At 63.5% G+C, this 113,618-nt stretch carries 101 protein-coding genes, 1 tRNA gene, 1 other RNA gene, 2 pseudogenes and 4 riboswitches; of the genes and pseudogenes, 37 read left to right on the forward strand and 68 right to left on the reverse strand.

The genetic code is table 11. The features are described from left to right. Nucleotides 1–478 precede the first annotated feature (478 nt). Nucleotides 479–1,906, forward strand: coding sequence for an amino acid permease (locus CKW39_RS00005; protein ID WP_095796614.1), 1,428 nt, complete (start codon nucleotides 479–481; stop codon nucleotides 1,904–1,906). On the opposite strand, the gene CKW39_RS00010 is transcribed toward CKW39_RS00005, so the two are convergent. Beyond that, the gene (locus CKW39_RS00010) at nucleotides 1,903–2,235 is read right to left on the reverse strand and encodes a DUF202 domain-containing protein (RefSeq protein WP_095796170.1); all 333 of its coding nucleotides are present in this window, start codon (nucleotides 2,233–2,235) and stop codon (nucleotides 1,903–1,905) included. The genes CKW39_RS00005 and CKW39_RS00010 overlap by 4 nt on opposite strands. A 3-nt stretch (nucleotides 2,236–2,238) precedes the next feature. Next, on the reverse strand, nucleotides 2,239–2,631 hold the full coding sequence (locus CKW39_RS00015) for a YidH family protein (RefSeq protein WP_095796171.1): 393 nt from the start codon (nucleotides 2,629–2,631) through the stop codon (nucleotides 2,239–2,241). Between the two features lie 170 nt (nucleotides 2,632–2,801). Here CKW39_RS00015 and CKW39_RS00020 point away from each other — a divergent pair, with 170 nt between their 5' ends. Next, nucleotides 2,802–3,245, forward strand: a complete 444-nt coding sequence (locus tag CKW39_RS00020; RefSeq protein WP_095796172.1) for a DUF4190 domain-containing protein — start codon at nucleotides 2,802–2,804, stop codon at nucleotides 3,243–3,245. A gap of 60 nt (nucleotides 3,246–3,305) precedes the next feature. Here the strand turns inward: CKW39_RS00020 and CKW39_RS00025 are convergent, their stop codons facing one another. Next, nucleotides 3,306–5,294 (reverse strand): M13 family metallopeptidase, encoded by a 1,989-nt coding sequence (locus tag CKW39_RS00025; RefSeq protein ID WP_095796173.1) that lies wholly within the window; start codon nucleotides 5,292–5,294, stop codon nucleotides 3,306–3,308. Between the two features lie 75 nt (nucleotides 5,295–5,369). On the opposite strand from CKW39_RS00025, the gene CKW39_RS00030 reads away from it, so the two are divergent. Further along, entirely contained in the window at nucleotides 5,370–5,747 is a 378-nt protein-coding gene (locus CKW39_RS00030) for an MmcQ/YjbR family DNA-binding protein (protein WP_095796615.1), read from the forward strand. Between the two features lie 49 nt (nucleotides 5,748–5,796). Here the strand turns inward: CKW39_RS00030 and CKW39_RS00035 are convergent, their stop codons facing one another. The 7 genes from CKW39_RS00035 to paaA all read right to left on the reverse strand — a co-directional run bounded on the left by CKW39_RS00035 (nucleotide 5,797) and on the right by paaA (nucleotide 11,904). Beyond that, complete coding sequence (locus CKW39_RS00035) at nucleotides 5,797–6,666, reverse strand: formate/nitrite transporter family protein (protein ID WP_095796616.1); 870 nt, start codon at nucleotides 6,664–6,666, stop codon at nucleotides 5,797–5,799. Nucleotides 6,667–7,094: 428 nt separating this feature from the next. Further along, nucleotides 7,095–7,868 carry an enoyl-CoA hydratase/isomerase family protein gene (locus CKW39_RS00040; protein ID WP_095796174.1) on the reverse strand — a complete coding sequence of 258 codons (774 nt, stop codon included), beginning with the start codon at nucleotides 7,866–7,868 and terminating at the stop codon, nucleotides 7,095–7,097. A 114-nt stretch (nucleotides 7,869–7,982) separates the two neighbouring features. Continuing rightward, complete coding sequence (paaE, locus tag CKW39_RS00045) at nucleotides 7,983–9,152, reverse strand: 1,2-phenylacetyl-CoA epoxidase subunit PaaE (RefSeq protein WP_095796175.1); 1,170 nt, start codon at nucleotides 9,150–9,152, stop codon at nucleotides 7,983–7,985. Nucleotide 9,153: 1 nt separating this feature from the next. Further along, nucleotides 9,154–9,732, reverse strand: coding sequence for a 1,2-phenylacetyl-CoA epoxidase subunit PaaD (paaD, locus tag CKW39_RS00050; RefSeq protein ID WP_173674258.1), 579 nt, complete (start codon nucleotides 9,730–9,732; stop codon nucleotides 9,154–9,156). A 5-nt stretch (nucleotides 9,733–9,737) separates the two neighbouring features. Next, a complete protein-coding gene (gene paaC, locus CKW39_RS00055) occupies nucleotides 9,738–10,574 on the reverse strand; it encodes a 1,2-phenylacetyl-CoA epoxidase subunit PaaC (protein ID WP_095796176.1) in 837 nt (278 codons plus the stop codon). Beyond that, nucleotides 10,571–10,867 (reverse strand): 1,2-phenylacetyl-CoA epoxidase subunit PaaB, encoded by a 297-nt coding sequence (gene paaB, locus CKW39_RS00060; protein WP_016995969.1) that lies wholly within the window; start codon nucleotides 10,865–10,867, stop codon nucleotides 10,571–10,573. The genes paaC and paaB overlap by 4 nt, the downstream gene beginning before the upstream one ends. Before the next feature lie 2 nt (nucleotides 10,868–10,869). Next, nucleotides 10,870–11,904 (reverse strand): 1,2-phenylacetyl-CoA epoxidase subunit PaaA, encoded by a 1,035-nt coding sequence (gene paaA, locus CKW39_RS00065; RefSeq protein ID WP_095796177.1) that lies wholly within the window; start codon nucleotides 11,902–11,904, stop codon nucleotides 10,870–10,872. Between the two features lie 202 nt (nucleotides 11,905–12,106). On the opposite strand from paaA, the gene paaI reads away from it, so the two are divergent. The 3 genes from paaI to CKW39_RS00080 all read left to right on the forward strand — a co-directional run bounded on the left by paaI (nucleotide 12,107) and on the right by CKW39_RS00080 (nucleotide 14,600). Then, nucleotides 12,107–12,517 (forward strand): hydroxyphenylacetyl-CoA thioesterase PaaI, encoded by a 411-nt coding sequence (gene paaI, locus CKW39_RS00070; protein ID WP_095796178.1) that lies wholly within the window; start codon nucleotides 12,107–12,109, stop codon nucleotides 12,515–12,517. A gap of 4 nt (nucleotides 12,518–12,521) precedes the next feature. Beyond that, entirely contained in the window at nucleotides 12,522–13,859 is a 1,338-nt protein-coding gene (locus CKW39_RS00075; RefSeq protein ID WP_095796179.1) for a phenylacetate--CoA ligase family protein, read from the forward strand. A 111-nt stretch (nucleotides 13,860–13,970) separates the two neighbouring features. Next, complete coding sequence (locus CKW39_RS00080) at nucleotides 13,971–14,600, forward strand: TetR/AcrR family transcriptional regulator (protein ID WP_095796180.1); 630 nt, start codon at nucleotides 13,971–13,973, stop codon at nucleotides 14,598–14,600. 248 nt (nucleotides 14,601–14,848) lie between these two features. On the opposite strand, the gene paaZ is transcribed toward CKW39_RS00080, so the two are convergent. Continuing rightward, complete coding sequence (paaZ, locus tag CKW39_RS00085; protein WP_095796181.1) at nucleotides 14,849–16,960, reverse strand: phenylacetic acid degradation bifunctional protein PaaZ; 2,112 nt, start codon at nucleotides 16,958–16,960, stop codon at nucleotides 14,849–14,851. 167 nt (nucleotides 16,961–17,127) lie between these two features. On the opposite strand from paaZ, the gene CKW39_RS00090 reads away from it, so the two are divergent. Next, nucleotides 17,128–17,625 carry a hotdog fold thioesterase gene (locus CKW39_RS00090; RefSeq protein ID WP_095796182.1) on the forward strand — a complete coding sequence of 166 codons (498 nt, stop codon included), beginning with the start codon at nucleotides 17,128–17,130 and terminating at the stop codon, nucleotides 17,623–17,625. 494 nt (nucleotides 17,626–18,119) lie between these two features. Here the strand turns inward: CKW39_RS00090 and aceA are convergent, their stop codons facing one another. Further along, nucleotides 18,120–19,406, reverse strand: a complete 1,287-nt coding sequence (gene aceA, locus CKW39_RS00095) for an isocitrate lyase (protein ID WP_095796183.1) — start codon at nucleotides 19,404–19,406, stop codon at nucleotides 18,120–18,122. 164 nt (nucleotides 19,407–19,570) lie between these two features. Between aceA and CKW39_RS00100 the strand changes: the two genes are divergently transcribed. Together CKW39_RS00100 and rraA are read left to right on the forward strand one after the other, a co-directional pair. Next, on the forward strand, nucleotides 19,571–21,115 hold the full coding sequence (locus tag CKW39_RS00100) for an XRE family transcriptional regulator (RefSeq protein ID WP_095796184.1): 1,545 nt from the start codon (nucleotides 19,571–19,573) through the stop codon (nucleotides 21,113–21,115). Nucleotides 21,116–21,253: 138 nt separating this feature from the next. After that, nucleotides 21,254–21,721 carry a ribonuclease E activity regulator RraA gene (gene rraA / locus CKW39_RS00105; RefSeq protein WP_095796185.1) on the forward strand — a complete coding sequence of 156 codons (468 nt, stop codon included), beginning with the start codon at nucleotides 21,254–21,256 and terminating at the stop codon, nucleotides 21,719–21,721. Between the two features lie 27 nt (nucleotides 21,722–21,748). Here rraA and CKW39_RS00110 read toward each other — a convergent pair whose 3' ends face one another. From CKW39_RS00110 to CKW39_RS00150, 9 genes are all read right to left on the reverse strand, one after another. Next, a complete protein-coding gene (locus CKW39_RS00110) occupies nucleotides 21,749–23,026 on the reverse strand; it encodes a type II toxin-antitoxin system HipA family toxin (RefSeq protein ID WP_095796186.1) in 1,278 nt (425 codons plus the stop codon). Continuing rightward, on the reverse strand, nucleotides 23,023–23,553 hold the full coding sequence (locus tag CKW39_RS00115; protein WP_095796187.1) for a helix-turn-helix domain-containing protein: 531 nt from the start codon (nucleotides 23,551–23,553) through the stop codon (nucleotides 23,023–23,025). Before CKW39_RS00115 ends, CKW39_RS00110 begins: the two co-directional genes overlap by 4 nt. 223 nt (nucleotides 23,554–23,776) lie before the next feature. Continuing rightward, entirely contained in the window at nucleotides 23,777–24,562 is a 786-nt protein-coding gene (locus CKW39_RS00120; protein WP_095796188.1) for a hypothetical protein, read from the reverse strand. A 312-nt stretch (nucleotides 24,563–24,874) separates the two neighbouring features. Beyond that, nucleotides 24,875–25,741, reverse strand: a complete 867-nt coding sequence (locus tag CKW39_RS00125; protein WP_095796189.1) for a 3-hydroxyacyl-CoA dehydrogenase family protein — start codon at nucleotides 25,739–25,741, stop codon at nucleotides 24,875–24,877. Next, on the reverse strand, nucleotides 25,738–26,565 hold the full coding sequence (locus CKW39_RS00130) for an enoyl-CoA hydratase/isomerase family protein (RefSeq protein ID WP_095796190.1): 828 nt from the start codon (nucleotides 26,563–26,565) through the stop codon (nucleotides 25,738–25,740). Before CKW39_RS00130 ends, CKW39_RS00125 begins: the two co-directional genes overlap by 4 nt. 7 nt (nucleotides 26,566–26,572) lie before the next feature. Next, on the reverse strand, nucleotides 26,573–27,796 hold the full coding sequence (locus CKW39_RS00135) for a thiolase family protein (RefSeq protein ID WP_095796191.1): 1,224 nt from the start codon (nucleotides 27,794–27,796) through the stop codon (nucleotides 26,573–26,575). Nucleotides 27,797–28,028: 232 nt separating this feature from the next. Further along, nucleotides 28,029–29,459, reverse strand: coding sequence for an MFS transporter (locus CKW39_RS00140; RefSeq protein ID WP_095796192.1), 1,431 nt, complete (start codon nucleotides 29,457–29,459; stop codon nucleotides 28,029–28,031). Nucleotides 29,460–29,814: 355 nt separating this feature from the next. Further along, nucleotides 29,815–30,795: a hypothetical protein gene (locus CKW39_RS00145; protein ID WP_129700881.1), complete on the reverse strand. Its 981-nt coding sequence runs from the start codon at nucleotides 30,793–30,795 to the stop codon at nucleotides 29,815–29,817. A 366-nt stretch (nucleotides 30,796–31,161) separates the two neighbouring features. Continuing rightward, complete coding sequence (locus CKW39_RS00150) at nucleotides 31,162–32,373, reverse strand: cobalamin-independent methionine synthase II family protein (RefSeq protein WP_095796194.1); 1,212 nt, start codon at nucleotides 32,371–32,373, stop codon at nucleotides 31,162–31,164. Nucleotides 32,374–32,386: 13 nt separating this feature from the next. Beyond that, nucleotides 32,387–32,477, reverse strand: a riboswitch (SAM riboswitch). Nucleotides 32,478–32,570: 93 nt separating this feature from the next. Here CKW39_RS00150 and CKW39_RS00155 point away from each other — a divergent pair. Further along, nucleotides 32,571–33,323: a 3-hydroxybutyrate dehydrogenase gene (locus CKW39_RS00155; protein ID WP_095796195.1), complete on the forward strand. Its 753-nt coding sequence runs from the start codon at nucleotides 32,571–32,573 to the stop codon at nucleotides 33,321–33,323. On the opposite strand, the gene CKW39_RS00160 is transcribed toward CKW39_RS00155, so the two are convergent. Continuing rightward, nucleotides 33,320–33,952, reverse strand: a complete 633-nt coding sequence (locus CKW39_RS00160) for a M23 family metallopeptidase (RefSeq protein WP_254049193.1) — start codon at nucleotides 33,950–33,952, stop codon at nucleotides 33,320–33,322. The two genes, CKW39_RS00155 and CKW39_RS00160, sit on opposite strands and share 4 nt — an antisense overlap. Nucleotides 33,953–34,197: 245 nt before the next feature. After that, nucleotides 34,198–35,019 carry an IclR family transcriptional regulator gene (locus tag CKW39_RS00165; RefSeq protein WP_254049194.1) on the reverse strand — a complete coding sequence of 274 codons (822 nt, stop codon included), beginning with the start codon at nucleotides 35,017–35,019 and terminating at the stop codon, nucleotides 34,198–34,200. A gap of 164 nt (nucleotides 35,020–35,183) precedes the next feature. Here CKW39_RS00165 and CKW39_RS00170 point away from each other — a divergent pair, with 164 nt between their 5' ends. The 4 genes from CKW39_RS00170 to CKW39_RS00185 all read left to right on the forward strand — a co-directional run bounded on the left by CKW39_RS00170 (nucleotide 35,184) and on the right by CKW39_RS00185 (nucleotide 38,730). Next, on the forward strand, nucleotides 35,184–35,927 hold the full coding sequence (locus CKW39_RS00170; RefSeq protein ID WP_173674259.1) for a CoA transferase subunit A: 744 nt from the start codon (nucleotides 35,184–35,186) through the stop codon (nucleotides 35,925–35,927). Then, complete coding sequence (locus CKW39_RS00175) at nucleotides 35,924–36,601, forward strand: CoA transferase subunit B (protein WP_095796197.1); 678 nt, start codon at nucleotides 35,924–35,926, stop codon at nucleotides 36,599–36,601. The genes CKW39_RS00170 and CKW39_RS00175 overlap by 4 nt, the downstream gene beginning before the upstream one ends. Further along, entirely contained in the window at nucleotides 36,598–37,788 is a 1,191-nt protein-coding gene (locus tag CKW39_RS00180; protein WP_095796198.1) for an acetyl-CoA C-acetyltransferase, read from the forward strand. The genes CKW39_RS00175 and CKW39_RS00180 overlap by 4 nt, the downstream gene beginning before the upstream one ends. 108 nt (nucleotides 37,789–37,896) lie before the next feature. After that, nucleotides 37,897–38,730 (forward strand): CoA ester lyase, encoded by an 834-nt coding sequence (locus tag CKW39_RS00185; protein ID WP_095796199.1) that lies wholly within the window; start codon nucleotides 37,897–37,899, stop codon nucleotides 38,728–38,730. Between the two features lie 10 nt (nucleotides 38,731–38,740). Here the strand turns inward: CKW39_RS00185 and CKW39_RS00190 are convergent, their stop codons facing one another. Beyond that, a complete protein-coding gene (locus CKW39_RS00190) occupies nucleotides 38,741–39,961 on the reverse strand; it encodes an NAD(P)/FAD-dependent oxidoreductase (RefSeq protein ID WP_095796200.1) in 1,221 nt (406 codons plus the stop codon). Nucleotides 39,962–40,009: 48 nt separating this feature from the next. Next, the gene (locus CKW39_RS00195; RefSeq protein ID WP_095796201.1) at nucleotides 40,010–40,555 is read right to left on the reverse strand and encodes a MarR family winged helix-turn-helix transcriptional regulator; all 546 of its coding nucleotides are present in this window, start codon (nucleotides 40,553–40,555) and stop codon (nucleotides 40,010–40,012) included. Between the two features lie 186 nt (nucleotides 40,556–40,741). Between CKW39_RS00195 and CKW39_RS00200 the strand changes: the two genes are divergently transcribed. Both CKW39_RS00200 and CKW39_RS00205 read left to right on the forward strand, forming a co-directional pair. After that, nucleotides 40,742–41,263, forward strand: coding sequence for a DUF2243 domain-containing protein (locus tag CKW39_RS00200; protein ID WP_095796620.1), 522 nt, complete (start codon nucleotides 40,742–40,744; stop codon nucleotides 41,261–41,263). Nucleotides 41,264–41,319: 56 nt separating this feature from the next. Further along, on the forward strand, nucleotides 41,320–42,084 hold the full coding sequence (locus CKW39_RS00205) for a cytochrome c oxidase assembly protein (protein WP_254049195.1): 765 nt from the start codon (nucleotides 41,320–41,322) through the stop codon (nucleotides 42,082–42,084). A gap of 10 nt (nucleotides 42,085–42,094) precedes the next feature. On the opposite strand, the gene CKW39_RS00210 is transcribed toward CKW39_RS00205, so the two are convergent. Continuing rightward, nucleotides 42,095–42,589 (reverse strand): GNAT family N-acetyltransferase, encoded by a 495-nt coding sequence (locus CKW39_RS00210; protein ID WP_095796203.1) that lies wholly within the window; start codon nucleotides 42,587–42,589, stop codon nucleotides 42,095–42,097. A 160-nt stretch (nucleotides 42,590–42,749) separates the two neighbouring features. Here CKW39_RS00210 and CKW39_RS00215 point away from each other — a divergent pair, with 160 nt between their 5' ends. Continuing rightward, on the forward strand, nucleotides 42,750–44,144 hold the full coding sequence (locus CKW39_RS00215) for a short-chain fatty acid transporter (protein ID WP_095796204.1): 1,395 nt from the start codon (nucleotides 42,750–42,752) through the stop codon (nucleotides 44,142–44,144). On the opposite strand, the gene CKW39_RS00220 is transcribed toward CKW39_RS00215, so the two are convergent. Then, nucleotides 44,141–44,635, reverse strand: coding sequence for a GNAT family N-acetyltransferase (locus CKW39_RS00220; protein WP_095796205.1), 495 nt, complete (start codon nucleotides 44,633–44,635; stop codon nucleotides 44,141–44,143). The genes CKW39_RS00215 and CKW39_RS00220 overlap by 4 nt on opposite strands. A gap of 103 nt (nucleotides 44,636–44,738) precedes the next feature. Between CKW39_RS00220 and CKW39_RS00225 the strand changes: the two genes are divergently transcribed. Continuing rightward, nucleotides 44,739–45,848 carry an alcohol dehydrogenase catalytic domain-containing protein gene (locus CKW39_RS00225; RefSeq protein WP_095796206.1) on the forward strand — a complete coding sequence of 370 codons (1,110 nt, stop codon included), beginning with the start codon at nucleotides 44,739–44,741 and terminating at the stop codon, nucleotides 45,846–45,848. 27 nt (nucleotides 45,849–45,875) lie between these two features. On the opposite strand, the gene mmsB is transcribed toward CKW39_RS00225, so the two are convergent. Both mmsB and CKW39_RS00235 read right to left on the reverse strand, forming a co-directional pair. Further along, nucleotides 45,876–46,796 carry a 3-hydroxyisobutyrate dehydrogenase gene (gene mmsB / locus CKW39_RS00230; protein WP_095796207.1) on the reverse strand — a complete coding sequence of 307 codons (921 nt, stop codon included), beginning with the start codon at nucleotides 46,794–46,796 and terminating at the stop codon, nucleotides 45,876–45,878. Between the two features lie 34 nt (nucleotides 46,797–46,830). After that, nucleotides 46,831–48,234 carry an MFS transporter gene (locus tag CKW39_RS00235; RefSeq protein WP_095796208.1) on the reverse strand — a complete coding sequence of 468 codons (1,404 nt, stop codon included), beginning with the start codon at nucleotides 48,232–48,234 and terminating at the stop codon, nucleotides 46,831–46,833. 130 nt (nucleotides 48,235–48,364) lie between these two features. Between CKW39_RS00235 and CKW39_RS00240 the strand changes: the two genes are divergently transcribed. Next, nucleotides 48,365–49,315 carry a LysR family transcriptional regulator gene (locus CKW39_RS00240; RefSeq protein ID WP_254049196.1) on the forward strand — a complete coding sequence of 317 codons (951 nt, stop codon included), beginning with the start codon at nucleotides 48,365–48,367 and terminating at the stop codon, nucleotides 49,313–49,315. Nucleotides 49,316–49,342: 27 nt separating this feature from the next. On the opposite strand, the gene CKW39_RS00245 is transcribed toward CKW39_RS00240, so the two are convergent. Then, the gene (locus CKW39_RS00245) at nucleotides 49,343–49,864 is read right to left on the reverse strand and encodes a TetR family transcriptional regulator (RefSeq protein WP_095796210.1); all 522 of its coding nucleotides are present in this window, start codon (nucleotides 49,862–49,864) and stop codon (nucleotides 49,343–49,345) included. Nucleotides 49,865–49,957: 93 nt separating this feature from the next. Between CKW39_RS00245 and bioB the strand changes: the two genes are divergently transcribed. The 4 genes from bioB (at nucleotide 49,958) to bioD (ending at nucleotide 54,464) form a co-directional block, all read left to right on the forward strand. Further along, a complete protein-coding gene (gene bioB, locus CKW39_RS00250) occupies nucleotides 49,958–51,061 on the forward strand; it encodes a biotin synthase BioB (protein ID WP_095796211.1) in 1,104 nt (367 codons plus the stop codon). Continuing rightward, on the forward strand, nucleotides 51,054–52,502 hold the full coding sequence (locus tag CKW39_RS00255) for an aspartate aminotransferase family protein (protein ID WP_095796212.1): 1,449 nt from the start codon (nucleotides 51,054–51,056) through the stop codon (nucleotides 52,500–52,502). The genes bioB and CKW39_RS00255 overlap by 8 nt, the downstream gene beginning before the upstream one ends. A gap of 88 nt (nucleotides 52,503–52,590) precedes the next feature. After that, nucleotides 52,591–53,748, forward strand: a complete 1,158-nt coding sequence (locus CKW39_RS00260; protein WP_095796213.1) for an 8-amino-7-oxononanoate synthase — start codon at nucleotides 52,591–52,593, stop codon at nucleotides 53,746–53,748. Beyond that, a complete protein-coding gene (gene bioD / locus CKW39_RS00265; RefSeq protein ID WP_095796214.1) occupies nucleotides 53,748–54,464 on the forward strand; it encodes a dethiobiotin synthase in 717 nt (238 codons plus the stop codon). The genes CKW39_RS00260 and bioD overlap by 1 nt, the downstream gene beginning before the upstream one ends. 181 nt (nucleotides 54,465–54,645) lie before the next feature. On the opposite strand, the gene CKW39_RS00270 is transcribed toward bioD, so the two are convergent. Beyond that, a complete protein-coding gene (locus tag CKW39_RS00270) occupies nucleotides 54,646–56,172 on the reverse strand; it encodes a gluconokinase (protein ID WP_095796215.1) in 1,527 nt (508 codons plus the stop codon). A 253-nt stretch (nucleotides 56,173–56,425) separates the two neighbouring features. On the opposite strand from CKW39_RS00270, the gene ilvD reads away from it, so the two are divergent. The 4 genes and pseudogenes from ilvD to CKW39_RS00290 all read left to right on the forward strand — a co-directional run bounded on the left by ilvD (nucleotide 56,426) and on the right by CKW39_RS00290 (nucleotide 62,806). Then, a complete protein-coding gene (ilvD, locus tag CKW39_RS00275) occupies nucleotides 56,426–58,264 on the forward strand; it encodes a dihydroxy-acid dehydratase (protein ID WP_095796216.1) in 1,839 nt (612 codons plus the stop codon). 188 nt (nucleotides 58,265–58,452) lie between these two features. Next, nucleotides 58,453–60,078, forward strand: coding sequence for an amino acid permease (locus tag CKW39_RS00280; RefSeq protein ID WP_095796217.1), 1,626 nt, complete (start codon nucleotides 58,453–58,455; stop codon nucleotides 60,076–60,078). A gap of 57 nt (nucleotides 60,079–60,135) precedes the next feature. Beyond that, nucleotides 60,136–61,166 (forward strand): annotated as a pseudogene (locus CKW39_RS00285) (ornithine cyclodeaminase). A gap of 137 nt (nucleotides 61,167–61,303) precedes the next feature. Then, entirely contained in the window at nucleotides 61,304–62,806 is a 1,503-nt protein-coding gene (locus CKW39_RS00290; RefSeq protein WP_095796218.1) for a sodium:alanine symporter family protein, read from the forward strand. A 124-nt stretch (nucleotides 62,807–62,930) separates the two neighbouring features. Here the strand turns inward: CKW39_RS00290 and CKW39_RS00295 are convergent, their stop codons facing one another. Continuing rightward, nucleotides 62,931–64,226, reverse strand: coding sequence for a hypothetical protein (locus CKW39_RS00295; protein WP_216823131.1), 1,296 nt, complete (start codon nucleotides 64,224–64,226; stop codon nucleotides 62,931–62,933). Between the two features lie 144 nt (nucleotides 64,227–64,370). Here CKW39_RS00295 and CKW39_RS00300 point away from each other — a divergent pair, with 144 nt between their 5' ends. Next, the gene (locus CKW39_RS00300; RefSeq protein ID WP_095796219.1) at nucleotides 64,371–64,937 is read left to right on the forward strand and encodes a hypothetical protein; all 567 of its coding nucleotides are present in this window, start codon (nucleotides 64,371–64,373) and stop codon (nucleotides 64,935–64,937) included. 98 nt (nucleotides 64,938–65,035) lie between these two features. On the opposite strand, the gene CKW39_RS00305 is transcribed toward CKW39_RS00300, so the two are convergent. The 4 genes from CKW39_RS00305 to CKW39_RS00320 form a co-directional block, all read right to left on the reverse strand. After that, nucleotides 65,036–65,527, reverse strand: coding sequence for a CoA-binding protein (locus CKW39_RS00305; RefSeq protein ID WP_095796220.1), 492 nt, complete (start codon nucleotides 65,525–65,527; stop codon nucleotides 65,036–65,038). Further along, entirely contained in the window at nucleotides 65,524–66,918 is a 1,395-nt protein-coding gene (locus tag CKW39_RS00310; RefSeq protein ID WP_095796221.1) for an O-acetylhomoserine aminocarboxypropyltransferase/cysteine synthase family protein, read from the reverse strand. Before CKW39_RS00310 ends, CKW39_RS00305 begins: the two co-directional genes overlap by 4 nt. A 61-nt stretch (nucleotides 66,919–66,979) precedes the next feature. Continuing rightward, nucleotides 66,980–67,077, reverse strand: a riboswitch (SAM riboswitch). 112 nt (nucleotides 67,078–67,189) lie between these two features. Beyond that, on the reverse strand, nucleotides 67,190–67,885 hold the full coding sequence (locus CKW39_RS00315) for a succinate dehydrogenase/fumarate reductase iron-sulfur subunit (protein ID WP_095796222.1): 696 nt from the start codon (nucleotides 67,883–67,885) through the stop codon (nucleotides 67,190–67,192). Continuing rightward, nucleotides 67,885–68,688, reverse strand: a complete 804-nt coding sequence (locus CKW39_RS00320) for a succinate dehydrogenase cytochrome b subunit (RefSeq protein ID WP_095796223.1) — start codon at nucleotides 68,686–68,688, stop codon at nucleotides 67,885–67,887. Before CKW39_RS00320 ends, CKW39_RS00315 begins: the two co-directional genes overlap by 1 nt. A gap of 178 nt (nucleotides 68,689–68,866) precedes the next feature. Here CKW39_RS00320 and CKW39_RS00325 point away from each other — a divergent pair, with 178 nt between their 5' ends. Next, nucleotides 68,867–69,424 (forward strand): hypothetical protein, encoded by a 558-nt coding sequence (locus CKW39_RS00325; RefSeq protein WP_016996184.1) that lies wholly within the window; start codon nucleotides 68,867–68,869, stop codon nucleotides 69,422–69,424. Nucleotides 69,425–69,494: 70 nt separating this feature from the next. On the opposite strand, the gene CKW39_RS00330 is transcribed toward CKW39_RS00325, so the two are convergent. Together CKW39_RS00330 and CKW39_RS00335 are read right to left on the reverse strand one after the other, a co-directional pair. After that, a complete protein-coding gene (locus CKW39_RS00330; RefSeq protein ID WP_095796224.1) occupies nucleotides 69,495–71,633 on the reverse strand; it encodes an AMP-binding protein in 2,139 nt (712 codons plus the stop codon). Next, nucleotides 71,627–71,721, reverse strand: a riboswitch (SAM riboswitch). Its footprint overlaps the gene before it by 7 nt. 331 nt (nucleotides 71,722–72,052) lie before the next feature. Beyond that, nucleotides 72,053–72,472, reverse strand: coding sequence for a CoA-binding protein (locus tag CKW39_RS00335; RefSeq protein ID WP_095796225.1), 420 nt, complete (start codon nucleotides 72,470–72,472; stop codon nucleotides 72,053–72,055). Between the two features lie 90 nt (nucleotides 72,473–72,562). Next, a riboswitch (SAM riboswitch) is annotated at nucleotides 72,563–72,677 on the forward strand. A gap of 83 nt (nucleotides 72,678–72,760) precedes the next feature. On the opposite strand from CKW39_RS00335, the gene CKW39_RS00340 reads away from it, so the two are divergent. Beyond that, nucleotides 72,761–74,182: an LLM class flavin-dependent oxidoreductase gene (locus tag CKW39_RS00340; RefSeq protein ID WP_095796226.1), complete on the forward strand. Its 1,422-nt coding sequence runs from the start codon at nucleotides 72,761–72,763 to the stop codon at nucleotides 74,180–74,182. A gap of 72 nt (nucleotides 74,183–74,254) precedes the next feature. On the opposite strand, the gene cls is transcribed toward CKW39_RS00340, so the two are convergent. From cls to purS, 5 genes are all read right to left on the reverse strand, one after another. Then, on the reverse strand, nucleotides 74,255–75,745 hold the full coding sequence (cls, locus tag CKW39_RS00345; protein ID WP_095796227.1) for a cardiolipin synthase: 1,491 nt from the start codon (nucleotides 75,743–75,745) through the stop codon (nucleotides 74,255–74,257). Nucleotides 75,746–75,766: 21 nt separating this feature from the next. Continuing rightward, nucleotides 75,767–76,291 carry a GNAT family N-acetyltransferase gene (locus CKW39_RS00350; RefSeq protein ID WP_095796228.1) on the reverse strand — a complete coding sequence of 175 codons (525 nt, stop codon included), beginning with the start codon at nucleotides 76,289–76,291 and terminating at the stop codon, nucleotides 75,767–75,769. A gap of 17 nt (nucleotides 76,292–76,308) precedes the next feature. Beyond that, nucleotides 76,309–78,606, reverse strand: a complete 2,298-nt coding sequence (gene purL, locus CKW39_RS00355; protein ID WP_095796229.1) for a phosphoribosylformylglycinamidine synthase subunit PurL — start codon at nucleotides 78,604–78,606, stop codon at nucleotides 76,309–76,311. Between the two features lie 149 nt (nucleotides 78,607–78,755). Further along, nucleotides 78,756–79,547, reverse strand: coding sequence for a phosphoribosylformylglycinamidine synthase subunit PurQ (purQ, locus tag CKW39_RS00360; protein ID WP_095796230.1), 792 nt, complete (start codon nucleotides 79,545–79,547; stop codon nucleotides 78,756–78,758). A gap of 2 nt (nucleotides 79,548–79,549) precedes the next feature. Beyond that, nucleotides 79,550–79,807, reverse strand: coding sequence for a phosphoribosylformylglycinamidine synthase subunit PurS (gene purS / locus CKW39_RS00365; RefSeq protein ID WP_095796231.1), 258 nt, complete (start codon nucleotides 79,805–79,807; stop codon nucleotides 79,550–79,552). Nucleotides 79,808–80,038: 231 nt separating this feature from the next. On the opposite strand from purS, the gene CKW39_RS00370 reads away from it, so the two are divergent. Next, on the forward strand, nucleotides 80,039–81,859 hold the full coding sequence (locus CKW39_RS00370; RefSeq protein WP_095796232.1) for a glycoside hydrolase family 15 protein: 1,821 nt from the start codon (nucleotides 80,039–80,041) through the stop codon (nucleotides 81,857–81,859). A gap of 110 nt (nucleotides 81,860–81,969) precedes the next feature. Here the strand turns inward: CKW39_RS00370 and CKW39_RS00375 are convergent, their stop codons facing one another. From CKW39_RS00375 to ffs, 7 genes are all read right to left on the reverse strand, one after another. After that, entirely contained in the window at nucleotides 81,970–82,341 is a 372-nt protein-coding gene (locus tag CKW39_RS00375; protein ID WP_095796233.1) for a Rieske 2Fe-2S domain-containing protein, read from the reverse strand. After that, on the reverse strand, nucleotides 82,338–83,321 hold the full coding sequence (locus tag CKW39_RS00380; protein WP_254049198.1) for a 3-methyladenine DNA glycosylase: 984 nt from the start codon (nucleotides 83,319–83,321) through the stop codon (nucleotides 82,338–82,340). The genes CKW39_RS00375 and CKW39_RS00380 overlap by 4 nt, the downstream gene beginning before the upstream one ends. After that, a complete protein-coding gene (locus CKW39_RS00385; RefSeq protein WP_095796234.1) occupies nucleotides 83,314–83,793 on the reverse strand; it encodes a MarR family winged helix-turn-helix transcriptional regulator in 480 nt (159 codons plus the stop codon). Before CKW39_RS00385 ends, CKW39_RS00380 begins: the two co-directional genes overlap by 8 nt. Nucleotides 83,794–83,907: 114 nt before the next feature. Beyond that, a complete protein-coding gene (locus CKW39_RS00390) occupies nucleotides 83,908–85,194 on the reverse strand; it encodes an aspartate kinase (protein ID WP_095796235.1) in 1,287 nt (428 codons plus the stop codon). 110 nt (nucleotides 85,195–85,304) lie between these two features. After that, entirely contained in the window at nucleotides 85,305–85,910 is a 606-nt protein-coding gene (gene recR / locus CKW39_RS00395; RefSeq protein WP_095796236.1) for a recombination mediator RecR, read from the reverse strand. A 21-nt stretch (nucleotides 85,911–85,931) separates the two neighbouring features. After that, entirely contained in the window at nucleotides 85,932–89,168 is a 3,237-nt protein-coding gene (locus CKW39_RS00400; protein WP_095796237.1) for a DNA polymerase III subunit gamma and tau, read from the reverse strand. 64 nt (nucleotides 89,169–89,232) lie between these two features. Then, nucleotides 89,233–89,329: signal recognition particle sRNA small type (ffs, locus tag CKW39_RS00405), an RNA gene on the reverse strand. A 193-nt stretch (nucleotides 89,330–89,522) separates the two neighbouring features. Here ffs and CKW39_RS00410 point away from each other — a divergent pair. Next, nucleotides 89,523–89,607 (forward strand) — tRNA-Ser (locus tag CKW39_RS00410). Nucleotides 89,608–90,142: 535 nt separating this feature from the next. On the opposite strand, the gene CKW39_RS00415 is transcribed toward CKW39_RS00410, so the two are convergent. The 3 genes from CKW39_RS00415 to CKW39_RS00425 all read right to left on the reverse strand — a co-directional run bounded on the left by CKW39_RS00415 (nucleotide 90,143) and on the right by CKW39_RS00425 (nucleotide 94,074). Further along, nucleotides 90,143–90,535, reverse strand: coding sequence for a hypothetical protein (locus CKW39_RS00415; RefSeq protein WP_095796238.1), 393 nt, complete (start codon nucleotides 90,533–90,535; stop codon nucleotides 90,143–90,145). Nucleotides 90,536–90,843: 308 nt separating this feature from the next. Continuing rightward, nucleotides 90,844–92,787, reverse strand: coding sequence for an ExeM/NucH family extracellular endonuclease (locus CKW39_RS00420; protein ID WP_095796239.1), 1,944 nt, complete (start codon nucleotides 92,785–92,787; stop codon nucleotides 90,844–90,846). 27 nt (nucleotides 92,788–92,814) lie between these two features. Next, nucleotides 92,815–94,074 carry an endonuclease/exonuclease/phosphatase family protein gene (locus tag CKW39_RS00425; RefSeq protein ID WP_254049199.1) on the reverse strand — a complete coding sequence of 420 codons (1,260 nt, stop codon included), beginning with the start codon at nucleotides 94,072–94,074 and terminating at the stop codon, nucleotides 92,815–92,817. Between the two features lie 223 nt (nucleotides 94,075–94,297). On the opposite strand from CKW39_RS00425, the gene CKW39_RS00430 reads away from it, so the two are divergent. Next, nucleotides 94,298–95,632 carry a plasmid pRiA4b ORF-3 family protein gene (locus tag CKW39_RS00430; RefSeq protein WP_158222887.1) on the forward strand — a complete coding sequence of 445 codons (1,335 nt, stop codon included), beginning with the start codon at nucleotides 94,298–94,300 and terminating at the stop codon, nucleotides 95,630–95,632. A gap of 112 nt (nucleotides 95,633–95,744) precedes the next feature. Further along, nucleotides 95,745–97,414 (forward strand): annotated as a pseudogene (locus CKW39_RS00435) (FumA C-terminus/TtdB family hydratase beta subunit). Nucleotides 97,415–97,424: 10 nt separating this feature from the next. Here the strand turns inward: CKW39_RS00435 and CKW39_RS00440 are convergent. The 8 genes from CKW39_RS00440 to CKW39_RS00475 all read right to left on the reverse strand — a co-directional run bounded on the left by CKW39_RS00440 (nucleotide 97,425) and on the right by CKW39_RS00475 (nucleotide 102,297). Further along, nucleotides 97,425–97,718, reverse strand: a complete 294-nt coding sequence (locus CKW39_RS00440; RefSeq protein WP_095796241.1) for a hypothetical protein — start codon at nucleotides 97,716–97,718, stop codon at nucleotides 97,425–97,427. After that, nucleotides 97,715–98,077, reverse strand: coding sequence for a hypothetical protein (locus CKW39_RS00445; RefSeq protein ID WP_095796242.1), 363 nt, complete (start codon nucleotides 98,075–98,077; stop codon nucleotides 97,715–97,717). The genes CKW39_RS00440 and CKW39_RS00445 overlap by 4 nt, the downstream gene beginning before the upstream one ends. A 118-nt stretch (nucleotides 98,078–98,195) precedes the next feature. Then, on the reverse strand, nucleotides 98,196–98,930 hold the full coding sequence (locus CKW39_RS00450; protein WP_095796243.1) for a GAF and ANTAR domain-containing protein: 735 nt from the start codon (nucleotides 98,928–98,930) through the stop codon (nucleotides 98,196–98,198). 70 nt (nucleotides 98,931–99,000) lie between these two features. After that, nucleotides 99,001–99,351, reverse strand: a complete 351-nt coding sequence (locus CKW39_RS15565) for a hypothetical protein (RefSeq protein WP_216823132.1) — start codon at nucleotides 99,349–99,351, stop codon at nucleotides 99,001–99,003. After that, nucleotides 99,348–100,073: a GAF and ANTAR domain-containing protein gene (locus tag CKW39_RS00460; protein ID WP_095796244.1), complete on the reverse strand. Its 726-nt coding sequence runs from the start codon at nucleotides 100,071–100,073 to the stop codon at nucleotides 99,348–99,350. The genes CKW39_RS15565 and CKW39_RS00460 overlap by 4 nt, the downstream gene beginning before the upstream one ends. 149 nt (nucleotides 100,074–100,222) lie before the next feature. Then, nucleotides 100,223–100,516 (reverse strand): type II toxin-antitoxin system VapB family antitoxin, encoded by a 294-nt coding sequence (locus CKW39_RS00465; protein ID WP_016997782.1) that lies wholly within the window; start codon nucleotides 100,514–100,516, stop codon nucleotides 100,223–100,225. Between the two features lie 59 nt (nucleotides 100,517–100,575). After that, nucleotides 100,576–101,241, reverse strand: a complete 666-nt coding sequence (locus tag CKW39_RS00470; protein ID WP_095796245.1) for a TetR/AcrR family transcriptional regulator — start codon at nucleotides 101,239–101,241, stop codon at nucleotides 100,576–100,578. Nucleotides 101,242–101,469: 228 nt separating this feature from the next. Continuing rightward, a complete protein-coding gene (locus CKW39_RS00475) occupies nucleotides 101,470–102,297 on the reverse strand; it encodes a hydroxymethylpyrimidine/phosphomethylpyrimidine kinase (protein ID WP_095796246.1) in 828 nt (275 codons plus the stop codon). Nucleotides 102,298–102,427: 130 nt separating this feature from the next. Between CKW39_RS00475 and CKW39_RS00480 the strand changes: the two genes are divergently transcribed. Beyond that, nucleotides 102,428–103,174, forward strand: coding sequence for a queuosine precursor transporter (locus CKW39_RS00480; RefSeq protein ID WP_095796247.1), 747 nt, complete (start codon nucleotides 102,428–102,430; stop codon nucleotides 103,172–103,174). 59 nt (nucleotides 103,175–103,233) lie between these two features. Here CKW39_RS00480 and CKW39_RS00485 read toward each other — a convergent pair whose 3' ends face one another. The 4 genes from CKW39_RS00485 to tgt all read right to left on the reverse strand — a co-directional run bounded on the left by CKW39_RS00485 (nucleotide 103,234) and on the right by tgt (nucleotide 108,480). After that, entirely contained in the window at nucleotides 103,234–104,088 is an 855-nt protein-coding gene (locus tag CKW39_RS00485; RefSeq protein ID WP_095796248.1) for an MBL fold metallo-hydrolase, read from the reverse strand. Continuing rightward, nucleotides 104,089–105,252: a serine hydrolase gene (locus CKW39_RS00490; RefSeq protein WP_095796622.1), complete on the reverse strand. Its 1,164-nt coding sequence runs from the start codon at nucleotides 105,250–105,252 to the stop codon at nucleotides 104,089–104,091. Nucleotides 105,253–105,283: 31 nt separating this feature from the next. Next, nucleotides 105,284–107,053: a biotin carboxylase gene (locus CKW39_RS00495; RefSeq protein ID WP_254049200.1), complete on the reverse strand. Its 1,770-nt coding sequence runs from the start codon at nucleotides 107,051–107,053 to the stop codon at nucleotides 105,284–105,286. Between the two features lie 143 nt (nucleotides 107,054–107,196). Beyond that, entirely contained in the window at nucleotides 107,197–108,480 is a 1,284-nt protein-coding gene (tgt, locus tag CKW39_RS00500) for a tRNA guanosine(34) transglycosylase Tgt (RefSeq protein WP_095796624.1), read from the reverse strand. An 82-nt stretch (nucleotides 108,481–108,562) separates the two neighbouring features. Between tgt and CKW39_RS00505 the strand changes: the two genes are divergently transcribed. Beyond that, nucleotides 108,563–109,630, forward strand: a complete 1,068-nt coding sequence (locus tag CKW39_RS00505) for an FUSC family protein (protein WP_095796249.1) — start codon at nucleotides 108,563–108,565, stop codon at nucleotides 109,628–109,630. Nucleotides 109,631–109,851: 221 nt separating this feature from the next. Here CKW39_RS00505 and CKW39_RS00510 read toward each other — a convergent pair whose 3' ends face one another. From CKW39_RS00510 to idi, 3 genes are all read right to left on the reverse strand, one after another. Beyond that, nucleotides 109,852–110,394 (reverse strand): NUDIX hydrolase family protein, encoded by a 543-nt coding sequence (locus tag CKW39_RS00510; protein ID WP_016997788.1) that lies wholly within the window; start codon nucleotides 110,392–110,394, stop codon nucleotides 109,852–109,854. Between the two features lie 80 nt (nucleotides 110,395–110,474). Continuing rightward, complete coding sequence (locus tag CKW39_RS00515) at nucleotides 110,475–111,647, reverse strand: glycoside hydrolase family 76 protein (protein WP_095796250.1); 1,173 nt, start codon at nucleotides 111,645–111,647, stop codon at nucleotides 110,475–110,477. Nucleotides 111,648–111,693: 46 nt separating this feature from the next. Continuing rightward, nucleotides 111,694–112,236, reverse strand: coding sequence for an isopentenyl-diphosphate Delta-isomerase (gene idi / locus CKW39_RS00520; protein ID WP_095796251.1), 543 nt, complete (start codon nucleotides 112,234–112,236; stop codon nucleotides 111,694–111,696). A gap of 157 nt (nucleotides 112,237–112,393) precedes the next feature. Between idi and CKW39_RS00525 the strand changes: the two genes are divergently transcribed. Beyond that, the gene (locus tag CKW39_RS00525; protein ID WP_095796625.1) at nucleotides 112,394–113,275 is read left to right on the forward strand and encodes a pseudouridine synthase; all 882 of its coding nucleotides are present in this window, start codon (nucleotides 112,394–112,396) and stop codon (nucleotides 113,273–113,275) included. Nucleotides 113,276–113,618 lie beyond the last annotated feature (343 nt).

Below are 113,618 nucleotides of genomic sequence, written 5' to 3' on the forward strand. Positions count from 1 at the left end.
CCGCCGCCGCTGCAACGTCATCTTCGCGATGCTCCGCGACGGCACGTACTACCAGTCACCCACACCAGTCCCGACCCCCGAGCCACCCACTCTCGCGGCTTGACTCGAAACATAGGGACACCCCCCCCCCCAACTTCAAATCCACGTGAGTGAACGTCAGCGTACGCTCCTACGGGCGGGCCTCGGAATACCGAGACACGATCCGTTATCCCCCAAAATAGGGACCTACCGGTCTGGTGAGGCACGATGCCGGGCCGGAAAGCGGCAGAAATTCCCTGCTGGAGGGGAGGGTCCCGTGTTGGCGGAGGGTGTCCGCTAGGCTCGCTCATTATCATTATCGTTCAGCTCCAGCCCCCGTGGAGCCCCCCGGAACGTGTAACGCCAATAGAGAGGCACGTCCGTGTCCAAGGAAACCGCTCCCGCTGTGAGCACTGAAGCCGAGGGTCAGGGGCTGCGCCGCAGCCTGGAAACCCGGCACATGACCATGATCGCGATGGGTGGCGCGATCGGTACGGGCCTGTTCGTGGCCTCCGGTAATTCGATCGCCACCGCTGGGCCTGGTGGCGCATTAGTCGCGTACATCGCGATCGGGCTCATGGTGTACCTGTTGATGCAGTCATTGGGTGAGATGTCTGCATGGCGGCCCACGTCCGGCTCCTTCGGTGATCACGCCGCCAACTACGTCTCGCCGTCCTTCGGGTTTGCGATTGGTTGGAATTACTGGTTCAACTGGGCTATCACCCTGGCCGCGGAACTCGTGGCCGCCGCGCTGGTGATGCGCTATTGGTTCCCGGACGTGCCGTCCTGGATTTGGTCGGCGTTGTTCCTGCTCACGGTGTTCTCCCTGAATGCGCTGTCCACGCGCGCCTATGGCGAGGGCGAGTTCTGGCTGGCTGCCATCAAGGTGGCCGCGGTGGTCGTCTTCCTGGGACTGGGCGTTCTGATGATCTCCGGAATCATGGGCGGGGAGCCGTCCGGGTTCGACAACTGGACTACGGGTGAGGCGCCGTTCGTCGGAGGACCCATCACCATTCTGGCGATCTTCATGGTCGCGGGCTTCTCCTTCCAAGGCACCGAGCTGGTCGGTGTGGCCGCCGGTGAGGCCAAGGATCCCGAACGCACGGTGCCCAAAGCCATCCGCACCGTGTTTTTCCGCATCCTGCTGTTCTACGTAGGCGCGATCACCGTGATCGGCTTCCTGCTTCCCTACACACACCCGAATCTGCTCGCCTCGGACATCGAGGACATCGCGATCTCGCCCTTCACTTTGGTGCTTGAGAATGCTGGTGTCGCCTTCGCGTCCTCGATCATGAACGCGGTGATCCTCACGGCCATCCTGTCCGCGGGCAACTCCGGCTTGTATGCCTCGACACGTATGTTGTGGTCGCTGGCCATGGACGGCAAGGCCCCCAAGTTCCTGCGCAAGCTCAACAAGCGCGGCATCCCCATGCGAGCGCTGCTGGCAACCTCCGCCTTCGGGTTGCTCGCCTTCGGTACTACCTGGTTCGGCGACGGTGCCGTGTACACCTGGTTGATCAACGCGTCCGCGCTGGCTGGCTTCATCGTGTGGGCCGGTATCGCCTGGACGCACTACAAGTTCCGTCAGGCGTTCAAGGCGCAGGGTCGTTCGGTCAAGGAGCTGCCGTTCCGCGCCAAGTTCTTCCCCGCGGGGCCGATCATCGCGCTGGCCATGTGCTTGCTGGTGATCGTGGGCCAGAGCTACGAGGCGTTCATCAACGACACCGTGACCCCTCTGTCCTTGCTTACCTCGTACATCGGGCTGCCACTGTTCCTGGCGTTCTGGTTCGGTCACAAGTTCGCCACCAAGTCCCACGCCGTGGATCCGGCTCAGGCTGACCTGTCACGGAATCCCCAGATCGTGGATCGCCGCAGCGACCTGGTCTAGAACACCACCACGGTGACCAGGCCCAGGACCCCCAGGGCCACCACGGCCGTCGAGGTCACCACCACGGCTACCGCGTCCGGCTCCACGTGCTCGTTGCTGATCCCCACGGAGCCGCGGCGGTACCGTGCCTGCTGAGTAGTGTAAATGCCGATTGCGGTACATGCTGCCAAACCGAAAAGCGCCAGCACGAACGGGCCGTGGGTGGGCAGCCACCGCAGGAATATGGCGGCAGCAGTGCACAGGGCCAGCATGGTGCGACCCCAGGACAGCACCGTGCGTTCAGGCTGCAGCCCCGGGTCTTCGTGGAAACGTTGCGCGGTGCGTGGCATGGCTCAGCGGGTCAGGACGACAACGACCAGCACGCCGGAGGCAATGGCCCCGCCCACGGCCACCAGCGGCGCAATGATCGGCAGCGGCAGAGGCGCCTTGTGGCGCATGGAGCGCTCCACGCCCAGCCAACGGAAGGTGGCGCCCGCGCTCAACAGCATGCCCAGGAGCAGCAGCACCGTGGCCAGGAATTTGCGGATGGCTAGGTCGAAGATATCGCCCGTGAACGCCTCGATGGCGATGCCACCGGCCAGGAACGCCAATGACGTACGGATCCACGCGAGGAACGTCCGTTCATTGGCCAGGGTGAACCGGGGGTCGGGCTCGCTACCGCCCTTCAGCACGCGTTCGCTGAACGAACTACGACGCCGCTCGGCCGGGTCTTCTGCGGAACTCACCTGGTCTCCTTTAGCGGGGCTTCGCTGGGATCGGTCACCGGGATACTAAGGAAGCTTCCCGGATGACACACACTGTCTCGGTGCGGTTGGTGGCACGTAATCCATGGGTGTCACTGATCTATGCGAAAGGATGGCACCAACTGCACGTTACGACCTTACGGAGGCGCATCATGAGTTCCAGTCATTCTTCGGGCAACAACCCCACGGACTATCGCAATTCCACTCAAGAATACGTGCCGAACGGCGGCGCTCAGGGGCGGAATCCCTCGGTGGCAGCTAACCAGGTCTCTCCGTACGGCCAGCCTCCCGGCCGTTGGGAGTATGTGCCGGTCAGCACTCAGGACGCGCAGCAGCAGGACCAGGCAGCCAGGAGCTCCGAGGCATCATTGGTTCTGGGAATTCTGGGAGTAGTAATACTTCCCATCCTCGCGCCGTTCGCCCTGTGGCAGGCCTATAAGTCCGAGAAGCTGGGTGGCCGAGCAACCGCCGGTAAGGTCCTCGGCTGGGTGGGTGTTGCCCTGCTGATCCTGGGCATCCTGTGGGCGATTGCGTTCTTCGCGTTCTTCGGAGTGGTGATGAGCGAGTTCGAGACAGTCACGAGCACCAACATCTGACCTGATCGCCCACAACGGGATCGCCCCTTACCCGGGCGATCCCGTCAGGACCTCAACACGTCACCAAATCGCGACGCGCTCCTGCTGTGGAAGCCACATCTGGTCCGATTCCTGTACGTCGAAGGCTTCGTAGAAGGCGTCCACGTTGCGCGGGGTCTGTGCTGCGCGGAACTCCGCAGGGGAGTGCGGGTCCGTGGCGATGCGCGTCTTGAGCGCCTCGTCGCGGGACTTCTCCTGCCACACGTAGGCCCATGACACGAACAACCGCTGCGCCGGGGTGAACCCGTCGATGGGCTCGGTGTCCGGAGCATCCTTCTTGTCCTGGGCTGCATGCCAGGCCTTGAACGCGATGGACAGCCCGCCCAAGTCGCCGATGTTTTCACCCAGGGTCAGCTCACCGTTGAGCTTGGGGGCGTTCTCGGAACCGTCGAACTGAGCCGGAGACAGCGCCGCGTACTGGTCCACGAGCCGTGCCGTGCGTGACTCGAAGGCCTCGCGATCGGCGTCGGTCCACCAGTTGCGCAGCTTGCCCTCGCCGTCGCACGTGGAGCCCTTGTCGTCGAAGCCGTGGCCGATCTCGTGACCGATCACCGCGCCGATACCCCCGTAATTGACGGCATCGTCCGCGTCCTGGCTGAAGAACGGGGGCTGCAGAATGGCGGCGGGGAACACAATTTCGTTACGCAGCGGGTGGTAGTAGGCGTTCACGGTCTGCGGCGTCATGAGCCATTCGTGCTTTTCCACGGGCTGGCCGGCCTTGCGGGCAATCTCATCCACCGCGAACTGCGAAGTGCGCACCACATTGCCCACCAAGTCTTCGCCGTCCATGTACAGCGCCGAGTAGTCCTTCCACTTCTCCGGGTAGCCGATCTTGGGCGTGAACCCGGAGAGCTTCTTGAGCGCCTCCCCGCGGGTGTCCTCGGCCATCCAGTCGAGCGTTTCAATGGAATCTCTGTATGCAGCCAGGAGATTGTCCACCAGCTCATCCATGCGGGCCTTGGCAACGGGTGGGAAGTATTCCTGCACGTACAGCTCACCCACGGCCTCCCCGAGCGCGCCGTTGACCAGAGCCACACCGCGCTTCCAGCGGTCCTTGAGCTGCGGGGTTCCGGAAAGCACCGTTCCGTAGAACGCGAAGTTCTCGTTCACGAAGGCTTCCGGCAAGTAGGACGCCCGAGCGGAGACCACGTGCCAGCGGGCCCAGGACTTCCACGCGGGAAGCAGTTCGTCCGTGATCAGCTCGTCCAGGCCGGTGAAGAAGCTGGGCTGCGCGTTGACCACGGTGGCCAACTGATCTTCGGTCAGCCCCACGCCCAACAGCACGGAGTACCAGTCCAGGCGGGACACCTGCCCCGCGAGTTCGGTGAAGGTCATGGGGTTGTACATCTTGGTCAGGTCCCGAACGGTGACCTTGTCCCAGTGGTGGAACGCGATGCGCGTCTCAAGGTCCATCACGGCCTGAGCCTGTTCAACTGCATCGTCGAAGCCAGCGAGTGAGAGCATCTTCTCCACGTGGGCCACGTACTTCTCGCGGATCTCCTGGTACTGGTCCTCGCGGTAGTACTCCTCGTCCGGCAGACCCAGTCCCGACTGACCCACGAACACCATGTTGCGCTGGGGATCACCGGGATCGGAGTCCAGATCGATGTCCAGGGCACCGCCGATGCCCCGGCGCAGGGCCGTACCGAACCAGCGTGAGAGGGATTCGGTGGAATCCACGGCCTCGACCGCGTTCAAGTCCTCGCGCAGTGGTTCCGTTCCGAGCGCCTCAATGCGCTCGGTGTCCATGAAGGAGGCGTAGAGCAAGGCGATCTTCTGCTCGGAACTCTGCCCCGCGGCGGCGTCGTCAGCGTCCGGCTTGGCCTGCCTGATGATGTTCCGCACGGCCTCCTCGGCCTGATCGCGCAGCTCGATGAACGCGCCCGTGGTGGCCTTGTCATCCGGGATGGTGGCGTTGGCCAGCCAGGTCCCGTTCACGAATCGGAACAAATCGTCCTGGGGACGCACGGAGCGGTCGAATGCTTGCAGATCAAACACGGAAGTGGTCATGCAGCCACGCTACTGAACCGCGGTGACGCGCACTACAGAGCCCTCGAGCTGTTCCCGGAGGGCAGAATGGTTGCCATGGACGGAGAACAGATCCAGGACTACGCCGCTTCGGTGGCAGCTGAGCTACCCTCGGCCGAAAAGGACTTCCCGTTCGGGGACGAGACCACCGTGTACCGGGTGGCCGGCAAGATCTTCATTCTCGTGGCATCCCCGTACGGCAGGCCACTGGTGAACCTCAAGGTGGATCCCGAACACTCCGTGGCCCTGCGCCAGACCGTGGCTGGCATCGAGCCGGGCTGGCACATGAACAAGAAGCACTGGATCTCACTGGCTGGTTCCGAACAGATCACCGAAGACCTGGTGACGGAGCTGGTGCACGAGTCCTACGAGCTGATCGTGGAGTCCTTACCCCGAAAGAATCGACCGGTGGAGTACCGCTTCCGAGCCGACTGACGCCCAATTCATGGGAATCGTCCCCAACGAATCCCGGCCGAGCTGCCAGCTACTCGTTCTGGTCGCCTTTTTCGTCTTCCACGGTGGCCTCGGAAATGCGCTCCCCGCGTCGCTCCGCCATGAGCAACTCCCACGTGCGGAGCAATCGCGGCAGCGTGATGATCACCAGACCCCCCACCATGTTCAACGGGATCACCCACGCGAACCACACGAACCAGTCGGTGTAGGAATACTCCCAGCCCGCGTGCATGGCTCCGAACATGACAATGGAATTCAAGGCCCCGTGAAGCATGCCCATGCCCACCACGAGCAAACCGCCGATGAGCGAGATGACCGCCGTCATCACATCGTTTCCCGTGCCCTGCTGCATGCGCGTCATGAGCGTGATGGTGGAACCCGCGAGCAACGCCAGGCATACGGTTTCGAACGTCAGGCCGTTTTCCACGTACCCGCTCGACACCTTGATCAGGGAATCGGTCATGTCCGGGAAGGCCGCCACGACCACCCACATGAAAGCCCAACCGCCGGCCAGGTTGGTCACCAGGGTCACGGCCCACAGTCGAACGAGCGACAGCCACGAGCCATGTCCCGCCACCACCGCATTGATGGGCAGCAGAAAGTCTTCCGTGAACAGCTCGGAATGAGCGAGTCGCAGCGCCAACAGGCCAATGCCGAACGCCATGCCCGCCAGAAGCTTGGAACCCGTGGCGTCCATGACCGCAATCATGGCCATGATGCCTAGACCCACATCGATGCCGCCGAACAGGCCCGTAATGATCAGGGCCCGCCACGTGCGATGCAGTCGGTCGGTGCCCTCCTGGACGGTGTTCTGGAACTCTTCGACCAGTTCGTCCTCGAGGGGCTGGTCGGTGCGCCCGGAGGCTCGGCGCTTGGATTCACTGCTCGAGTGATCTGACATGAGCACAGCGTAGGCGAAAGTTTCTCGCCCCGAGGCTGTGCCGTTCGAGCACGTCACAAGTCTGCTTTGCTGATGGGCAGAAATTCGTGACACCCACCCTCTGTTCGTGCGCAAAGGATTAATGCTTTTATTTCTGTTATAACACTTGAAAAAGCGTTAGAAAGGGTGCTTACTATATATATGGAACGTGGTTCTGAGCATTGCCCGTTCGGCGCTATCAGGGGGAACCAAAGCGCCGGATGGACCACGGTTCCAAGACGTCACTGCGGCGCCCGTTCATGGCCCACCACGTCGAGCTGCACCTTAGCTCGGTGCAACGGCGGTTCACCGGGACATCATCCATGAACGGAAGGGGCGGGTACCGGCGCGATCATTCGGGGAGAAATTCGCGTCAGTACCCGCCCCGTTGGCTCAGTGACGTCCCCCGGTCAGCCCTTGCCGGTGAACTCCGGCTTGCGCTTCTCCTGGAACGCCGCAAAACCTTCCGCGTAATCCTCGGTTGAGCACAGCGCCGCCTGAGCCTTGTTCTCGGCGGCCATGGAGTCCCACAGACCCACCTTGGCATCGCGTACCTGCGCCACGAGTTTCTTGGACGCCAGGTACGCTTGAGTGGCACCCTTGGCGGCCTTGGAGACGCGCTTCATCGTGAAGTCCAGCAGTTCATCGCCCGGGACGGCCCGCGAGAACAGGCCGGCGGCCACCGCCTCCGCGCCCTTCATCATCTCCGCCGTGTAAATCAGATCCAGGGTGCGATGGGCCCCGAGCCGCTCCGTGAACAGCGCGTGCCCGCCCGAATCGAGTGTGGCTCCCAGGTTGGCGAACGGCGATCCGATGGTGGCGTCCTCGGCCACGTAAACGACATCCGTGGCAATGGCCAGCCCCAGCCCAACGCCCAGGCACGCGCCGTGGACGGCCGCGAACGTGGGCGCCGGGAAATCGGCCATCTGCTGCAGTAGCGGCTGCACCTTGCCGGTCAAGTACGCGTCGGTGTCATCGGTCGCCGGATCCACCTGGGAGATATCACGGCCCGCGCAAAACGCACGGCCCTCACCGCGCAGCACCAGGGCGCGCACCCCCGCCTGCTCAGCCTCCGTATACGCCTGCGCCAGCGCGTCCAGGGCGGCTGCGTCCAACGAATTCAGCTTCTTGGGTGCGTTGAGCACCACGTGGGCAATGTTGTCCTCGATCGTCAGGTCAATCATGGGGTTCTCCTTGCGATTCGGTTCCTACGCCCGGTTTCGACCGAGGCGAGTGGGCACATACGACGACGACGCCGCGCGGGTCCCAGCGCGGCGTCGTCGGCAAAGCACGCGAACTCAAGCGTCGAAGTCGACGCTCAGTTCCTTGGAGGTGGGGCGGGTCTGGCAGGTCAGTACGTAACCGGCGTCCACCTCGTCCTTCTCGAGCGCGAAGTTCTCTTCCATCTCGAACTCGCCACCGGTGACCTTGGCGCGGCACGTGCCACACACACCGCCGGCGCACGCGAACGGAACGTCCGGGCGAACGCGCAGCGCTGCGTTGAGCACGGTCTCGTTCGCGGACATCGGCGACTCGACCTCGCCGCTGGCGCCGTCGAGATTGAAGGTGATCTTGTAGTTGTCACCCTTGGGATCGGCCTTGACCACGCGGCCCTGCTGACCCTGCGGAGCAGCAGGCTTGCCCGTGGTGAACAGCTCGAAGCGCACCTTGGACTCGTCCACGCCGCGTTCCTTCAGAGTGTCGCGGCACAACTGGACCAGCTCGAAGGGCCCGCACAGGAACCACTCGTCCGCGGAATTCACCTGGATCACGTGATCCAACAGCTCTTCCAGTTTGTCCTGGTCGATTCGGCCGGACATCAGCGGGGAAATGCGCTGCTCACGCGAGAGCACGTGGTGGATAGCCACGCGGGACGGGTACTTGTCCTTGAGGTCACCGAGCTCCTCGGCGAACATCACGTCCATCGACGAACGGTTGGCGTAGACCAGGTCCATTGATGCCGTGTCCGAGGCGCGCAGGATGGCGCGGGCGATGGACATGATGGGGGTGATACCGGAACCTGCGGCGAAGGCGACCAAATGAACGTTCTTGTTCTTGGCCACCTCCTGGCGCGCCAGTTCCTCCGGGTTGTTCATGGAGGTGATGTTCACCTTGGAGGTGAAGGCACCCTGCGGGTTCATCACGTCCAGGACATCGCCGACCTTGAGCTGCTCGTTGGCCCACGTGGAGAAAACGCCGCCCATGTCCTTCTTGATGGCCACGCGGATCTCACCCGGTTTGGGGTCCGCGCAGATCGAGTAGGAGCGGCGCACCTCGTGGCCGTTGATCTGGGCGCGCACGGCAACGTACTGGCCCGGAAGGTAGTCGTAGTCGTCCACGAGATTCTCGGGAACCGCGAACGTCACCTCCACGGAATCGGAGGTGAGCTTACGCACCTCGGACACCTCGAGGGTGTTGAACGCGCCCCGACGCTTGGCGACGGGCTTGGCCTCAATGGTTTCGCTCATGTCAGTGCACCTTGAAGTAGTCGAAGGGTTCCTTGCAGTCGTTGCAGACCCACAGGGCCTTGCACGAGGTGGACCCGAAGCGGGTCATCTCGCGGGTGTTCAACGAACTGCAGCGAGGACATTTGACGGACAGGGCCAAGCGGACCGGTCCCGAATTGTGCCCGGCGGCCGTGCGGCCGGTGGGTGGGGCAATGCCGTACTCGGTGAGCTTGGCCTGACCGGCCGGACTCATCCAGTCCGTGGTCCAGGCCGGGCGCAGTACCTGCACAACGCGCACGTTGCGGTAGCCGGCGGCCTGAACCACGGTCTCCAGATCAGCGGCCATGGTGTCCATGGCCGGGCAACCGGAGTAGGTGGGGGTGATCACCACAACGGTCTCGTCCGGGCCCGCGTACGCATCGCGCAGCACACCCAGATCCTCGAGCGTGAGCACGGGGATCTCGGGGTCGCACACGGTCGCGGCGACATCCCACAGTTTGGCGTCCTCCTCGTTGGAGGGGCGCTGGGACGGGCCCAGCGGCAACTCGCGGGGAGCGGCGTCGTGACGAAGTACGGAATCGGAAGAAACGCGAGAGGTCATCTAGATCACCACTTGGCCCCGGGATGCTTGCGCGCGAGCGACTGCATTTCGGCCAGGATGTAACCGCGGTACTCCGAGTACTCGCCGTCGCGCGGGGCATCGGACAAGCGTGCCTGCGTGACCTTGGGGACCTCGAGCTCGGCCTCGGCCAGCAGGGCCTCGATTCGCTTCATGGTGTTCTCGCGCAGCGTGGACGGGCGGACCGCAATGCCCTCGAGCTCGTCGTGCAGCGGCTCGTCAGCGAACAGCTCGTCCAGGTACGGCCACATGTAGTAGAGGCCCTCCTGGATGCGACGCTTGGACTCCTTGGTGCCCAGGCCCAGGCGCAGAATCCACTGTGCCGCGTGGTCCTGGTGGTACTCGACCTCCTTCACCGCCTTGTCCGCGATGGCGGCCAGGGTCTGGTCCTGGGAGGACTGCAGCGCCGAGTAGAGCTCGTACTGGTAGAAGGAGAACAAAAGCTGACGGGCGATGGTTTGCCCGAAGTCACCGTTCTCCTGCTCGACCAGGCGGACCGAGCGGAATTCCTCTTCGTCGCGGAAGTACGCCAGGTCGTCCTCGGATTTGCCCCACGCGGAACCCGCGTAGGTCAGCAGGAAGCGAGCGTGACCCACCATGTCCAGGGCAATGTTGCCCAGGGCAATGTCTTCCTCGAGCTCGGGAGCTCGGGAGATCCACCAGCCCAGGCGCTGAGCCAGCATCAGGGAATCGTCCCCGAGGCGCAGGGCATACTGGGCGACCGGCTCGGACGCCTTGCCACCGGAGCCCGCGATGTCCTCAGCGGTGATCGCATTTCCGGCGGACTGCTTAGTCGCGGAGTCGTGTGATGCGAAAGCGCTCACAGGTGCTTCACCCCTTCACTCTTGGTGTAGTAGGTGGCGTGGCGGTAGCTCTTGCCCTGAGCGGACTCGAAGTAGCCACCCTTGGAGTCCGGATCGGAGGAGGTAATCGCGTCAGCCGGGACGACCCACACGCTGGTGCCTTCATTGCGGCGGGTGTACAGGTCGCGTGCATTACGCACGGCCATGGTGGCGTCCGGGGCGTGCAGCGAACCCGCGTGCACGTGGGACAGGCCGCGCGAGGAGCGCACGAAGACCTCCCACAGGGGCCAGTTACCGGTGGTGTTTTCGCTCATGTTCAGGCTCCGATGAGTTCGGCGGACGCGCGGCCCGCAACAATGCTGACTTCTTCGTTGTCGTTGGCTGACTCTGCTGCCTCGGCAGCGGCCTGCATCTGACGCTTGGCGTAGGCCTCGGCTGCTTCACGGACCCAGGCGCCGTCGTCGTGGGCCTTGCGGCGGCGCTGCATGCGCTGCACGTTGCACGGACCGGAGCCCTTGATCACGGACATGAACTCATCCCAGTCCAGCTGGCCGTAGTCGTAGTGACCGCGCTCCTCGTTCCACTTCAGATCGGGATCCGGCAGGGTCAGGCCCAGGGCCTCCGCCTGCGGCACGATCATGTCCACGAAACGCTGACGCAGCTCGTCGTTGGAGAAGCGCTTGATGTTCCACTCCATGGACTGCTGGGAGTTGGGGGAGTCGGCATCCGGCGGGCCGAACATCTGCAGGGCGGGGCCGTAGGTGCGGTTCACAGCGTCCTGTGCCATCTGCTTCTGTTCCTTGGAGCCGTGGGAGAGCTCGTAGAGGATCTCCCAGCCCTGGCGCTGATGGAAGGACTCTTCCTTGCAGATGCGGACCATGGCGCGGCCGTAGGGTCCGTAGGATGCGCGGCACAGGGGAACCTGGTTGCAGATGGCGGCACCGTCGACCAGCCAGCCGATGGCTCCCATGTCAGCCCAGGTGCGTGCCGGGTAGTTGAAGATCGAGGAGTACTTGGCCTTGCCGGAGAGCAGCTGCTCGTTGAGGACCTCGCGGGGAGTGCCCAGGGTCTCGGCGGCGGAGTACAGGTACAGACCGTGACCGGCCTCGTCCTGGACCTTGGCCATCAGAATGGCCTTGCGCTTGAGGCTCGGTGCGCGGGTGATCCAGTTGGCTTCCGGCTGCATGCCGATGATTTCCGAGTGCGCGTGCTGAGAAACCTGACGGGTCAGGGTCTTACGGTAGGCCTCGGGCATCCAGTCGCGGGGCTCGATGCGGGAGTCGTCCGCAATGAGCGTGTCGAAGTGCTGCTGGTCCACGGAGTTCTCGGTGGAAGTGGTTTGTTCAGTCATGGTGTCCCTCAGTTCACGGATGAGTTGGGGCGGAGCAAGCTGCCGCGGACTCCGCTTCGATAATAACTGACCGCTCGTTCAGAATATAGCCGTAGAATGTGGTCGTCAACACAAACCTCGAAAAAATGTGATCCACTTGACAGGACATCACATTCTGCGATTCCCTACTGACCATTCGGTCATATAATGTGAGGGAGACAACATGCCGGACCATCCGATTCTCCGCGGGGACAAGACCTCGGAGTGGCTGGGGATCACCGTTCATCGGGCGGACCCGGGTCACGCCGTAATCAGCATGACCGTGCGGGAAGAGATGCTCAACGGATTCGGCATCGTCCACGGGGGCATGATCTTCAGCCTGGCTGATTCATGCTTCGCCATGGCCTGCAACGACCCCACCGGGGACGGCAGCACCATCACGGTGGCGCAGGGCGTGGACATCAACTTCATCAGTTCAGCTCGGGTCGGTCAGACACTGACCGCCGAGGGTCGTGAGATCGCCACCACCGGTCGCAGCGGACTCTACGACATGCGCGTCACCGCCGAAGACGGCTCAGTGATTGCTCAGTTCCGCGGCCGTAGCCGTACCGTGCCCAACCGTCAGAAAGCGTAAGGTCATGACCACCTGCTCCGTTCCCAATCCGTACAAGCCCACCAAGTCCGCGGATCCCTCGCAGCCGGATCCCGAAGAGACCATGACCCGGGACCAGATCGAGGCGTTGCAGACCGAGCGTCTCAACTGGACCCTGCACTACGCCTACGAGAACGTTCCGGCGTACAAGGAGCTCTTCGACGAGCACGGCGTGCACCCGGATGACTTCAAGGAACTCGAGGACTTGGCCAAGTTCCCGTACACGGACAAGGAATTCCTGCGGAAGTCCTACCCGTTCAAGTCTTTCGCCACGCCCATGTCCGAGATCCGCCGCATCCACGCGTCGTCCGGAACCACCGGTCAGCCCACCGTGGTGGCCTACACCGAGGACGACCTGGAAACCTGGGGCACCCTGGTGGCCCGCTGCTTCCGTATGTCCGGTGTGAAGCCCGGCGACAAGGTGCACAACGTGTACGGCTACGGCCTGTTCACTGGCGGCCTGGGTGCCCATTACGGTGCCGAGCGTCTTGGCTGCGCCGTGATTCCGATGTCCGGCGGCCAGACCGACAAGCAGGTGCAACTGATTCAGGACTTCCAGCCGGAAATCATCCTGTCCACGCCCACCTACCTGCTGACCATTGCCGACGGGTTCCGGAAGCACGGCATTAACCCGCGCGAGACTTCCCTCAAGCACGCAGTGCTCGGTGCTGAGCCGTGGACCGAGGAAATGCGCCACGAGATCGAGAAGACTTTCGACATCACCGCGTGCGACATCTACGGCCTGTCCGAGGTCATGGGCCCCGGCGTGGCCGGCGAGTCCGTGGAAACCAAGGACGGCTCCCACATCTGGGAGGATCACTTCCGCCCGGAGATCATCGACCCGTTCGACGATCGCGTGCTGGACACCGGCGAGCCCGGTGAGTTGATCTTCACTTCGCTGACCAAGCAGGCGCTGCCGATCATCCGGTACCGCACCCACGATCTGACGCGTTTGCTGCCGGGTTCGGTGCGCCCGGGGCACCGCCGCATGGGCCGCATCACGGGCCGTTCGGACGACATGATCATCCTGCGCGGCGTGAACCTGTTCCCGTCCCAGATCGAGGAACTCGCCCTGCAGATCCCAGAGCTCTCCCCGCACTTCACGCTGGAGATCACCCGGCCCAAGCGCATGGATCAGATGACCATCCACATCGAGCGTCGCGAAGAAGTAACTCTCGAGGAAGCTCAGGAGGCCGGCAAGAAGCTCGTCCACGAGATCAAGACCAAGATCGGTTCGTCCGCCGCGATCAACGTGGTGGAGCCCGGCTCGCTGGAGCGTTCTTCCGGCAAACTGCGCCGCATCTACGATCACCGTGACAAGTAGGCTCTGATCAGTCATGACGCCGAGCACCGGGGGTTTCCTCCGGTGCTCGTTGCGTTCGGCTCGCGGTAGCCTGTAGTGATTGCTCAGTAACAGAAAGTAGAGTCCGGTTTCATGCCAGCTCAGCCACGCTCCCTCACTCACGACGACGCCGCTTCGGCGCCTCGTCGCGGTCGTCCCGGCTACGACCGGGAGACCTTGCTGGCCGTGTGTGTGGAGGTGTTCAACCGCCACGGTTATGACGCCACGTCCATGGGGACTCTGTCTTCTCACCTGGGCATTTCCAAGTCTGCGATCTACCACCACGTGGCCTCCAAGGAAGAGATCCTGGAACAGGCGCTCAACCGCGCGCTGGATTCACTCGAGGCCGTTTTTGAGCACGTCCAGGCCACCGATTCCCGCGCCGTGAACAAGCTCGAGATGATCATTCAGGGCTCCGTGCGGGTGCTGGTGGATCAAATGCCCTACGTGACGCTGCTGCTGCGACTGCGCGGGAACTCGCCGGTCGAGCTGAAGGCGCTCGAGCGGCGTCGGCAATTGACGCGGATGGTCGAGAACCTGGTGCGCACCGCCCAGGACGAAGGCGACCTGCGCACCGACATCTCCAACAAATCCGCGCCCCGTTTGATGCTGGGCATGGTCAACTCGATCGTGGACTGGTACCAGCCCGAACGCTCCGGAACGGTGGACCAACTTTCCGACACCGCGGTGAAGATGATCTTCGCCGGCCTGCGGGCGATGTAGCGGCAGCTTTCGAGTTGCCGCCGAGATCTGAGACATCCTTAGGCCGCCGCCAAGATTCCAGACACTTTCACGCCACCCATAACGGCTCTGAATGGCTTTAGAGTGCCAGGAATCTGCCCCGGCCGTGCCGAGTGGCCTAGAGTGACTGAGTTCTGGCTCCTAGTCAGGTGGCAGGAGCTCAACGGCGGTGGTGGGGACTCGAATCGAGTCCCCACCACCGCCGTTTTCGGCTGCTTGGCCAGCCCGGGTTACTCAGTGTCCTCCGGCATCGGCCAGGTCTTCGAGACCAGGGTCAGCACGTCGTAGGTGGCGACGATCTCGTCGTTCTGGTTGGTCAGACGGGCGTCCCAGGCGACCTCGCCGTATTCATCGGTCACGCGCGGGGTGATCTTCTTGGCGGTGAGGGTCACGCGGATGGCTTCGTCGTAGGTGACCGGGGTGATGAAGCGCAGGTTCTCCAGGCCGTAGTTGGCCAGCACGGGTCCCGGGGCGGGCTCCACGAACAGGCCGGCGGCCCAGGAGACCAACAGGTAGCCGTGGGCCACGCGGCGCGGGAAGAACGGGTTGGCCATAGCGGCCTCCTCGTCCGTGTGCGCGTAAAAGGTGTCGCCGGTCTTGTCCGCGAATTCCAGGATGTCGTCGAGCTTGACGGTGCGCAGGTCGGAGACGAACTGGTCACCGATGCGCAGCGTCTCCAGCGACTTGCGGAACGGGTGCTCGCCCGTGCCGTTCTCCACGTCCTCCCGGGTCACGGTGTTGGCCGTCGCGCCCCAGTGCCACTGGCCGGTGATGCCGGTGAGCAGATCCGGGGAACCTTGGATGGCGGTGCGCTGCATGTAATGCTTCACCGCGCGGATACCACCGAGCTCTTCACCGCCGCCGGCGCGGCCGGGTCCACCATGTACCAGGTGCGGAATGGGGGAGCCGTGACCCGTGGAGGTCTTGGCGTCGTCGCGGTCCAGGAACAATACACGGCCGTGGTGGGAGCCGATACCTGCCGCGAATTCACCGGCCAGTTCTGGCGAGTGCGTGCACACCGTGGCCACCAGGGAGCCGCCGCCGAGTGCCGCGATCTCCACTGCGTCGGACACAGAACCGTCGTAGCTGATCACGGAAGTGACGGGGCCGAAGGCCTCGACCTCGTGCACGGCGGGGGTGCGAGCGTCGTCGAAGGACAGCAGGGTCACGGGGAAGAATGAGCCCTCGGAAGGAACCGAGGACAGCGCCTCCGGGCCGCCGAATTCCACGACCGCGCCGGCGTCGATCAGGGCGCGTACGGAGCGGGAAACCTCTGACTGCTGCTCATCGGAGGCGAGGGCACCCACGGTGGTTGCAGAGGACCGCGGATCGCCCACCTTCGCACGTTCGGACACGCGGGACTCGATGGCCGAGATGACCTCCGAGCGGATGTTCTGCGGGACGATCACGCGGCGCACGGCGGTGCACTTCTGACCTGCCTTGGCGGTGATCTCCAGGACCACGGACTTCACGAACGCTTCGAACTCGGGCGAATCGGAGGTGACGTCCGGGGCCATGATCGCGGCGTTGAGGGAGTCGGTCTCCGCGGTGAAGCGCACGCCCTTGTCCTGCACGTTCGTGTGCGAGCGCAGGGACTTGGCGGTCGCGGCTGAGCCGGTGAACGCCACGTGGTCGCGGGCGTCCAAGTGGTCGAGCAAGTCACGGGCCGAGCCGGAGATCAGCTGCAGCGAACCTTCAGGCAGCAGGCCGGAATCCAGCATCAGGCGCACGCACGTCTCGGTCACGTAACCGGTGGGCGTCGCGGGCTTCACGATGGACGGCACGCCGGCAATGAACGCCGGGGCGAACTTCTCGAGCATGCCCCACACCGGGAAGTTGAACGCGTTGATCTGCACGGCCACACCGGGAATGCGGGTGTAGATGTGCTCGCCCAGGAACGAGCCGTCACGCGACAGCTGCTCCACGGCGCCGTCGACGATCACGTTTGAGTTGGGCAGTTCGCGGCGACCCTTGGAGGAGAACGTAAAAACGGTGCCGATGCCGCCGTCAATGTCGATCAGGTGATCCTTGGCGGTGGAACCCGTGGCGTAGGAGATCTCGTAGAGCTCGTCCTTGTGCTCGGTCAGGTATTGCGCGAGCTGCTTGAGGATCAGCGCGCGGTCGTGAATGCGCAGTTTGCCCAGGTTCTCCTGGCCCACGGTGCGGCCGTATTCGATGGCGGCGGCGGTGTCCAGGCCGTCGGTGCTGACGCGGGCCACGAGCTCGCCGGTCGCGGCGTTGTTCACGTCCGCGACTCGCTCCGGGTTCTCCGGCTGCCACCACTGGCCGCTCACGTAGCTGGGGAGGATCTCGATGTCCTGGGTTTTGGTTTGGGTGCTCACGCGCCGGTCCCTTCTCAACACTTCAAGCCGAACAATCGGTCAGTATTTAGTCCAGGATAACCTAGGTCACAACAGCGCACCACCGTTTTTCGGGCAACGACGCCGCTCGGGTACCTCGCGCACGCAACGCACCGCGGCGGCGTCGGACGCCAAGTTAAGGAGGAACCATGCACGAGGACCCCACCCCGGCGGACATCCGCGCGGACCAGGACCGGAAGAACCGCGAGAAGCTCCCCTTCGAGGACGCGGACGGCCAACCCTACGAGCCGTGGACCATCCAGCTGGGCGAGTTGGACAACAAGATGGGCGTGGTGATCGAGGAGCAGTCCGCCGAGCGCGTGGTCGCGACCATGCCGGTGGAAGGTAACCGTCAGTCGCTGGGCCTTTTGCACGGCGGTGCATCCGTGGCCCTGGGCGAGGCGCTCGGTTCGTGGGCCGCGGTAATTCATGCCTCCACGTTCGGCAAGGTGGCCGTGGGCGTGGACATCAACGCGACCCACCACTCCTCCGCACGCTCCGGCATGATCCGCGGCGTGGCCACAGCCATTCACCTGGGCCGCTCGGCCACAACTCACGAAGTGGTCATCAGCCACATCGACACCGGCAAGCGCCTCTGCACGATTCGCATCACCAACTTCCTCAAGGACACCAAGAAGAAGTCCTGACGGATTACCCCGCGCACGGAACAGCACTGCGGCCCGCACACTCACTGACGAGTGTGCGGGCCGCAGCGCTGAGGGGCCTGGTGCGACGGACGCGAGCGAGCGGCGTCGTCGATAATTGGTCGAGAGAGCGGTTGGCCGTCGGGCAGTCCATGTGCAATCTCAGGTGAGGTAACAGCATTCGGATGGCCTTATGTGAGGACAATGCAGTTTCGGGGCCCGGAATCTGCATCTTCCTCACATCAGGCTGCACCCTGCGGTTTCCTCACATCACGCTTGCCAGAGCACCATGCGCCGACAATTTCGCGTGAGGGAACGGCAGGCGGGAAGCGCAGCTCTCTTTTGCCAACGCCCTTCGCCTGATCGAGAGTGCTCAGGCGCGAGGGGGAAGGTGGCGCGATTCGCCAGGGTGAATCCTGACATAACGGTCGCCCGGAGGATCATGCCCTCCGGGCGACACGACTACTTCTACTTGGAGGCGACTACTCGCGCATCGCTCAGAACTGCGCGGTCTCCGTGGAGCCGGCCAGAGCGGTGGTCGAGGAGTTGGGGTTCACAGCCTGGGAGACCAGATCGAAGTACCCGGTGCCCACCTCGCGCTGGTGCTTGGTGGCGGTGTAGCCGCGTTCCTCGGCGGCGAACTCGCGCTCCTGCAGCTCGACGTACGAGGTCATCTGGTTGCGGGCGTAACCGTGGGCCAGGTCGAACATCGAGTAGTTGAGGGCGTGGAAACCGGCCAGGGTGATGAACTGGAAGCGGTAGCCCATGGCGGAGAGTTCGCGCTGGAACTTGGCGATGGTCTCGTCGTCCAGGTGCTTCTTCCAGTTGAAGGACGGCGAGCAGTTGTACGCGAGCATCTGGTCCGGGAAGTCCTCGTGCACGGCGTCTGCGAACTTGCGAGCGAGCTCAAGGTCCGGGGTGCCGGTCTCCATCCAGATCAGATCCGAATAGGGAGCGTAGGCCTTGGCGCGGGCCACACAGGGCTCCAGGCCGTTGCGGACCTTGTAGAAGCCTTCGGAGGTGCGCTCGCCGGTGATGAACTCGGCGTCCTGCTCGTCCACGTCGGAAGTGATGAGGGTGGCGGCCTCGGCGTCGGTGCGGGCAATGATCAGGGTGGGAACATCCTCGATGTCCGCGGCCAGGCGGGCGGCGTTCAGGGTGCGCACGTGCTGCTGCGTGGGAACGAGTACCTTGCCGCCCAGGTGACCACACTTCTTCTCGGAGGCCAGCTGGTCCTCCCAGTGCACACCTGCGGCGCCGGCGTTGATCATGGACTTCATCAACTCAAAAGCGTTGAGCGGGCCGCCGAAACCGGCCTCCGCATCCGCGACGATCGGGGCCATCCAGTTGTCGACCGTTTTGATGCCCTCGGAGTGCTCGATCTGATCCGCGCGACGCAGTGCGTTGTTGATGCGCTGGACCACCTGCGGCACCGAGTTGGCGGGGTACAGGGACTGATCCGGGTAGGTCTGCCCGGCCTGGTTGGCGTCACCGGCGACCTGCCAACCGGAGAGGTAGATGGCCTTGAGGCCGGCCTTGACCTGCTGAACCGCCTGGTTACCGGTCAGAGCGCCCAGAGCATTGATGTAATCCTCCGTGTTGAGCAGCTGCCAGAGCTGGTCTGCACCGCGGCGTGCGAGGGTGTGCTCCTCTCGAAAGGAACCCTGCAGACGCAGGACCTCCTCGGGCGTGTAATCACGGGTGATACCGAGCCAGCGGGGATTCTCGTCCCAGTCCTGCTGAATCTCCTGGGCGCTGCGCTGATTGCTGTTCGTGGGGTTCATGACGGTCTCCTTCGTCCTTGTGATGCGACGGTTGTGCGATGAAGTTCCGCCGCTCTGTGCCTTGTGACTACTACTTTGACGGGTTTTCAGCCGGTTGCACCCAGAAAATTCTGTGAAGAAATCAAGTTCTTCACGTTTCGGCATGTTTTCCGTAAGCTCGTGCCATGGCACCTCGTTCGACGACGCCGCAGGGCCAACGCACCCGCGCGAGCGCACCTTCTGCCCCGCCCGCCGATTCGGTCTTCGACGGCGATCCCGCGGACCCTATCGCCGTGGGTCGCCGCATCCGCTACCGCCGTAAGAGGCTCCGCGTGACCCTGGGGCAGCTGGCCGATCAGGTGGGCATGGCGGCGTCGGCGTTGTCGCTGATCGAGAACGGAAAGCGCGAACCCAAACTCTCCACGCTGGCGGCCATCGCCAAGGCGCTGGACACGTCCGTCGAGCAGCTCATCGGTGCCAAGACGCAGTCCAAGCGCATGGAGCTGGAGATCGAGGTGGAGCGGGTACAGCGCGGGCCCATGTACTCGTCGCTGGGGCTGCCGTCCGTGCGTGTGGGGCCGGGGCTGAGTACCGAGGCGCTCGAGGCCATCGTCGCGCTGCAACGGCAGCTCGCCCACCGTCTGGATGAACAGGCAGCCACACCCGAGGAAGCCCGACGCGCCAACACCGACCTGCGGGCGCGCATGCAGAAACTCAACAACTACTTCGAACGCATCGAGACGATGGCCGGGGAGCTGCTGGCGGCCATCGGGCACGGCGGTGGGCCACTCTCTGAGCACCACATTTCGTCGCTGGTCTCCCACGTGGGGTTCGAGATCCACCAGGTCCCGGATCTGCCGCACTCGACTCGGTCGGTCACCGACCTGCGTAACAAGCGGTTCTACCTGCCGGCGCGCTCGAGTATCGGCTCCACCTGGTCCGTGTTGCTGCAGGCCGTGGGGCATTTGCTGCTGGACCACAAGCGTCCCGAGAACTATGGGGAGTTCCTGGAGCAGCGGGTTGAGACCAACTACTTTGCGGCCGCGCTCATGATTCCGGAGTCCTCGGCGGTGAAGTTGCTCGCCGAGTCCAAGGCCCGCCGGGAGCTGTCCGTGGACGACCTGCGCGACGCGTTCGCCGTCTCCCACGAGACCGCCGCGCACCGCATGACCAACTTGATGACCCAGCACTTCGGGATCCCCACGCACTTCGAGAAGGTCCATTCCTCCGGGATCATCCACAAGGCCTGGTCCAATGACGGCATCGCATTCCCCACCGACCACACCGGCGCGGTCGAAGGCCAGCGCGCGTGCCGCTACTTCTCTGCACGGCAGGCGTTTTCGGCGACCAACCGGTTGCTCTCGCACTTCCAGTACACGGATACCCCCGGCGGCACGTTCTGGTGTTCGGCGCGGGTGGAGCGGTCCACGGACGGCGAGTTCTCCATTGCGTTCGGGGTGCCTTACGAGCACGTCAAATGGTTCCGCAACAGGGACACCGCCGTGCGCAAGCAGTCCACCTGTCCCGACCCCGCGTGCTGCCAAGAGCCGCCCGGCGCGCTCGCGGATACGTGGGACGGGCAGTCCTGGCCCTCGGCAAGGCCCGCGACCCACATGCTTGCGGCGATGCCGGCCGGTGCCTTCCCGGGGGTGGACGAGACCGAGGTCTACCGCTTCCTGCGGCGGCACCAGCCCGCGCCCACCATTGATCCGGACGGTGACCTCACGTAGCCTCCAGAACATTCCCGCCGACGACGCCGCTCACGCGCCTCGAAGCCGGAGCTCACGTTTTCGTGACCTCGGCACCCGCGAGTAGAGAGCCGTCGGCGACCCGTGTTTCACGTAATTTCTGCCGACGAAAGGCGACCCATGAGCTTTGCGACCGCTGACCTGTACGACGAGCACGGCGAGGACCTGCAGTCCGTGACCACCCAGATGATCTCGGTGGGCGGTGTGCATCGGTTCACCGGCCCCATCCGTACCGTGCGCTGCTTCGAGTCCAACGTGGAGGTCAAGAAGCTCGTGGCCACCCCGGGCGACGGCGCAGTGCTCGTGGTCGACGGCCAAGGATCCATGAACCGCGCACTCCTGGGCGACAACGTGGCCCGCACCGCCATGGAGAACGGCTGGGCCGGTGTGATCGTCAACGCCCCCGTGCGCGACCGCGTGGAACTGGGCACGCTGCAGATCGGCGTCAAGGCGTTGGGCACCAATCCCCGCAAGTCGGAGCCCAATGACTCGGGCGAGACGGACGTGATTGTGAACTTCGGTGGGGTGACCTTCCGCCCCGGCAAGACCGTGTGGGCTGATGAGGACGGGATCCTCGTGGAGCGGTGATCTGAGACTCAGGCCTCAGTCGTGGAGCTAGCGATCGAGAAGGGTGATCGTAGTTTCACACAGTGACCTGACCGTTGGAAGTAGTCGATCAGGCAGTTGACTGCCGGTAACCGCATGACGTTCTTCGGAGATGACTTCTTCTAGAGCATCAGGAATCATCATTGCGAGCACCCGCACAGTTGCCAGGAGCCATTGCCCATCAACTTTGGCTTCTGCGGCGAATTTGGCCCAGTGTCTGTGTGCAACTCGTCCGAACCGCCGCTCACCGCCTATGGCCATGGCAGCGTTTCGTAGCCCGTCCTTTTTATCGGGGAATCCGTTTTCATTCTTGTACTCGTAAGGTAAGCCAGAGGCTACGTCGTATAGCGGGGCAAGGGCCACTACATCCGGTGCAAGAATTATCGAATAGTTCTTTGCGTGCGCATCTGGCGCACCGATTAGATAGTTCCCTATCAACCCTTCGATGAACCGCAGGACCTCGCTTTCCTCTGCACCCGCCCGGCGTAGGGTTCGGACAATTGACAGTGCGCTTGGACCCTGTTGAGCTTCGTATTTCTTGGTCGGTAGGGTCGATGTTGCCTGACAGAAGTCTTCTTGATGGATGCGAAGCACTCTGCCATCGATTGTCATCCGGTCGTAGCGTTCCACAACAATGGCATTTGTGCCGTCGAATTGCATATACCTTGAGTTGGCAACCGTGAGCCCAACTTTCGAGAGTGTTCGGAGCGAAAGATGCTCATTGAGCGCTTGGTCTCGAAAATCATGAATGCCAGGTTTAAAAATGTGAGTGGTTGGCTCCGCCCCCGTTGCTTCGAACCACCCGTCGTCCCAGCGCAAGGCAAACTTCGATTGTGCTCCTGCTAACGACCAGCGTTCTCTGTCAACAAGCCAGGACCCCTTGGGCTGAGAGATTAGTGCGCGTAGGCGCTCACCAACCTCGCGTTCTGTGCACGGAATCAAGTTACCTTTACTTTGCCGAGCTGAATCCAGTTCATCTGGGCGTGCAAACTGGATAGCACCTGCGCACTCCAATCCAATGTGTTCCAGGAGCGCGAACGGATTTCCAGAAGAGATACCGAAATTGTGGGCTAGAGCCTCCCTTACGCCTTCTCCTTCTGGCAGAAGACCCTCAATGAACGCGTCAGTCGCCCGTCTCGGGTATGGGGCCAGGCGGTACGGCAATGCCACGGAGACCTCTAAGGCGGGGTCCGAGTCTTTGAGGTATTGGAACGTTCGGTTCCCTTGCGGGCTTTGAATCAGAACACCGACTACTTCTCCATGGAGCAGCACAAGCAATTCTTTCATCCTGCATCATCCTGCTTCGGATGATCGTCAGGGAGTGTGTTGCCGGTGATCTTGGTCGCTTGGCGGATGGTTTCGAGGAGCTCGGGTGGGAGCTGGGCGGCTTGGCGCATGGTTTCGAGGAGCTCAGGCCGAACCTGGGCAGCTTGCCGCACGACGTCGAGTGTGGTGCGTGACGGCGCCGAATATTGACGCATGATGTTCAATGCTTTTCGAGCTTCAGATGTGGTTGAGTCTCTGATCTTTTGCGCAGATACGGTGCCCGGGGTGGAGGCCTTAGCTTGTGGTGATCCTGCCTCGTCTTGCTCTGGCTGCTCGATTAGCTGGATGGAGAGATCTAGGGCTCGCAAGACCGCGAGCACTTTGCTTAGCTCGGCTCCCGTCCGTGCCCCTTGTTCGAGGCCGATCAGCCACTTGCGGGAGACTCCGGCGCTTGTTGCCAGCGAGGCCTGAGTCAGTCCGGCACGGGTGCGAGCGTCGTGGATTGCTGCGCCTAGTTGGCGTCCTGTTGTGATAGCTCGGTTCCCCATGATGTGAACGTACCATCACATGATTATTTGTGTACATACCGTCACTTCTGGAGGGGTGCACGTATCGTCACATTCTGTAGTGTGAAGGTGCTGTCACATTATCCAATGTCCATGCAGTTGATTTTTGACGGCTGCTCCCCAGCCAAAATCAGGACTGCGGCCCCGCTTCGTGTGAAGTGGGGCCGCAGTCTTATTCGGGGGAGCGAGCTGCCGCTCAGCACATTTACTGTTCGGGAACCAGAGCCTGGCCGTCCCAGACGTAGTTCACGGTTTCCCCGGTCTCCCGGCCTTCGCCCTCCAGGGTCTTCTGAATCACAGTGGGTTCTCCGTCCTCACTGATTTTCAGATCAGCATTGGAGAACGGGGTCTTTACTGCACCCTCACCCGGGGGCATGGTGCCGTTGGAGTCGTAGCCCTGATCGGTGGGCGTCAACACGGTCACACCCTTGTCATAGGAGAGGTACACATTGCCGTACTTGTCCACGTTGGAGCCGTTGTTGAGCTCCCACTTCTGGCCACCCAGGGAGGGGGAAGTGCCGAAGGACACCACGGGGCTGCTGTCTTCCGATCCCACGTAACCCACGGGCTGACCGTTCTGGTACAGAGCGTATGAAGCCAGACCGGTGCTGGGCGCAGCGCCCTCGGGGCTCGTGACCTCGTGATAGGTCACGACCTCCATGGCACCGAACTTGGGGTGCTCCACGGGGATGCGTCCGGTTTCAGTGCACTGGCCAGCGCACGGATCGGCTACTGCAGGCAGCTGTTCTGCGCCGTCGGATTGCTCACCGGTTGCGGTTGAAGCCGGGTCTGCGCCGGGTGTCGCAGATTCGGTGCCCTGTGCGGGCTCCTCGGTGCCAGAACCGTGAGCGGTCTGAGCCGCGGGGCTGGTGGTTCCTTCCGCGCTGTCCGCTGCGGGGCTCGCGGTGGCCTCGGTATCGGCCTGGCCGCAGCCCACCAGCAGCGGGATGGAGAGAGCAGTTGCGGTGATGGCAGTAGCTTTCTTGTTCATGATCCTGACCTCCTTGGAGGTGGTTGCCGTTCAGGTCACAACCCACACTTCCCGGGGTGATTTGCGAATGCAATACGTCGTGACGGAATCGTGATCCGCTGCTCAGCCCCTCGGGCTGCCGTGTCGAGCGGGGGAATCCGCTTCCCCGCGCGGCTGACAGCAGCAGCTAACTATTAACCAATGCAGACGAAAAGCCCCGGTGGATAGTTCATGTATGAACTATCCACCGGGGATGGTGCGATGTGCCCGTGGGGCGGGCCGAGCGGCGTCGTCGGGCGGGAATCCAGCTATGCCGGAGAACCCGAGACGAGGCTACGAGTAGTCGTAGAAACCCTTGCCGGATTTCTTGCCCAGCTCGCCGCGCTCAACCATGTCGCGCATGAGCTGCGGCGGTGCGAAGCGGGGGCCGAGCTTGGATTCGAGGTACTCCGCGATGCCCAAGCGCACGTCCAGACCCACGATGTCCGTGAGCGCGAGTGGGCCCATGGGGTGCTTGTAGCCGAGCACCATGGCGTTGTCGATGTCCTCGGCGGAGGCCACACCCTCTTCGACCATGCGAATAGCCTCGAGGCCCAGCGCTACGCCCAGGCGGGAGGAAGCGAAACCGGGGGCGTCATTCACGGTGACCGGGGTCTTGCCGATGCCGGCGACCCACTCGAGGGTCAGCTTCTGCAGCTCATCGCTGGTCTGCTGTCCGATCACGATCTCCACGAGCTTGGAGGCCGGAACCGGGTTGAAGAAGTGCAGGCCGCAGAAGCGCTCGGGGTGCTTGAGTTCGGCGGCCAGCCCGTCCACGGACAGCGAGGACGTGTTGGTGGCCAGCCAAGCGCTCTCGGAGAGGTTCGCCTCGACCTGCTGCAGCGAGGAAACCTTGAGGTCCCAGATCTCGGGAACGGCCTCAATGACCAGCTCGCACTCGGAGAAATCGGAGTGGTTCAGGCTCACGGAGAGGTTCTCGGCCCACTTGTCCAGGTTGCCGTCGATCTTGCCGCGCTCAAGCGACTTGACAAGGTCGGATTCGATGCGCTCCTTGGCAGACGCGGCCGCCTGGGGATTCGCCTCGACCACGGTGACGTTGGAGCCGGAGATCAGGAACGCGTGCGCGATACCCGCACCCATGCGGCCACCGCCCAGCACGCCCACCTTGGCGGGAACAGTGCCCTTGGTCTCTTCGCTCATTTCTTGTTCTCCTTCTTCCGGTCCAGGAACGCCTGCATCCGGTCAAACTTGGCTTGGGATTCGAACAGGATCGCCTGCGCGAGTTCGTCCACGTGAGGGTGGGACTCGCGCGGCATGTGGAACACGCGCTTGGACACGCGCACGGCCAGCGGGTCCTGCTTGCCGATGCGGTCGGCCAGCGCGTGCGCGGCATTCACCAGTTCAGCCGGTTCGTGAATTTCGGTGATCAGGTGCGCGGCCAAGGCTTCTTCCGCGTTGAGAATCCGCCCGGCCAAAACGATCTCCTTGGCCACCGGTTCACCCGCGAGTTCCTTGATGCGCCACAGGGCACCCGCAGCGGCGATGATGCCCAGGCCGGTTTCCGGCTGGCCGATCTTCACGTACGGGGTTCCCAAGCGGAAATCCGCGGCCCACGCGAGTTCCGCACCGCCACCCAGCGCGTAGCCGTCCAGCGCAGCGATCACGGGCATGGGCAGTTTGGCGATCCGGTCGAAAATCTGCGAATTCACCCCGCGCAGCGCATCCTCACGACGCCGCTCGCGCAGCTGCGCGATATCCGCACCCGAGGCGAAAATCCCCTTGCCGTTCACTTCCGTGCCGGACAGGATCATGATCTTCGGGTTGCGTTCCAGGTAGCCGCACACGGTGTGCAGCTCGTCGACCATGGTCTGGTCGATCGCGTTGCGCACGTCCGGGCGGTCCAGGATCACGTGCAGGCGGTCCGGGGTTTCTTCCAGACGGATGGCGCTGAAGTCACCCTGCAGGATCTGCTGATTCGCTTCGGCTTGATTCTTACCGTTCGACGACGTCGCGTGCTCGCTCATGCGGGCATCACACCTTCTCCACGAGCATGGCAGCACCCTGGCCCACGCCGATACACATGGTGGCCAGACCCTTGTCCGCGTTCTCGCGTTCCATGCGGCCCAGCAGGGTGATCACGATGCGCGAGCCGGAGGAGCCCAGCGGGTGGCCCAGGGCGATGGCACCGCCGTCGCGGTTGACGATGTCCGGGTTCAAACCAAGACGGCGGATCGAGGCCAGGGACTGGCTGGCAAAGGCTTCGTTGATCTCGGCGGCCCCGAGGTCATCCACGGTCCAGCCCGCACGCTTGAGGACCTTCTCTGTGGCGGGGACCGGGCCCAGGCCCATAATCTCGGGAGCCAGCCCGGCGGAAGCACCGTCGATCACGCGGGCACGGGCCTTCAAACCGTATTTCTCGATGGCGCTCTCGGAGGCCACGATGATGGCGGAGGCGCCGTCGTTGAGGGATGAGGCGTTACCGGCCGTGACTACGGAACCGCCCTTGACTACGGGGCGCAACTTAGCCAGGACGTCCGGGGTGGAGCCGGCTCGAGGACCCTCGTCGGTGTCAACGGTGGTGACGGCACCCTTGCGGCCCTTGACCTCGACCGGCACGATTTCGTCCTTGAAGCGGCCGGCCTCAATGGCTTTGATGGCCTTTGCGTGGGACTCGGCGGCGAATTCGTCGCAGTCCTCACGGGAGATGTTGTCCACGCGGGCCACTTCCTCTGCAGTTTCCGGCATGGAGTAGGTGGCCTTGCCGTCGCGGGAGAGCGGGCCGTCCTCGAACTTCTCGTTCACGAAGCGCCAGCCGATGGAGGTGTCGAAGGCTTCGCCGGGCTTGGCGAACGCGGTCTTGGGCTTCTCGACAACCCACGGGGCACGGGACATGGACTCCACGCCACCGGCAATCACGATGTCAGCCGCGCCGGACTTGATCATTTGGGAGGCGATGGTGATCGCGGACATGCCGGACGCGCACAAACGGTTCACGGTGATGCCGGGCACGGTGTCCGGGTAGCCGGCCAACAGCCACGCCATGCGGGCCACATTGCGGTTTTCTTCACCGGCGCCGTTGGCGTTACCGAGGATGACCTCGTCAACGGCTGCGGGATCGATGCCGGCGGCTTCGACCACGGACTTGATGCAGAGGGCGGCCATGTCGTCAGGGCGAACGGAGGACAGTACCCCGCCGTACCGACCTACAGGGGTGCGGGCCCCTCCGACTAGAAAAGCTTGCGGCATCGTGGACATGCTGTCTCCTTCGCAGGGGCAATAACTGACCGATCGTTCATCTAAAGATTCCACGACTTTGTGACCTACGTCAATACACTCGGTCGGGATTGCGGGATTCGGACTTTTTCGGCTCCAATGCGTTCGGTTTCATGCTGAGGGTCGGAGCTGAATGACCTGCGAATGCGATGTGGCCGGACCCGCGAAGGATCCGGCCACATCTGTGATTCAGTTGCATGCACTGCGCGGAGCTTTACCGGCGGTGCTGCGGGGCATTGCTGTCCATGTCCTCGGGCAGTACCGGGGGAACTTCTTCGCCCGGGTGCTTGGCAATGAATTCCTCGTGCACTTCCTCGATGTGCAGGTCGCGGCCCTGGTCCGACTTGCGGACGAAGCACACGGCCGTGAAGGACACGACGGAGAGCAGAGCGATGTAGAGGCCAATGGTCCAGGACTGGCCAGTTTCGTTCAGCAGCAGTTGGGCGATCAAGGGGGCAAATGCGCCGCCAATGATGGATCCGAGTGCGTAACCGATCGAGATGCCGGAGTAGCGGACACGAGCCGGGAACATCTCCGCGTACATCGCGGACTGAGGGCCATAGGACGGGCCCAGGCCGATGGTCAGGATGAAGATCGCCGCCGCGAACAGTGGCAGCGATGCCGTATTCAGCATGAACCACATGGGGATGGCCCACAGGATGATGAACGCGTAACCCAGCTGGAACGTCAGTTTTCGTCCGATCTTGTCTGACATCCAGCCGCCGAGCATCGTGAAGATCAACCAGCCGATGCCCCCGATCAGGGATGCGACCAGGGTTTCGGATCGGGGCATACCCAGGACCGTGGCACCGTAGGACGCGAAGAACGCGATCACTAGGTAACCGGCGGCGTTGTTGGCGGCAAAGATCAGGGCGGCCAGGGTTACTTCGCGCTTGTTGGTGCGGAACAACTGGCCCAGCGGAGCTGAAGACTCCTTGGCGCGCTGCTGCATGGCAACGAACACGGGAGACTCATCCACCGCGCGGCGAATCGCGTAGCCAACACCGATCAGCACGATCGAGAACAAGAACGGAACGCGCCAGCCCCAGGACTCGAACTGCTCGGGGGTCAGCAGGGATGTCACGCCGAACATGAACAGGGTGGCCATCAGCATGCCCAAGGGCACGCCGATCTGCGGGTAAGCCCCGAACAGGCCGCGCTTGTGGTTGGGGGCGTGCTCCACAGCCATCAGGGCCGCGCCTCCCCACTCGCCACCGGCTGAGAAGCCCTGCAGGACGCGCAAGCAGAGCAGAATAATGGGCGCCGCAATACCGATCTGTTCGTAGGTGGGAAGCAGGCCGATCAAAGTGGTGGCCGCGCCCATGCCGAACAGCGTCAGCACGAGTGTGATCTTACGACCGTACTTATCGCCGATATGGCCAGCCACGATGGCGCCCAGCGGACGGAACAGGAAGCTGATGCCCAGGGAAGCCCAGGCGACGATCTGTCCCACAGCCGGATTCTCAGCGCCTGCCGGGTTGAAGTAGTGCGTGGCCAGGATGAAGGCCGCTGCCTGAGCGTAAATGAAGAAGTCGTACCACTCGATGGTTGTGCCCACCAGGGTGCCGGCGAGAACCTTGCGCTCTTCGCGGGACATGGTGTGCGCCTGCTGCTGTGCGGGCGGGGAAGCTGCGTTTGTAGCCATGGAAGCTCCAGGATCATGAGTTGCGCGGTCCGGGCCCGGCAAGATCTGTGATTACTGACCGAATGGTCGTTGGAATAGATAGTACTGATGATCGTGACTCGCGTCACTACCTCCGCGCAAAATTATCAAAGGTCTGAGGAAACACGTGTGAAGCTCTGTCTCGGGTGCCGTGCTGACCAGTCTCTTCCCCTGGGCGACGACCTTCCCTCGGGCGTCCAATGAGCCATTTCATTCGGTCTTACTGTGTGGTAGACCCGGTTACTCTGCAGTACGGTCGCATCAAATGGTTGCGCGGGGTCTGGTCCCGCGTTCCGAATTTCGCAACCAGGCTCAGCAGCGCGGATCAACCGGTCACCTAGCGCAACTGCTGATCCAACCAGCACATCCACTGGGCTCGACGGTCTGGGTGCCTGAGGTCGTCCCAGGTCAGCACTCGCACCTTCCATCCAGCATCACGAAAGCGTTCGAGCCTGTAGTTCTCGTCCCGGTAGATCTGAGTGTCGATTGCGTGGTCATTGCTGTTGTATTCGAGGGCCGTCCGCTTGGCGACCCATGCGAGGTCGGGGAATCGTTCCCGGCCATCCAGCATCACCAGTGGGTTCATGCTGGGCGGCGGGAAGCCGTTCTTGAGGACCAGCAATCGAGTCAACGTTTCGGGTGAAGACCACGTGCGTTCCACCGCGTGGCTCAGAAGTCTGGCGATTCGACAGGCGGAGCGTGAGCGTGGGGGAAGCAGGGCGAGAGTCCGCGAGATTTCTTCACGGTCGAACGGTTTCAGCCAGATCTTGTTGGTGACCTGGATCCGGTGCGCCAGCAGGTAGTCCAAACAGGCAATGATTCGCCACGCGGACAGGTAAGGGGCGGCCACGGTCAGTGCTTCGATCGGATGGGTGAGGGCGCACTCCGATGGACCCAAGTACGGGTTCAGCCCATAGGACTTGGTCATTGTGGCACCACCCAGCTCTGACGTGGGGCGGTAACGGTTCCAGGCCAGGTGGGGTGAGCCCATGGCGCTCACAAAGGCGCGTGCTCGCGGAGCGGGTTCGTGTCCGAGCGTCGGATTGATCCAGTGTTGAGTGGAGTCGACGGGCACCTTGTACAACCGCAATGCGTGGAGGCCGGTGATCGGCAAGCCGCTCATGTTCCGCCGGAAGTGTCGGTGCAGCAGCACGGAGAGCATCGCGGGTTCGTAATGCTCTGGCTTGTGGAACCAGTATCCGCGGGTCAGGCGCACCATGGCGGGGTCCGCGTTGAGCTGAGGAGCGCGCAGACCCCAGTCGACCGTCGGCAACACATCTGGCAACGGGTCGAAACTCAGTACTCGAGCGGCTTTCATGACCGCGACTGTAGGCGGTCTCGGGGTCGGTCAGTTCGAGTTATCCACAGTCACTTCTGCCGACTGTGCTAGCTCTCCGGTTGAGCCCCACCATTTCATCCTGCCTTACTGTTCGGTAGGGCGGGTTACTTTGCCGTAAGGCGGCATCAGATGGTCGGCCGCGATGGCCGGCTGAGCTGCGACGCCGGCCGGACCCGGCGGACCCGGCGGGCGGGGAGGCGGCGTGGCCCTAGGCGGCAGCGGGGGCACTAGCGGTGGGGTGGGGAGGATGAGCCAGGGTGATGGGGGCGGGAAATGAGGGGGCAGAGGCGGGTGGCGCGAGCGGCGTCGTCGTCGATTGATTGCCGACGCCGCTCGCGAACCTTGCTAGAACAAGCGCTCGGTCGCGAGGCGCGCGCCTTCGACCAGGGAGCCGAGCTTGGCCAACGCGATCGAGGGGTGGAGGCGACCGCCCAGGCCACAGTCAGTGGAGGCGATGACGTTCTCGCGACCCACCACGGACGCGTACTGCTCGATGCGGTCGGCCACGAGCTCCGGGTGCTCCACCACGTTGGTCGAGTGGGAGACGAAACCGGGGTAGACCACCTTGCCCTCGGGGAGCGTGTGGTCCTTCCAGACCTTCCACTCGTGGCCGTGGCGGGGGCTGGACGCCTCGAAGCTGTAGCCGCCCGCGTTGATGGTGAGCATGAGGTCCACCAGGTACTTGAACTCGAGGTCTGTGGTGTGCGGGCCGTGCCACGAACCCCAGCACAGGTGGAAGCGGATCTGGTCCTCGGGGAGGTCGCGCAGGGCGTAGTTGAGGGCGTCCACGCGGATCTTGGTGAAGGCCAGGTAGTCCTCCACGGTGGGCTCGGGGTTGATCTGGTCCCAGGACTCGGCGATGGAGGGGTCGTCGATCTGAACGGTCAGGCCGGCATCGATGATGGCCTTGTACTCCTCGCGCATGGCGTCCGCGCAGGCGTACACGAGCTCTTCGTCGGTCGAGTAGTACTCGTTGCGGACACGTGCGCAGGAACCCGGGGACAACGCGGCCACGAAACCCTGCTGGGCTCCGGTCTCGGCCATCGCGTCCTTGAGACGGCGGATGTCACCGGCCACGGCTTCCTGACCGGCGTAGGTCAGCGGCCCGGTGATCTTGGGCTGGGCGACCGAGGCGCGGTGCGCGAGAACTCCGGCCGTGGGGTCCTCGTAGGCGTCGCGGAAACGAGCGCGGTCGCGGCGGTCCGGGAAGCTGGTCAGAACGATGTTGCCGGGGGAGGAGCGCTTGACCTCGGCGTCCTGCCAGCGGTCCTCGTTGGTGGGGGTCAATCCGCCCAGGCGGGAGAACGAGTAGTTCCACCACGCGCCGTAATCCACGGAGGAAGACATGGTGTGGCCGTATTCGCCGTCGTTGACGATGTCCAGGCCGATCTCGCGCTGCTTGCGAACGATGTCGATCACGCCGTTGTCGAGCGCGGCATCCAACTCCTGGGCGGTGGCTTCACCCTCCTGGAAACGCTTGTTGGCCTCCAGTAGATCGGGAGTGCGGGGCAGCGATCCTACGTGGGTGGTCTGAATACGATCGGTGTTCTGAGGCATGAACTAGCAGTCCTTTCCATCGGTCCTGGCGGTAGCACCGTGGGCTGAATCCCGGGTTGCTGCGGCGTCAACGAGCCAGATCTCTCGGCCGCTCTGGATGGGTACCCATTCATCAAACATCATGGGTGGGTGGTCGGGCCAATTGTGGCGCGCGTAATGTGTGGGACGTAGATCACCCATTACCGAGGAGTTGGGGCATGTCGGACAGCACGCTCAAGGACAAGAAGGCACTGGTCACCGGCGGGGCGAGTGGCATCGGCGCGGCAGCGGTTCGGGCCCTCGCGCAACGCGGCGCCCACGCGATCGTGGCCGACATCGACCCTCAGGCCGCCGAGGCCATGGCGCAAGAAGTCGGGGGCGAGGCATGGGCCGTTGACCTCACCGACACCGCAGCGCTCGCGGACTTGAGTCTCGACGTGGATGTGCTGGTCAACAACGCCGGGATTCAAAAGGTCACGGCCGTCCAGGACTTCGATCCCGCCGACTTCCACCGGATCCTCACGCTCATGCTCGAGTCCCCGTTCCTGCTGATCCGTGCCGCCCTGCCTCACATGTACGAGCGGGAGTGGGGGCGAATCATCAACGTGTCCTCGATCCACGGTCTGCGCGCCTCGGCGTTCAAGTCCGCATATGTCGCCGCTAAGCATGGGTTGGAGGGCCTGTCCAAGACCGTAGCTCTGGAGGGCGCTCCGCACGGTGTGACCAGCAACTGCGTGAACCCCAGCTACGTGCGCACGCCCCTGGTGGACAAGCAGATCAAGGACCAAGCGGCCACCCACGGAATCCCCGAGGACGAAGTGGTCGAGAAGATCATGCTCACCGAATCAGCGATCAAGCGCTTGGTTGAGCCGGAGGAGGTTGGCGAGCTCATTGCCTTCCTGGCCGGTCCCTCCGCCGGCATGGTCACCGGCGCTGCCTACACGATGGATGGCGGCTGGACGGCGTCCTAGCCAGATGGCACCGGGCGCTCCGGGCCGTCGCCCACGATCTGACCGTTGCGGGGTAGGCCGTCCGGAAATGACAGGGGTAAGCCAACAGCCTGAGCGAAATCCAGAGAATCGACCGCCTGCACATGCACGTGCGGTTCGGTGCTGTTCCCAGAATTTCCGAATTGGGCAACTGCGGTCCCAGCCTGAATGCTCTGGCCAACTCGAACCCTGATGCTGCCTTGCCGCAGGTGGCACAGTGCTACGTACTGGCCGCTGAAGGAATCCTGCACCACCACGTAATTTCCAGCCAACGCGCCCCATCCGGCGGCGACGCGGCAGGCTTGGGTCAGCGCGTAACCAACGGAGGACAACCCGCGGAAGGCGTCGTGATCTTCGGCGTGGTCGTCCGCCAGAACCACCGTGCCGGTCACGGGTGAAATGACCGGTTGTCCGAAACCGACGAACTTCTCGGGAGCCTCCGTGCGCAACAGCGACGTGCCAGTGAACCTGGCCGAACGGTTCTGTCCATCCACCGGCACAAAATCCATCGCGAAACTGGTGCCGAACCGATCGGTTCCGTGGCTCGGCACTCGATTCGCGGGGCTGTTCTGCACCAGGCACCGCCCGTGGAACGGATAGTCGAGTTCCATGCCCTTCATTCTTGCCCGTCCGGCGACTCGTGGGAATAGGCCACGACGCCGCTCACACACCCCGGCACGCACGGCGGGTGGGCCGAGCGGCGTCGGCGAACCATTTCGTCAGGGGTTACGACAAAGTAACCGGGTCTACTGCGCAGTAAGCCCTCATCACATGGTCCGGCCCGTACGCCACGCCGACGACGCCGCCCGCACACCCTTCCAGGCCCGGCACCCTACGCCGAGGGCGGCCCGGCACCTTACGCCGAGGGCGCCCCGGTGCGCAGGGCCGTGGACAATTTGTGCGCCTGATCGAGCAGCGCCGCGCCCAGTTGGGGGCGGCGTTCGGCGCGGAATCTTGATTCGATGCCGGTCAATGACAGGGCGTACCGGGGTTGTCCGGAGGCATCGAACACCGCGGCGGCCATGCCCCATGACCCTTCGACAATGCGTCCCGGATTCAGGGACCAACCGTGGTCGCGAACGCGTGCGACGAGTTTGCGGACGTGTGCGTCGCGGTGCTGAGAGCCGAGGCGTTGCCGTTCGTCCCGGGTGTCCGCTAGGGCGGTCTCGAGCTGATCCGGCGGGAGTTGACCGAGGATCGCGATCCCCGCGGACGCCACGCCCAGCGGGAGGCGGAGCCCTTCGTAAAGCACATGGGAGCGGACCGGAAACGACCCCTCGACGCGCGCCAGGCAGATGACCTCGTTGCCGCGGCGCGCGGAGAAGAACGCGGATTCACCAGTGGCTTCCGAGAGGCGCTGCAGGCACGGGGTGGCGAGTTCCTGTGCCGGATAGCGCTGGGCCGCCACGGTGCCCAGGATGTGGAGTTCGGGTCCGAGCGCCCAGTTGCCGTTCTCGGTGCGGTCGACCAGGCCTTCATCGGCCAGCGCCGTCAGGAGCCTATGGGTGGTGGGCCTGGTCAGTCCGGTGTGGAGCGCAATTGCCGCGGTAGAGCCAGCCGTTTCACTCGCGGCAACCGCCTGCAGGATGGCCGCCACCCGGGCCACGACCTGAGTGCCCCTCTGGGTATGCGGTGAGCGGGAGTGCGACGAGGTATTGGAATCCGGTGTCGTCATCATCGTCCCCTGGCTTGGAGCTGTCGCGAAGTTGTTCACATTATGGACAGACTAGACGCTGTTTTTCAGAATATGAGGACTTGACCGGAAGAATGCGGGCGCTCATTGACCAGGATGTGGGCGCTTCCTACGCTGAGATGGAGATCACACATTACGAAAGGGTGACCGTGTCCAAACTCAGAGACAACGTTGCCGAACTCCTGGCCGACACACTGCGGGACGGCATGACCCTTGCCGTGGGTGGCTTTGGCCTGTCCGGTATCCCGCGGGACCTCATCGAAGCGGTGAGGGACAGCGGCGTGAAAGACCTGACCGTGGTGTCCAACAACATGGGCGTGGACGGCAAAGGCCTGGGACTGCTGCTCGAGAACAAGCAAGTCACCAAGGTTTTGTCTTCCTACGTGGGGGAGAACAAGGAGTTCGCCCGTCAGTACTTGGAGGGTGAGCTCGACGTCGAGTTCACACCCCAGGGAACGCTTGCCGAGCGGCTGCGGGCCGGCGGTGCGGGAATCCCCGCGTTCTACACGGCCACCGGTGTTGGCACCTTGGTTGCCGAGGGCAAGCCGACCGCGGAGTTCGACGGCCGAACCTATGTTCAGGAACGCGGGATCGTCGCTGACGTGGCTCTGGTGCACGCGTGGCAGGGAGATACGGACGGCAACCTGATCTACCGCCGCACCTCGCGGAACTTCAACCCGGTGTGCGCTGCCTCCGGCAAGGTCACCTTTGCCGAGGTCGAGAACATCGTGGAACCGGGCGAGCTGGATCCGGACCACATCGTGACGCCCGGTGTGTACGTGCAGCACGTGGTGCAGTACTCGGGTGCTCCCAAAGACATCGAGCAGCGGACCACGCGACCGAGGCCGGGCGCGGCGACGTCGTCGGCCGAATCGGAAGGAGGCGCGGCATGAGCTGGACGCGCGACGAGATGGCGGCCATTGCGGCGTCGGAACTCAACGACGGCGACTACGTGAACCTGGGTATCGGCATCCCCACGATGGTGGCCAACAACCTGCCCGAGGGCGTGAGCGTGGTGCTGCAGTCCGAGAACGGTGTGCTGGGCATGGGGCCGTTCCCGTATGAGGGCGATGAGGACCCGGACCTGATCAACGCCGGCAAGCAGACCATTACTCTGCAGGACGGTGCGGCGATCTTCGACTCGGCCACGTCCTTCGGAATGATCCGAGGCGGCCACGTGAAGATGGCGATCCTGGGTGCCATGCAGGTCTCCGAACAGGGGGATCTGGCTAATTGGATGATCCCCGGCAAGATGGTCAAGGGCATGGGTGGCGCCATGGACCTTGTGGCCGGAACCCCGCGTGTGCTGGTCTTGACGGAACACGTGGCCAAGGACGGTTCGGCCAAGATCAAGCGCGAATGCGACTTGCCGCTGACCGGCGTGGGCGTGGTGGACCGGATTGTCACGGACTTGTGCGTCTTCGACGTGGAGGATGGCGGGTTGGTGCTGCGGACCCTGGCCCCGGACGTGACCGAAGAAGAAGTGGCAGAAAAAACCGAAGCGAAGTACCGGGTTGACCTTGTGGACGTCACCCCGGATTCCGTTCCCGTACAGGAGGACAAATGACCGAGAACGCCAATGATGTTGTGATCGTCAATGGGGCGCGTACCCCGCAGGGCAAGCTGATGGGCACGCTCGCGTCCCTGAGCGCGGTGGAGCTTGGGGCGCACGCCATCAAGCACGCCGTGGAGCGCTCGGGTATTGCCCCTGACACCGTGGATTACGTGTACATGGGCAACGTGGTGCAGGCCGGAAACGGCCAGAACCCCGCAAAACAGGCCGCCGTGGAAGCGGGTCTGCCCATGACCGTGCCCGCCATGACGTTGAACAAGGTGTGCCTGTCCGGGCTGGTCGCGGTGACCGAGGCGGCCCGCATGATTCGCGCCGGCGAGGCCTCCGTGGTGGTGGCCGGCGGCATGGAATCCATGACCAGCGCGCCGCACCTGTCCCTGGGCGCTCGCAAGGGCAAGGCCTACGGCGACATGACCCTGGCCGATTCGCTGGCCAATGACGGTCTGGTCGACGCCGCTTTGGGGGTTGCGATGGGCGAGCTCACCGAGACGGGCAATTCCGAGCGCTCGATCGGCCGCGAGCAGCAGGACCAGGTCGCGGCACGTAGCCACCAGCTGGCGGGTGAGGCGCAGTCCTCGGGTGTGTTCGCGGACGAGATCGCGCCGCTGGAGATCCCGCAGCGCAAGGGCGATCCGGTCACGGTGTCCGAGGATCAGGGTGTTCGTCCCGAGTCCACGGCCGAGGGCCTCGGCAAGTTGCGCGCTGCGTTCACCAAGGACGGCACGATCACTGCCGGTAACTCGTCCCCGATTTCGGACGGCGCCGCGGCCGTTGTGCTGACGACGCGCGCCTACGCGGAGGAGCACGGTCTGTCCTGGCTGGCCGTGGTGGGCAAGCCGGGTCAGGTTGCGGGTCCGGATACGTCCCTGCACTCCCAGCCGTCGCGAGCCATTGAGCATGCGCTGGAACGCGCTGGGTGGTCCGTGGATGAGCTGGATTTCGTGGAAATCAACGAGGCATTCGCGGCAGTCTCCGTGCAGTCGGTCGATGACCTGGGGATTCCGTTGGAGAAGGCCAATATCCATGGCGGTGCCATTGCCTTGGGCCACCCGATCGGCGCGTCCGGTGCTCGTCTGGCGCTGCACGCGGCTCTCGAGCTGGCACGCCGGGGTTCCGGCAAGGCGGCCGTGTCGCTGTGTGGCGGCGGCGGTCAGGGTGAGGCGTTGCTGTTGAGCCGCTAATGCAGTGACGTTTCCGCAATCCGGATAATGGAATAGTTATTCCATTATCCGGATTTGTGCTGCATACTCAGTGGACGAGACCCACGCCACACTCAGGAGATGCGCCCGATGACTCACACCCATGCCTTCAACGGACCGGCTTGGATTGTCGTTCCCGCCGATCAGCCAGAGCAGTTCGCTGAGGCTGCACAAGCGGCGGACGTGGTGGTGTTGGACCTGCACAACGGCGTGCTGCCGCGGGACAAGGAGTTCGCGCGCCAGTGCATCCTGGAATGCCCGTTGGATCCGGCCCGCACGGTCATCCGAGTGAACCCGGTGGGGACCGATGAGCATGCTGCAGATCTGCAGGCGTTGGCTTCTACGACCTACCGGCGTGTGGCGGTTCCCAATGTTGAATCCGCCGAGCAGCTCGCGGGGCTAGTCGACTACGAGGTCGTGGCGTTGATCGAGTCTCCCCGTGGTGCCCTGGCGCTGGGCGAGATTGCCGGCGCGAGCGGCGTCGTCGGCCTCATGTGGGGATCAGAGGACCTGATCGTGAATCTGGGTGGCCTCACGAGCCGCAAGTGCAACGGCGCGCTCCGGGATATTTCCCTGCACGTGCGCTCGCAGACGGTGCTGCACGCGGCGGTGGCAGGGATTTTCGCGGTCGACGGGATCTTCCTGGACGTCGAGAACCTTGAGGGACTGCTGGGCGAGACCCTGGACGCCTCCAGCTCCGGTTTTGCCGCCAAGGGTGGGATGCACGTCTCGCAGATGGCCGTGATCAAGGAAGGGTTCCGCTCCAAGCCGGACAAGCTCGACTGGGCCCGCGGCGTGGTGGAAGTGGCCGCGGAGCAGCGGGGATCGTTCCGGCATGGGGCGCAGGTCATTGACGCGCCCGTGATCGCTCTCGCGGAGCGCATGGTGGCTCGCGCCGATGCGAGCGCATCCGTGACGCCCTAGCTTTTCGAGGCTATTTCAACGCGTGCGACAGGGGAGCGCGCTGCTCAAGTAGGTGTTGGCCCCGCTCGTAATCGTCGTCCGAGTTGTAGGTGAGCACGCCCACCAGCTCGCCGCGTTCGTCGCCGTACCAGACCACGAACCCGTCCGGCCGCTCCCGGAACTCTGCCGTGCTGAAGCCGTCTCCCCACGCGGAGTATTTGAGCGTGTGGTCACCGATGATGCTCCAAAAACCGGGGATCGAATCCCACGATTTTTGCGCGTTCTGCTCGACCGCAGCATTGTGCCCGGCGATTTCTCCCATGGCCAGCGCGTCACCCCAGTGCTCGACCATGATGGGCCGCCCCGCCACGCCATGCTGGGCCAGCGCGGAATCTCCGGCGACCCACACGGTGGCGTGCGCCTTCAGATGCTGGTCGGTCATGATCCGGCCGCCCCGGACCTCCGCAGGCGAGTTGTCCAGGAGCGTGCCGCCCGGAGTCACACCCACCGCGGCAAGGATCAGATCGGGGTTCAACGATGTCCCGTCATCGAGTTGCACGACCCGCGGGGCCGCCACGGACTTCACGCTGCGGCCGGTACGCACCTCGACACCGACGGCCTCAAGCCAGTCCTTGATTCTCGACGACGCCGCTGCGCCCAGTCGTTGCTCCTGCGGCCCGTTTTCGGGCGTCACCAGGGCGACGTTGAGGCCGCGTTGGGCCAGTGACGCGGCTGCTTCGCAGCCGATGAAACCGGAGCCGATCACCAGGGCGGTATACGCCGTTCGCGCGGAGGCCACCAGGGTCCTTGCGTCATCGAGTGATCGCAGCAAGTGGATTTCGGCACCCTCCTGCGCGGCGTGAAGCGACTTGGAGCGCGCACCCGTGGCAACAATCAACCGGTCGAATTCCACGGACCAGCTCTTAGCCGCCACGGTCTGCTTCTCTATGTCCACGGCCGAGATCGACGAGGCGAGCAGCAGCTCCACACCGTCCGGAAGGCCCTCTCCATTGACAGGGTCGCCGGTGGGTTCTTTCTCGCCGGACAGGACTTCCTTGGACAGCGGCGGGCGTTCGTAGGGTGGATCGATGTCTTCGGTGACCATGAGCACGGGACCCGGCCCGGCGGCGTCGAGGTAGCTACGTGCCGCGCTGACGCCACCCGCGCCGCTGCCGATGATCACCAGGGGATAGTGCTCCCGTGAGGGGAGGGACTGGTGACGGGGGAATGTCGAGGCATCCGAAACTGTCATGCTCCCATTTTGCTGACCGCTTGAGGGGGCTGACCAGGGGTTCGGAGGCTACTTGCGTGTTTTCGCTCCGATGGCCGTGCGGTGGTCCATGATCTTGTCGAGCAGGCTGATGAGCAATTCGCGCTCTTGTTCGGTGAGGGCCTGGCTCCAGTCGTTCTCGCGGGAGTTCTGCCGGGCGAAGACCTCTTGGATCTTGGTTTGGCCCGTGTCGGTGAGGTGCAGGATCAAGGAGCGCCCGTCCGCCTCGGATGCCTGTTTGACCAGCAGACCTTTGGATTCCAGATTGCCCGCGAGGTTCGAGACCGCAGCACGGCTCATTCCCATGAGCTCGGCCGCGCGGTGAGGGGTCAGGGGGCCCGCAACCCACAGCGCGAACAGCATGCGATAACTGGCCCACGTGCCACCGGCGGGGCGGTGAATGGAGGACTCGAAGTCGTAGATCACCGATGAGGACGCCCGGAACAGCGTGACGAACAGGCGGTTGGCCGTGACGTCGCATTCCGGGAACTCTTGCGAGATGCGTGACGCGGCGGCATTTGCGAACTGCCAGTAATCCGGGTTCACCGCGTTCGGGGCGTCGTCAGGTGTGGGCATGGTCCAAATTTAGTGTGCAGCCAAGCCGTTCGGGGAGTTTCTCTCGGGTGGGCAGGTTGTTAGACCTTTTATTACCTGGTGAGATCTCAGCGGCGCGAGGCTCATGGTGGTCACGTATTGAACCGCTTGCTCTGGGAATGAACAATGAAGGCAGGAGCCCCGTTGTCGCGTTGAGGAGTGCTGGAAATGTCCACCGTTGAACCGAACGCACGAAACGAAGCGCGAACGGGACACCGTGGCGGGGTCGAAACCAGAGACGAACGGCACCCCGGCAAGCGAACCGTGCTGTCGGGATTCCTGTTTGGTTGCGGTATTGCAGCGTCCATGATCGATCTGTTCATCTTCCACTTGGGCCTGCAATGGCACCATTTTTATGATCTGTCCACCCATGAGGTGGCGTTGCTGACGGACGGGATTTTCCACGCGTTCGGGTGGTTCATCACCGTGTGGGGCCTGTTCCTGCTGGCCGATATCCGACGCCGCGGGGGCGTGAATTGGAAGCGCTGGGCTGGGGCAGTGGCCCTGGGCATCGGGTCGTTCCAACTCCTCGACGGCGTGCTCAACCACAAGATCCTGGGCATCCATCAGATCCGGTACGGCGTTGACCTGCTGCTGTATGACACGGTGTGGATCGGATCTGCGATCGTACTCATGGTGATCGGGTGGATGGTGCTGCGCATGACCCGTTCGGCCCATGACGCTCGCTGAGGCTGCCCGTGCACGCTCATGACTCAGCCCACGCGACTGGCCTTGATGGCTGGCTCGTGTTCGAAGTATTTGTTGCGGCATTGCTGATTGCCACGGCGGTCGGGTATGCCTGGTCCCTCTGGGCCGGGCGGCACCGCAGTGCGTGGCCGGTTCATCGGACCGTGTTCTTCTACGCGGGACTGGCCTGCGTGGCCGCGAGCCTGGTGGGCCCCTTGGGCCAGGCCGCTCACGAGAGTTTCACCGCGCACATGATGGGGCACTTGTTGCTCGGGATGATCGCCCCGCTCCTACTGGTGCTTTCGGCTCCGGTGAGCGTGCTGTTGCGGGCCTTGCCCGTGGGGCGAGCGCGTGCGGTGTCTCGCATGCTCCGTTCGCCCTACGTCCGGGTGATCACGCACCCGGTCGTGGCCGCTCTCTTGAACGCGGGTGGATTGTGGGTGCTGTACACCACCCCGCTGTTTCATTGGATGCACGGTTCCGTGTGGGTGCATGCGCTGGTGCACACCCATATTTTCTTGGCGGGGTATGTGTTCACGGCGTCCATGGTGGGCGTGGACCCGGATCCGCACAGGGCGTCGTTCAAGCTTCGAGCCGGGGTGCTGATTGCGTTCATCGCTGCGCATTCGATTCTGGCCAAGTGGTTGTACGCCCACCAGCCCATGGGGGTGGAAACCGCGGATGCGCAGTTCGGTGCCCAGCTCATGTACTACGGCGGAGATGCGGTGGACGTGCTACTGATCGTTCTGCTGTTCACCGGGTGGTACCGGGCCACGAGGCCGCGGTCAGCGAGCTCGGATAGGGCGCGAGCGACGTCGTCGTAGACGGCCCCGACTAACGCACCATGCGAATGGTCTTCAAACCGTTGGATGCGCTGTCGATCCGCTCGGCGCCGTCCGCCTCAAAGCCGTTCTTCTCGTAGAATCTGCGCGCTCGGGGGTTGTCCTTGGCCATCCACAGCTGTGACGGCTGATCGTCGAGGGAGGCGTCCAAGAGTTCTTGTCCTGCGCCCGTCCCGTGGAATTCCTTGAGGACGTAGAGCATGAACAGCTGGAAGTCCCGCACGTCATCCTTTTCTTGAGGGTGGGCGGTCATCGAGAACCCGATGATGTGATCATCCGCTTCTGCCACCCACGGGAACATGTCCTGGCCGTGATTGTCCACGATGGCTTGCCAGGTGCGGCGGCGGGATTCCCAAGCGGTGTCTCCGAGGAAAGCGTCGGGTAATTGGCCCGTGTACGTCTCTTGCCAGCACCGGAGGTGCACGTCGGCCAGCGGTTCAACGTCGGTCGGTTCGGGGCGTCGCAAAGTGATCGGTGGAGCACTCATGGTTTAACGCTAAGAAACGGCCCCGGGGGCGGTTCAAGCGGCCGGTAGCGCCCGGCCCGAAATACCGTGTGATCCACGCCACTCTCGATAGCCTCAGGGGTGGTTGGTGACCCGATCCCACCGCACCAAGCCGTACCGATCTGACTGACGAGGTATCGCCATGAGCACCCCCGAGCACCATTCCGACACCCGCACCACGGCTGAGCCGCCGCTGGCCCGGCTGATGCGACCCGTGAACTCCGTGGTGGAGCGGTTCATCCCCTCCGCCTTGATCTTCGCCATCGTGCTGACCGTGGTCGTCGCCGTCATGGCTCTGATCCTCAGCGATTCCGGTCCCGTGACCGTGATCGAAGGGTGGGGAGTGGGCCTGTCCGGGCTGTTGGAGTTCATGACCCAGATGGCCTTGGTGCTGTTGCTCGGCCACGCACTCGCCAGTACACGGCCGGTGCGTGCGCTGCTCGGCAGGTTGGCTTCCGTCCCGCGTTCACCTTTGAAGGCGTACGTGTTCGTGTTTGTCGTGGCAGCTATTTCCTGTCTCATCACCTGGGGTTTCGGGTTGGTTGTTGGCGCCTTACTGGCGAGGGAGGTCGCCCACGAGTTCGGCCGCAGGAACATTCCCATCAGTTTCCCCATGCTCGTGGCCGCAGGGTTCTCCGGCATGGTGGTGTGGCACATGGGTTACTCGGGTTCCGGACCGCTGACCGCGGCCACGCCTGGGTCTTTCATCGAGAAGCAGGTGGGGTACGTGATTCCCATCAGCGAAACGACCTTCTCATGGTGGAACATGAGCGCCGCGGTGGCGACAGTGATTCTGGTGGCAGCGGCCCTGTGGCTCGTAGCTCCTCGAGTAGTGCCCGCATCTCACAGGATCACCGCGGAGGCGCTCAAGGAATCCGATCAAGAGGTGCAGCAGCCCAAGGTCGAGGCCCCGGCAGATCACTTGGACGCGTCACGACTGCCCACTCTCCTCATCGGGATCGCTCTCGTGGCCTACCTGGTGATCCATTTCGCGCATGGCGGGTCGGTCACGCTCAACATCGTGAACTGGATGTTCCTCGCATTGATTTTCTTGCTGTCCCGCAATTCGTTTGAGGTCATGGGCCTGATCAAGAATGCTGCCTCCAACGTGGGCGACATTCTGCTGCAGTTCCCGTTGTACGCCGGAATCATGGGCATCATGACCGCCACCGGTCTCATCCAGGTGCTGTCCGATTCGATCGTGGCGGTGGCCTCGCCGCAGACTTTGGGGTTGCTGGCGTTTCTGTCCGCGGGTCTGGTCAACTTCTTTGTCCCTTCCGGCGGTGGCCAGGTGGCCATCCAGGCGCCCATTCTTCTCGACGCCGCCGCGAGACTCGACGTGGACCCCTCCGTCACGATCATGGCCGTGGCATACGGCGACCAGTGGACGAACATGATCCAGCCGTTCTGGGCGCTGCCGCTGTTGGCCATCGCGGGCCTCAAGATCCGCGACATCCTGGGTTACACCACGGTGGTGCTCTTGGTGTCGGGAGTCGTTTTCGGTGCCACCATGTTGATCGTGGGGGCAGGGGTTTAGCGCACCATTCGCACGATCATGAATCCGGTGGCTTGAATGTAGACCGCTTCGGCGCCGTCTGTGGTGAAACGGTTGCGTTCGTAGAAGCGCCGTGCCCGGGGATTGTCCTTGGCGACCCAGAGGAACGCAGGATTGTCACCGATGACGGCCTCTAGGAGAGCCTGTCCGGCACCGCTGCCGTGGTGCTCGGCGAGTACATAGAGCATGCGAAGTTCCAGGGGACGAGCGGCATGTTCATCAGTCGACGGTGCGGCACCCGCGAATCCGATCAGCTGGTCCTTCGTCTCAGCGACCAGCAGTGTGCCGTCCCTCTTCGGACGTTGCAGCGTGCCTTGCCACATCTCGACCCGGGCGGCGCGAGCGGCGTCGTCGAAGGCCGAGGCCGGCATCAACTGCCCGTAGGTTTCCCGCCACGTCTCCACGTGGAGGTCCCCGAGGGCAGCGGCGTCGTCGAAAGTGGGCTCGCGCAGGGTGATAGCCGGCGGGTTCATGGCCCTATGGTATTGCCGCAGTGGGCGCGTGTGGATGTCCGAGGTTACGTTTACTGTGGTTCACATCTCACCCGCGAAGTGCAGCACTCAGCCAGGAGTCACCATGAAGATCACCGGAGCAGTCCTCGAAGAGATCGGCCTGGAGCGTCCCTACACGGAGTCGAAGCCACTGAACATCACGGAGCTGGACCTGGACGATCCCGGCCCGGACGAGGTACTGATTCGTATTCGGGCCGCAGGCCTGTGCCATTCGGATCTTTCCGTGGTCGATGGAAATCGAGTACGGCCCACGCCCATGCTGCTTGGCCATGAGGCTTCCGGGGTCGTGGAAAAAGTCGGTGAGAACGTCACAGACCTGTCCGTGGGAGAGCAGGTCACCACGGTGTTCCTGCCGCGCTGCGGTGAATGCAAGAACTGCCTCACGGACGGAAAACTGCCGTGCACCCCGGGCACCGCCGCCAACAATGACGGCGTGCTCATCGGTGATCACGTGCGGCTACATCGGGAAGGTGAGGAGGTTCGTCACCATCTGGGGGTCTCTGGGTTCGCGACGCACGCCGTGTTGAACCGGCAGTCGGTGGTTCCGATTGGCGACGACGTGCCCGCGGACGTCGCCGCCGTCCTGGGCTGCGCGGTGCTCACCGGCGGCGGCGCCGTGCTGAATGCCGGCCAACCGGCGGATGGGCACGCCGTGATGGTCGTGGGCCTGGGGGGTGTGGGGATGGCTGCGCTCATCACGGCCGTTTCCATCGACAAGGGCAAGGTCATTGGAGTGGACGCCAACCAGGAGAAGCTCGCACGCGCCCGTGAATTGGGAGCTGACGAGGTCTACACGCCCGCACAGGTGACCGAGCAGGGCATCAAGGCCCCCGTGGTGATTGAGGCGGCCGGGCATCCCAAGGCGTTCGAGACCGCAGTGGCCGCGACAGAGGTGGGCGGCACCACGGTGACTGTGGGTTTGCCGTCCCCGGATGCGCGATCCAGCATTTCGCCGCTCGTACTCACCGCTGAGGCCCGCACCATCAAGGGTTCCTACCTGGGCTCAGCCGTGCCCGCCCGGGACATCCCGATCTACGCGCAGCTGTGGCGCGAGGGGAAACTGCCGGTCGAAGAGCTGATTTCCGGGCGAATCGCACTGTCGGAGATCAACAGCTCACTCGACCTACTCGCGGACGGTCAGGCCGTCCGCCAGGTGATTATGTTCGAGGACTGAACCTGCCCCCGCCCGGGATGAGCGCTGTCAGGCCTCGTCCGGGTTCCAGCCCCGGATTTTTCCGTCCGGGGCCGCGTACTTGGCGATCAGGCTGCAGTCCAGGTTCTCGTAGCCCTCGTCCACGAGTTGCTGGAACCGCTGAGCCGCGAGCTCGGCCGCGGGGAGGTTCACCCCGGTCTGTTCACCCGCAGCCAGCGCGAGCCCCACATCCTTGGCCGCAAGTGCCGCGGAGAACGTGGCCTTGAAGTTGTTGTTCGCCGCCGAGGAGTCGACGATGTCCGGCACGGGATACCACGTCTGCAGGGCCCAGGAGTTGCCGGACGAGACCGAGGCGATGTCCCAGAACACCTGCGGGTCCAGGCTCAGCCGGTCGGCAAGGACAGCGCCTTCGCCGCAGGCCTCCAGGCTGATGAACAGCATCATGTTGTTCACGATCTTCGCGGCCTGACCGGTTCCCGCCTCGCCGGTGTGGACGATCCGCCCGGCCATGGGCTCGATGTACTGCTTGGCTTTCTCGACTGCGCCGCTCTCGCCGCCCACCATGAACGTCAAGGTCCCGGCCGCCGCACCACTAATGCCTCCGGACACCGGGGCATCGACGAATTCGAATCCCGCCTCCGCGGCGGTCTTGTGCAGGTCGACCGCGGTTTCCACGTCGATGGTCGAACTGTCGATGAGCAGGGCGTCTTGTGGCGCGAGGGCCAAGACTCCACTGTCCCCGAGGTACACGGCTCGCGAATGCTCACCCTTTGGCAGCATGGTGAAGACCACCTGCGCGCCGTCCAGGACTTCCTCGATAGAACTGCAGGTCGTCACGCCCTGGGCCTTAGCCTCGTGCATCGCTTGTTCATTGAGGTCGAAACCGCGGACGTCGTGGCCCGCCTTCACGAGGTTGGCGGACATGGGTCCGCCCATGTTTCCCAGGCCGATCCAGCTGATGGTGGTCATGGTGGTGTCCCTTTCGGCGGGCCCCCGAGGAAGATCAGGAGCTGGTGGTGTGTGTCGTGCGTTCCTGGTCCAGGCGGCGTCGGTCTTCGGCGTCGATCGACTGCAAAGAAATACCGCGGGTCTCGCGCAATGTGGCCACGGCGAACAGCGTGATGAGGCACGCGATCGAAATGTAGATGGAAATGGGCACCCAGGAGCCGAACTGGCGCAACAGGGTGGTCGCAATAATGGGAGCCAGCGAACCCGCGACGATCGAGGTGACCTGGTAGCCCAGCGAGACGCCCGAGTACCGCATGCGTGTGGGGAACATCTCGGCCATGATGGCGGGTTGTCCGGCGTACATGAAGGCGTGGATTGCCAGGCCCAGAACGATGGCGGCAAGAATGACCCAGTCGTTCTGAGTGTTGAACATGGGGAACGCGATGAACGACCACACGATGCCCATCAGCGCACCGGCTGCGTACACGGGGCGTCGGCCGATCTTGTCCGTGAACCGGCCCATCAGGGGCACCAGGATGGCGTGGATAATGTGCGCCACCAGCAGGAGCAGCAGGATGTTAGAGGTGTCCATCTTCAGCTGTGTGGACAAGTACGTGATCGAGAAGGTGACCACGATGTAGTAGAGGATGTTCTCTGCGAAGCGCAGTCCCATGGCGCCGAATACGCCGCGGGGGTAGCGGCGGAACACTTCGGCCACACCGTATGCGGCACCCTTGGCCTCGATGACCTCTTCCTGAGTCTCCTTGAAGATTGCAGCGTCCGAAACATGGGTGCGGATGTAGTAGCCGACGATCACGATGACCACGGACAGCCAGAAGCCCACGCGCCAGCCCCACGAGAGGAACTGCTCGTCGGAGAGCGTGCGGGAGAGGATCAACAGAACCACGGTTGCGAGCAGGTTGCCCAACGGGACCGCGGCCTGGGGCCAGCTCGCCCAGAAGCCGCGCTCCTTGTTGGGGGAGTGCTCGGCCACGAGCAGCACGGCGCCGCCCCACTCGCCACCCACGGCGAAACCCTGTGCGAAGCGCAGGATCACGAGCAGCGTGGGAGCCCAGTAGCCGACTTGATGGAACGTGGGCAGGCATCCCATGAGGAAGGTCGCGGCACCCACCAGAATGATGGCCACTTGGAGCAGATGCTTACGGCCGAACTTGTCACCGAAGTGCCCGAAGACGATGCCACCCAGTGGGCGTGCAATGAAACCAACCGCGTAGATGAGGAAGGCCTTGATGATGCCGTCCAAGGGATTGCCCGTGTCCACGAAGAACAACGGGCCGAACACCAAGGTGGACGCGGTTGCGAACAAGAAGAACTCGTACCACTCGACCACGGTGCCGGCCATCGAGGCGGCCACGACCTTCTTGAGTCCCGCGCGGTTCTCCGGAGTGTCATTGGGATCGAGTTCGGCTGCGGGGGTGGCCCGGTCCGCGGTGCTCATGGGGTTCTCCTTATGGATCAAAACTGTGACCGCGATCACGCCACAGTGGGTCAAACCTACTGCTAGCTCCGGACTTCCTCAATGACCAGAACCTGGCCCCCGCTGTGCAAAAATGCACATACTGCTCTCGATGAGCTTTGCAATACATTTGGGAGGGGCGCGAGTGGCGCAAGACGTCGACAACCTGTTGCTACTGCTCTCCGTGGTGCGCCACGGCTCGTACTTGGGTGCGGGTGCTGCGCTGGGGATCAGTCACACCACGGTCTCCCGGAGGATTGCGGCCCTGGAGAAATCTGCCGGAGCCCGCCTGCTCGTTCGTTCCGGGGAGGTATGGGAACCCACGGAACTGGGGCGCGAATTCGTCTCGGCCGGTGAAGACATTGAACTGGCACTCGGCTCGTTGGCGCTGGATTCGGGCGGCGTTGGCGGTTCTGTGCGGGGTGTGGTTCGCGTACTCGTGCCCGAGGGGTTCGCTGGTGTGGTCGTTGGGGCGGCCATGCGCAGATTGTCCGAAACCCACCCCGGCGTTCGCCTGGAAATGATCAATGCCGCGCGGAGGGCCAGAACCAATCTGGTGGGCATCGACTTCGAAGTGGTGGTGGGACGGCCGGAGGTCTCACGGAACGAGGCTTTCCACTTGGCTGACTACACGTTGGGAATGTACGCGTCTCGGTCCTATCTCGAGACCCATGAAGCGATCACCGAACCCGACCAGGTGCAGGACCACCCGCTCCTCTATTTCGTGGAGTCGATGCAAGACGTTCCGGAGCTGACGGATCCGGTGAGTTACTTTCCGCGTATGCGGCAATCGGTGGGGGCTACGTCCTCCATGGTCCATGTGGAGCTCACGCGCGCCGGTGCGGGGATCGGACTCCTGCCGTGCTTCATGGCCGAACGGGCCAGTGACCTGGTGCGACTGTTCCCCAGAGAACTGACTTTCCCCGTGTCCTACTGGGTAGTCTCACGCCCCGATCTGCTCCGACGGCCCGCGGTGCAAGCAGTCATGAGTGCTCTCCGGGCCGCGGTGCACGACATGAAAGATGAGCTTGCGGCTGCCCCGCCGGAGGATGAGCGGGCCTAGCGGGAGCCGGATTGGCGCGGATCACCCTCAGCTCAAAAGCAGCTCGAGACCCGCAGTGAACTCCGCTTCAGAGGATGAGGTGTCCAGCCCCATGGCCTCCCGCGTCTGCTCCGTGCTGACCGACCCCAAGGTGAAGCGAACCAGGGTGAGGGCTGTATATTTCGCTTCGCCCTGGGGTGATCCGGATTCAGTGGAGAGCGCCACCAGTTCCGGCACCGGACTCAGACTTTCCGGGTTGATCGAGTGCGCCACGCTCACGACTTCCGCGCCATCGCGCACGGCCAGGATCAGCGAACGAAACTCACGCGTCAGGTGGGCGGCGCGATCACGCGGGGGAGCGGCGTCGTCAAGTGCCTCTGTTGAGAGCGGCGCAACCATGCGCTGGGCGAGCACTCCGAGCAGCTCTTGTTTATTGGCCACGTGCCAGTAGAGGGCGCCGGGTTGGACTCCGAGGTCCTTGGCAAGGCGGCGCATCGAGAGGTCGCCCAGGCCGTAACTCTGCAGAATGCCCCACGCGGCATCCACGATCTGGTCGCGAGACAGGGCCATGGTGCTCCTCGAAATCTGGGCGGGGACGATTGGAACTTTACCCGCGGGGCACCCTCGGATTGACAAACTTGAACACTGTTCAATAATTGAACGGTGTTCAAGAACTTCAACGATCTCGCAGATCGCACGCTCAACGGTGAGCCGGTGACCCCCGAAGAGGCGCTCCAACTGCTCGAAACCAGTGATCAGGACATGCTCGACCTGGTGGCTGCCGCGGCCCGATTGCGGCGCGAGCACTTCGGGATGACCGTCAAGGTGAACTACCTGGTCAACCTCAAGTCCGGGTTGTGCGCGGAGGACTGCGGCTATTGTTCGCAGCGGTTGAATTCCGGCGCGGGCATCCTGAAGTACTCGTGGCTCACTCCCGAGCAGGCTGTGGAGCAGGCGCAGCACGGCATCAAGGGTGGCGCGAGCCGCGTGTGCCTGGTGGCGAGCGGTCGCGGACCGTCCAATCGCGAAGTCAACACCGTGACGCAAACGGTCGAGGCGCTCAAGGAACAGCACCCCGGGGTGGAGGTCTGTGCTTGCCTGGGTCTGCTCAAAGACGGCCAGGCCGAGACCCTCAGTGACGCCGGCGTGGATGCTTACAACCACAACCTCAACACCGCCGAGTCCAATTACGAGAGCATCTGCTCGACGCACACCTACCAGGACCGCGTGGACACCGTGGAGCGAGCCAAAGGCGCGGGGCTCTCGCCGTGTTCGGGGCTGATCGTGGGCATGCGTGAGACGGACGAACAGCTCGTCGAGGCGCTTTTCGCCTTGCGCGAGCTCGATTCGGATTCGGTGCCGGTCAACTTCCTGATGCCCTTCGAGGGCACTCCCTTAGCGGGTACTTGGCAGCTGAGCCCGCAAAAGTGCCTCAAGATCCTCGCCGTGGTGCGCTTCGTCTGCCCGGACAAGGAGATTCGCATGGCGGGCGGTCGCGAAATGCACTTGCGTTCGCTCCAGCCGCTGGCGTTGCACGTAGTCAACTCGCTGTTCTTGGGTGACTACCTGACGTCCGAGGGCCAGGCCGCCAAAGCGGACCTGGACATGATTGCCGACGCCGGCTTCACCGTTCTCGGGTCCGCTTCCGACGACGCTTCGAATGCCGACACCGCGGCCGTACCCGAACCCTACGAAAAGGTGGACCTGGGTTTGGAGCCGGCGCTGCGGCGTCGTGGGGCGGGCACGGCGGTGGCCCCCAATGCTTAAATCGGGCGAGCGATCCCTCGCCGACCGGGACCGGGGCTTGTTGTGGCACCCGTACGAAGCACTCGACGGCGAGCCACCGTACGCGGTCGAGGAAGCCGACGGCGTCAGCCTGAATCTGCGGTCCCCGGATGGCGAGTTGATACATGCCATTGACGGCATGTCGTCGTGGTGGTGTGCGGTGCACGGCTACCGCAATACACGGCTGGACCGTGCTGCGGTGGAGCAGATCAGCCGGTTCTCCCACGTGATGTTCGGCGGTTTAACCCACCAACCCGCAGTGGAATTGGCCGAACGACTCGTATCAGTGACACCTGACGGACTGGACCACGTGTTTTTCGCCGACTCGGGGTCGGTCAGCGTGGAGGTGGCCCTCAAACTTGCGGTCCAGTATCAAGCGGCGCGGAATCGTCCCGAGCGGCGCCGTATCCTCACGGTCCGCGGCGGCTACCACGGGGACACTACCGGCGCCATGAGCGTGTGCGATCCCGAAGGCGGCATGCACGCGCAGTTCAGCGGGCTCGTTGCGGACCAGTTGTTCGTGGCACCCCCGCCCGCAGCGCGCTTCGTTCCGGCCGGGGATCTTGCCGACGCCGCTGATCGCTTTTTCGACGCCCCCGCGCCCGACTACGCGGTGTCCGACGACGCCGCTTCCGGATGGTTCGGCAATCTGTCGGCGGGTTCGTGGTCGAGCAATACCGACGAAGTTGATCGTTGGATCTCGGAACTACAAGAAACCGCGCGGCACCACCGACACGAGCTGGCGGGCGTGATCGTCGAGCCCATCCTGCAGGGCGCGGGTGGCATGCGCACCTACGATCCTCGCTGTCTCAAGGCGCTGCGCGAGCTCGCCGATGAACTGGACCTGGTCTTCATCGCGGACGAAATCGCCACCGGTTTCGGGCGCACCGGCGCGTGGTTCGCGTGCGAGTGGGCGGGCATTGTCCCGGATGTGATGTGCGTGGGTAAGGCGCTGACCGGCGGTTACCTGACGCTGGCGGCGGTCCTCGTCTCGCGGCGGGTTGCGGTCGTCGTCACGGATTCGCCACAGCGTGCACTGATGCACGGCCCCACCTTCATGGCCAACCCGTTGGCGTGCGCGGTGGCTCATGAATCGCTGGCCATGCTTCAGGAGAGCTGGCGGCCGAGCGTGACCCGGCAGAATCTGAAATTACAAGAAATCCTGCCGACTGCCACGGAGCTGTCCACGGTGGCGGATGTCAGAGTGATCGGGGCCGTGGGGGTTATTGAATTCCACGACGCGCCGGATCGGGGCGTGCTGACTCGGACTGCCTTGGAACACGGCGTCTGGCTGCGACCCTTCGGGAATCTGCTCTATGCCATGCCGCCGTACGTCTGCACCGAGCGCGAGATCGAGCGGATCGCCCGCGCCATGGTCGCCGCGGCAGGAACTGTCGCGCAGCAGACGGTGAGCGCACGGTGATGGCCACTTGCCCGGCAGCTGAACCGGTCGCGGTGCCGCACTGCGAAGCGCCATCGCCTTTGTCCACGCGTGCGCAGGAGGCCACCTCATGATTGGGAAGACCGGACCGCTCGATTCCTGGCTGCACGACAAGGCGAGTACACGCGCGGACTTGGGGCTGCGGCGTCGTACCGTGGCGATCCGCGAGAACTCGGTCGATTTGGCGTCCAACGACTACCTGGGGCTGTCACGGGATCCGCGAGTTGTGGCTGCCGCGGCGGAAGCCCTGCACCGGTACGGCGCGGGATCGCGCGCGTCCCGACTGGTCACCGGAACATTGAGCGTTCACGCGGACCTCGAACGGGCCCTCTGCGATCTAACGGGACAGCCCGCCGCGCTTGTATTCTCCAGCGGGTATGCAGCGAACACTGGCTTGCTCACGGCCCTGGGGGAGGCGGACACCCTGATCGTTTCCGATCAGCACGTGCACGCGTCCCTGGTGGATGGGGCGCGTCTGTCTCGAGCGCCAGTGGTGATTTCCGGGCACAACAACGTTGAACACGTGGCGCAGTTGCTCAAGGAGCGCAGTCAGAAGCGCGCCATCGTGGTCGTCGAGTCCATCTACTCGATGCTCGGCGATCATGCTCCACTCAAAGAACTCGCCGCGGTATGCGAACTCCACGGGGCACTGCTCGTGGTGGATGAGGCACACGGAATCGGTGTCGCTGGGCGGGGACGCGGGCTCGCACACCAGGAAGGCCTGGCGGGCCACCCCAATGTGGTCCTGACCGTCACGCTGTCCAAGGCCTTGGGCGCACAGGGCGGAGCGGTTCTGGGGTCCGAGCTGTTGCGCGATCACCTGGTCAATGTCGCGCGTCCTTTCATTTTCGATACGGCGCTCGCCCCGGCCAGCGCGGCCGCGGCAACTGAGGCGTGCCGAATCATTGTCCGCGAACCGGATCTGGCGGAACGGCTGCACGCTAACGGCCGAGTCATCGCTGAGGTACTAGGGATCGAGCACGCCCTCGCGGCAGTTCAGTCCGTACCGATCGAATCGCCGGAGTTGGCGCTCACTACGGCCGAGACCTTGCGCGATCGAGGGATTCTGGTCGGCTGCTTCCGCCCACCGTCAGTGCCGGACGGCATCAGTCGGTTAAGGCTCACGGCCCGAGCAAACGTGGAATTACAAGCATTGACGGACGCATTGAGCGAGGTCCAAGACGTCATAACTGAGTTGGGTGCCCGACCGCTCGGGGTGGTCGCGTGATGGGTAATCCTTTGGCGCGGGCGGCGGAACTCCTGACCGGGGTTGTGGTCGTCACGGGCACCGATACGGACGTCGGCAAGACCTACGCCACCGCGGCCCTTGCCTTGGCCGGGTGCTCGGCGGGGCGGCGTCGGATTGCCGTCTATAAACCGGTCCAAACGGGCGTGCTTCCCGGTGATTCCGGCGACATCGACGACGTCGCCCGCTTACTTGCCGCTGCCGGCGTACCTAGCGATCTCCTCACCACTGCCGAAGGTCAACGACTCTCGGCGCCCATGGCCCCGCCACCGGCAGCGGCCATCGACCAGGTGCCACTGTTGAACCTCGACGATCACGCGGAACGCGTTGCCGCGCTGCTGAGCGATCACGACCTGGTGCTCGTTGAGGGCAGCGGAGGTGTGCTCGTGGAACTCGACGGTCAGGGGCGCAACATCGCGGATCTGACCGAGCGCATAAGCCGCGACGTCGATCCGTACGTGGGAGTAGTGCTCGTGGGCCGCCCCGATTTGGGCACCCTGAATCACACATTGCTCAGCCTCGAAGCTTTGTATCGCAGGGGAGTGCGCGTGCTCGGAACGGTGCTGGGTAGTTGGCCCTCGAATCCGCAGATACTGCACGAGACCAATCGCGACTACATCGTTAACATCCATGCGGAGGACGGCAGGAGCATCCCTCTCCTTGGTGCCATCCCGAAGGGCTGGGGCTCCGTGGGCTGAGTATGAGGTGAAGTAACTGCAGGTCTGAAGTGTGGTGGGAGGGAAATGCCATTTCGGAGCAGGAAATCGACACTTCCCTCACTTGAGACTTCGTCGGTGCCGTTGCCTCACCTCAGACTCGCGCAGGTTGCTGGATAGTGCAGCTGCGCGGAGCATGCTCCGCGGTTAGCGCTCCGCCGGATCAGGACCCCGCCACCAACGCGTCGTACACGCGCTCGAACCGCTCGTGGACACCGTCGTAGTACTCACGAGTCTCATATTGCGGGGAGTACGTGCCAGCGGGTTCGTGATTCGCCGGTTCCACATCCGGTGCCAGTGACTCGAGCATTAACAGCGCCGTGCCGCGGGCGGTGGAGCGCTTCATCACCTGATGGATGACAGGTTTGCCCAGGTAATCGCCAAGAATCTGCAGCCACGACGGTAGACCCTGCGTCACGCTTCCCGCGGCCACGATCTTCTCGACGTCCTTGGCAGCCTCTTCCATTTCATCGGCAACTCGTCGATACGACGCCGCGATGCCCTCCAACATGCCGCGCGCCATTCCCGTGGCATCGGTGGACGCGGAGACATCGACGAACGCGGTGCGCGCACTGCCGGCCCAACCAGTGGAACGTTCGCCGGTCAGGAAGGGCAGCACCCCCGGGGTCGAAGGGGACACTGCTTCCGCCGCAATCTCGTCCAGGTCAACGCCGTCCAGATTGAGCGTGGTCTCAAGCCAGCTGATGGCCCTACCGACATCATTGAGGGCACCACCCAACAGGCATCGAGAAGAGTCGATCCGGTAACACCACAGCCCGGGCGGAATATCGTTCGGCCGGTGATGCAGGAGCACTCGCATGGCTCCGGAAGTGGCAGCCGAGACAACCATGGTCTGCTGATTGTCGCCGCCCACGCCGACGTTGGCACACAACCCATCGGCAACAGGTGCGTACCACTGGGCGTCGGAGAGAGCCTCCCAGCGTTCGGTGCGTTCGGGGTCCACGTCCGGTAGCGGCTGATCGGGGTCGAGGATCGGGGACAACACGTCCTCGGTGATTCCCGCGGCCTTGAGCATGCACTGATCCCAGTTGCCGGAGCGCCGGTTGAGCAGCCCGGTCCACGCGGCGGTTGCGGTGCCCGCTGCCGTAGTGCCCAACAGTTTCAGCCAGACATATTCCCCGATGGACATCCATCGAGCGGCTTCCTCCATGATCTCTGGCTGCGTCTCTGCGAGCCAGCGGAACCTCGGCGCCAGATAGCTCGTGTGCAGTCGGGCGCCCACGATGTCCTGGACTTCGCGCTCGTCCAGTTCTTTCCGGAGCTGCGCGAGCTGCGGTGCGCAGCGGGAATCCGCATACGTGAAACACAGGGTAATAGCGTCCCCGTCTTCGTTCACGCCCACGAGAGATGACGCGAAAGTATCGAGGCCGACGCCGCGCACTCGCCCGGCCAGCTCGGGCCGGTCACACACGAGGTCCAGAATCTCGGTCAGCTCTTCGACCACCTGATCGGGATCGATCACCGATGTGCCGTCGGAGTTCGTGGTGAAGGAATGCGGAACCTTGTGCCGGTAGCCACGGACCGGGGTCCCGGTGGCATCGTGGAGAGAGCCGCGGCTTGCCGTGGAGCCAACGTCAAGGGCCATGACCAACGGGTCCACTGCTTTCTTGAGTTCGACAGCGAACTCCACCCCGTCATCCGGTCGCGGTGTGTCCTTGTGTTTGGCCATGATTCCTCCTGCTCCATTGCGGTGGATCGACACCTTCAGTCTATGGAGCGGGGCCGAGCGTGGGGCGGGAGCAACTCGCGTGAGGGAGGCAGGAAACGGGAGAGAGCGGCGTCGGCGTCCCAAATTTTGAGATGCATGACCGACATGTGGATAGCGTCAGGGGCCGCGCGTATCCTTGAACGAACAAATCTTTCGGGTCGCGGCAACTTCGAGCCGCGTGAGAGCCCGAACCACACCTTGGGAAGGAGTCACTGTGCCGCAGCTGCGATCAGCCACGTCAACCACCGGCCGGAACATGGCGGGAGCGCGCGCCCTGTGGCGTGCCACCGGCATGGGAAGCGAGGACTTCGGTAAGCCGATCATCGCGATCGCCAACTCCTTCACCCAGTTCGTCCCCGGACACGTGCACCTGAAGAACATGGGCGAGCTCGTGGCCTCCGCCGTACACGAGGCCGGCGGTGTGGCCAAGGAATTCAACACGATCGCCGTGGATGATGGCATCGCCATGGGCCACGACGGCATGCTCTATTCCCTGCCCTCCCGTGACATCATCGCGGACTCCGTGGAGTACATGGTCAACGCCCACTGCGCGGACGCACTGGTGTGCATCTCCAACTGCGACAAGATCACTCCGGGCATGCTCATGGCTGCCCTGCGTCTGAACATCCCCGTGGTGTTCGTCTCCGGTGGACCCATGGAATCCGGTGAAGGTGTCGAGGGCGTGGTGGAGCACCGCGTGGACCTGGTGGACGCCATGGCCCTGGCCGTGGATGAATCCATCACGGACGCTCAGTTGGCCCAGATCGAGGAGAATGCCTGCCCCACCTGTGGTTCGTGCTCCGGCATGTTCACCGCCAACTCCATGAACTGCCTGACCGAGGCGCTGGGGCTGTCCCTGCCCGGTAACGGCACCACGCTGGCGACCCACGTGAACCGTAAGCGCCTGTTCCTCGAGGCCGGCCGCCGCGTGGTCGAGTCCGCCAAGCGCTACTACGAGCAGGACGACGAGTCCGTGCTGCCCCGCAACATCGCCACCAAGGCCGCGTTCAGCAACGCCATGGCCTTGGACGTGGCCATGGGCGGTTCGACCAACACCGTGCTGCACATCCTGGCTGCGGCCCAGGAGGCCGAGGTGGACTTCAACCTCTCGGACATCGACGCACTGTCCCGCAAGGTTCCGTGTCTGGCCAAGGTGGCGCCGAACTCCACTAAATTCCACATCGAGCATGTACACCGCGCCGGTGGTATCCCCGCCATCCTGGGTGAGCTGCGCCGCGGCGGCCTGCTGGATGAGGACGTCCACACCGTGCACGCCCAGACCATGGGCGAGTGGCTGGACGAGTGGGACATTCGTTCCGGCAAGGCTTCGAATGAAGCTAAGGAGTTCTTCCTGGCCGCACCCGGCGGTGTTCGCACCACCCAGGCGTTCTCGCAGGCCAACGAGTACGAGGACCACGATCTGGACGCCGCCGAGGGTTGCATCCGCGACATCGAGAACGCGTACACGATCGAGGGTGGCCTGTGCGTGCTGTTCGGCAACATCGCTGAGGACGGCGCCGTGATCAAGACGGCCGGCATCGACCCCGAGCTGTTCCACTTCAAGGGCAATGCCTACGTGGTCGAGTCCCAGGACGAGGCCGTGCACGAGATCCTCTCCAAGAACGTCAAGGAAGGGGACATCGTGGTGATTGCCTACGAGGGCCCCAAGGGCGGACCGGGCATGCAGGAAATGCTGTACCCGACCAGCTACCTCAAGGGCTTGGGCCTGGGTAAGAAGTGCGCCCTGATCACGGACGGTCGCTTCTCCGGCGGTACCTCAGGCCTGTCGATCGGCCACATCTCCCCGGAGGCCGCAGCTGGCGGTGCCGTGGGTCTGATCGAGCACGGCGATGAGATCGAGATCGACGTGGAGAACCGCGTGCTTCGGGTCAACGTCGACGACGCCGAGCTTGCGCGCCGTCGCGAAGCCAAGGGTTCCGCACCCTGGAAGCCCACCAAACCGCGAGAGCGCAAGGTGTCAAAGGCGTTGCGGGCTTACGCCTCCATGGTGACCTCTGCCGATAAGGGCGCAGTGCGCGTTGTCGAGGACTAAATGAAAGTTATTCATTTGTAGCGAAGCCGCTAGTGAAATGAAGAAGATGACCCCGTTTATTAACGGGGTCATCTTCTTGTCATATTTGCCCTTTCGGGTGGCGCGCGTGTCACAGGTAACAACCCTGGTCCTAAGCTCAGCTCTCAGGCACGCGAAGATGTACGGGCCTCATGCGAAAGGACTTTTGGATGGCACAGCAGGGCCCACACATCGGGACGACCGAAGAGCGTCAGATCCTTAAAGAGCGGTTCAACGATGAAACCGTTGGTTTCCACAAGGGACTGGGTGCGCGACAGCTTCAGATGATCGCGATCGGTAGTGCGATCGGAACGGGTTTGTTCCTGGGTGCCGGTGGCCGGTTGGAGCAGGCGGGTCCGTCGCTGTTCATTCTGTACGCGATCTGTGGTTTTTTCGGCTACCTGATTCTTCGGTCGCTCGGTGAGCTCGTGGTGCACCGGCCGTCCTCCGGGTCCTTCGTGTCGTATTCACGCGAGTTCTACGGTGAGAAAGCGGCGTACGTCTCCGGTTGGCTCTACTGGTTGAACTGGGCCATGACCGCGGTCGCGGATGCCACGGCCATTGCCATCTACATCAAGTGGTTCGGGCAGTACAGCGAGACCGTGGCGGGTATCCCGCAGTGGATCTTGGCGCTGGTCGTAGTGGTCCTGGTGGTTGCCATGAACATGGTCTCCGTCAAGGTGTTCGGTGAACTGGAGTTCTGGTTCTCGCTTATCAAAGTCCTGGCGCTCGTGATCTTCCTGATAGTTGGAATCTTCTTCGTCATGTTCGGAACACCCACCGGTTCCGAGGTCGGTTTCTCCCTGATCCAGGACAACGGTGGCCTGTTGCCGGCCGGTATTCTTCCGGCGTTGATCGTGGTGCAGGGCGTGGTGTTCGCCTACGCCGGTATCGAGTTGGTGGGAACCACTTCCGGTGAGACCCGCAACGCGGAGAAGGTCATCCCGCGGGCGATCAACACCGTGATCTTGCGTATTGCCGTCTTCTACGTCGGTTCCGTGCTGCTGTTGTGCCTGCTCCTTCCCTACACCGCCTACAGCGCCACCGAGAGCCCGTTCGTGACATTCTTCTCGTCCATCGGCGTGGATGCGGCCGGTCCGATCATGCAGCTCGTGGTGATTACCGCGGCGCTGTCTTCGTTGAACGCGGGCCTGTATTCCACTGGACGCATCATGCACTCCATGGCGCAAGCGGGATCGGCCCCCAAGTTCGCCGGAAAACTCACCAACTCCGGTGTGCCGTTCGGCGGCATTTTGATGACGGCCGGTGTCGCTGTGCTGGGTGTGGGCCTGAACTTCGTGGTTCCCGAGCAGGCGTTCGAGATCGTGTTGAACCTGGCCGCACTGGGAACCATGGCCGGTTGGGCGGCTATCACCATGTCGCACATGAAGTACGTGTCCATGGCCAGGCAGGGGTTCTACAACAGACCCTCTTATCGCGCACCACTGGCTCCTTTCACCAACTGGTTGACCATTGCGTTCCTTGCGGGTGTGATTGTGCTCATGGCCGTGGACTACCCGGTGGGCACCTTGACCCTGGGATCCTCACTCGTGTTGATCCCCATCCTGATGATCGGTTGGTTCGTGGTGCGCGGTCGAGTCCGTGCGATCGCTGCCGAACGAGAGGGCTACACGGGGGCGTTCCCCGTTCTGGCGGAGCGTCCGGTGGTGAGCGCCTTCCGAGTCGGCCGCGAGCGGTCCACCGGATCCGGCTCCACCACTTCCACGGCTTCACTGCATCAAGTTCCCAAGCCGCACACGGACGCAGCCACCACCGACACCACCAACTCCGACTAGATCAGCACCGACAAGCACACCACTGACGGGGATCATCCCTCTAAGGAGAACGAGACCATGACACAGTTCGTCGACGTACCCAATATGGCCCGATGGATCCAGCGCGAAGGCGTCGAGGGGATCATGCGCAACATGGTCAAGTACCTGGAGAGAGAGATTTCGCCCGCTGGGAGAAGTTCGACAAGATCCCGCGCGTGGCCAGCCACACGCCGTTCGGGGTGATCGAGTTGATGCCCACCTCGGATGGCGAGGAGTATTCCTTCAAGTACGTGAACGGCCATCCGTTCAACCCCGCCCGCGGCTACCAGACCGTGACCGCCTTCGGTGTTCTGGCGGACGTGGACAACGGCTATCCCACGTTCCTGGCGGAGATGACCCTGCTGACCGCGCTGCGCACCGCGGCGACATCTGCCATGGTGGGTAAGCGTCTGGCCCGTCCGGACTCCAAGCGCATGGGCATGATCGGCTCCGGTTCTCAGGCCGAGTTCCAGGCACTGGCTTTCCGCGCCGCGATGGGCATTGAGGACCTGGATGTCTACGACGTGGACCCTGCCGCCATGGACAAGCTCAAGCGCAACCTGGAGCCGCTGGGCTTCCGAGTCACGGCCATGTCCTCTTCGGACGAGGCTGTGGCCAATGCGGACATCATCACCACGTGCACCGCGGACAAGGCGCAGAACACCGTCCTGTCCGACAAGCAGGTCAAGCCCGGCGTGCACATCAACGCCGTGGGCGGCGACTGCCCGGGCAAGACCGAGCTGGAGGCCGCGATCCTCTACCGCTCCACCGTGTTCGTGGAATTCCCCGAGCAGACCCGTATTGAGGGCGAGATCCAGCAGGTCGAGGAGGACTTCCCGGTCGTGGAGTTCTGGAAGGTCCTCACCGATCAGGCACCCGGCCGTACCTCGGAGGAAGAGATCACCATCTTCGACTCCGTGGGATTCGCCATTGCGGACTTCTCCGCACTGCGCTGCCTGCGTGATTCCACCAACGGTACGGAACTGCAGACCTACATCGACCTGGTGGCCGAGCCTGAAGATCCCAAGGACCTGTTCTCACTGGTGAACTCGCTCAAGCCCGTGGGCTGAGCCGCGCTCACACCCCGGCGGTAGTTTCCGCTACTGTGACCTAAATCAGTGCAACAGCGCACATTAGGCACCCAGTCCCGCTCGCCCGAAGGCAGCGGTGAGCGGGACTGTTCCGAGGGAGAAGTCCGGGGATATTCATGGATGCATTAACAGAACTTGTCGGAACGGTGGGCGAGTACGTCTGGTACGTCGTCTTCGCGATTCTCATTGGTGTGGGTCTCTACCTGACCGTTCGCACCGGCGTGATCCAGTTGCGCGGACTTCCCGAAATGTTCCGGGTTCTCACCGACTCGCCCGGTGACGCTGAGGACGGTAAGAAGGGCATTTCATCCTTCCGCGCGTTCACAGTTTCCGCAGCTGCCCGCGTGGGCACCGGCAACATTGCCGGTGTAGCTATCGCCATCAGCCTGGGTGGCCCGGGCGCCGTTTTCTGGATGTGGACCATCGCGGCCATTGGCGCGGCCAGTGCGTTCGTGGAATCAACCCTGGGCCAGCTCTACAAGATCAAGTCCCGGGACGGCTATGTGGGCGGCCCTGCCTACTACATGGAGCGAGGACTCAAGAAGCGTTGGATGGGTTTGATCTTCGCGGTCACCATCACCATCACTTACGGCTTCGTGTTCAACTCTGTGCAGTCCAACTCGATCGTGGACGCGGTCAGCGGCTCGTTCAACCTGGACATGGCCGACAGCCAGAACATGTGGATCCGCATTGTGATCGGCCTGGCCCTGGTGGCCATCACCGCAGCCGTCATTTTCGGCGGTATTCGCTCGATCTCCAGCGTGACTCAGATCGTGGTTCCCGTCATGGCCGTCCTGTACCTGATTCTGGGACTGCTGATTGTTGCCCTGAACATCACTGAGGTCCCCGCCATGTTCCTCATGATCGTGGAAGGTGCCTTCGGTATCCGTGAGTTCGTGACCGGCAGCCTGATCGGTGTGCTGATCCAGGGCATGAAGCGCGGCCTGTTCTCCAACGAGGCCGGTATGGGTTCCTCGCCCAACGCCGGCGCCACCGCTTCCGTGTCCCACCCGGCCAAGCAGGGTTTCGTGCAGTCCCTGGGCGTCTACTTCGACACCATGATCGTCTGCTCCGTCACCGCGTTCATCATCCTGCTCTCCAACCCGACGTTCGGCGATGAGCGCCAGGGTGCCTCGCTCACTCAGACCGCGCTGGGCGCACAGCTGGGCGACTGGGCCATTCACTTCCTGACCGTCGCGATCTTCCTCTTCGCGTGGTCGTCGGTGATCGGCAACTACTACTACGGCGAGTCCAACATTCGCTTCATGACCGGTTCTCGCGCGGTCATGACGGGTTACCGCTTCCTGGTGTTGGCGTGCGTCTTCCTGGGTGCCATTGCCGCTCTGGATCTCGTATGGTCGCTCGCGGACCTGTTCATGGCGTTCATGGCCACCATCAACCTGATCGCCCTGGTCGGGTTGGCCGGGGTCGCAGCCAAGGTCTTGCGCAATTACATGGACCAGCGCAAGGCCGGTGTGGAACCCGTCTTCCACTCCGGTGACATCCCCGGTCTGTCCGGCCTGGGCGCGTGGGACGGCACGGACTTCGTGACCACCCGCGAGCACTGGATCGTTCAGGCGGAGGAGAAGGCCGAAAAGAAAGAGGCCAAGCGCGGCTAGTCCCGTCGCGGCGTCGTCGTCATGAATCGTTCGCGACCAGGACGACGACGCCGCCCGCGCACCAGACGAAAGGCCCCTCACCACGCGTGGTGAGGGGCCTTTCGCCACGACTGATGAACCGGGGTCAGTGAGGGTCCTTCGAGTCGGAAGTCTCGCGCTTGTCTGCGCCGCGGTCCTTGCCGTTCTTCTTGCCGAGACTGCGAACGACCTCTGCGTCGATGGCGCCGGTAATGGCGTCACCGTCCGCGGTCGATTGGTTCGCGGCGTCTTGGAGGCGCTTCTCGTGGCCTTCGGGGAAGTCCTTGTCCTCAGATTCCTTCAGGGTCAGTAGCGCGCGCATGCGGTCGCGGCGGCTTTCTTCGCTCGCGATCTTCGGGCGGCTACGGAACCACCAGACCAGCATGACGAGCACCATGATCATCCCCACGTAACCAATGGCGGGGTACACGTAGGCCATGAGAGTTCCGAAGCCGATGAGGCTCACCAAGAAACCGGCCACGCAGGTTCCCAGGAACACCGGGACGTATCGCTTGCGGTGGTTGACGGTGATGCGGCGGCCCAGCGCGTAAAACATGCTGATGCAGGTGTTGTAGATCATCACGAACGTCACGATCACCATGCCCAGTGCAGCCGTGGGGTGCATGGTCTCGAAGAGCATGAGCATGGGGATGTCAGAGCCTTCCACGGACTCGTAATTGACCAGCAATGCCACGGCGTTCATGACCAGCAAGATCGTGTACACCACGCCACCCAGGACACCGCCCCAACCGGCCACGCGGGGGTTGGGGGTGTTGCCGCCGATCATCAGGCTCATGGAGACACCCAGCATCAGGGCCATACAGGTGTAGTTGATCGCGGACAGCCACCACGGAGACACGGGGGAATCGGCCTGCACGGCCAGATCACTCATGGCACCGAGGTCCACAGGCAGCTGCAGCATGGTGTAGATGAACGCCACGATCACGGCCACGAAGATCAGGGGTGTGACTGCGGAAATGATGTTGGTGACCTTGTTGACGTTGAGCAGGCCGGTGAGCATCACGATGCCCACCATGATGGCCGAACCGATCCAAGCGGGAAGGCCGAACTGCTGCTCCAAGGTGGAGCCGGCGCCGGCGAGCATCACGAATCCCATGGCGAACAAGGTCAGGGTCACGCTGATGTCCAAGAATCTGGAGACCACGGGGTGTGCCACGGAGCGGAAGACGCCGCGGTGCTCCTCTGCCAAGAAGTAACTGCCGATCTGGATGATCACAGCACCCGCGGCAACCATGAGAATGCCGGAGACCACGGCACCGGAAATACCCCACGTGCCGAATGAGATGAAGTACTGGACAACTTCTTGACCGGTGGCGAAACCCGCCCCGACTAGGAGGCCGACGAAGGCCAGAGTGACTTGTAATGTTTTTCTGGCATCCACGGAAAACAACTCCTCCAAATTAGGGGACAGATGGCGAGAAACACTGAACCTTCCCAGGATAGAGGGCTACCCGTCAGAAGCGACTTGGCGTCACGGCCCAGAGTGAGATACTCGGTGCAAAACTTTCGGCGAGGGGAGAACCACATGGTGCAGCAATGGGAAGAGGACCTCAAGGACTGGGTGGCCGGCTGGGACGCGGTGCGTGGCACCGAAGTGCCACCGCAGAATGTGGTGGCGTGGAACGGTGAAGTGCCCTCCAAGGAGGGTCTGGTGCTGGTCTGCGCGGAGGATCAGGCTGTCATGGTTCGCGGTGCCGTCAACGTCAAGGAGAAAGACGTGCTGTCCCGGGACATCCTGATGACCGGAGCGGTTCAGGAGCTGGATCGAGGCCTGAGTTTCCCGGGGGAGTCCGGCATGTTCGACGCACCCATGGGTGATGTCACACGGTTCGAGGTGGACGAGTGGGGCAAGCCGATCGCACACTCCACGCTGTCCGTGCAGGATGAGGTCGCGTACATGGGACCGCTGCTCGCGGATGCTTCGGTTGAGCGCGATCCGGCAGAGGTGCTGGACCCGTTGGTCTCGTCCATGGCCAACGAGGCCTTCCTGGCCGACGCCGAGCGCATGTACACCGTGGTCCCCGAGGACGAGGTGCCAGCTCGCGAGTCCCAGGGCTGGGAACGCGCGGCGGTGGTGCTGCGGCTGGGTTGAGCAACGCGGTCCAGAACCATCTGATCCCGCCTTACTGCCAAGTAACCATGGCTACTCTGCAGTAAAGCGGGATCAAATGGTTGGTCGCTCAAGGACCGTCAGGCAACCACCTGACGCTTGGCGGAAATCACCCCGGTGTTGAAGCCGGCCAGGTGCAGGCCGCCGTGGAAGCGGGCGTGTTCGATCTTCACGCAGCGATCCATCACGGCGTTGAGCCCGGCGTTCTCGGCGATCGCCGCGGCTTCCTCGCTCCACGAGCCCAGCTGCATCCACACGGTCTTGGCGCCGAGGTCCACGGCCTCCTGGGCCACACCGGGCAGATCGGAGTCCTTGCGGAACGCGTCCACCATGTCCGGGACCTCGGGCAGGTCCGCGAGCGAGGGGTAGACCTTCTGGCCCAGCACCTCGTCCAACACGGGGTTCACGAAGTACACGCGGTACGGGGACGAAGACAGCAGATACGTGGCCACGAAGTAGCTGGCCCGCGCGGGCTTATTGGACATGCCCACGATCGCGATCGACTCGGTGTTGCGCAGGATGTTCAGTCGCTCGGGGGCGCTGGGGCCCACCCAGGTGCGTTCGGTGCTCATGCGTGGACTCCTTCGGCAGCTTTTTCGGACGTGGGTTCGGCGGTGGCCGCTGCGGGCGTCACGGTTTCGACGACGTCGCCCTCGCGGTTGATCCCGGTCGCGGCGGTCAGTGCCTGGTCCAGGTCCCACAGGATGTCGGCGGGGTCCTCGAGACCCACGGAAATGCGGATCAGGTCTTCCTTCACGCCGCCGGATTCCAGCTGCTCGGAGGTGAGCTGCTGGTGAGTGGTGGACGCCGGGTGCAGCACCAGGGTGCGGGCGTCACCGATGTTGGCCAGGTGCGAGGCCAGCTGCAGGTTTTCGATGAACCGGCCACCCACTTCGCGTCCGCTGAGCTGATCGGTGCCGGCCACCCCGAAGGCGAACACGGAACCAATGCCCTGCGGCAGGTACTTCTTTGCGCGTTCGTGGTGCGGGTGATCCTCGAGGCCCGCGTAGTTCACGTAGCCGATGCGCGGATCGGTGGCCAGCCACTGCACGACCTCTTGCGCGTTCGCCACGTGGGCGTCCATGCGCTGGGGGAGGGTTTCCACTCCCTGCAGCAGGTTCCACGCGGCCTGCGGGGTCAGCGATGGACCGATGTCGCGCAGCTGCTCGGAACGCAGCTTGGTCAGGAAGCCGTACTCACCGAAGTTCCCCCACCACGTCACGTTGTTGTACGAGGGGACCGGCTCGGTCATTGCAGGGAACTTGCCGTTGCCCCAGTTGAAACGACCGGACTCGACCACCACACCGCCCAGGGTGTTGCCGTGGCCGCCCAGGAATTTGGTGATCGAGTGGATCACGATGTCCGCGCCGTGCTCGAACGGACGGCACAGGTACGGGGTGTTGAGTGTGGCATCCACGATCAGCGGCAGGCCTGCCTCGTGGGCGACCTCCGCCAAGCCTTCCAAATCGGCGATCTCACCGGACGGGTTGGCCACGAGCTCGGTGTAAACGGCCTTGGTGTTCTCGGTGATGGCCGCCTTGTAGTCGGCCGGATCGGTGCCGGGAACAAAGGTGGTCTCCACACCGAAGCGCCGCAGGGTCACGTCCAACTGCGTGACCGTTCCGCCGTAGAGCTGGGAGGAAGCCACCACGTGATCGCCCTGTCCGCACAGCGCGGCAAAGGTGATGAACTCGGCAGCCATACCGGAGGCCGTTGCTACCGCGCCGATACCGCCCTCGAGGGACGCAATCCGTTCCTCCAGCGCAGCCACGGTGGGGTTGCCGATGCGCGAGTAGATGTTGCCGTACTTCTGCAGCGCGAAGAGGTTAGCGGCGTCGTCGGCGTCTTTGAAGACGAACGAACTGGTCTGGTAGATCGGGACGGAACGGGCGCCGTGCTCGGCGTCCGGGGTGCCGCCTGCGTGCAGTGCACGGGTGCGGAAACCGAACTGGTGCTCGGCCATAGGGCTCCTCCTTGTCGGCCGCGTACAGCTCCCGTCCGAACACTGCCCGGGGCCGCGCAGCACTCCATCGGTCCTGGCGGTAGCACCGTGCAGTAGGCCGATCGCTGCGGGTTGCTGCGGCGTCGTCGATCCAGGTCTCTCGGCCGCTCGGGATGGTGAGTCCATTGTGTCGCGTGGGTGTCGACGTTCACAAACCGGGGCCCGCCGGTGACCACGGTGCGAGACGGCCGTCGACGCCGCCGCGCGGGACCTCCCGCGCATCCGCGGTGAATTAGGCGTACTTCCCCGGGTTCATCCGGCGGAGATTTTCTCGAGCGACTTCCGTGAGGTTCTCGAGGGGGAGGCCGGCGGGGCAGACCTCCATGCAATCGCCCAAAAGGGAGCAGGGGCCGAACTCGTGCTCGGCGGCGTCGAGCACCTTGCTCGAGCGTTCGTTCCGTTCCTCCGGAGTCTTGGCGAGCGGCGGGAGTTCCTTGAGCAGCGTGCCCACGTACAACTGGCCGGAACCGTTGGGGCAAGCCGCCACGCATGCGCCACAGCTGATGCAGCCGGCGTTGCCCAGGGCCTTGAGTGCCACCGGGAACTTGGCCTCCTTGGCCACCCGCCGCAGAGCCTTCTTGTCCACGGACAGATCTTTCTTGACCGGGAACGAGCCCGCGCGCATGGGTTCGATGAAGATCTCGTCCCCATCGCGGTAGGCCCGCAGTGACTGCGTGCATGATGCCTGGTTCTTGTCCGGGCCGTGGGGCACGCCGTCCACGGTCACGCCGCACTTGCCGCAGATGCCTTCCCGGCAGCCATCGTCAAAGCTGACGGGGTCATCGCCCTGGCGAGTGAGGGTTTCGTTGACCGCGTCGAGTAGGTCCAGAATGCTCATGTCTTCGCGAGCCTCGACCGGGCTCACGGCCACGAACGTGCCCTGATCCTCGGCGGAAGCCTGCCGCCACACGTGCACTGTCAGCAGCATCAGCGCACCACCTTGGCCTGTACGGCCACGGGGATGGTGACGTTTCCGAGAGCCACAGTGGCACCCACCAGCTTGGCCATGGCCTCGATCAATTGGGCGCGCTGTTCGGTGGTCGTGAAGCCTGCGTCCATGGCGGCCGTGCGCACGCCGTGAATCATGTGGCCCGCCAAGGCAGCCATGGATGCGGTGTAGAAGAACGCGACGCTCGGGCGGGACAGGCTTGCCACCAGATTGCCGTAGGCGTCCCCGTGGCGATGCTTCACTGACGCCGCCGGGCGCGCCCCGACCGTCAGATCCGCAACGTGGTACGCAGTGAACAGACCGAGCACCACACCCGTGGAGCGCATGGAGCGGGCGATGATCTGGGGGACCGAGCGACGCCGGCCACGAGGACGCCTGCGCTGCTTGCCCGTGAGCTGGAGCTTGAGGTCCTGAAACGTGCTCTGGACCGTGTGGCGCTCGGCGCGCATGGCCCGCAGTGTGAGTTCGGCGCCGGCCATGATGTGGCTCGTGGCGCTCGCGAGCAACCCGATACGCACCACCCACAGCACGGAATTTCGCGGCAGCACCGGAGCACCGACGGTGCGGAGGAATTCCGCATAGTCGTTGTAGTGCTTCCGGCCCAGGTACACCTGCATGTTCCCGGCCATGTGCCCCGCGGTGAACAGGCTCAAGATGGTTCCGGACGCGGCCATGGCGAGTTTGAGCTCGGCATTGGTGGCGTCCTTGAACATCACCTCCCACGCGCTGAGCTTGGGAGTGGAGTCGGCAGTGTCCGTCGAAGGCTGAGCGGCGGGATTCATCACTGGATCATCCTAAGAGTTCTGCGCGGAAGTATCAGTTCGAGTGCCCTGGGAAGTAACGAACAACTCGATCCTCATGCGCGCGGGGTGAAATTCCAACGCTCGGGGGAGTCGGTGCCTGCCTTTTCTTCGTAGCCTTAAAGATAAGGAGCAACCAGGCGATGACTAGGAGCGCTGGATGACTGACTCACGTGACGCCCCGCGGGAAAGAACTCGCAACCGAGCCCAGGACCTCGATGGCGATCAACCCATCACGACCTTCAGGGAGCGGCCTCAACCGAACTTTGCGCTGGATCCGTTCCACAGGGTGCTTCTTTTGGTCAGCATGATCTCGGCCGTGGCCCTGCCGGTGTACTTCTTCCTGCGGTATTCGGGTGCCCAGGGAGATTTCGCCCTCCATTACGACTTCACTGGTGACGTGACCCGCGAGGGGTCTTTCCAAGAGGCCGCCATTATCCTCGTGCTGCTGAGTCTGCTGACGATCGGTTGTGGAGTGCTGACGCGATACCCACGGGTCTTCAACTTCCCCGTGACCCTCACCCGGGACAACGTGCAGCGTCAGTACAAGAACGCCGTACAGATGTTGGTGTGGGTGGTTGCCGGTATGGCGGCGGTCCTGGCCATCATGGTGGGAGGCTGGCTCGGGATCCTCAGTGCGGACCTGATGTGGCTGCCGCTCGCGGCCATGGGGATCGTCCTGATCGTGTTCATCCGGCGGATGGTCAAGCTCCGCTGAAATCGTCGGGCCGGCTCAACCCAGCCGGCCCGACGACGCCGCTCAGCGCTTTTCCTTGCTCAGCCCACGTTTATTCGCGTGTCGCCAGGACTTCGGCGATCGCGTCAAGAGCTTCCTCATTCTGCAACGAGGAGCGGTCGCCCAAGGTCTGACCTTCGTAGAGCTGGGTCAAGAGGCGACGGGTGATCTTCCCCGAACGAGTCTTGGGGAGATCCGGCACGGCGATGACCTCGCGGGGTTTGGCGATCGGGCCGATCTCCTGCGCCACGTGCGCCCGGAGTTCTTCCCGAACCTCAGCCGCGGACAGCGACTGCGCGTCCGCTGTGAGCACCACGTAGGCCAGCACGGCGTGTCCGGTGACGGGATCCTTGATGGGGGTCGCGCCGGCCTCGACCACGTGAGGGTGGGTCACCAGGGCGGACTCGATCTCGATGGTCGACAACCGGTGCCCGGACACGTTGATCACATCGTCCACGCGGCCCAGGATGTACAGGTCGCCCTCGTCATCGGTGCGAGCGCCGTCTCCGGCGAGGAACCAGCCGCGCTCGCCGTAGGCCGCCCAGTACGAGGACAGGTAGCGCTGCGGGTCGCCCCAGACCGTACGGGCCATGGACGGGCCGATCTTGTCGACCACGGCGAAACCCTGCAGATTGGGGCCCACTTCCTCGCCGGAGTCGTCGAGCACGCGGACCGAGACGCCCGGGACGGCGCGCGTGGCGCAACCGGGCTTCAGGGAGGTGTGCGGAGCGGCGTCGTCGAACGTGCCGGGCGGTGCGAACTGCGGATCGTGCGGGCGCGGGGAGGCCACGCACGTGCCGGTCTCGGACTGCCACCACGTGTCTACGAACGGGACCTCGCCGCGGCCGACCTGCGCTCGCAACCAACGCCACGCCTCGGGATTGATGGATTCGCCCACCGAACCGAGCAAGCGGATGGACGAGAGGTTGTAGACCTGCGGCAAGCCCTTGGGGAAGGCGCCCATGAGTGAGCGGATCAGCGTGGGCGCGGTGTAGTAATTGGTCACGCCGTAGCGTTCGATGACCTCGAAATGACGCCCGTAATCCGGGGTGTTCGGTGTGCCCTCGTAGATCACTTCGGACACGCCGTTGGCCAACGGGCCATAGATCTCGTAGGTGTGCGCGGTGACCCACGCGAGGTCGGCGGTGCACCAGTGAACGGTCGAATCCACCTTGGCCGGGTCGTTCACAGCGGAGAGCTCGTCCGGCCGCAGCACGCCGTTGGCATCGGGCACGTCCGGGAGCAGATCGAACATCAGGGCGTGCGTATATGCGGTCTGCACCAGGTACCCGCCCATCGTGTGCACCAGGCCCTTGGGCTTACCCGTGGTGCCGGAGGTGTAGATGATGAACAGGGGCGTCTCCGCGTCGAAGGCCTCTGGCACGTGCACGTCCGATACATCCGCGGTCAGCTCGTGCCACCACACGTCGCGGCCACGCGTCCACGGCACGGTGTCCTCTTGCTTGGAACGCAGCCCGCGGGTGCCGCGCGGCAGATCCATGCGGCCAGGTCGCGAGGTGCGGCGCACCACGATCACGTGCTCGATGTTGTTCTCGCCGCTGCACGCCTGGTCCGCGTTGGTCTTCACGGGGACGACTGCGCCGCGCCGGTTCTGCCCGTCCGTGGTCACCAGGACCTTGGCACCGGTGTCTTCCACACGGAACTTGAGAGCCTCGGCGGAGAAGCCTCCGAACACGAGGGAGTGGATCGCGCCGATACGCGCGCACGCGAGCGTGATGATGACGGTTTCGGGAATCACGGGGAGGTAGATGACCACGCGGTCGCCCTTTTCCACACCGAGTTTCAGCAGGGCATTGGCAGCCTTGGACACCTCACGCTGCAGGTCCGCGTAGGTGTAGACCAGGCGATCCCCGGGTTCACCCTCGAAGTAGAGGGCCACGTGATTGCCGCGGCCGGCTTCCACGTGGCGGTCCACGCAGTTGTAGGAAACGTTGAGCTTGCCGCCCTCGAACCAGGCGATCTCCGGTACCGAGAGGATGTCGTTGCCAGCATCGTCCGTGCCGATCTTCTGCGGCTTGTCGAAGCGGTGGGTCGTGTGCCACGGCTCGGCCCAGTCCAGACGGGTCGCCTGCTTGGCCCAGAACTCCTCGCGCGCCTCATCCGAGATCAGCGCGGGATTGGGCGTGGGCGAGTAAGGGTCTGAGAAGGAAGTAATCTCGATCAACTCCATCGTCTCCTGGCATTAGCACCTTGCACCGCACGGGTACCGGTTGCTGCGACGTCAACGAGCCAGGTCTCTCGGCCGCTCCGGATGGGAACCGTTCCATTCAACGTCTCGGGAGGGGGCGGTCGCAAATTGAGTCCGCGAGCGGTGTCTGAACATTTTCGGCAGAGGTTCGCACGTCAGAGGCGGCAATGAACATTTTTGGTAGAGGACCGCACGTCAGGGGCGGCAATGAACATTCCTGGCAGAGGTTCGCACGTCAAAGGAGGCCATGAACATTTTCGGTAGGGGATCGCACTAAATACCGGGCTCCGCGCGCGAACCTCTACCCAGAATGTCGACGGCTCGTGGGGAATGCCGGCCGCGCTCTCGATTACAGGACCAGTGCGACTACGGAACCACCGCACCTACAGAACCCGCGGGCCCTACAGAACCCGCGGGGCCTCGATCAGCGGGCAGGTGTTCATGACCACTTTCACCCCGGCGGCCTTCGCCCGTTCGGCAGCGGCCTGATCGGTCACACCCAGCTGCATCCACACCGCTCCGGCACCAATGTCGATCGCCTGATCCACCACTTCACCCACGCGGCTGGAGTTCACGAAACAGTCGACCACGTCCACGTGCCCCGGGATGTCCTCGAGCGATCGATAGCCCGTCTCGCCATGTACGTCCTCGCCCGCCAGATTGACCGGGATGATCTGCTGCCCGAACTCGTCACGGATCCGGCGGGACACCGCAAACGCGGGTCGCGTGCGGTTGGTGGACAGCCCAACAATGGCCCACCGCCCCGGGGTCGCGAGTAGCTCGCGAATCTGGTCCGGATCGTTGACGTGGCGATCACTCATATGACCATCGTCTCACTGTGAATCAGCTCGGTCATTATGTTTCACGAGCCGCCGGAGGGGCCACGGAAACGGTACAGTGGGGCGCAGAACGATCATGAGTTCCGACGCACAGCCCTGGCTTGTCGGACGGCAACCCTCTCCCGTAGCGGGGTGCCCCAGGTGAGGATCGGGCCGCATGGCACACCGCATGTGGCAAGTACGGCGCCACACAAGCGCGCTGGACCCGCAGAGTAGGCCGCCGCAGGTGGTGCACGGGGCGCGGGTCGGGTTCGACCCAAAGGGGCACACATGAGCAAAAAGCGGATTTCCGTGAACGCCTTCGACATGACGTGCGTGGACCACCAGAGTTTCGGTCTGTGGCGTCATCCGCGGTCCAAGGCCACCGAGTACAACACCATCGAGTACTGGACCAACCTGGCCAAGACGCTGGAGAAGGGCAAGTTCGACGCCCTGTTCCTGGCGGACGTGGTGGGCATCTACGACATCTACAAGAACTCTGCCGCACCCTCCGTGTCGGACGGCGCTCAGGTTCCCGTGAACGATCCGTTCATGCAGATCTCCGCCATGGCCGCCGTGACCGAGCACCTGGGCTTCGGCGTGACCAGCGCGGTGACCTACGAGCAGCCCTACACCCTGGCCCGCAAGTACGCGACGCTCGATCACCTGACCAAGGGCCGCGTGGGCTTCAACGTGGTGACCTCGTACCTGCCCTCCGCCGCGGAGAACCAGGGTCTGCCGCGCCAGATCGAGCACGATACCCGCTACGAGATTGCCGAGGAATTCCTCGACGTCTGCTACAAGCTCTGGGAGGGTTCCTGGGAAGACGGCGCCGTGGTCAAGGACCGCGAGGCCGGCGTCTACGCTGACACCCAGAAGGTCCACCCGATTCAGCACTCGGGCAAGTACTTCACCGTTCCGGGTGCCGCGCTCACCGAGCCGTCCCCGCAGCGCACCCCGCTGATCTTCCAGGCCGGTGCGTCCTCGCGGGGCCAGGCGTTCGCCGGACGTCACGCGGAGGCCGTGTTCATCGGCGGCTTGCGTCCGGATCTCACCCGCTACGTCACGGACAAGATCCGCGAGCAGGCCGAGGAGCAGGGCCGCCACCGCGACGACGTCAAGATCTACGCGATGCTCTCCGTGGTCGTGGACGAGACCGAGGAGAAGGCCCAAGAGAAGTACCGGGAGTACCTCTCCTACGTGAACCTGGAGGCATCCCAGGCGATCATCGGCGGTTGGTCCGGCGTGGACCTGAGCCAGTTCGACGAGGACGAGGCCCTGAACTACATCAAGACCGACTCCATCCAGTCCTTCCTGACCCCGTTCACCCTGCAGTCCAAGGACAAGAAGTGGACCCGCGAGGAGATCGCCAAGCACTGTGCTCTGGGCGGCATGGGTGACGTGATCGTGGGATCGCCGGAATCCGTGGCCGATCAGCTCGAGACCTGGGTCGACGAGGGTGGTCTGGACGGCATCAACCTGGCCTACCACGTGAGCCCCGGGTCCTTCGAGGACTTCGTGGAGTACGTGGTTCCCGAGCTGCAGAAGCGCGGCCGCTACCGCACCGAGTACGAAGGCTCCACCCTGCGCGAGTCCCTCTACGGCGCCGGCCAGCCCCAGGTCATGGACACCCACCCGGCAGCGCAGTACCGCGGTGCGTACGCCGACAAGCCGTCCGTGGCGGACACCGCCGCTCGCGAGCTGGTGGGCTAACAGCCTCAAGAACGACGACGCCGCTGTCGCGACCTTTCGCTCGAAAAGGTCGCGGCAGCGGTGTCGTCGGTGTTAGAGCAAAGCCGACGTGAGGCGGCAGACGTTCTCGACGTACTTCTGCCGCATGGGGCGTTTGTTCCAGAGATCGAGGTCGAGCAGCGTGGAGGAGGCCTTGAACTCCTCTACCACTTCCTCCATGCGGTCGTGGAAACCCTGGTCCACGATCATCACGGACACCTCGAGGTCCAGGGCGAAGGACCGCTCGTCCATGTTGGAGGAACCGATCACGCTGATCAGGTCGTCCACGAGCACGAACTTGGCGTGCAGCACCGTGGGGGAGCTGTAGCGGTGAATCTTGACCCCGGCTTCGGCGAGTTCGGAATAGTAGGAATTCTGGGCGTTCTGTGCCAGGAAATGGTCCGAGGACTCTCCCACGAAAATCTCCACGTCCACCCCGGACTGCGCCTCGGTGGTGAGCGCGTGCAGCAGGGATTCGTCCGGTACGAAGTACGGGCTGGAGATCACCACGCGCCGGTTGGCGTTGTAAATGAGGTGGTTGAACAGGCGCAGGTTGTTCTCGGTCTCGAACCCGGGTCCCGAGGGGACCACTTGGGCATACACGGGGCCTTCGACGTCCGTGAGGACCTCGGTGGCCTCGTCCAGGAGCAGGTCGTCGGTCTCCGAATACCAGTCGGAAACGAATACCGCGTTGAGCTCGGCAACCACGGGGCCGGAGCAGCGGATCATCAGATCCTTCCACTCCAGGCCGCGGCGGACGTTCTTCTTCTTGTTGTACGAGCGATGAATGATGTTCTGCGAACCCGTGTAGGCGATCGAACCGTCCACCACCAGGATCTTGCGGTGGTTGCGCAGGTCCGGACGCTGCCACTCACCTCGCCACGGGCGGATCGGCAGCATGCGTCGCCAGGGGATGCCGGAGGCGTTGAAGCGGCGGACCAGTTCCGCGTAGCCGGGGTAGCCCAGCGAACCCACGTGATCGATCAGGATGCGCACCCTCACACCGCGTTCGTGGGCCCGAACGAGCGAATCCAGCAAGACCTGGGACACCCGATCCGTGGCCACGATGTAGAACTCGAAGTGCACATAATCCGTGGCGCGGTCCACGTCACGGGCCATCTGCGCCATGGAGTCATGGTTGTCCGTGAGGATGTCGAAGCCGTTGCCGCCCACCATGGGCAGTGCGCCCAACTGGTAGTTCAGCTTGGCGGTCGTGGTGACCCACTCGGGCAGGTGATGGAACTCCTCGCCCAGGGCGAAGTCCTCCGGGGTGTTCTCCCGAATGATGTCGTTCATCTTGGCCTGCTTCTCCATCCGCTTTCGCGGTAGACGGGAGGAACCAACGACCAGGAACAACAACAGCCCCGCGTAGGGCAGGAGGAAGATGGCCAGCAGCCACGCCAAGGCGACGGAGGGCCTGCGGTTATGCGGGATCCAGCCGAGCGCAACGATTCGGACCAGCAGGTCGATGACACCCAGGATCACCAGGATCCACTCTGGGACAGTGTCCGGGGAGAACAGTTCGTAGGGGGTCCAGGGGAACATCAGCCGGCTAACTCAGTTGCTTCAATGCGTCTCCGGGCGGACATGCACATACGTGGATTCGGAGCCGCCGCTCGGGCGCTCCTCAAAACCGTGCGTGAGGAGCAGCCGACATGCGGGCTGATTACCCCACGGCACGGAAGCGTTCACCGCGTTGACCTGGGAATTCTGGAAGGCCAGCTCGACCAAGTAGGGGAGCACCTCGCCCGCGTACCCCTGATTCTGTCGGTTCGGCACAACGGACCCTACGACCTCGAGTTCGTTGTCGATGGGCGGGCCTACGAAACCTGCCATGCCGATAATCTGACCCGATGCCGCGTCCACCATGGCAAACATCGAGTACATGGTCTCGGTGAAGAAATAGCTGCCGGCATCCAACGCGGTCTGAGCCCAGTCCTGATCCTCGGGAGTCGGAAACCCCTGGGCGAACTGTGGCAGGTCCGTTGATTCTGCGATCGACTCAAGCTCGTCCTGGGTGAACGGACGCAGCAAGAGACGTTCGGTACGAATCGATCGTTCCGGGCTGAGCTCTTCAAGAACCTCAGTCATGGTGTCTGTCCTTATGATCAACCGAAATACTTGGGCAGGGTGGCACTGTGGGCCTCTCGCAAGGCCTCCAGATCAACGGAGAACTCACCCTGGACGTCCAGGGCTCCGGACTCCGCGTCCACCACGCCGATGCGCGCGAACGGGTAGTTGCGCACGGTGCACATGTCCTTGAAGCGCACCTCTTCCGAACGCGGAACGGCCACTACGGTCCGCCCCTGGGACTCGGAGAACAGCAGCGTGAACGTGTCCACGCCGTCCCGATCGGCAACTTCCCCCAGGCCGATCCGTGCGCCCACGCCAAAGCGCAGGGCCATCTCCGACAGGGTCGCGGCCAAGCCACCCTCGGAAACATCGTGTGCTGCGTCAATCATGCCGTCCCGCGACATATTGACGAGCATGTCCCCCAGGATACGCTCCTGCTTCAGATCAACCGCGGGCGGTTGTCCGCCCAGGTGACCCCGCACGCGGGCCCACTCGGAACCGTCCAGTTCGTCAGCGGTCTCACCGAGCAGATAAATGGCCTGACCGTCCTCACGCCACCCGGACGGGGTGCGGCGAGCGACGTCGTCGAGCACGCCCAGCAAGGCGACCACCGGGGTGGGATTAATGGCGACGCCGCCGGTCTGGTTGTAGAGCGAGACGTTACCGCCCGTGACGGGCACGCCCAGTTCTTGGCAACCGTCGGACAGGCCACGCACGGCTTCGGCGAACTGCCACATGATGTCCGGGTCCTCGGGGGAGCCGAAGTTCAGGCAGTCCGAGACGGCCGCGGGGCGAGCTCCCGCGGTGGTCACGTTGCGGTAGGCCTGGGCGAGCGCGAGCTGCGCACCGGCGTACGGGTCCAGGCGGGTGTAGCGGCCGTTGCAGTCGGTGGACAGGGCCACGCCCAGGCCGGTTTCCTGATCAACGCGGATCACGCCGGCGTCATCGGGCATGGCCATGGCGGTGTTGCCCTGTACATAGCGGTCGTACTGGCTGGTGACCCAGTCCTTGGAGCACAGGTTGGGTGAGGCCATCAGTTCCAACACGGCCTGGCGCAGCTCCGCACCGGAGGGGCGGGAGGCGTCTTCGGGAGAGCCGGTGAAGTGGTTGGCCTGCAGCTGGTCCTGGGAGTCAGGGCGAGCGTAGGGACGTTCGTAGACCGGGCCGTCGTGGGCCACGGTGCGCGGATCCACATCAACGATCACTTCGCCCTGGTAGTCGATGATCAACCGGCCGGTGTCGGTGACCTCACCGATCCACGAGTACTCCACGTCCCACTTGGCCATGACCGCTTCGAAGACCTCGACCTTCTCCGGGGTCACCACGGCCATCATGCGTTCCTGCGATTCGGACATCAGGATCTCGCCCGGCGTCAGGGTGGGGTCGCGCAACAACACCTTGGTCAGGTCCACGCGCATGCCGCCGTCACCATTGGAGGCCAGCTCGGAGGTCGCGCAGGAAATACCCGCGGCACCGAGGTCCTGGATGCCCTCCACCAGGGAGCTCTTGAACAGCTCCAGGCAGCACTCGATCAGGACCTTCTCCGCGAACGGGTCCCCCACCTGCACAGCGGGGCGCTTGGAGGGCTTGGAATCGTCGAAGGACTCGGAAGCCAGCACGGAGGCGCCACCAATGCCGTCGCCGCCCGTGCGTGCACCGAACAGCACCACCTTGTTGCCTGTACCCGAGGCGTTGGCCAGGCGGATGTCCTCGTGGCGCATGACGCCCACGGCCAGGGCATTGACCAGCGGGTTGCCCTGGTAGCAGGGATCGAACTCCACCTCACCGCCGATATTGGGCAGACCCAGCGAGTTGCCGTAGCCGCCCACACCGGCCACCACGCCGTGCACCACGCGCTGGGTGTCCGGGTGGTCGATGGCGCCAAAGCGCAGCGGATCCATCACGGCCACCGGGCGGGCACCCATGGAAATGATGTCGCGGACAATGCCACCCACGCCGGTCGCTGCACCCTGGTACGGCTCCACGAAGGACGGGTGGTTGTGGGACTCGATCTTGAAGGTCACGGCCCAACCGTCACCGATGTCCGTGACGCCGGCGTTCTCGCCGATGCCCACCATGAGGTCCTTGCGCATCTCTTCCGTGACCTTGTCGCCGAACTGGCGCAGGTGCACCTTGGTGGACTTGTACGAGCAGTGCTCGGACCACATGACCGAGTACATGGCCAATTCGGCGGCGGTTGGGCGGCGGCCCAGGATCTCCTTGACCCGATCGAACTCGGATTCGGTCAACCCCAGCTCGGCCCAGGGCAGCTCGGTGTTCGGGGTGGCGGCGGCGTGCTCAACAGTGTCCAGATTGAAGTGAGTTTCGCTCATGTCGGTTACGAGAATCCCTTGCCGTGGTGGTGGGCGCGTACGGTGCGTTCCCGGCGCTCACACGAAGAATGTCTGATGAAGTTGGGGCCAGCCGGTCAGCGGGTCAGTGAACCATGAGGTCCACAGAAGGGCCGCCCGGTTGGCGGACGCTAGCGGGTCAGGCACTCCAGAGCGGACACGAAGATGTCCAGGCCGTCGGTGCCGTGGCGCATGTCCACATCACCGGAACCGGAGAAGTCCGCACCGAAGCCGGGTTCCACGGCGTGCTCCGGGTGGGGCATGAGACCCACCACGTTGCCGCGTGCGTTGGTGATTCCCGCAATGTCGTTGCGTGAGCCGTTGGGGTTGCCGCCCACGTAGCGGAAAGCAACGCGGTTCTCGGCCTCGAGCTCGTCCAGGGTGCGTTGATCGGCCACGTACTGGCCGTCCTGGTTCTTGAGCGGTACCACGATGGTCTGGCCCTGCTCGTAACGGCCGGTCCAGGCAGTATCCGCGTTCTCGATGCGCAGCGCCTGATCACGGCAGAGGAACTTCAACTGCTCGTTCTTGATCATGGAACCGGGCAGCAGGTGCGATTCGGTGAGTACCTGGAAACCGTTGCAAATGCCGAGGACGGGCAGAGCGGCGTCGGAATTGGCGGCGTCGATGATCTTGTCCATGAGCGGCGCGAAGCGCGCGATGGCGCCGGCGCGCAAGTAGTCCCCGTAGGAGAAGCCACCCGGCAGGATCACGGCGTCCACGTTCTGCAGGTCTTCGTCCGCGTACCAGAGCGGAACCGCGGTGCCGCCGGCGATCTGCACGGCGCGCATGGCGTCGCGGTCGTCCAGGGTGCCCGGGAAGGTGACCACGCCCACGCGGATGTCCTTCAACGCGGCGTTCGGCGCCGGCTGGGACAGATCCGCGATCAGGGGGGTCTGGTCGGCGGTCAGATTCTGGGCCACGATCAGTTCTCCTGGTCCAGCACCGACACGTTCACGACGTCCTCGATGACCGGGTTGGACAGCAGCTTCTCGGCGGCCTCGCGGGCATGGGCGAGTACCTCGTCCGTTGCCTCACCGTCCACGGTGAGTTCGAAGCGGCGGCCCTGGCGGACCTCGCTGAATCCGTCCAGCCCAATGCGGGGCAGTTCGTTGGCGATCGCCTTGCCCTGCGGGTCAAGGATTTCCGGCTTGGGCATAACATCAACCACGATACGGGCCATTTCAACTCCTGAGATTCGAGCTAATCCTTGCCCATCCTATCGGTCTGCAAGCTCGACCATGGCAGCGTGTGAAGTGACGGGTCCCCGGACCGGTGACTGTTGGGTGCGGGGCCGTGTGACTCCGTCTCGTTCCGGGCTGATGGAGGCGCCGAAGTGGCCCGGCGGTCGGGGCTCTCCTACGATGGTCAGCACACTGATGTATGTGATGAGCGCGATGTGAGGAGCAGTCGGATGAATGCAACGCGGTGCAACGCGGTGTCGGTTAACGAGCTGTCACCCCGGTGCAATGGGTACGTGGATCTGCGCTCCTATGCGGTGGTCGGTGATGGTCGCACGGTTGCTCTGATCTCCCATGACGGATCCGTGGACTGGTACCCGATTCCTGATTTGGATTCGGCCCCCACTTTCGCGCGATTGCTGGATGCAGAGCACGGCGGATGTATCGAACTATGTCCGGACGAACGGTTCGAGGTCGAACGTGAGTATCTCTCGGGCACCAATATTCTGCAGACCACGTACACCACTCCCTCGGGGAGGGTGCAGGTCACCGACTCGTTGAACGTTGGTTCGACCGGGCGACTGCCCTGGAACGAACTCGCGCGGGCGGTGCAAGGCCTGGAGGGAACTGTTCCCATGCGATGGCGTGTGGCCCCGGGAACCATGCTCAACACGGTCTCTCCCTGGGTTGATGTCACAGCGGGCAAGCCCGTGCTGCGCACCAATCAGGTCTCGGTGGGGGTGTGCGGTGAACACGTGGGTGAGAGCACGATCGAGGAACAGCAGATGTCGGGATCCTTCCGAACCACCCCTGGTTCGCAGCACTTGCTCGCGGTGGTGGCCACGCACGGCGAACCCCTACGGCTACCGGCTCCACGTGAGATCCGCAAGAACCTTGACATGACTCGGGACACGTGGCGGCGGTGGGGGGATCTGCTCGACTACGACGGACCCTACGGTGAGGAAGTCCAACGCAGTGCCCTGGTGCTCAAATTATTGAGCCACAGTCCTTCAGGGTCCGTGGCAGCGGCCGCGACCACATCCCTGCCCGAGAACATGGCGGGCACCAAGAATTACGACTACCGCTTTGCCTGGATTCGTGACGCCACCTATTCCTTGCAATCTTTGTTGCAGCTCGGGGAGCAGGAGGACGTGCACGCCCAAGTGTCCTGGCTGCTTCGGCTGGTACGGGCCCAGGTGCCCCACCTACACGTGCTCAACCGTCTGGACGGCGAAGTCCCCGAAGCGCGCATGGAAGAGTACGACGTTCCAGGTTGGCGCGGTATCGGCCCGGTCGTGGCGGGCAATGAAGCGGCCGACCAACTACAACTGGGTGTCTACGGGGACGTGTTCGACGTGGCGCACCGCTACGTGGCAGGCGGTAACGTGCTGGACACGGCCACTGCCCGTATGTTGGCCGATCTCGCGGACGCGATCTGCGACGTGTGGCGGCGCCCCGATTCGGGGATGTGGGAACTGCCCGAACACCGCCATTACACAAGCTCCAAAATGGGGTGCTGGCACGGGTTGGATTGTGCCGTGCGGCTGGCGGAGGACGGTCACATCTCCGGCTGTGTGGATCGCTGGCGGGCCGAACAACAGCGCATCAGGACGTGGATCGACACCAAATGTTGGAATCCGGAACGGGGAGCATACGTCTGGTACCCGGGGACCGAAGAGCTCGATGCGTCAGTACTGTTGCACGCGATGACCGGCTTCGACCGCGGCCCGAAGATGGAATCGACCATTGCCGCACTCCGGCAAGAACTTGGTCGAGGGCCGTTGATGTACCGCTACAGCGGGATGGAGGCCGAGGAAGGCGCATTTGTCGCGTGTTCGTTCTGGACTGTCGCCGCGCTGACCGCCGTCGGTCAGCGCGAGCAGGCCGTGGAACTTATGGACCGCATGGTGGAGTTGTCCAACGATCTTGGTCTGTTCACGGAGATGATCGATCCCGAAGACTATTCGTTCCTGGGCAATTTTCCGCAGGCTTTGAGTCACCTGGCGGTGCTCAACGCGGCCCTTGCACTGCGTGACCAAGATGCAGAGTCCTGACCATCTCCCCGGGCCGTAGTTCTTGGCTGAACGGCAACCCCTGGCCAGACGGCGACCCCTGGTCGAGCCGCAATTATTGGTCGGGGCGGTGACGGCAGGCGATCCTCGATTCAGCTGAAACGGGCCATGACCCAGCCGTCGGTCACGGTGACCTCGGCCCGGGCCAGGTCCTTGGCCGGATCGTCAGCAATGCACCGCCCTGAGGCCAGGCTCAGTCGAGACCCCAGAAAACGGCCGTCCGGGGCGAACAGCCAATAGTGGTTGGGGCACTCAAAGCGTGTTGCACGGCCCGAGGACTCTCGACACACGGTGGCCCGTTGGTGAGGACACGTGTTGGACAGGACATGAAGGGCACCTGCGGCGTCACGGGTCACTAGAACAGGCCCTGTGCTGCAGCGAGCTGTCACGAAATCAAAGGATTGCGGTAGCGCCGACACCTCAACAATTCGTTCCCACGGCCCGGGTGACGTCGACTCGATCACTGTGAAACTCCCGGAGCGGCCGCGGGGCAGTCAGTAGGACGGGGTGGGGACTGGCTCTCGGCGGATTGAGAGGAGCAGGTTTCCGGGAGCAGGAGTTCGGTGACTACGAGTAACCGACGGCGCAGGTTGGCGGACCGCGCGGCAAAGTCCCGCTGGCGGCGTACGTACTCCGCCTTGCCTGCGGGAGTCTCGATGCGCACAGGCTCGTAACCCCACTCGCTCAGCTCGTACGGGGATGCCTCCATGTCCGTGCGGCGCACATCCCAGGCCAGCTCGAAGCAATCGGCCAACAGATCGGAATCCACGGCGGGCAGCAACTTGTACGCCCACTTGTAGAGGTCCATGTTGGCGTGCAGGCACCCGGGCTGCTCCATGCGGCGTTGCGTTTCCCGGGTTGGCTGCAGCTCGTTGCGGTCCACGGCCTGCGGCTGGAAGAACCGGAAGGCGTCGAAATGGGAGCAGCGGATCTTGTGCGATTCCACCACGGCGTTCGTGCCTTCCGCGCCCAGCCTCAGTCCCACGTACTCGTGACGCACACCGTTCTCCTGCGCCTTGTACGCCATGGCCCACTCGTGCAGACCGAAACAGTCGAACGTGCCGGTCTTGGCCACGGTGTTGGACAGCAACTCTCGGGTGAAGCGAATGGCGGTCTCGCGCTTGGTCACAAAGCTTTCGAGATCCACGACGACGCCGCTCGCACCCTCGGGTGCGCTCGCCTCCTGAAGTTCGGCCTTCGTGGCGGGGCGGTAGAACTTCCAATCCGCTCTGTCCTGGGCATCCAACAGGATGGTTCCGACTCCGGGGTGCCACCGCGTGAATTGGGCGGGGGAGAGGGTGTAGTACGTGAACAAGAAATCTTCCACGGGGTGCGCACGCCCCTCGTGCCGCCGGTTCAGAAACGGCCTGGTGAAACCGGAAACGCGCTGTTCGTGTACTTGGGACGTCTCCAGCCATTCCTCACGGAACAGCGCTTTAAGCACGCGATGCTACTTCTGCCTGCGTGATCATGTACCGCATGGCTGTGTTGAGCTCGTGGACCTGTTCGGGCGTGATGCCCATGCGTTCCATCATGACTAGGGGTACTTCGGCAGCCTGGTCCTTGAGCGCCCGGCCTTCATCCGTGAGGGTCACGGCCAGCGCGCGCTCATTGTGGGGGTCGCGGCCGCGGCAGATCAATCCGCGAGCTTCCAATCGCTTCAGCAGCGGCGAGAGAGTGGCCGAATCCTGCATGAGTTCGGAACTCAGATCCTTCACGGTGCGGGGGCTGGAGCCCCACAAAGACAACATCACCAGGTACTGCGGATGGGTCAGTCCCAGGGGTTCGAGGATGGGACGGTAACTCTGGACCACCATTCGAGATGCTACGGACAAGGAGAAACACAACTGGTTCCCCAGGGCCATCGGATCGTGCGGAGTGTTCTCGGAAAGGTTCTCACCAGGTTGGATGTCCATGTGTGCCTCTCCAGCGTTTACTTCTCTAGTCGATAGTTTGTGCACTAAAAGTGTAGGTCACGGGCCACTTGGATGGCAGCCCGTGACCTCAGTAAGTCTGAAGGTCTGAGAATCTCAGCGACCGGTTCCCCCGTACACGGTGGCCTCGTTATCCGCGTCCAAACCGAAAGCGGTGTGGATGGCGCGCACTGCGGTGTCCAACTTGCTGACATCGGTGATCACGGAGATCCGCACCTCAGAGGTCGAAATCATGTCCACGTTGATATCCGCGTTGGCCAGGGCCTCGAAGAACTTGAACGACACTCCGGTGTTCGTTTTCATTCCCGCGCCTACCAGGGAGATCTTACCCACCTGATCGTCATAATCGAGACTCGTGTAACCGATCTTTTCCTCTGCAGCGCGCAGAAGGTTCATGGCCAGGTCACCCTGGGACTCGTCCAGGGTGAAGGACAGGTCGGTCATGGGGCGATCCCCGGTGGAGACGTTCTGCACGATCATGTCCACATTGACCTTGGAATCCGCGAGCAAGCGGAAGATACGGGACGCGATTCCAGGGCGGTCCGGGACACCCACCACGGTGATCTTGGCCTGGGTGCGGTCGTGTGCGATTCCGGAAATCAGCGGCTGTTCCAAGGGAATCTCCTTCTGCGGCGTGAAGTTTTCGTGGGGCGTGGGCATGACCCAGGTGCCTTCGTTATGGCTGAACGACGAGCGGACGTGCAAGGGCACGTTGAAGCGGCGCGCGTACTCCACGCAGCGCAGGTGCAGGATCTTGGCTCCGTTGGCGGCCAATTCCAGCATTTCCTCGGAAGACACCCGGTCGAGCTTCTGCGCCGAAGGAACGATGCGCGGATCGGCCGTGTACACGCCGTCCACGTCCGAATAGATTTCGCACACGTCCGCGTTGAGCGCGGCAGCCAGTGCGACGGCGGTGGTGTCGGAACCGCCACGACCGAGCGTGGTGATGTCTTTGGTCGAACGGTGCACGCCCTGGAAACCAGCGATGATCGCAATGTTTCCGGCGTCCAGTGCCTCGCGCACTCGGAAGGGGTTGACCTCCACGAGCTTGGCCGCACCGTGGTCACCGTCGGTGATCATGCCGGCCTGTGAGCCGGTGAAGGACTGGGCCGGTACGCCGACCTCGGAGATAGCCATGGCCAGCAGCGCCATGGAAATGCGTTCGCCTGCGGTCAGGAGCATATCCAGCTCGCGGGCCGGTGGCTTGCGAGCGACCTCGATGGCCAGATCCAGCAGGTCATCGGTGGTGTCGCCCATGGCGGAGACGACCACCACGACATCGTTGCCGGCGTTGCGGGTCTCGGCGACCCGGCGGGCAACTCGGCGGATTCCGTCGGCATCAGAAACCGAGGAACCACCGAACTTTTGGACAATGAGGCTCATACATTCCTCTCGGACTGCGCAAGAATCACGCGATCAAGTGGTTTGGCGTCCATGCTAACCGTTTGCGCAACCATGATCGTTTCGGAGTCCAATGAGGCGAAGCTGGGAAGTCAGTTCGCCTCCGCGATGACCGTGCGGCCCTCGAAGGCTCGCCCGAGAGTGACTTCGTCCGCATATTCCAGGTCGCCGCCCACTGGAAGACCCGAGGCCAAACGGGTGACCCGGATACCCAGGGTCTTGAGCATGCGGGACAAGTATGTGGCGGTGGCTTCACCTTCCAGGTTGGGGTCCGTAGCCAGCACGATCTCCTGGATTGTTTCGTCCGACAACCGCGTCATGAGTTCACGGATGCGCAACTGATCGGGGCCCACACCCTGGAGGGGTGAGATAGCCCCACCGAGCACGTGGTAGAGCCCGCGGTAACTGCGGGTGCGTTCGATGGCCATGACGTCTTTGGATTCCTCGACCACACAGATGACGGTGCGGTCGCGGCGAGCGTCACGGCAGATGGCGCATTCTTCTTGTTCGGTCACGTTGCCGCACACCTGACAAAAGGACACGGACGTTTTGACCGTGGTGATGGCATCCACGAGTTGCTGGACCTCGTCCTTGTCAGCGTCGAGCAGGTGGAATGCGATGCGCTGTGCGGATTTGGGTCCTACTCCCGGGAGCCTTCCCAGCTCATCGATGAGGTCTTGGACCGCGCCTTCGTACACAGTTCTCCTTGGGGGATTCGGTTAGTTCGCTTGATGGGGGCGCTCTTCGATGAGCAGGCCCCCCAGAATTCGTTCAATCGCCGCGCGGCCATACAACGACGAGTCCTCGATGGACTCATCATCCGCACTCGGCGAGAAGTTCTCGTCGTCGTTGGTGTCCGAGGAGTCTTCGGTCTGGGGCGCTGAGGGGCGTTGCCGTGCCGCGGCAATTTCCGCCGCGTGGCGTTCCCTGAAGCTCGGCCGTTGATTGCGAGGGCTGCTGACCTGGGCAGGTGCTTGTTCGCGAGATCCGCTCGGGCGACGATCCGAAGTCTCATAGAGGTCAGCGGGCGGCTCGTCTTCCGGAGGAGGCGGGGGTTCATTGGGCGTCCAGTACTCGTTGTTGGGCTCGGATGGGTGCTCGGGAGCCTGAGCGAACTGCCGCCCGCCGGACGCTGACGGCCGATTCTGAACCGATGCCGATGCCGATGCCGATGTCTGAGCGGACTCCTGCCCGTCGGGGTCTGAGTCGGATTCCTGGGTTGTCTGCCGAATCCCGGAACCGGATGGCGAAGCGTCGCTCGTGTTCTCGGTGTTGGGAGCACGCCCCTGTTCCTGCCCAAGGCTGTCGACCGGTTGGGATTCGGCGGCCATGTCCTCACGGGTGTCCCCGGAAGTGTCCACGGACGACGTTTCAGGATTGGTGAGGTCAGCGTTGTCAGAGCCAACATCTTCGCCCGTGCCAATGGTGAGGTCCGCAGGGGAGATGGGCGTCGGATCCGACGACTCGACTGAGGAATCTTCCACGACCGGAGCCGCGTTAGCTTCCCCCGTCTGAGCCTCATCAGCTTGATCCGAGGAGTCAGCATCTGATGTTGACTCGGCGGGCCTACCCTGCGGGATTTTCGCCACGGACCATGATGTCACGGGCTCTTCCGGAGAGGGCTCAGGTTCGGGCTGCGGGGTACTTTCACGGTCTTGCGGGGTGCGGCGGGAGGCTTGCTCTTGCTCTCCCTGATCGCGTCCCAGGTCATTGGACTGTTCGGTGGGCTGCTCCCCAGCCGTCTGCTGGGGCTCGGCCGCGGGCCGCCGGCGCTGCGCACCGAAACCTTCCTGCTCACGGAAGTATGCGGGCGGCTCGGTGGTGGACTGCTGCTCCCCAGGTTCCTGGTGGTCTTGGGGTCCCTGGTGAGTGCGGCGATCTTGACCGCCACGCCCCTGGCCGCCACCCGCCTGGTCCGGCCTTCCCTGCCCGTTGCTGGGTTGTCTGCCCCCACGGCCAGGGCCACCCGGTCCATTACCACCGGGATTCCCACCGCGCGTGGGGCCACCGGAACCGCCACCGCTTTGGCCTCCGCCGTGGGTATCGCCGGGACGCACTGCTTCGATGCGGCAGTCGATTCCGAGCACGGAGTGGATGGCCGCGCGCACGTCGTTCTCGAAGCGCGGGAAGTTCAGCAGATCGCCCTCGGCATCGAAAGCGATGCGCAGGGTCTGACCGTCGAATGTCACGGGGGTGCCACGCATCGTGACCGTCCAGGCGACGCGACGGATCTCTGCCAGCGCGGACACGATTTCCGGCCAGGATGCGCGCAGCAACTCGATTTCCCCACCCTGGTCCGCGGAGGCATGAGTCTCCGCGCTCTGAGCTGGGGCAGTGTGGCCCTGAGCTCCGCCAGTTCCGCTGGGCGCCCCCGATGGGGCGGCACCACGGCTCTGGCCGGGTTCCTCCGAATCAGGGCGTGCCGGCGTGGTGTCTCGGTGTTCCGGTCCGTGATCGACCGGACCGTTGTCGTGGGCGGCATCTGGTTCGCCTGGGCCGGTCCGGCCGTCTGCAGGAGGCGTGTCGCTACCGGTCTCACGTTCGCGCTCTGGAACCGGCTCTGCGGCTGCCGGGTGTGAAGTTCCTTCCGGTTCCTCGGTGCCGTCCTGAGGATCCGTGGGCTCTTCGACAGTCGGGGCGTTCATGCCCGCCGACGGCGGAGCTTCAGTCGGTGGGGCTGCTGGCTGGGGCGCACGCTCAGGTGCGGTTTGGTGCTGTGGCGCGGGAGCGGCGTCGTCGGTGGGGACGTGCTGATCGGTCTCAGGGGCGCCCTGGCGAATACCGGCGCCGCGAGGAATGCTCAGGCGGCGCTCGAGGCGGTCCACGCGGGCTGTGATGCCGCGCGTGGTGTGGTCCGCGGAGGGCAGGAGAATGCGCGCACACAACAACTCGAGGTGAAGCTGAGGCGAAGTAGCCCCGGTCATCTCGTTGAGCGCGGTGTTAGTGATGTCCGCGGCGCGGGAGAGCTCTGCGGCCCCGAGCTGATTGGCCTGATTGCGCAAGCGATTGATCTGATCGGTGGGCATGCCGTGCAGGATGTTGGCGGCGGAATCCGGAACCGCGTTGACCACGACCAGGTCGCGGAAGCGTTCCAGGAGGTCCTCGACAAATCGACGCGGGTCCTGGCCGGTCTGAACCACGCGATCGATTGCGCTGAACACCGTGGCGGCGTCGCCGGCGGCGAAGGCATCCACGACGTCGTCGAGGAGGGCCGCGTGCGTGTAGCCGAGCAAGGCCACCGCGAGGTCGTAGGTCATGCCACGGTCATCGGAACCGGCCATGAGCTGGTCCAACACGGACAGCGAATCGCGAACGGAACCGCCGCCGGCGCGAACCACGAGGGACAGGACACCGGGCTCCGTGGCCACATGTTCCTGCTCGCTCAGCAGCTCCAGGTACTGCATGAGCGGCTCGGGAGGAACCAGCCGGAACGGGTAGTGGTGGGTACGCGAGCGAATGGTGGTGAGCACCTTGGACGGCTCGGTGGTCGCGAAGATGAACTTCACGTGCTCCGGAGGCTCTTCCACGATTTTCAGGAGTGCATTGAATCCCTCGCGCGTGACCATGTGCGCCTCATCGATGATGAAGATCTTGTAGCGATCCCGCACCGGAGCGAAAGTGGCGCGTTCGCGCAGGTCACGGGCATGATCCACGCCGCCGTGTGAGGCCGCGTCCATCTCGATGACGTCCAACGAGCCAGCGCCGTCGCGGGAGAGATCCCGGCAAGAATCGCAGTGCCCGCACGGCGTGGCCGTGGGGCCCTCGGCACAGTTGAGGCAGCGCGCGAGAATACGGGCCGACGTGGTCTTGCCGCAACCGCGGGGACCGGAGAACAAATAGGCGTGATTGACCCTGTTCTTGCGCAGGGCAGTCATGAGGGGCTCGGTCACATGTTCCTGACCGATGACATCCTCGAAGGTCTCCGGGCGATAGCGGCGGTACAGGGCGGTAGTCACGTATGAAACCTTAGCCGCGGTCACCGACAGGCACAGCGCGACCGCACGGTTGGGGAGTTAGAGACGAAAAGACCCCTCGCGCACCCGCCAGAGCCCATTTACCCTTGCTACCTTCCGGTCCTGGGGGAGTTCAACAGGATGACGCCACACGAGGGGCTGCCCATTACTTTAGCTCAACTGATGGCAGAGTTCTAAACCGACCGGGCGTCCATATCGGATCGCATGCTGTCGGTCGACGACGACGCCGCTCGGTCCGGATTTTGCCCTAGCTTCACCCTCGATTCGCATCAGGGCTTCGAGTTCCGCTATGCTGAGTGCCGCACGTTGCCCACGCGTTGGGGAATGTGCACGCCTGGAGGATTCGCCTAGCGGCCTATGGCGCACGCCTGGAACGCGTGTTGGGTTAACGCCCTCGGGGGTTCAAATCCCCCATCCTCCGCGTTGTGAGGTAGCCCCTGGCTAGTGGAAACACCGGTCAGGGGCTACTTTCATGTTCGGGGTGCCGGATCCGCCCAGCACCACGTTGCTGACCTATGACCCACGTCCCAATCCTGGACATGTGAGGCACTGTTCTGTAGCCGACGACATTTCAGGTCGAGATGCGTATCGAAAAGGCACTCTGAAGTGCGTTCTCGCGCCACAGATGTCAGGGCCTTCTAAGACCGCGGCTTTGTGGTGGTATTCGACCCGAGTTTCGGCCGTCCAGGACTGGTGGACTGCACACTCATCGACGGTGCGACCAAGATTCCCCGCACCCCGCATGCTGATCGACGATAGAGCCAAGAATCATTCGGTTCCAGGCGTTACCGTCGATCAGGATGCACTGGCTCAGGTGTGAGGGCACTACCGTCGACCAGAATGCAGTGCCACCGCCGAGCCTCCGTGCGCCGCGAGCGGTGGCAGAGGGTCAGCCGTTCCGGCGCCTGGCAATAGTGTCTGCATAGGCGGTATCAGGTGGGGCTAGAGCCCCGGAGCTACCGCTTCTTGGGCGTGAACGACGTGGTGCACTTCCAGATCGTGTTGCCCTGCTTCGCGGATACCTCCACAACCACCTTGCGTCCGGGTGTTGCACCGGCGATGGGGTACTTGACCGACGCGGTGCCCTTGGTGGAGGCGGTCGCGTACTTGGTGTTCGTGGTGGTCTTGTACTTGGCCTTGGTGGTGACCTTGGAACGTGCCCCCACCTTGGACACGTTTACGTACGTGTTCGTGTACTGGCGGGGCTGAGTCACGGACATGGTGGCCTTGCACGGCTTGACCACCGCGGCTTCGGCAGGTGCGGTGCCGACGGCAACGGTGCCGGAAGCCAAGAACAATGCAATGAGTCCGGTCGTCACAGAACGACGGAAGGATGATGCGGCAATCATGCGCGGATCCTTTGTTACGGGCGATAACTCTCCGAACTCGGAACCAATATTCCGCGTCAGGACGGCCCAGCCAGGCCGTGAGTCCCTCGCCGATCAGGGGGATGCTCACATCATAAGGACACTCATGACCTGCCAGTAACTATTGTCACAAAATGACGCGCACGAGTTTTCCAGGCTGCCGAGGCTGCAGACGCCGCCGCGCCCAGTTCGGCGCACATCGTCACCGCACCGGGCCTCCCACGTTTAACAGCGCCGCGGCCACGCTCGAAAGGAGCGTGGCCGCGGCGTCGTCGGCGGTGCTGTGAAGGCTACTTTTTGCCCGCCCGGAAACCCGCGATGTACGGGTCGTGGTCGGAGGAAGCGATCTCGTTCGCCACGTAGTAGTCGAGCGCGGTGGTGCGGTACTGGCTGTACTGCAGCAGCGGGGACTGGCCGGAGTTGATGTTCCAGGCGTCCGCGCCGGTCATGCGCTTCTTCAAGGACGGCGAGACCAGCATGTGGTCCAGCGAACCCACCTGGCCACCGAACACGTACGTGTAGTCGTCCTCCGTGGCCTGCGCGTAGCCGGCACCGTAGAACTCCTGCATCGGGTCCTCCTGGGCGTAAGAATTGAAGTCACCCAGCACGGCCACGTCCTCGGAGCCCGCGGCCTTGCTCAGCTCGGGGATCCAATTGACGACGGCGCTCGCTTGCGCCACGCGCGCGGCGTTCCAGGCTCCCTGGCCGTCGCCCGAGGCGCGGTTGGGGCCCGTACGAGGCGCGGAACCCTTGGACTTGAAGTGGTTGACCACCACGGTGGTGGGCGCGGCGCCGTGCTTGCCGCCGCCCTTGGTCGAGGTGAAGGTGGCGGCCAGGGGAGTGCGGGCGTTTTCGAAAGCGCCCCCTGCAACGGCCTCGGAACCGAGAGCCTGGGCTCGGCCCACCTGGGTGACCTGCTTGGGCTGATAAATGATGGCGTTGGTGATGAAGTCCTGATCGGCCACGGGCTGCAGCTCGGAGTCGGGCACGGACACTAAGTCCCACTTCTTGAACCCGGCGGCCTTGTTCAGCGCGGCGACGAGGTTCTGCAGGGCCTCGTCCTTGGGCTCACTGAGTTTGACGGAATTCTCCACTTCCATGAGACCGACCACGGAGGCGTCCAACTGGTTGATCGCGGAGACCGTCTTAGCCTGCTGGCGTTGGAAATCGGCCTGGTCGAACGCGCCGCGCACATCGCAGTTCTGGGCCACGTTGTAGGTGCCGTCGGTCGAGTAGTTGCCGCCGCGGCAGCCCTTTTCCTGGCCCACGGTCGTGAAGTAGTTGAGCACGTTGAACGAGGCGATCCGCATCTGCCCGCCCACTGCCGACTTGGGATCGGCCGAGCCCGAGAAGCGTGCCGGTTCCTCACCCGGAACCACAGGGGAGGTCGGCTGGAAGCGCCACTTGTCGAAGCGGTAATCCACGATCACAGGTTCGGTGATGCGCGCGGAATCGCCCACGGCCACGGGATCCTCCCGGGTCAGGTAGGGAACCTGGCGGGGTTCCTGGGTCGGCGACGCCGCGAAGCCCCGGTTGGTCCCGTCATCCAGCGTCACCGAGATGGCACTGTTGCGCTCCGCTTGAGCCTGGGCTTCCGCGCTGCCCGGCCGTGCGACCTGGGTCGGCTGAGCGGGAAGTTCCTTGCCCGCAGCCAGTCCGAGTTCGCCGTAACGGCCCACGCCATAGGTGTCCGCGACCTGGAACTTCTCCTTGGGCTTATACAACATGGACTCGAGGTTCTCGCGGGTCGCGGCTGTGGAGGCCCAGTCGTTCGTGGCGGGCTGCACAGCGGGAAGGTCTTCGGTCACCGGGGTGACCTCGATGTTGCCGGCCAACTGGGTGAGTCCGCGATATTCGCCGGCTTCACCGGTGACCTGCACCCGATCGCCCACTGAGACCGTGGACTGCGTGCTGCCGGTGTAGACGAAAATGCCGGTGGAGGCCTTGCTCGTGTCCACCTTGCCGCCGGTACCGGGAGTCTGAATCACGAAACCGCCGAGCGTGCCCGGGTCACCCGGATACACGGCGGTGACGATTGAGGGTTCGGTGGTGACCGTCTGACCCTTGAGCGGGGTTTCGGCACCGGTGCCCTGAATCTCGGCGATGGACACGGTGTCGTTGGCGGGGATCGCGAACGCTGGCGCCGCGGCAATCCCACTGCACAGCAACATGGCTCCGGTGGAGGCGGCTGCTATCCGGATCCGCAACGAGGGCTTGGATGACTTAACGGGCATGGGTGATCTCCAGATTGTGGTGAAGGGTTATCGCTTGCCCGGAACCTTGACGTCCACCCACACCAGGCGGTGGTCGGAGGTCGGGAACGGGTAGTCGCCGGTCAGCTCGGAGCCGGGCTGGCCAGGTGCGGGCCAGAAAACTCCGGCATCCAGCAACGGCAGATTCTTGGACGGCAACGCGTAGTCCACGCGCAGATTGCCGGGAACGGGGTTGTCATTGAAATCGGCGGTGTCGCGCGCAGGATCTGACTCGTGCGCGAGGTTGGCGCCACCCTGGCGCTCGCTGGCCTCCGCTGCACCGTTCGAGGTCGGCAGCGGATCGCGGACTCGCGAGTTGTTCAGCAACTGGCCGATGGCACCCGGGAACGAATCGCCGTCGTTGGGGTCGGAGTTGTAGTCCCCCACGATCACGAAGCGCTCGCCGCGCGGCAGGCCACCGTGGTGCCCGGCGTCGTCGTAAATGTAGGAGGTGGTCTTGTTGCCCGTGACGTAGTCGGCCCAGAAGCGGATCTCGTCGTTGTTCTTGCGGCCGTTGCGGTCTTCGGGGCCGTCGAAGCTGGGTGGGGTGGGGTGTGCAGCCAGAACGTGCACGGTTTTATTGCCGACGCGCACGGGCACGTCCCAGTGGGACTTGGACGAAAGCCGCAGCTGCTCGGCCTGCTCACGCGTGTAGTAGTCGGTGGGCAGTTGGTTACTGGGCATGTCCTGCCAACGGAAATTCTGGAAGGTGCGCACCTGATCGTGGGCGATCGGATACTTGGAGTAGATCACCATGCCGTACTGGCCGGGGAACAGACCGAAGCCCCAAGCATCGTCGGGCCCGCCCGTCTGCCCGTCCTGGTTGAGATCCAGCCCGGACTGCACACCCGTATTGACCGGCGCCACGTAGTAGTAGGGGTAGTCCACCGGTACCTGACCGTTCTGCCCGACCGAAAGATAGTTGTTGCGGAACGCCTCCGCAGCCTGGCCACCGGGCACGTAGTCGAACTCGTTGACGAGCACCACGTCCGGGTTGTTGATCTGGATGACTTCCGCGATGTTCTTGGCCTGCTGATTGTCCGGCGTGGACAGGTCGCGCAGCAACTGCCCCGCCTCATTGCGGTTCAGGGACGCGTTGTACGTGGCCACGCGCAGCCCGTGCTTGTCGCCGGTCGCATTCGTGCTCTTCGACGACGACGCCGCTCGCCCACCTTCACCAGCCACGGCCGGTGCCGCGGCGCTCACGGCGAGAGCAACGGCGAGTGCACCCGCCGACGAAACGACAAGGGCGCGAGATCGAGCACGCATACGAACCTCCAGGTCAACACACAGTGACCTTGAGCATAAGCGCGATAAACGACCAGGTCGTGGCGGGGAAGTAAAAACTTGGTGGTGGCGGGCTGCTGTGTTGCGGAGTACTGGCGACGCGAGTCCCGGGGAGGGGTGAGTTCGCTGATCACCGTGAGGCTGATGTTCAGCCCATGCCTGACATGACCTGTTCACGATGACGGATGTCCGGCAGACTCGAAGCATGTCTTTCGGTCGTCGTGTCCATGCGCCCCCTGAGTTGGCGGAGCCAGCCTCGAATCCTGGGGATGTCGTGCTCAGGGTTGAACTTCTTGGAATAGAGCCAGTCATTTGGCGGCGCATCCGCGTGGGGCAGGATGCTCGATTGCCCGATCTCCACACGATCGTCAACGCCGCTATGGGGTGGCTGGATTGCCATTTGCACTCGTTCAGAGTTGAAGACAATGCGCCGTTCCTCACGAACATCGACTTGATCGAGGGTTCAGACGCGGGCATTCATGAGGGCTCCGTGCGCGTCAGCCAGGTGTTGTGCTCAGTCGGTGACGAGCTGATGTACGACTATGACTTCGGGGACGGTTGGGAACATCGAATTACTCTCGAGGAGATCCTGCCGAGCATTGAATCCACGGTGCCCCATGTGCTCGACGGGGCCCGGGCCTGCCCACCCGAGGATTGTGGAGGGATCCCCGGCTATGGCGAACTCTTGCGGGCTCGCCAGGCGACTAGCCCTGATGAGCATCAACGGATGCTGTTGGATTGGTGCCCACCGGGATGGGATCCGGAACGCTTCGACGTGGACCGGCATAACCGCGTGGTCAACGCGCTGATGAATCCGCAGCCACTGGACGATGTAAGGCCTGAGCTGATCGAGCTGATCGACTCATCTGCTACGCGGAAAGAACTACTCGTGACGTTGCAGATGACCGAATTCAGCCAACATCCGCCCACGGAACAAGAAATGGCCGACGCGGTTCGGCCGTTTCAACTGCTCCTGGACGCGGTTGATGACGGCGTCACGCTGAGTAAGGCGGGTTGGCTCCCACCCACCGTGGTCAAACGGCTGGCAACGACCCTGGGCGTGCCGTCGTGGATAGGTCAAAACAATAGAGAGCAACACACAAGACCAGTTCAGGACTACCGGCGGACCCTCACACACTTGGGGTTGCTGAAGGTCCGCAAAGGAGAGCTCAGTCGGACGCAGATCGGAATGAAGCTGTCAGGCGACCCGCGTGAACTCTTCTTTTACATCGCCATGAAGTTGCCCCTGGGCCGGGACGATTTCGACCGTCACGCTGGGTGGTTGTGCCTACTCCACCGAGCCGCTGGTATACCCGATTCGACCTACGGCGACTGGGTAGCCGACCAGCTGATGCTGCTCGGCTGGGCCCCGCCGGGTGAGTCTCCAGTCTCCGCGTTCGAGGTGTATGAGGTCACCCGGGATACAGCATGCGCGCTTGGGCGGGATGCATGGGAGCTTTCGATTGTTTCCCAGGAAGGCTCCCTGGCTCTGGCTCAAGCCGCGCTGCTCCGCCCGGATGTTCTTAGATATTCAATATAATGATGGGTCTTCTGAACTCCAACCTCTCACCACTACTCATCAAGGTGTCTATCGCAGCAAGTGATGCTCGATACCTCTAGCCGGCTATTGTTCGCTATGCCAATATATTGATATGGGTCAGCCTGAATTTCACTACGTGGACCAACTTCCCCGCCGCCCGCAGAAGCCTGAGATGCGCCTCGTTGCAAAAGATGGTGTGCGGCTCCGCGAGATGGGCGGCGAATCGTGGCTGGAGGTGGACCCGAGCGCGATCAAAGCGATGGCCTACGAGGCGTTCAGCGATGTATCCCATTTCTTGCGGACCGATCATCTGGCACAGCTGCGGCGAATCCTGGACGACCCGGAGGCCTCACCCAATGACCGCTACGTGGCCCTGGACCTGTTGAAGAACGCCAACGTGTCCTCCGGGGGTGTTCTGCCCATGTGCCAGGACACCGGCACGGCGATCGTTGCGGCCAAGCGGGGTCACCGGGTGATCACTGACGGCAAGGACGCCGAGTACCTTTCGCACGGCATCTTTGACGCTTTCCAGGAGCTCAATCTGCGGTACTCCCAGATGACGCCGGTCTCCATGTGGGACGAGGTCAATACGGGAACCAATCTGCCTGCCCAGATAGAGGTTTCGCTGGGTGAAGGAGCGCAGTACGAGTTCCTCTTCATGGCCAAGGGTGGTGGGAGTGCCAATAAGTCCTTCCTCTACCAGGAGACCAAAGCGCTCCTGGATGAGCAGCGGATGCTGGACTTCCTGCGGGGGGAAGATCGAAAGCCTGGGGACGACGGCCTGCCCGCCGTATCACTTGGCGGTTGTCATTGGTGGTACGTCCGCGGAGTTCGCGCTGAAGACCGCCAAGCTGGCCTCCGCCCACTACCTGGACACCCTGCCCGATCACGGTGAAGGCCTGGGAAACGGCTACCGCGACATGGACTTCGAGGAAAAAGTCTTCGAACTCACCACGCAGCTGGGATTGGGCGTCCAGTTCGGCGGTAAGTACTTCTGCCACGATGTGCGCGTTGTCCGGTTGCCACGCCACGGCGGTTCGCTCCCCGTGGCGCTCGCGGTGTCCTGCTCGGCGGACCGTCAGGTGCTGGGGAAGATCACCTCGGACGGAGTCTTTCTCGAACAGCTCGAGCGGGACCCCGCCCGGTTCATCCCGAGCGCGGGGCTGGAAGAACTGACCGGTCCGGAGGATGTGGTGACCATTGACCTGGACACCTCGATGGGCGAGATTCGGCAGCGACTGAGCCAGTGCGACGTCGGCGCGAGTATCCCTGAACGGGACTCTGATCGTGGCCCGCGATATCGCCCACGCGGAAATGCGCGCGAAACTAGAGCGGGGCGAAGACCTGCCCGACTACATGCTCAAACACCCCGTTTACTACGCCGGGCCGGCCAAGACTCCGGATGGCATGGCGTCCGGATCGTTCGGGCCGACCACTGGTGGCCGGATGGACGGATACGTCGAAGATTTCCAGTCGCGGGGTGGTTCATTGGTGATGCTGGCAAAAGGCAACCGGTCCGCCTCCGTGACCCAATCGTGTGAACGCCATGGTGGCTTCTATTTGGGTTCGGTGGGCGGACCGGCTGCCCGGTTGGCTCAGGACTGCATCACGTCAGTCGAGGTGCTCGACTATGAACACCTGGGAATGGAAGCAGTCTTCAAGATCACTGTGGAAGATTTCCCCGCTTTTGTCGTTGTCGATGACAAGGGCAACGACTTCTTCCAGGATGGAGGTGCGACCGTTGTCCCCCTGGGTCGCACTCGGCTGGTAGATCACCCCTGATGTTTCGGGCCTAGTCAAAGTCCGATGCGTACTTTTGGCGCTCATCGAGCTCTTCGGTCAATTCCTCGACGCGATCCAGCGTGGCAGGATCTGCGCCCTCCGGATTGGTGAGGTATTCGCGTTCGAGCTGCCGACATACCCGGCCGTGAAGGGCCATTACCGTCATCAAGTCAAGGTCTGCCAGCTCGCTGGGGAACTGATCTGCTGGAGCCAGGAAGGTGCTGGCGGGGTCGAGCCGTCGGGAGTCAGTGGGCGCACTTTGGGGAGTGCTCGAGGGGGTCGTGGGAATGATGATTTCGCTCATGATGCACCTTCCTTGTGGGGCGCTGCTACCAGGCTCGTGTAAGTGCTCGATGCGCCTATGTCGACAGTTGCGTGATGGCGGGGGAGGTGGGCGGGAACCACGAATTGAACGGGTGGCCCGTTGCCCAGGGATACCTCGTTATCGACGGCATCGCGCAGCAACTCCAATCCAGCCGCGTCAACATGGCGCGTGGGGGTTGCGTCTACGGTGACGTGAATGCCGGGCGTGAGTTTGCGAGCCCGGCGGATGAGGGGCAGAAGAGCCGACTGGCTAAACCTGGTCAGGCATCCTGCGGTGATGATCCGGATATTTTTTCCGTCCATGTCGATCTGGACGGTTACAGAAATTTTATGGTCCACTCGTGCAGCCTTCCTCCATGTTAGGGGGTGGCCGCGGCTTGACCTACAGCTAAGCCCAATGGACTACCAGTGAGTAGGGAACGTTTTCCCAGATAAGCGGTAATTTGGACGCAAAGTGTTAACGTTCAAAATGAGTGCGACCGGGCCCGCCGCCCATTTTTGCCACCAGCTCGGCGGCGAGGTCACGCAGCTTGATATTGCGGTGGTTGGAGGCCGCAGTGAGGATATCCACGGCCTCACCTTGCGAACATCGGTTCTGTCCCATGACGATCCCCACGGCAAGGTTGATCACCGTGCGTGAGTTGATGGCGGCCGTCAGGTCCTTTTCTACGTCCCGCTGACTTTCCAACCTCAAAGCGAGACGCAGTGCGCTGGAGACGGCCGCGACTTCCTGCTCGATCAGCTCCACTGCGGGGACGTCGAAGGCGCGGGGACGGGTCGCATAGACATCCAGTCCCGCGGCGGCCCCGCTTTCCAGCTCCATGGGTACCCCCAGAATCGAGTAGGTTCCCATTTCCGCCGCGGCTTTCCCATACTCCGGCCAGCGAGTATCCGATCGAGTATCGGGGACGTACACCACCTGTTTGTCCCGGGCTGCGGTCAGGCAGGGACCATCGCCGTGATGGAACTGGAGCTCATCAAGGTCTTCCAGGAGCTCGTGCGAAGAAGCCGTTGGAGTGGTGCGCTTGGGGCGCAACAGGGTCACTGAGCAATAGACCTCGTTCCGGTTATCGGAAATAGTCCGGGCCAGGTTGACCGTGAAAACGTTGAGAAATTCGGAGATGTTTTCACTGTCGAGCAGCAGTTGTTGGATCTGCTCGTGTGAAAGGTCGTCGGCCTCGCGGTCGGTCATGGACTGCTCCTTTGCAGCTGTGCCGAACTCCCCGAACGGATCGATTCGGGGCCAGAAGTTTCAGCCCAGTCTAGTCTTCCACGACCTCTTTGCCTTCAGGGTCTTCCCGTTCATCGGGAGTCGGCCCGTCAACCGGTGAGGTTCGACGGCGCAGGATATCGGCCGAGTACGGAGCCCGAGGGGGAGCCTGCTCTGCGAGGAGTTCATTAGCGGCTTGGGCGAGGAGGTCGCGTTGGAGGCGCGGCAGGACCAAGGAGTGGTGGAGGAAGGCGTCCATCTCGAACTCGCTGATGCTCCCACCAATGCTGAAGAAGTACAGCCACAAGCGACCTTGGTCTATATTGGCTGCGCGCATGGTCGCCAATAACTGTCGCGCCTGTTCGTAGCCGACAGAAGCGTCATCGGACTCATGTGATTTCACGGTGATTCGCCCTGCTTCTCCCAATCAGTCAAGATTTCGGAGGCCACGTCGATGACGCGGCGATTGCTGGTTCTCGCCCGTTCCAGCAAACGGGTGCGCGCTACATCCCGGTTCAAATGCTCCTGAGCCATGAGGACACCCGCAGCCAAGCCGATGGTGTCCCGTGTGGTCAAAGCGTCCGTCAACGCTTTACTCAGTCGCACCGGGGTGTCGATGCTCTGCGCTGTGCCCAGCAGCGTGGCAGCGGCATCGGCCAGCAATCCTAGAAGGTGCACCTCTGTCTCGCCAAAGGCATGGGGCTCTGCCGCGTAGACCTTCAAGGCACCAACATGACGTCCTCGGTAAATCATGGGGGAGCTCAGGATCGATCCGATCCCCATGGAGGACACGGCCCCGATCCAATCCGGCCAGCGGGTTTCGGTGGCGGTGTCGTCTACACGTTGGGGTTCACCGGTTGCCCATGCGCTCAAGCAGGGGCCTTGTCCCAATTCGTATTGCAGAGCGTCGATCGCCTCCACGGTGGGATCGGTGGAAGCACTGGATAGTCGCTTGCCATCTTCATCGAGGAGGGAGAAGCCGGCGCCGGTTGCGGAGGGAACGGTCTGATGAGCGGCCCAAGCGAGTTTGCTGGCCGCAGAGGTGGCGTCCTTCTCGTTCAGGATCATCCCGGACAGGTGCGCGAAGATCCTACCGAGTTCAACGGGTGTGGAATCAAATGACATGATGTGCGCCGTTCTTTGGGTGGCCGGTCAAAGTGGGATGGCATCTGCCCCAAAGTGATATGCGAGTTTCCAGCCGAAGTCAGAAAATCAACTTACGAACCACTGTACTCGGGAAGTGCGGTTTCACTCGGGAAGGTGACAGGTGATTCTTAGAGCTCGAGCACCCGCGCGTGGATGACCGAGCGATGGTGGAGCGCGGTACGGAGGGCACGGTGGACGCCGTCCTCCAGGTAAAGCGTGCCGTTCCAGGAGACGACATGCGGGAAAAGGTCACCGAAAAAAGTGGAATCGGCGTCCAGGAGTTTTGACAGATCCAGCATGGACTGTGTGGTCACCAGGTCGGCGAGTCTCACTTGCTTGGGTGGAATTTTCGACCAGTCAGAGGGTGTGACCAGGCCGTGTTCGGGGTAGGGGCGTGAATCGCCCACGGCCTTGAAGATCATTGGTTCAGCCTAATGTGTTGCGCTCCTGCGATGAGGTGTGGTTCCGATGGGGGGACTTCTTACGAAACCACGCTCAAGGCCGGTCGCGCCAAAGGCAACTGAACGGGGCGGAAGTTCTGATCGAACTGGGCGCCCAGGCCACGCTGGATGAACAGAACGGTCGCATCGGTCCGTTCCTTCTGAGCTCGCTCGCTCTCGGCGCCATGACTGCGGTCCGCTGTGGACGCGAGTGAACCGTGCACGAGCTGGGTGAGCTGGGCGGGATCGGTGCGGGGGAGGTAACCCTCGGACATGGCGCGTTCCAGGATGCCCACCAGGACCCCTTGGAGCTTGCCCACGTGCGCGCCCAGCTTGGCAAAATCCTCGGGTGCGAGCACGGTCTTCATCGCCTCGCCGGGGGGCAAGTGACGACGGCTCATGTCCTCAAGCTGTGCCCGTACGTAGATGCCCAACTGATCGATGGGATTGTCGGTCTCGGTCAGATCCCGCTCCAGATCCGCGACGAACCGTTCGGTCTCGTCCAGCGCATAGGCGACCAGCAGCTCACCCATGTCCGCGAAGTAGTTGTAGACGGCGGTGCGCCCCACGCCCGCGGTCTTTGCCACCTGGGTCATGGTCAGATCGGTGAGCCCTTGGGTGTAGAGCAGTTCTCCAAACGCGGTGAGGATCGCACGCTGGGTGCGCTCTCGCTGGGCGGCGTTACTGGAGGCTGTAATGCGGGGCATGATGACACCTTATCTGATTCTGTCAGTAAAGCGGGGAAGGTCTGACCTAGGCGGGTGACGGTCTGTCATTACATTCAACGGCACGGGGTGCCAGATGTAATCCAGGCGCAGCGATCTCACTGAGATCTTTCAGGAAACGTCCCGCTTGTGCTCCGAAATGCCGACGACGCCGCGCTCGCCGGCCCCAGCGTGGGGAACCGGTGCGCGCGGCGTCGTCGATCGTGGGAGTCAGGACTCGGCGGCGAGCCCGCCCTGCCACAGGGATTCGAACGGGAGGTGAGAATCGAGTCGGTGGCGGATGCCGGCGGAAACGAACGCCTTGGCGGTGCGAGCTGCGTCGATCTCGGACGCGCCCTTGGCCAGCTCGGCGGCAACCGCGGCGGCCAACGAGCAGCCCGCACCCGAGACCGGAACCTCGCCCACCTTGGGTTCGCTGAGCACCTCGAGTTCGGAGCCGTCGTAGAAGACGTCCACGGCGTCCGGGCCGGACAGACGCACGCCGCCCTTGGCCAGCACGGTGGCGCCGGAGGAATCGTGGATGCGTTTGGCGGCTCCCTTGAGATCCTCCACGTTGTTGATCTCGTTCATGCCGGACAGCGACAACGATTCGAAGTGGTTGGGCGTCACGAACGTGGCCAACGGCAGCACCTCGGCCTTGAGCGCCTGATCAGTGTCCAGGGCCGCGCCGGGCTCTTGACCCTTGCAGATCAGCACGGGGTCCAGCACCAAGTGACGCGGCTTGAGCTCGGTCATGGCCTTGGCCACGGTGTGGATCGTGTCCGGTGAACCGAGCATGCCGATCTTGACGGCGTCCAGGTCGTACGCGGCAGAAATGGTCTGCAGCTGATTGGCCAGGGTCTCCTGGTCAACCGGAGTCAGGCGATGGGCCCAGTCATTCTCCGGATCGAACGCCACAATGCAGGTCAGCGCCAGGGAGCCGAAAACTCCCAGCGAAGTGAAAGTCTTGATATCCGCAAGCGCGCCGGCCCCGCCGGTGACTTCGGAACCGGCAATCGTCATGGCAACGGGAGGTTGCGGGCGGGAAAGTTCAGTCATGGGGATATTGTGCTCCTGCAATCCCCGTGCTCGCGAATTCAACGCAACAGGCGTAACCATTACACTGATCCACGACGCCGGGTGGCAGACGACGTCGCACCAGTTCCCTTGATTCCGTGGAGAGTTTGTCGTGCCCAATTCCGCCACCCCGGTCACCCGTGACGTTTCCTCAACCGCGTCCGCGCCCGACGCCGCCGGCCCCGCTTTCGCGCGCCGCCCCCGTACGTACTTCGACCTGATTCTGGCCGCCTATTGCGTGATCCTTGTGCTCTCCAACATCGGAGCGACCAAGGGTGTGGAGTTCGGTCCCATCATCACCGACGGTGGGTTCTTCCTGTTCCCGTTGGCTTATGTGCTGGGCGATGTGGTGTCCGAGGTTTACGGCTTCAGGGCTGCTCGCAAGGCCATCATCACGTCCTTCGTGTTCGGTGCGTTCTCCTCCGCAGTGTTCTGGATCGTGATCATCCTGCCGCCCGCTGAGTTCTACGAGAACCAGAGCGCATTCGAAGCCGTGCTGGGCCCGGTCCCGCTCATTGTGGTCGGTTCGCTACTGGGCTACTTGGTCGGCCAGCTACTCAACGCCTACGTGATGGTCAAGGTCAAAGCCAAGACCAAGGAGAAGCACCTGTGGGCCCGCCTCATCGGCTCCACCATGGTGGGTGAGCTGGTCGACACCATCATCTTCTGCTCGATCGCGGCACCGATCATCGGCATCGATTCGTGGTCCGGGTTCCTCAACTACGTGATCGTGGGCTACGTGTACAAGTGCCTGGTCGAGGTGCTCCTCATGCCCGTCACGTACGCCGTGATCGGGTGGATCAAGCGCCGCGAGCCGAGCTACGGAACGGTTCGGAGCGACGTCGAAACCCGCGCGTAGTTCACGGGTCTCGGCCCATTGGGGTGCGGCCGCAGTGTGAGATCGGGACTGAAACTCAGTCAGTAGCCGAGGTAGGCGAGCTGCGCGGCGATGGAGTGCTCAGCCGCGCGGCGGACTCCCTCCGGTACGTCCGCGTAGACGGCGTCCGTGATGGCCTCGAGGCTCGCGCCGCTGCCCAGCTCGTTGAGCACCGAACGCACCTGATCCAGGCGTTCCAGGCGGTGTTCAGTGAGCTCCTCGCAAATCTCTTGGATATCGTGCAGCGGGCCGGCGTGGGCTGGCAGCACCATGGCACCCGAATGCCGACCCAAGACGTTGAGCGAGCGCAGGTAATCGCCGAGTGAGCCGTCCGGGTAATCAATCATGGTGGAACCGCGGCCCAGGATCGTGTCCCCGGTGATGATGGTTTCCGGTTCGTCGTGCGGAATTCTGAAGCTCACGGAGTCCGACGTATGGCCGGGGGTCGCGATGACCTGAATCCGCATTCCTGCGGCCACGATCGTGTCTCCATCGCTGAGCGGTTCGCCGTCCCGGCAGTGATCAGGTAGTGCCGCCCGAACGGGGGCGCCCGTCAGCTCGTGGAGCCGGTCGATGCCGTCCGTGTGGTCACCGTGGCGGTGTGTGATCAGAATCAGCACGACGTTACCGACATCCACGATCGCCTTGAGATGGCCGAGATCCTCCGGCCCGGGATCCACCACCACGACATCACTGCCGGGCCACGAACCACGGCCCTGCGCCGAGGGGTGACTGCCGTAATGGGCATGCTCCGGATCGGAACCCGGCGCGGACAGGATCCACGTGTTGGTTCCGTCCAACGTCATGGGCCCGGGATTGGGCGCCAGGATCACTCCCGCGCACGCGCTGACCCGGCGAAGCTCGCCGGGGTGGGCGTGTGGCTGGTCCGTGTCCATTTAGATCCGGTTCTCCTGCACGGCCGCAGCAATGGTGTCGAAGGCGGTGAGGGTGGTCAGCAGCATCCACGCGTCTTGCGGCACCGGCCAGCTCGAGAGCTTGGTGGCGACCACGCGGGCCGGGCGGTTGATATAGATCATTTGTCCGTGGATGCCCAGGGCAAGGATCACGTCCGAACCTTCGCGCGGAATCCAGAACTGGTTTCGGTACATGCCGCCGGGCATCCGGGTGTCCGTGGGGGAATCCGCGAAAACCTGCCGGGAATCAGGGCCACCCGCCATGGTGTCGTAGATCCATTCCGCGGGGGTCACCCGGGCGCCGGTCATGGACACACCGTCACCCAGGACCACGCGGCCCACTCGAGCGATATCGCGCAGGGAGGCGGAAATGCCGCCGTCGAACATGCCGGTGCCGGTGCTGTCCACACCAATGTTGGCGTCCTCTTCTGCACCGATGCGACTCCACAGCATGCGGGACATCAACTGCTGCATGCGTGCACCGCCGGCGGCCTCGCAGACCCAACCGAGCACATCGGTTTCCGCCGAGCGGTACTCGAACACGCCTCCGTGCTCGCGGACCTTCTTCAGGCCCAGCAGGAATTCGTACATGCTGCGCGGGCCGGGGTGGGTCCAGGGCTTCCACCCGATGGCTTCCTCGAGCTGGCGGACCTCTGCATCCGGGTCCGTGTACTCCTCGGAGAAGCGCACGCCCGTCCGCATGTCCAAGAGGTTCCGCACAGTGGCGCCCGCGTACCCCGAATATGCCAATTGCGGTACGTAGGCGGTCACGGGTGCGTCCAGGTGGAGGAGGCCCGAGCCCCAGAGTGATCCTGCAACGAGCGAGACCAGGGACTTACTCACGGACATCAGCAAGTGCTTGGTGCCCGGAGCCATGCCACCGGGGTAATGCTCGGCCAGGATCTTGCCGTCATGTTCGACCAACCAGCCGTCGGTGTAGGTCCAGTCCATGACTTCGCCCACGGTGAGAAATCGACCGTCAACCGTGACAAGGGGGAGGTTCTCCACGGGTGCGGGAGTACTCTCGAACGGAGCTGCCGGTGCCGCGGCGCGCGAAATGGCCGCGGTGGGCAGGATGTCCGCAATGTGCTGGAACGACCACGCGAGTTGCTCGGGGGTCTGCCAGTTGTTGAGAGTGACTCCCATACCCGGGGAGCCGCTGGTCTCGCTGAGCAACCTAGGCCTTCAAACCTGCAGATCCCTTGGCCCCTGCAGGACGAACCAGGGGAGTCACGGTGTACATGTCTCGGAAGGATTCGATCAAATGCTTGGCTCGAATGCTCAGCGCGGTGCCATTGCCGGTGTCACGCTGCAATCGCCCGATCGACACGATGATGCCCAGATCTGCGCCCTTCCAACGAAACTCGCCGGGACCGTAGATCCGCATGAAAAAGACTTCCGACGAGTTCTGAAGCTGGTGCCAGTCTAGCGCCGGGCGTCGGTAAACGAGGCCTCCGTCAGCGTCCACGAAGTACTGGCCAGTGCGGGGCGCTTTATCGATTCGGGCAACGCCCGGGGAGATCTCCTTGACCACGGCCTGGCTCCACACGTCCACGGCAGCCAGCTCGGCCCAGCGTTCATTGATCTCGTCCACGTCCAACTGCAGTTCGACATCCATGTACTGCAGGATGTGGAACAAGAACAGGGGGACGTCCGCGTATGCACCGGCGGTGACTTGAGTAATGGATGTTGCTCCGGAAATGCGCGGGTTCAGCTCACCCAGGTACACGTCCTTGGTGTCCAGGTCGATGAGCACGTCCACTTCGAAGAAGCCCTTGTAGCCCTCCTCACCCAGGCGGTCACCCAGTCTGCGGACCATGTCCGAGGCCACGGCGCGCGTCTCGTCGTCGAGTACGTCCGGGAAGGTCTCGTTGCCGCACCAGCCACCGCGGTAGGGGGTCAATTCCGGGTATCCGGTCAACTCGGTCATGAACGGGCCCACAATGGTGCCGGCGTCGGTCTGCACCGCCTCCACCGCAACAGGGAAGTTGTTGATGCGCTTCATGACCTTGACCTCTTGGCCGACGATCTCGTCCTTGTATTGATTCCAGTCCTCTTCGGACTTGATGAAGAACGTAGTCTTGCCGGAGTCGCCGTAGGCCGTCTGCACCACGAGGTCGGTGCCGAGGCCGTTCTCGGTGGTTTCTTTCTGGAGCTCGTCCCAGGAGTCCACCGTGGTGAGGATGTTCGGTACCGAGGGCACTCCCACCTCGTTGCCGAGGCGCGTGGTGATCAGCTTGGAGTCCAGTTTTTCGCGAAGCTCCGCCTTGGGCAGGATCAGGTCGTACCCGAGTTCCTCGCAGATCTCCTCGGTCTCTTCGTTGAAGAAGACCAGAGCGATCTTGGGTCGGGTCCCCCGAGGCGTGCGGGAATCGATCAGCGCGCGAACCTCGTGATGACGCAGGAGCCAGTTGTTGATGTCCTCGCCGGACTCGAACTCACGGGCGGGCTTGTTCTTAGGCGTGAAGATGCGCGGATGTGCGCCGTCCCAGCCGTCGTAGAACGAGATGTAGGACAGGTTGCGCACCCAGCGGTCCAGGCCCAGCAGGTTGAACGGGGTGGCACCCACGAAGAACACGGGGGTGTCGTTGACGCGGAAGAAGTGCCGCACCTCAGAGATATTGCGCAGTACGCGTCGCGTGGGTCCAGCCATGCTGGGCGGGACATATTTTGCATCAACACCCACGCCGTAACCGCCAGCGGTGACTTCGTTCGTTTCGTCTACGGAGGCTGGCCTGCCGGGGATCACGCCCTTGGCGGGTTGTTCACTTTCGCGGGGATCCACCAGGGACAGGCCCCCGGTGGGTGGTGCTTTGAATTCTCCGTCTACGGGTTCGCTAGCAGGAGTGCCGGCGAGTGTTTCCCCCACTCCGGAATTGGCCGCATCTTGCGCGGGTGTGGGCGTGGAATCCAAGTCCACGCCAGTTTGGTCCTCGTTCTCGGTCATGCTGACCACCCCTCCGGATCGCTGTGATTCCCGTTTATACAGGGCCGCGAATGTGGTGTACAACACAGTGCGGCGTGTCCCGGGGTTTGAGTACAAAGATTTCAGACGGCGGGACCGCGACAGGGAGAGTAGCAGTAAGGTGATCATTGCATTTGGTAGTAATTCCTGAGAGTTTTATCTCGGTATTCGAAATAATTTCCGGTGTTTATCGCGTCGCGCGCTCCGGACACGATGTCCAGGATGAACCGCTCGTTGTGGATGGATGCCAAGGTCGCGGCGTTGCGTTCCTTGGCCTTGAACAAGTGCCTCAAGTACGCCCGGGTGTAGTGGGCGCATGTGTAGCACGGACACGTGTCGGAGATCGGTGTGAAGTCCCGCGCAAAACGTGCGTTGGTCAGGTTGAACCGTCCGGTCGGGGAGTAGACGGCTGATGAGCGCGCCACCCTGGTGGGTGAAACGCAGTCGAAGGTGTCCACGCCGTTGTCGATTGCCGTAAAGATATCATCGGGTTCGGAAATGCCCAGAAGATGTTTCGGTGTACTTTCCGGTAACTCTTCGGTGCACCAGCGAACAATTGTTCCCAATTGCTGTTTTTCCAGGGCTCCGCCGATGCCGAATCCGTCGAAGCCCATGGTGGCCAAATCTCGGCAAGCCTTCCGGCGCAGGTCTTCGTACTGTGCACCTTGAATAACTCCGAACAGCGCCTGGTACGGCTTGTGGGAGCGCTCCTCGGTCAGGCGTTGGTGTTCCGCGATGCAGCGAAGCGCCCACAACCGAGTTCGCTCTAACGCCTCTTCCTGGTAGCCCCGGGAGTTGTGGAGCGTGGTCAGCTCATCGAAGGCGAACATGATGTCCGCGCCCAAGTTGTGCTGGATCTGCATGGAGATCTCCGGGGTGAACCGGTGGAGGTCACCGTTGATGTAAGAACGGAACCACACGCCGTCGTCGTCGACGTTGGCCATGCGTTCCTGGCCCTTGGCGATGTCGTCGTCGCCGAGCGGTTCCTCGACCGTGGACATGTCGATGACCTTGCCCAGGCCCGAACCCTGGGACATGACCTGGAACCCGCCCGAGTCCGTGAAGGTGGGGCCGGGCCAGTTCATGAACTTCCCTAGGCCGCCGGCGGCGTCCAGAATGTCGTCGCCGGGCTGGAGGAACAAGTGATAGGCGTTGGCGAGCATGGCCTGAGCGCCCTCGTCAGCCAGCGACTCCGGCAGAACGGCCTTGACCACGGCCTGGGTGGCCACGGGGATGAACGCCGGCGTCTGGATATTGCCGTGCGGGGTGTGGATCGTGCCGGTGCGGCCCTGGAACTGGCCCCCATTTGCCTGGATCTGTTCGGTCGAGGGGGATGAGCTGTCCCGCAGGCGGGTCTCGATCTCGAAGCTGAAGGGAGCGCTGGAAGTTTCGGTACTGGGCGTAGGCACCACACCATTGTGCCGGTTCCCGGCGACTGCGAGAGAATGGGCCCGGTTCAACGTTCCAGACAGAGAGGTAGGCCGCACTCAGGTGAGCACGGTTGCCCAGTTTTTCGCCCTCCCGCCATCACAGCGGGATCACATTCCGGCGGCGCGTATTGCGCTGTCCGTGGCCATACCCCTGCTGGTTCTGCTGGCCCTCGACCGGACGGATCTGGCGATCTACGCGGCCTTCGGCGCTTTCACCTCCATCTACGCACGCAACGAACCTATCCGTGATCGGTTCAAGCACCAGTCGCAGGCCGGTCTCATTCTCTTGGTGTGCATCTTGCTGGGTGCGCTGCTGTCCAACCTGGGTGCCGCGCAGGTGGTGACGCTGGGGGTCACCGCGGTGGTGGCGGGATTAGGCGCACTCGTGGCGGCCTACCTCACCCTCAAACCGGCCGGGTCGCTGTTCTTCATCTTTGCGGTGGGGGCCATCGGCTCCCTGCCCGACGCCGCCCCTCTGTGGGTCGCGGGTCTGATCGCCGCCTTGTCCGCAGGGCTTTCCGTGGTGCTCGGGTTGGCCGGAAAATGGGTGGGCGAAGGTGTTCACGGTCCCATCGCCTCCGTGCCCGCCCATCACGGGCTTACGACCGGTCAACTGTGGTCGCATGCGGGTCGGTTCTTCCTGGCGACCTCCGTTGCCGGGGCCTTGGGCATGATGAGCGGACTGTCGCACAGTTACTGGGCCATGGTCGCGGCGGCCGCGCCGATTGCTGCCCCTGATCTGAGTGCCAGGCTCCAGCGCGGCGTGCACCGCATGGTGGGCACTCTGGGTGGCGTGGGTGTCACGGCCTTTTTGCTGTCTCTGCAGTTGGACACGTGGCACATCGTGGTGTTCGTGATCCTGTTGCAGTTCCTGGCGGAGCTGTTCATCGGCCGCAACTATTCGATCGCGTTGTTGTTCATCACCCCGCTCGCTCTGCTCATGACGCAGCTGGCCCACCCCGTGGAGGCGCTCTCCCTGCTGCAGGCTCGCGCCGTGGAAACCGTGATCGGAGCGGTGTGCGGACTGGCGGTCGTGTACATCTTCCGCACCCGGTCCGAACGCGAGGCGGACACCCGTGCCGTTCCCCTGATTCGTCAAGCGGCCAACGGGGACGAGCCGCAAGACTGACGCCCGCATGATTCGTGCACCGGCCGGGTTCGACGCCGCTCCTCGGTGACATCTCTGGCACGGGTTCGCAGAAAACACCGGGTTCCCGGTGCGTTCCTCTGCCCTAAATGTTCAGCTGCGATCCTCGACCTCAAATGTCCACGGGCGGGTGCTCTCGGGCGAGAGAACACGCGACAACGCGACCGAGCGGCGTCGTCGGTGGTGAGACTCGGCGGTGAAGCTCAGCGACCCCAGCCGGCGTGCGCGATGGCTTGGCGGATCAGATCCCCGCGGCCGCCTTCGAACTCGGCCTGAACGTCCGGGGACAGCGCCTCGTCCGGGGTCATCCACGACAACTGCAGGGCATCCTGGCGCGGCTCGCATTCGCCGCGCACCGGGATGATGTAGCTCAGGGCCACCGCGTGCTGTCGATCGTCGGTCAGGCCGGTCTCGGACGGAGACGGGAAGAATTCGGAGACCGCGAACGGGACCGTGGAGGACGGCATCTGCGGGAACGCGAGCGAGCCCAGATCCTTCTCGAGGTGCCGCAGCAGCGCCGCGCGCACCGTCTCGCGGTACATCACGCGCCCGGAGACGAACGTGCGCACCATGTGGCCTTCCGAAGTCCCCTGTAGCAGCAGGCCGATCTCGGAAATGCAGCCGAGGGGGTCCAAGCGCACGGGGATGGCCTGGATGTACACGATGGGCAGCAGCGACCGGGCATGATTGAGGTCGTCCTCACTGAGCCAGCCTGGATTGGGGTCCGGAGTACGTACAGAACTCATACAGTGTTTCTACCCCAGCGCACCCTTTACGGCTATGCCGAGCGCCGGTTTCGCGGGGTGGTTCAGCGCACAGCCGAACCTCACGAGAGCAGCGCGGCGGCTTCCAGAACGGTCCATGCCTGCACCTGCGTGCCGAGTTCCACGGGGGCTCCCACGCGTTGCGCCTCGTTCGAGTGACGTGCCGGTTCGGGGGAGAACACGGCCACGGTCTCGCCCTCTTCGCGCTGGGCGACGGGCTTGGAAAAGTCCTCGGCCGGGTCGAATTCGCGTCGGCCGTCCCACAGCGCCCGGGCAGTCTCTTCGACTAATTCACGGGCCACTGCTCGCGCGTCAGGATCCAGCAATTCCGACGACGCCGCCTGGCCCAGATAGCGCGCCAGGATCCCGGTGAACAGCCCGCCGTCCCCTCCGCCGTGGGTGCGCAGGACCGGTTTTCCGTGGGGACCGTCCACGGTGAACTGCTTGGCCGCGCCGTGGACGATGGCCGCAGCGCGGTCCAGCCACAGTTGACGTTCGGCCGGGTCCCGGGTGAGTTCGGCCAGTTCCAGGACCGCACCGAGCGCCGGGCCGGAGTTGTAGCTGTACAGCGCGCGATCCACCGAGGTGGTTTCCGTGCCGGAACCGGCGGCGACCAAGCGGATGCCATCCAGGAAGGCCCCGCGCTCGTCATCCCACAGGGTGTCGAACAACCAGTTCAACTGGTCGCGGGCCTCGGCCACGCGGTGGGTGCGCAGCAGGGCAAGTGCGGTGGGAGCCGTGGCGGCGGTGTTCTTGTAGTCGCGGGTGGTGTTCCACCACGTACCGCCGCCCAGGTTGGAGTCGCAACCGGATTCGAGGCGGTTCATGAGTGAACTGCCCGCGCTCAACACGTCCTTGCCGCACGTGCCGGTGGCCTCGAGGTCTTCCTCGCGCAGGCGTCCCAAGGCCAGGGCGAGCCAGGCCATGTCATCGAAGAACAGGTTGTTGGTAACCCGGCCACCGCTTCGGATGGCCATGCCGCGCAACAGACGGTGGGCGCGAGAACGCAGGCGGGCGGCGTCGTCGTCGTGACCGGCGCGGCGCTCGCGGGCGGCGGCGTCGACGAGCGCGTCAAGGAGGTGGGCCTGCCACCAGTAGTGCCACGGGCCCACGCGCGGGTGGGGGAAGGCCACGGCGCCCAGGTAGGTGCCCGGTACGCGGAGGGCGCGGGAGCCGAACAGGCGATCCACGGAGTGCGCGGCTTTGGCGGCGCGGTACGCCGGGGATTCGGACATGGCAGTGCTCCTGGGCCGGAAAACGAGACGGTCCGAGCCTAACCGGCTAGCCGAGTTGTGCCTGCAACTCCGGCTCGGCGATCTGGGAGACGAGCCACGGGCTGAACGCGAACGGCGCGCGCTGGACGGCGTCGGCCAGGTCCTGCGGGGTGGCCCAGGCGTATTCGGAGACCTCGGACTCCACGGGCTCGGGCTCGAAATCGGTGATGGCCACGAACACCGGGCAGAACTCGTTCTCCACAATCCCGGACGCGTCCGTGGCGCGGTAGCTGAACTCCGGAATCACGGGGGCGATGTTGCGGATCTCCAAGCCGAGTTCCTGTTGCGCGCGGCGAGCGATGGCCGTCTCGAAGGGCTCGTCCGGACCGGGGTGGCCGCAGAAACTGTTGGTCCACACGCCCGGCCAGGTCTTCTTGCTCAGCGCGCGGCGGGTCACCAGGACCTCGCCCTTGGTATTGAGCACGTGACATGAGAACGCGAGATGCAGGGGAGTGTCCTCAGTGTGGACCTCCGATTTGAGCGCGGTGCCGGTGGGCTGATGCTGGTCATCCAGGAGCACCACGTGCTCCGCGGTGGTCTGCTGGGTCACGATGGGCCGCCTCTAAGTCGTGTGTTAGGTTCCAGGCCATGGTAGCTGGCTGGTCTCACACGATATGAGGAAACGACGCACGGCACCGCCCCTGCCCATGGACCGCGGGGTGGGGCCCACGCGGGTTCGCATGCCGGGGCCGGGCGCGCCTGACCCTGTGCTTCTATCGCTCGGTTCGCTGCCCGCAACCGCCGTCTCCTACGTGATGCAGCGGTTCCCGGACAGCGCCGCGTGGTTCGCGGACGAGGTCGGGGCTGGTCGAGTGCGTTCCGACGACGGCACCGTGGTCACGACTTCTTCGCCCTACGTTCCGGGCGCTTCCGTGTGGTTCCACCGTCCCATTCCCGACGACGACGCCGCTCCCGTCACCTTGGACGTGTTGTACGAGGACGAGTGGATCATCGCCGTGGACAAGCCCCATGGGCTGTGCAGTACCCCCAAGGGAGAGAACGTCCGCCGCAGTGCGGTGGTCGCGGGGCGCGTGCAGTTCGCCAACGACGAGATTTCCGCACTGCACAGGCTGGACCGTTCCACCGGAGGGGTCCTGTTGCTGTGCAAACGGCGCGAGCATCGTGGGGCCTTCCACAAGATGTTCGAGCAGCGGTCGGTGTCCAAGACGTATTGGGCCGTGGCTTCGCTCAACGGGCGAGTGGATGCCGAACCGGTGCGCGTGGAATCGCGAATCAACAAGACGCAGGGTGAGTTGCAGGCCCGCGAGGATCCGGGGGAGGTCAATGCGATCACGGATGTTCGGCTGCTGGTTTCCTTCACGGATGAGTCCGGTGAGTGGGGACTCTACGAAGTTCGGCCACTGACCGGACGCACCCACCAGATCCGCGTGCACATGACGTCTTTGGGGCTGCCGTTGCGGGGCGACAAGCTGTACCCGGTGCCGCTGAATGACTTCGATGTGGAAGACCCGGACAACCCCATGCAGTTGATCGCGCGTTCCATGACGTTCGTGCATCCGATGACGGGGGAATCCGTGATGATCGATTCTCGCTTGACGCCGAGTAGTCATGCGGCGGTGGCAGGCTAGTCATAACTATGGGGTGCGGGCAATGAACGTGGTTTCGCCACTAACGTCAGTCACTGTGGCGATACTTCCCGTCGTTTCCCGATTGTTCACTTCCACGGGGAAATTTGGTTCCAGAAAAACCATTAATAACGACAAGATAACGTCAATGTGTGTAGTATCAACGATGGCTCTTCCCCCCAGCCACCTCCCGGTGGACGGTGCTCTTCTTTTTGAACCGCTCCTTTGACGCAGAACCCCCCGTGCGCAATTTCGTCTGGTCTTTAGTTGACTCTGCGCACTTCTCTGCGCCCGACGACGAAATGGCCCGATACTGATGTTCAAGTACCGCACCCCCAAACATGCC

Source organism: Kocuria sp. WRN011 (assembly GCF_002295155.1).
GTDB classification, from domain to species: domain Bacteria; phylum Actinomycetota; class Actinomycetes; order Actinomycetales; family Micrococcaceae; genus Kocuria; species Kocuria carniphila.

Excerpts from the sequence above, each read along its gene's own strand:
- CKW39_RS00005 (WP_095796614.1), top strand. The coding sequence starts at position 479 with ATGACCATGATCGCGATGGGTGGCGCGATCGGTACGGGCCTGTTCGTG.
- CKW39_RS00010 (WP_095796170.1), bottom strand. The coding sequence starts at position 2,235 with ATGCCACGCACCGCGCAACGTTTCCACGAAGACCCGGGGCTGCAGCCT.
- CKW39_RS00020 (WP_095796172.1), top strand. The coding sequence starts at position 2,802 with ATGAGTTCCAGTCATTCTTCGGGCAACAACCCCACGGACTATCGCAAT.
- CKW39_RS00025 (WP_095796173.1), bottom strand. The coding sequence starts at position 5,294 with ATGACCACTTCCGTGTTTGATCTGCAAGCATTCGACCGCTCCGTGCGT.
- CKW39_RS00030 (WP_095796615.1), top strand. The coding sequence starts at position 5,370 with ATGGACGGAGAACAGATCCAGGACTACGCCGCTTCGGTGGCAGCTGAG.
- CKW39_RS00035 (WP_095796616.1), bottom strand. The coding sequence starts at position 6,666 with ATGTCAGATCACTCGAGCAGTGAATCCAAGCGCCGAGCCTCCGGGCGC.
- CKW39_RS00040 (WP_095796174.1), bottom strand. The coding sequence starts at position 7,868 with ATGATTGACCTGACGATCGAGGACAACATTGCCCACGTGGTGCTCAAC.
- paaE (WP_095796175.1), bottom strand. The coding sequence starts at position 9,152 with ATGAGCGAAACCATTGAGGCCAAGCCCGTCGCCAAGCGTCGGGGCGCG.
- paaD (WP_173674258.1), bottom strand. The coding sequence starts at position 9,732 with ATGACCTCTCGCGTTTCTTCCGATTCCGTACTTCGTCACGACGCCGCT.
- paaB (WP_016995969.1), bottom strand. The coding sequence starts at position 10,867 with ATGAGCGAAAACACCACCGGTAACTGGCCCCTGTGGGAGGTCTTCGTG.
- paaA (WP_095796177.1), bottom strand. The coding sequence starts at position 11,904 with ATGACTGAACAAACCACTTCCACCGAGAACTCCGTGGACCAGCAGCAC.
- paaI (WP_095796178.1), top strand. The coding sequence starts at position 12,107 with ATGCCGGACCATCCGATTCTCCGCGGGGACAAGACCTCGGAGTGGCTG.
- CKW39_RS00075 (WP_095796179.1), top strand. The coding sequence starts at position 12,522 with ATGACCACCTGCTCCGTTCCCAATCCGTACAAGCCCACCAAGTCCGCG.
- CKW39_RS00080 (WP_095796180.1), top strand. The coding sequence starts at position 13,971 with ATGCCAGCTCAGCCACGCTCCCTCACTCACGACGACGCCGCTTCGGCG.
- CKW39_RS00090 (WP_095796182.1), top strand. The coding sequence starts at position 17,128 with ATGCACGAGGACCCCACCCCGGCGGACATCCGCGCGGACCAGGACCGG.
- aceA (WP_095796183.1), bottom strand. The coding sequence starts at position 19,406 with ATGAACCCCACGAACAGCAATCAGCGCAGCGCCCAGGAGATTCAGCAG.
- CKW39_RS00100 (WP_095796184.1), top strand. The coding sequence starts at position 19,571 with ATGGCACCTCGTTCGACGACGCCGCAGGGCCAACGCACCCGCGCGAGC.
- rraA (WP_095796185.1), top strand. The coding sequence starts at position 21,254 with ATGAGCTTTGCGACCGCTGACCTGTACGACGAGCACGGCGAGGACCTG.
- CKW39_RS00110 (WP_095796186.1), bottom strand. The coding sequence starts at position 23,026 with ATGAAAGAATTGCTTGTGCTGCTCCATGGAGAAGTAGTCGGTGTTCTG.
- CKW39_RS00115 (WP_095796187.1), bottom strand. The coding sequence starts at position 23,553 with ATGGGGAACCGAGCTATCACAACAGGACGCCAACTAGGCGCAGCAATC.
- CKW39_RS00120 (WP_095796188.1), bottom strand. The coding sequence starts at position 24,562 with ATGAACAAGAAAGCTACTGCCATCACCGCAACTGCTCTCTCCATCCCG.
- CKW39_RS00125 (WP_095796189.1), bottom strand. The coding sequence starts at position 25,741 with ATGAGCGAAGAGACCAAGGGCACTGTTCCCGCCAAGGTGGGCGTGCTG.
- CKW39_RS00130 (WP_095796190.1), bottom strand. The coding sequence starts at position 26,565 with ATGAGCGAGCACGCGACGTCGTCGAACGGTAAGAATCAAGCCGAAGCG.
- CKW39_RS00135 (WP_095796191.1), bottom strand. The coding sequence starts at position 27,796 with ATGTCCACGATGCCGCAAGCTTTTCTAGTCGGAGGGGCCCGCACCCCT.
- CKW39_RS00140 (WP_095796192.1), bottom strand. The coding sequence starts at position 29,459 with ATGGCTACAAACGCAGCTTCCCCGCCCGCACAGCAGCAGGCGCACACC.
- CKW39_RS00145 (WP_129700881.1), bottom strand. The coding sequence starts at position 30,795 with ATGAAAGCCGCTCGAGTACTGAGTTTCGACCCGTTGCCAGATGTGTTG.
- CKW39_RS00150 (WP_095796194.1), bottom strand. The coding sequence starts at position 32,373 with ATGCCTCAGAACACCGATCGTATTCAGACCACCCACGTAGGATCGCTG.
- CKW39_RS00155 (WP_095796195.1), top strand. The coding sequence starts at position 32,571 with ATGTCGGACAGCACGCTCAAGGACAAGAAGGCACTGGTCACCGGCGGG.
- CKW39_RS00160 (WP_254049193.1), bottom strand. The coding sequence starts at position 33,952 with ATGGAACTCGACTATCCGTTCCACGGGCGGTGCCTGGTGCAGAACAGC.
- CKW39_RS00165 (WP_254049194.1), bottom strand. The coding sequence starts at position 35,019 with ATGATGACGACACCGGATTCCAATACCTCGTCGCACTCCCGCTCACCG.
- CKW39_RS00175 (WP_095796197.1), top strand. The coding sequence starts at position 35,924 with ATGAGCTGGACGCGCGACGAGATGGCGGCCATTGCGGCGTCGGAACTC.
- CKW39_RS00180 (WP_095796198.1), top strand. The coding sequence starts at position 36,598 with ATGACCGAGAACGCCAATGATGTTGTGATCGTCAATGGGGCGCGTACC.
- CKW39_RS00185 (WP_095796199.1), top strand. The coding sequence starts at position 37,897 with ATGACTCACACCCATGCCTTCAACGGACCGGCTTGGATTGTCGTTCCC.
- CKW39_RS00190 (WP_095796200.1), bottom strand. The coding sequence starts at position 39,961 with ATGACAGTTTCGGATGCCTCGACATTCCCCCGTCACCAGTCCCTCCCC.
- CKW39_RS00195 (WP_095796201.1), bottom strand. The coding sequence starts at position 40,555 with ATGCCCACACCTGACGACGCCCCGAACGCGGTGAACCCGGATTACTGG.
- CKW39_RS00200 (WP_095796620.1), top strand. The coding sequence starts at position 40,742 with ATGTCCACCGTTGAACCGAACGCACGAAACGAAGCGCGAACGGGACAC.
- CKW39_RS00210 (WP_095796203.1), bottom strand. The coding sequence starts at position 42,589 with ATGAGTGCTCCACCGATCACTTTGCGACGCCCCGAACCGACCGACGTT.
- CKW39_RS00215 (WP_095796204.1), top strand. The coding sequence starts at position 42,750 with ATGAGCACCCCCGAGCACCATTCCGACACCCGCACCACGGCTGAGCCG.
- CKW39_RS00220 (WP_095796205.1), bottom strand. The coding sequence starts at position 44,635 with ATGAACCCGCCGGCTATCACCCTGCGCGAGCCCACTTTCGACGACGCC.
- CKW39_RS00225 (WP_095796206.1), top strand. The coding sequence starts at position 44,739 with ATGAAGATCACCGGAGCAGTCCTCGAAGAGATCGGCCTGGAGCGTCCC.
- mmsB (WP_095796207.1), bottom strand. The coding sequence starts at position 46,796 with ATGACCACCATCAGCTGGATCGGCCTGGGAAACATGGGCGGACCCATG.
- CKW39_RS00235 (WP_095796208.1), bottom strand. The coding sequence starts at position 48,234 with ATGAGCACCGCGGACCGGGCCACCCCCGCAGCCGAACTCGATCCCAAT.
- CKW39_RS00240 (WP_254049196.1), top strand. The coding sequence starts at position 48,365 with ATGAGCTTTGCAATACATTTGGGAGGGGCGCGAGTGGCGCAAGACGTC.
- CKW39_RS00245 (WP_095796210.1), bottom strand. The coding sequence starts at position 49,864 with ATGGCCCTGTCTCGCGACCAGATCGTGGATGCCGCGTGGGGCATTCTG.
- CKW39_RS00255 (WP_095796212.1), top strand. The coding sequence starts at position 51,054 with ATGCTTAAATCGGGCGAGCGATCCCTCGCCGACCGGGACCGGGGCTTG.
- CKW39_RS00260 (WP_095796213.1), top strand. The coding sequence starts at position 52,591 with ATGATTGGGAAGACCGGACCGCTCGATTCCTGGCTGCACGACAAGGCG.
- bioD (WP_095796214.1), top strand. The coding sequence starts at position 53,748 with ATGGGTAATCCTTTGGCGCGGGCGGCGGAACTCCTGACCGGGGTTGTG.
- CKW39_RS00270 (WP_095796215.1), bottom strand. The coding sequence starts at position 56,172 with ATGGCCAAACACAAGGACACACCGCGACCGGATGACGGGGTGGAGTTC.
- CKW39_RS00280 (WP_095796217.1), top strand. The coding sequence starts at position 58,453 with ATGGCACAGCAGGGCCCACACATCGGGACGACCGAAGAGCGTCAGATC.
- CKW39_RS00290 (WP_095796218.1), top strand. The coding sequence starts at position 61,304 with ATGGATGCATTAACAGAACTTGTCGGAACGGTGGGCGAGTACGTCTGG.
- CKW39_RS00300 (WP_095796219.1), top strand. The coding sequence starts at position 64,371 with ATGGTGCAGCAATGGGAAGAGGACCTCAAGGACTGGGTGGCCGGCTGG.
- CKW39_RS00305 (WP_095796220.1), bottom strand. The coding sequence starts at position 65,527 with ATGAGCACCGAACGCACCTGGGTGGGCCCCAGCGCCCCCGAGCGACTG.
- CKW39_RS00310 (WP_095796221.1), bottom strand. The coding sequence starts at position 66,918 with ATGGCCGAGCACCAGTTCGGTTTCCGCACCCGTGCACTGCACGCAGGC.
- CKW39_RS00315 (WP_095796222.1), bottom strand. The coding sequence starts at position 67,885 with ATGCTGCTGACAGTGCACGTGTGGCGGCAGGCTTCCGCCGAGGATCAG.
- CKW39_RS00320 (WP_095796223.1), bottom strand. The coding sequence starts at position 68,688 with ATGAATCCCGCCGCTCAGCCTTCGACGGACACTGCCGACTCCACTCCC.
- CKW39_RS00325 (WP_016996184.1), top strand. The coding sequence starts at position 68,867 with ATGACTGACTCACGTGACGCCCCGCGGGAAAGAACTCGCAACCGAGCC.
- CKW39_RS00330 (WP_095796224.1), bottom strand. The coding sequence starts at position 71,633 with ATGGAGTTGATCGAGATTACTTCCTTCTCAGACCCTTACTCGCCCACG.
- CKW39_RS00335 (WP_095796225.1), bottom strand. The coding sequence starts at position 72,472 with ATGAGTGATCGCCACGTCAACGATCCGGACCAGATTCGCGAGCTACTC.
- CKW39_RS00340 (WP_095796226.1), top strand. The coding sequence starts at position 72,761 with ATGAGCAAAAAGCGGATTTCCGTGAACGCCTTCGACATGACGTGCGTG.
- cls (WP_095796227.1), bottom strand. The coding sequence starts at position 75,745 with ATGTTCCCCTGGACCCCCTACGAACTGTTCTCCCCGGACACTGTCCCA.
- CKW39_RS00350 (WP_095796228.1), bottom strand. The coding sequence starts at position 76,291 with ATGACTGAGGTTCTTGAAGAGCTCAGCCCGGAACGATCGATTCGTACC.
- purL (WP_095796229.1), bottom strand. The coding sequence starts at position 78,606 with ATGAGCGAAACTCACTTCAATCTGGACACTGTTGAGCACGCCGCCGCC.
- purS (WP_095796231.1), bottom strand. The coding sequence starts at position 79,807 with ATGGCCCGTATCGTGGTTGATGTTATGCCCAAGCCGGAAATCCTTGAC.
- CKW39_RS00370 (WP_095796232.1), top strand. The coding sequence starts at position 80,039 with ATGAATGCAACGCGGTGCAACGCGGTGTCGGTTAACGAGCTGTCACCC.
- CKW39_RS00385 (WP_095796234.1), bottom strand. The coding sequence starts at position 83,793 with ATGGACATCCAACCTGGTGAGAACCTTTCCGAGAACACTCCGCACGAT.
- CKW39_RS00390 (WP_095796235.1), bottom strand. The coding sequence starts at position 85,194 with ATGAGCCTCATTGTCCAAAAGTTCGGTGGTTCCTCGGTTTCTGATGCC.
- CKW39_RS00415 (WP_095796238.1), bottom strand. The coding sequence starts at position 90,535 with ATGATTGCCGCATCATCCTTCCGTCGTTCTGTGACGACCGGACTCATT.
- CKW39_RS00420 (WP_095796239.1), bottom strand. The coding sequence starts at position 92,787 with ATGCCCGTTAAGTCATCCAAGCCCTCGTTGCGGATCCGGATAGCAGCC.
- CKW39_RS00425 (WP_254049199.1), bottom strand. The coding sequence starts at position 94,074 with ATGCGTGCTCGATCTCGCGCCCTTGTCGTTTCGTCGGCGGGTGCACTC.
- CKW39_RS00430 (WP_158222887.1), top strand. The coding sequence starts at position 94,298 with ATGTCTTTCGGTCGTCGTGTCCATGCGCCCCCTGAGTTGGCGGAGCCA.
- CKW39_RS00440 (WP_095796241.1), bottom strand. The coding sequence starts at position 97,718 with ATGAGCGAAATCATCATTCCCACGACCCCCTCGAGCACTCCCCAAAGT.
- CKW39_RS00450 (WP_095796243.1), bottom strand. The coding sequence starts at position 98,930 with ATGACCGACCGCGAGGCCGACGACCTTTCACACGAGCAGATCCAACAA.
- CKW39_RS00460 (WP_095796244.1), bottom strand. The coding sequence starts at position 100,073 with ATGTCATTTGATTCCACACCCGTTGAACTCGGTAGGATCTTCGCGCAC.
- CKW39_RS00465 (WP_016997782.1), bottom strand. The coding sequence starts at position 100,516 with ATGATCTTCAAGGCCGTGGGCGATTCACGCCCCTACCCCGAACACGGC.
- CKW39_RS00470 (WP_095796245.1), bottom strand. The coding sequence starts at position 101,241 with ATGCCCCGCATTACAGCCTCCAGTAACGCCGCCCAGCGAGAGCGCACC.
- CKW39_RS00475 (WP_095796246.1), bottom strand. The coding sequence starts at position 102,297 with ATGACTGAACTTTCCCGCCCGCAACCTCCCGTTGCCATGACGATTGCC.
- CKW39_RS00485 (WP_095796248.1), bottom strand. The coding sequence starts at position 104,088 with ATGGACACGGACCAGCCACACGCCCACCCCGGCGAGCTTCGCCGGGTC.
- CKW39_RS00490 (WP_095796622.1), bottom strand. The coding sequence starts at position 105,252 with ATGGGAGTCACTCTCAACAACTGGCAGACCCCCGAGCAACTCGCGTGG.
- CKW39_RS00495 (WP_254049200.1), bottom strand. The coding sequence starts at position 107,053 with ATGACCGAGAACGAGGACCAAACTGGCGTGGACTTGGATTCCACGCCC.
- CKW39_RS00510 (WP_016997788.1), bottom strand. The coding sequence starts at position 110,394 with ATGAGTTCTGTACGTACTCCGGACCCCAATCCAGGCTGGCTCAGTGAG.
- CKW39_RS00515 (WP_095796250.1), bottom strand. The coding sequence starts at position 111,647 with ATGTCCGAATCCCCGGCGTACCGCGCCGCCAAAGCCGCGCACTCCGTG.